Origin of the sequence: Cellulomonas sp. 73-92, assembly GCF_001898175.1 — a bacterium.
In the GTDB taxonomy this organism is placed as follows: Bacteria; Actinomycetota; Actinomycetes; order Actinomycetales; family Cellulomonadaceae; genus Cellulomonas.
In genome coordinates this window covers 257534-343681 of sequence record NZ_MKTH01000004.1, presented here as the reverse complement: position 1 = coordinate 343681, position 86148 = coordinate 257534, and the positions used below count along the sequence as shown (strand labels likewise).

The window sequence follows — 86148 nt, the reverse complement described above, 5'->3', positions numbered from 1 at the left end:
CGAATCAACGGGCCATGGCATCGACAACATCAAGACACACTGTTGAGTTCTCAAGAAACAGACGCACGCCGTCAAGCCCTTGCGGGCCTGTCCGGAGGCAACTGGTCTAACTTAGCCAACGCGGCCCAGAGGGTCAAATCCGCTGGACAGGACGTCGGCCGCTCGTCACGGGCTCCTCAGTACAGGGCGTTCGCGAGCGCACGGCGCGCCGCCACCACGCGCGGGTCCTCGCCACCGACGACCTCGAACAGGTCGACGAGGCGCAGGCGGACCCGCTCCCGCTCGTCGCCGCGCGTCGTCCGCACGAGCTCGACGAGCCGGCCGAACGCGTCCTCCACGTGACCGTCCAGGAGGTCCACGTCCGCGACCGCCAGCTGGGCGTCGACGTCCGTCGGTGCCGCCGCGCCGGCGGCACGCACCGCGGCGACGTCGGCCGAGGCGGTCCGCTCGAGCAGCCCCACCTGTGCGAGCCCCGCCCGAGCCATCGCGTCGCGGGGGTTCTCCCGCAGAGCCTGGTCGTACGCCTCGCGCGCCGTCGCGGTGTCGCCCTGGACGAGGGCGTCGTAGGCCGCCTGGTGCAGCGGTGGCAGGGGCGGCTCCGCGGGCTCGTCGGGCTCGTCGGGCTCGTCGGGCACCGCGCCGGCGGGGACGCGCGCGGTCAGGCCGTTCGCCTGGGCCGCCGCCAGCACCTGGTCGAGCACCTGGCGGACCTGCGCCTGCGCGGGCGCGCCCTGGAAGAGCGGCACCGGCTGGCCCGCCAGCACGGCCACCACCGCCGGGACGGACTGCGTGCCGAACGCCTGGGCGATCTGGGGGTTGGCCTCCGCGTCGACCCGCGCCAGCAGCCACGCGCCCGCGTCGTCGTCGCACATCGCGGCCAGCTGAGCCACGACCCCCGTGCTGACCTCGCTCCACGTCGCCCACAGGACGACGACGACGGGGTACTGCGTCGAGCGCCGGACCACGTCGGCGAAGGAGGCCTCGTCGACGTCCACCACGTAGGGGCCCGGCTTCGGCAGGCCGCCCGGGGTCCCCGGCGGCGGCGTGGCCGGCCGGTTGAGGGCGGACAGGTCCACGGCGCCGCGCACGTCGAGGCGCGGGCGGGACTGCGGCGGCTGCGGGGACGACATCACGAGCTCCCAGGGATCAGGCGAGGGCGAGGGCCGAGGGTCATTGTGCAGCGACGGCGGTCAGCACGGACTCGGCGGCGATGAGCTGCACCGGCTGGCCGGACCCGGCCGCCGGCACGTGGAACACGAGCACGTCGGTGTAGGTGCGAGCCAGCGACTTCCCGGCCTCCGACGCGCCCGCGGCCGCCGACTCGAACGGCGACAGCGTCAGCTTCGCGCCGGCGAGCGTGATCGACACGGTGGACACCGTCGACATGCTGCCGACGACGAGGGCCCCGCCCGTGGCGTCGCCGATCACCGTCAGCGGCGGTCCGTCGGGCGTGTAGGTCTCGGCGACCTGGCCGATGTCCTTCACGTTCGTCGAGAGCGTCTGGCGGTTCTGCGTCACCTGGTCGCGGAACTGGTCGGGCGCGAACTGGGCCGCGGACGCGGAGGCGTCGCCGTTCGCCAGCACGTCCGCATAGGCGGCCAGCACGGCGTTCGGGGCCATCGCGAGAGCGGCGTCATCGACGGGCAGCACCGGGCTGCCCTTGGCGGCCTCCGCCATGTGCGGCGTGGACGCGTTCGGGAACATCCGCGCCCAGCCCCACAGGGCGTAGCGGTCGCGCGGCGTCGCCTGCTCGAGCACCAGCACGCGCGGGGCCTGCAGGTTGTCGGGCTGCTCGGTGACGACCAGCTGCACACGCGGCCAGGTCGTGGTCTGCGGGACGACGACGAGCTGCGCCTTGGTCGGCAGGGCCGTGGGCGCGCGGTCGCCGTTCGTCGCCTCGGACCGCTGGTACTCGGCCGACCGCATCGCCAGCGCCGGGCCGATCACCCGCGGGGCCAGCTTCGCGGAGTCGCGCGCCTGGTCGGCGGCGGCGAGCACCGCGCCGAGGTCCGTCAGCACGGCCGCGGACTGCGTCGGCAGGAGGGCCGGTGGCGCGACGGCGGCCGGCGGCTCGGGGGCCGGTTGCGGCAGCGGCGTCGCGCACGCCGTCAGGGTGGCGACGGCCGCCACGAGGGCGGCGAACGCACGCGCGGCGCGCCTCATCGGTCGTTCTCCTCGGTCTCGAGCGGCGGCAGGCCCCACGCCCGGCGCCACGCGTCGGCGCGGGACGCCTCCGCCGGCTGCTGCGGATCACCGTGCGGCAGGGTCCGGCCGGCCGAGGGCTCGTCGGTCTCGCTCGGCTGCGGCGCGGCGGTGGCCGACGAGGACGGGGACGGCTGCGAACGGTCCGGCTCGCGGGCGGCCGACGCCTCCGCGGCCTCCGCGGCGGCGTCCTCCTGCTCCCACCGGGCCGCCACGCGGCTGAGCCACGCGGGCTGCGCGCCCGGGCCGTGCGCCGGTGCCGGCGCGGACGACGCGCTCGCGCGCTCGGCGGCCGGGGCGGGCGCCACCGGACCGCTCCCCGCGCCAGGGGCGGGAGCGGGAGCGGGCCGAGCGTCGGCAGGGGCGGGAGCCGACCAGGAGACGGCAGGCACCGGTGCAGGCACCGGTGCGGCCGCCGGCGCCGGGGCCGCGGGGGGCGCGGGCATCCAGGCGGGGCGCGACGAGGCGGGGTGGTGTGCGGCGGGCGCAGGGGCGGCGGGCTCCGGTGCGGACGGCGCCTCCCCACCCGCCCCCGACGAGGCCGGCTCGACCGTCCCGCGCGGCGCCTCGGCGCCGGCCGTCGCGGCCGCGGCCTCGGCCGCCTGGCGGCGCGCTCGGCGGCCGCCAGGTGCGGGCGGCTTCACCGGGGAGACCCCAGCCGGCACCGGAGCGGTCGACGACGAGACCTCCTGCGGAGCCCACGACGCGGACGACGAGGACGACGAGGCCGGCGTCGAGAGGGGCTCGGCCGCTTGCTGCGGATCGGGGTCGGCCGCCCGCCGCCACCGGCCCTTCCGGGCCCCGGCCGCGGCGGGAGGAGTCACGACGTCCTCCGACGGGCGCGCGGCGTCGCCGCCGCTCGTGGTTGGAGGAGTCGAGACGTTCGCCGACGGGCGCGCGGTGTCGCCGTTGCCCGTGGTCGGCGCCGTGGGCCGGGAACCCGGGCCGGTGCCGGCCGCGCCGGAGGACGCGTCGCGCGTCGGCGTGACGCCGCGCCCTGACCCGAGCCCGGAGACGGCCGCGGCCGCACCGGACGGGCCCGCGAGCGCCGCACCGGACAGAGCCGGCAGCGGCGCGCCCGACGGGGCGGGGATCGCCGTGCCGGAGGCCGCGGGTTCGTCGTGCGCCACCGACGCGCCCACCGGCCCCGGCACCCGCGGCGCGGGACCGGCGGCGGGTGGTGCCGTGACCGGGACGGACGCGGTGGGCCCGGGCGGCGGGGCGATCGTGGGCAGCTGACCCGTGCGGGCCAGCTCCGCCATCTCGCGCAGCTGCCGACGGGTCATGGCACCCTGGCCGGCCGTCACGACGGGGATCGCACCGGTCGCCACCGGCGTCCACGCGGCGCCGTGCCGGCGGCGGAGGTCGCGCCAGAACAGGAACAGGGCGACGAGCACCAGGAGCCCGCCGACGACGACGCCGGGCGCGAGGTACGGCGTCGTCACGGAGCGGGGCCACTCGAGGGCGAGGGTCGGGGGCACGCCCGCACCGGCGGCGGTCGAGCCGACGACGAGGAGGCTCCAGCGGCCCGGCTGCGCCTGCCAGGTGAGCGAGGCCGAGCCCGTGCCGTGCGCGGTCGCGACCCACATGTCCGAGGCCGTGGCGTCGGGGACCGCCGCGGCGGTGGCCGTCCCCGCCGGCGCGGCGGTGGTCGTCCCTGCCGGGGCGGCGGCGGCGCTCGTCGTCGTCGACGGCTGGTCGGTCGGCGTCCCGGTGGCCGAGGCGGTGGCCGTCGGCGCCGGCGTCCCGCTCGCCCTGGCCGTGGGCGTCGCCGGCGCCGCGAGCGCGAGCGTGTGCCAGCCGGACAGGCCCGCCACGCGCTGGTGGTCGGCGGTGCCGACCCAGCCGTCGACGTCGGTGTCCCGCCCGATCGCCAGGACGACGCGGTCGCCCGTCGGCACCGTCGCGGTGACGGTGACCGGGTCACCGGCCATCTCGAGCACCCCGGGGTCGGTGACCACGATCGCCTGGTCGGCGGTGGCCGATGCGTGCAGCACCGAGTCCGCACGCCAGACCGTCGCCGACGCGATCGCCAGGCCGATCAGCAGCACGCCGACGATGCCGAGGGCGGCGTAGATCAGTCGATTCCGCACACGCTTCCTCTCGGGAGGGACACCCCAGGATAGGCGGCGGGCGGCACTGGGCCGTCCGCACTGAGCCCGGACCCGGGCGCCACGGCATCACCCGATCCGCGTATCCTTGCGCCGGACTCCGGCGGAGATGCTGCCCTTGCGTGCCGGGGCCGAGCCCAGCGTTCTGGAGGAACCGTCCGTGGTCGACGACACCCCCGCCTTCCCCGTGGTCAACTTCCGCGGGTACGACCGCGTCGCGGTCGACGCCCGGATCGTCGAGCTCGAGCGCAGGCTCGCCGACGCCCGCCACCAGGTCGAGGCGGCCGACGCCAAGGCCCTGCAGACGGCGGGCGAGCTCTCCGAGGCGCACCGCCAGCTGCGCGAGGCCGAGCGGCCGACGTACACCGGGCTCGGCTCGCGGATCGAGCAGCTGCTGCGCTCCGCCGAGGAGCAGTCGTCCGAGGTGATCTCGCAGGCCAACGCGCAGGCCGCCGACGCGCTCGCGCGGGCCAAGCTGGCCGCCGGCCAGCTGCGGGCCCGGGCGGAGAACGAGGTCGCCGAGCTCCTGGCCACCGCACGCCGGGAGGCGGACGAGGTCCGCACGACGGCCGCCGCCGAGGCGGAGAGCCACCTCGTCGCCGCCCAGCGCCGCGCCGAGGAGCTGGTGGGCTCGGCCGAGCGCGAGGCGCAGCGCATCCAGTCCGCGATCGCCACCGAGGAGAGCGAGCGGCGCACCACGCTCGAGCGCGAGCTCGGCACGCTGCGCGCCACCACGGAGCACGAGGCGACGCAGCTCCGCCTGCTCACCGAGCGCACTGCCAGCGAGCTGCGGCAGCGCACCGAGACCGAGACCGCCGCCCAGCGCGAGGAGGCGGAGCGGTACGCGCAGGACGTGCGCCAGGCCGCCGACGCCGACACGACCACGCTGCGGCAGCGCGTCGAGGCCGAGGCCGCGGCGACCACCTCCGACGCCGACGCGTACGCGGCGCGCGTGCGGCAGGAGGCGGCCGACGAGGTCGCGACCCTGCGCCAGCACGTCACCGACGAGGTCGCCACGCTCCGTGCGCAGGCCGCCGCGTACGCCGACCAGGTGCGCGCCACGGCCGAGCGCGACGCGGCGGCGCTCCAGCAGCGGGTGGCCGCCGAGGTGGCCGCGCTCCGCACGGAGGCCGACCAGTACTCCGCCTTCATCCGCGCCACCGCCGACCGGGAGACCGGTGAGCAGCGCGCCCTGGCGGCAGAGGAGATCTCGACCGCCCGGACGGAGGCCGACCAGGCGATCACGAAGGTCCGCACGGAGGCCGAGCAGTACGCCGCCGAGCTGCGCGCCGCCGCGGTGCGCGAGACCACCGAGCTGCGCGAGCGCACGGCCACCGAGACCACGCAGCTGCGCGACACCACCGAGCGGGAGACGACCCAGCTGCGCGAGACCACCGAGCGCGAGGTCGCCGAGCTGCGCGCCACCACCGAGCGGGAGACCAGCCAGCTGCGCGAGACGACGCGGCTCGAGGTGGAGCGCCTCCTCACCGAGGCCCACCGCTCGATCGCGGACCAGGCCGCCGCCGCCAAGGCGCACGCCGACACGCTCGTCCAGGACGCCGAGCAGAAGATGGCCGAGGCCGAGATCTCGATCGCCTCGAAGCGTGCGGCCGCGGAGAAGGCCGACGAGGACCGGACCGCGCAGGTGCGCGCCGAGACCGAGCGGCTGGTCGCGGACGCCGAGGCGCACGCCGCCGAGGCGGAGGAGCGCGTCGCCAAGGCCCTCGCCCAGGCGGAGAAGGTGCGCGGCGACGCCGAGGCGCACGCCCGCGACCTCATCTCCAACGCCCGCAAGAACGCCGACCGCGTGGTCGCCGAGGCGCGCGAGCACGCCGAGAAGCAGATCTCCGAGGCGATGACCGAGGCGGAGCGCGAGCGCACCAGCGCCCAGCGGCAGGTCGAGGACCTCAACCGCCAGCGGGAGTCCATCACCACCTACCTCGACGAGCTGCGCAGCCTGCTCGGCAACGACCCCGATCGCGGCGCGCTCGAGCGGGCCGGGCGCGTGCAGGCCGAGTTCGCGGAGACGCACCCGGCACGGCCGGCGGCCAAGGGCGGCCGCGGCTCGTCGTCGAAGTCGAAGGCGCGGCCGGCGCCGGTGTCCGCCGCGCTCGCCGCCACCCCCGGCCCGGCGGCGTCCGACGAGCAGGGCGAGGCTGCGCCCGAGCAGGGCGAGGCCGCGCCCGAGCACGGCGAGGCGGCGCCCGAGGACGGCACGCACGAGGACGGCACGCACGAGGACGGCACGCACGACGAGGCCGCCCAGCCCGCCGAGGCCGCCGTCCCGGAGAGTGCCGCGGACGGGTCGACCGAGTCGGCGGACCTGCAGGACACCGGCGTCGTCCCCGTCGTCGTCGACGACCAGGACGCCGCGCCCGCCCGCTGATGGCGACGCCGGGCACCGGCGACGACGCGGCGCGCTGGCGCGAGGAGCGTCGCGCCGCGGCGGACCACCACGCGCAGTCCCTCGCGCGCCGGCAGGCGGCCGAGTCGGCCCGCGCCCGTCAGATGCTGCACGGGCTCGTCGTGCGAGCGCTGGCGGAAGGGCCGTCGCCCGAGCCGCTCGTCGTGCGCAGCTTCGACGGCCGGCACACCTACCGGACCCCGCTGCAGGGCTGGTACCTGCGCCAGGACCGCACGCTCGCGGTCGACACCGACGGCGAGTTCTACGTGCTGCGCGCGCCGACGAGCCTGCGGGCGAGCCTGCGCGGCGTCCGGCCGGAGCCCTCGGACCCGCCCCTGGTGCTCGGCGCCGGCGGCAAGGACGGCGAGTCGCTCGACCTCGACGTGGCGATCGCCCGCGTGCTGGCGGGCGGCACCCGCTAGCGGCGGCTCGAGCGGTCAGCTCCCGTCAGCCCGCTGGGCGAGGTCGGCGAGCGCGGCGGCCACCGCGGCCGGGTCCTCGACCGCCGTCAGGTGCCCCGCCCCTCGCACGACGACCAGGGGCGCCCCGCCGGCGGCGGCCGCCATCGCCTCCGCCTGGGCCACCGGGGTCGGGGTGTCCTCGTCGCCCACCACGACGGTCACCGGACCCTGGTAGGCCCGCAGCACGTGAGTGCGGTCGGGCCGCGCGGCCATGGCCCGCTGCTGCCACGCGAGCCCCGCGGGCACCTGCTCGGCGATCCAGCCCAGCACCTGGTCACGCACGTCGCGGCGGGCGGCGCGGGACGTCTCCCCCAGCAGCACGTCGGCGTCGGGCACCACCTCCGCGACGGACCCGGACGTCTCGAGCCGCGCCGCCCGCGCGAGCCGGTTCGCGGCGGCCTCCCGGGTGTCGGCGACGGACTTGGTGTCCAGCAGTCCGAGGCCCGCGACGAGCGAAGGGTGCCGCTCGGCGAGCGCGAGCGCGGTGTACCCACCCATCGACAGGCCGGCGACGACCGCGCGGGTGATGCCGGCGTCGGCCAGCGCGGCGGCGACGAGGTCGGCGCAGGCGTCCAGCGACGGTGGCTCCGGCAGGTCGACGGCGTGCCCCGGCGAGCCCGGCAGGTCGACCGCGTACACGGCCCGTGGCGCCGGGACGAGGGCGCCGGCGGCGTCCCACATCCGCGAGTCGAGCGGGAACGCGTGGAGCAGGACGAGGGGCAAGGCGTCCTCGTGGTGCTCGGGTCCGGCGGCGCGCCGCACCGCGGCCTGGCTCATGCGTCCTCCCCCGTCGGGTCGGCGGATCCTGTCGCCTGGGTGCTCGGCCCGTCCCAGGTCGTCGGCAGAGGACCGTGGCCGGGCAGCACGTGCGCGACGATCTCGTCGAGCACCCGCCGCACCTGAGCCTCCCCCACCCAGAGGTGGCGCGCACCCGCGACGGCGATCATCTCCGCGTTCGCCAGCCCCGCGAAGTGCGGCGCGGCCTGCGCCGGCACGAGGAAGTCGTCGTGCTCCGGGACGAGCGCCACCAGCGGCCGGCCGAACGCGGCCCACGCCGCCAGGTCGTCGTCCGTCGCGCGCCGCAGGGGCGGTGACAGCAGGATCGCGCCCTCGACCGCGGGGTCCCGGCCGTACTTGAGCGCGAGCTCGGTGCCGAACGACCAGCCGACCAGCCACAGGTGCGGCAGGTCGTGGAACTCGGCCAGCTCGATCGCCGCGGCGACGTCGAAGCGTTCCCCGATGCCCTCGTCGAAGGCGCCCTGCGACGTGCCGCGCGGGCTCGTCGTGCCGCGCGTGTTGAAGCGCAGCACCGCCATACCGGCCAGCGCGGGCAGCCGCCACGCCGCCTTGCGGAGCACGTGCGAATCCATGTAGCCGCCGTGCGTCGGCAGCGGGTGCAGCGTGACGAGCGTCGCGGTCGGCGTCACCGGCTCGCCCGCGTCGTCGACCGGGAGGGCGAGCTCGCCGACGAGCGTCAGGCCGTCGGCGGTGTGCAGCTCGACGTCCTCGCGCAGGGCCGGCAGCACGGTCAGGGAACGGATCGGGGTGCGGGTCTGCGCGCTCATCGGCTCGAGCCTATGCCCGCCCCCGGGCGGCCTCGGCCGCCTCCTCGAGCAGGATGGCGACGCCGTCGTCGTCGTTGGCCGGCAGCACCCGGTCGGCGGCCGCCAGCACCGCCGGGTGGGCGTTCGCGACGGCGCAGCCGACGCCGGCCCACCGCAGCATCGGCAGGTCGTTGGGGGCGTCGCCGGCCGCCCAGACGTCGTCGGGGGCGATGCCGAGGGCCGCCGACCACCGGGCGAGCGCGCTCGCCTTCGAGACGCCCGGCGGCGCGATCTCGGCCAGCCCCTCCGCCCCCGAGTGGCTCACCTCGGCGTCGGCGCCGACGGCGGCCGCCAGGCGTGCCACGAACGCGTCGAGGTCGACGCCCGCGTCCTCGGCACGCACAAGGAGCTTGAGCGTGGAGTCGGTCAGCACCTGCTCGATGCGCGCCACCACCGGGCTGCCCGGCGGCGCCACGTGCCGGCTCCGGTAGCCCCTCTCGGCGGCGAAGCCGACCACCCGCTCCACGGCGAGGTGGACCGTGCCGGCACCCGCCAGCCGCAGCCGCCGCGCCAGGTCCGTCACCTGGGTCGCGGTCATGCCGCGCTCGTCGAGCACGCGCCCGGTGGCCACCTCCACGACGGCCGCGCCGTTGATGCAGATCGCGACGCCGTGGGCGCCGACGTGCGGCGCGAGGTCGGCGAGCCAGCGCGGCGGGCGGGCGGTGACGAAGACGACCTCGACGCCGGCCTCGGCGCACGCCGCCAGCGCGGCGGCCGTCCGCGCCGAGACGGTCCCGTCCGATCGCAGGAGCGTGCCGTCGAGGTCGGTGGCGACCAGGCGAGGTGCCGTCATCGTCGGGTGGGTCCGCGCCGGGCGCGCGCCTGCCAGCACGCGGGGTGCCAGTGGCGGCGGCCCTGCACGCCGTCGCCCAGCAGGTCGTCGGACCGCCACGCGACGAGGTGCGCCGTGCCCGCCGCGATCAGCTGGTCGCAGCCCGGGCAGCGGTACTCCTTGTCGGAGCCGCGCAGCCGCTGCACCACCCACTCGCCGTCGGGCCCGCTCTCGGCCGACCGGCCACCGCTGGCGCGGTCGAGGTCGAGCGGCACGTGCGCGGCGGCGTAGGGCCGCTTGGCGGACCTCCGGCTGCTCGGCACGCGGCCATCATCCCGCGCCGGTCGTCGTGCCCGGACGGCGCTCCGGCCCCGGGCACGACGAGCGGCCGGCTACGCGACTGTCGGCGGGACGACCGTGCGCGTGCGGATCACGTCGGCGTACCAGCGGGCGGAGTCCTTCACCGTGCGGGTGCCGGTGGGGTAGTCGACGTGGACCACGCCGAAGCGGCGGTCGTACCCGTACGCCCACTCGAAGTTGTCCATGAGCGACCAGACGTAGTAGCCGCGGACGTCGGCGCCCGCCGCAAGCGCCGCCCCGACGGCGTCGATGTGGTCGTGCAGGTAGTCGACGCGGTCCTGGTCGTGGACGCGGCCGTCGGTGACCTCGTCGTAGAACGCGGCGCCGTTCTCGGTGACAGCCAGCGGCTGGCCGGGGTAGCGCTGCGCGATCTCGAGGAGCATCCGCGTCAGGCCCTCGGGGTGGATGCCCCAGCCCATCGCCGTGCGCGGTCCCGGGCGCTGCACCCACTCGACCTCGTCGGCCCCCACCCACGGGATGCGCTCGGAGCTCTTGTGGCCGTCCGGGCCCGGGGTGCCGTCGCCCACCGGCGGCGTGCCGTGGCGCACCACCGAGTCGTCGTAGTAGTTGAGCCCGAGCAGGTCGATCGGGACCTGGATGAGGTCGAGATCGCCCTCCTGCACGAAGGACCAGTCGGTCACGTGCGCGGTGTCGGCGAAGACCTCTGCCGGGTACCGGCCCTCGAGCAGCGGCTGGAGGAACACCTCGTTGCCGATGGTGTTGACGCGCCGGAGCGCCTCGAGGTCCTCCGGGGACTGGGTCGCCGGGGTCAACGGGTGGAGGTTGAGCGTGACGGAGATCTGCGTGTCCTGGCCCAGCTCGTCGCGCAGGGCGCGGGCGGCCAGCCCGTGCGCGAGGTTGAGGTGGTGCACCGCCTTGAGCGCGCGCTCGTCGTCGGTCACGCCGGGGGCGTGCACGCCGGAGGCATAGCCGAGGAACGCCGAGCACCAGGGCTCGTTGAGGGTGCTCCAGGTGTGGACCCGGTCGCCGAGGGCGCGGGCGACGATGCGCGCGTACTCCGCGAAGCGGTAGGCGGTCTCGCGGTTGGACCAGCCGCCCTCGTCCTCCAGGGCCTGCGGCAGGTCCCAGTGGTACAGGGTGACAACGGGCTTGATGCCCGCGGCGACGAGCCGGTCGACGAGGTCGGAGTAGAACGCCAGGCCCTCGGCGTTCGGCTCGCCGGCACCCGTCGGCTGGATGCGCGGCCAGGCGACCGAGAACCGGTAGGCCTCCAGGCCGAGCTCCTGCATGAGCGCGACGTCCTGCGCGACCCGGTGGTAGTGGTCCGCCGCGATGTCGCCCGTGTCGTCGTTCAGCACCTTGCCGGGCGTGTGGCTGAAGGTGTCCCAGATCGACGGGCCGCGGCCGCCCTCGTGCACGGCGCCCTCGATCTGGTAGCTGGCGGTCGCGGAGCCGAAGACGAAGTCGCTCGGGAAGGTGCGGCCGGACGGACGGGACGTGGCCATGGGCTGCCTTTCGCGCTGGTGCACGCTGTGCTCTGACGGGCGCGCCGGTGCGACGCCGCGTGGGAACGCTACCACCGCCGCGCGAGGAAAGTCGAATCGATTCGACCTCGACCGTCCGCGCCCCGTCCGCGCCCCGGCCGCCGGCGCCGGCGGTGGCCCCACCCGCGACGTCGACAGGCCCGTGCGACGTCGATATCCGCAGGTGTCGACGTCGCGCAGACCTATCGACCTCGCCGGCCCAACCGGCGGGCGGCCGGGGCGGCCGGGCGGGCGGCCGGCGGCCCGTGCGTGGTCGGCCGGGCGGGCGGCCGGCGGCCCGTGCGTGGTCGGCCGGGCGGGCGGCCGGCGGCCCGTGCGTGGTCGGCCGGGCCGGCGGCCCGGCGTCAGGCGGTGGCGGGTCCGTCCGCGACCCAGGCGCCCTGGCGCATCACGCGGCGGGGGCGCAGGTCGTCGTCGACCACGACGAGGTCCGCGCGGTGGCCCGCGACGAGCCGGCCGAGGTCGCGGAAGCCGAGGACGTCCGCCGGGGTGAGGCTGGCCGCACGCACCGCGTGCGCCAGCGGGACGCCCGCGCGCACCGTGCAGCGGACGACGTCGAGCAGGTGGGCGATGCCGCCGGCGATCGAGCCGGCCGAGCCGTCGGGCTGGACGATCCGCGCGACGCCGTCGGCCACGCGCACGGCCATCGGGCCGAGCCGGTAGTCGCCGTCACCGAGGCCCGTGGCCGCCATCGCGTCCGTGACCAGCATGATCGCGTCCGGCCCGACGAGCTCGAACACCGTCCGGACGGTCGCGTCGGCCAGGTGCGTGCCGTCGGCGACGAGTTCGACGACGAGCTCTCCCCGGGCCGCCGCCGCCAGGCAGGCCGCCACGGGCCCGGGTTCCCGGTGGTGCAGCGGCCGCATGCCGTTGAACAGGTGCGTCGCGGTGGGGCGGCGGCCGGCCGCGAAGGGGTCGGCCCGCAGGAGCTCGACAGCGCGGGCGATCGCCGCCTCGGCCTCCTCGGCGCTCGCGTCGGTGTGGCCGACGGACGGCAGCGCGCCGCCGGCGACGAGCGCGGCCATGACGTCGTCGGGCGGTGCGACGACACCCGGGATCTCGGGCGCCACGGTCATCGTGACGAGCGTGCCGCGCGACGCCTCGACGAGCCGTCGCACCAGCGCCGGGTCGCCGGGCACCAGGTCGGCCGGGCTCTGCGCCCCGCGCCGGTCGTACGACAGGAAGGGCCCCTCGGCGTGGATGCCGGCGAGCACGCCGGCGTCGACGGCGTCGGCCAGCAGCGCCGCGCGCTCGACGAGCACGTCCGCGGCCGCCGTGACGAGGGACCCGACGAGGCTCGTCGTGCCGTGCGCCAGGTGCTCCCGGGCGGCGGTCGCCACCTCGTCGGGCGTCGTGGCGTCGGGGAAGCTCGCTCCACCGCCGCCGTGGCAGTGGATGTCGACCAGGCCGGGCAGGAGGGTGTCGGCGGTGGCCGCGGGCACCGCCGCCCGCCACCGCTCCGGGACCTCGGCCGCCGGGCCGACCCACCGCAGCTGCACCCCCTGGACGACGACCGCGCCGTCGTCGAGCACGTCGTCGGGGGTCACCACCCGGCCGCGGAGGACGAACGAGGGCTCGGCACCGGGCAGCGAGGTCACGGCCGACATCCTTCCAGGCCCGCCGGGCGCCGAGGTGGTCTGTCGGTCCTGCCGGACGGCCCGCAACCGGGCGGGTCGGTGGTCAGTCGGCCCGGTCCGCCAGGGCGTCCTCCGCCCGCTCGTCCGGCCCCGGGCCGGGGACCGCCGCGACCGGCCGCGGTCCGACGATCCATCCCGCGACCGCGCCGGCCACCGACGGCCAGAGCAGGAGCATCGCCCCGAACCCGAGCTCGTCGCGAAGGAGGGCCCACGGGCTCAACCCCACCGCGAGCAGCTCCGCGACGAGACCGAACAGGGCGCCCGCCGAGCCGCCGACGACGACCCGCGGCCAGCGTCCGGCCGGCAGCCGCCGCAGCGCCCACAGGGCTCCGACCGTCACTGGCAGCGTGGCGACGACGGCGCCGACGACGAGCCACACGATCCACGCGCCGAGGGTCACCCCCGCACCGGCGAGCGACCGGTCCGTGGCCACCACGGTCCCGACGACCAGCGCGAGCCCGACGAGGCTCGCCCACCCGATCGCCAGGAGCGTGCGCCGCAGGGTCAGCGCGTGCTCGGCGCGCTCCTGCGCGCTGCCGAGCAACGGGTCGAGCACCGACACGCCACCATCGTGGCATCCCGGCCAGGGTCAGAAGAGGCGCAGCGACGCGTCGTCGACGCCGCGCATGGCGTCGTAGTCCAGGACGAGCACGTCGATCCCGCGGTCGGCGGCCAGCACGCGCGCCTGCGGCGCGATCGACTGCGCGGCGAGGATCCCTCGGACCGGCGCCAGCAGAGGGTCGCGGTTGAGGAGGTCGAGGTAGCGCGTCAGCTGCTCGACCGCGTCGATCGTCGCGCGCCGCTTGATCTCCACGGCGACGTGCCGGAACCCGTCCGAGGGGTCGCGCGCGAGGATGTCCACCGGTCCGATGGCCGTCGGGAACTCGCGGCGCACCAGGGTGTGCCCCTCCCCCAGCAGCGAGATCTGCTCGGCCAGCAGCACCTGCAGGTGGGCCTCGACGCCGTCCTTGACCAGCCCGGGGTCGACGCCGAGGTCGTGCGAGGAGTCGTGGGCGACGTCGTACAGCTCGACGACGAGGCGGTCGTCGGACTTCGCCTGCTGCACCGTCCAGACCTCGGTGACCCCCGCGGCCGCGGCGTCGTCGGACGGCGCGGAGACCGTGAGCGAGCACGGCGGGCTCATCCAGTTGAGGGGCTTGTACGAGCCGCCGTCGGCATGCAGCAGCACCGACCCGTCTGCCTTGACCACGAGCAGCCGCCGCGCGAGCGGCAGGTGGGCATCCAGCCGGCCGGAGTAGGTGGCGGTGCAGGTGGCCACGACGAGCCGCACTAGAACACCATCCGCACGGACGTCGGGGTCGCCTCGATCCACCCCGTGAAGCCGTCGTAGGCGGCCGGCGCCATCTTCAGCCAGAGCTCGTGCGGGCCGTCGTCGCCGACCACCCGGCAGTGGACGACGACGGCGATCGGCCGCTGGCCGGGCGCGAGGTCGGTCGGGAGGAAGTGGCGCTCGAGCACGACGAGCCCCTGGCGGCGCCACACGGCCGCCGCGCGAGGGGCGAGCGACGCCCGTCGCCACCAGTACATCCGCACGCGCCCGTACTGCGCGATGCCCGCGCGCCACGGGCCGCCCTCCCGCTCCGCCAGCTGGCAGCCGAACGAGCCGATGCGGCGCGTCAGGGTGGTGGTGCGTGACACCCAGAGCACCGCGGTGACGACGAGCACGGCGACGGCCAGACCGATGATCAGCCCCACCGTCCAGTGCACGCCGCGGTCCTCAGTGGCTCTCGGTGACCGGCTGCGCGTCGTCGACGACGATCGTCACCTGGTCGGAGTCGACGGAGAGGAACCCGCCGTCCACGGTCCAGCGCAGCGCCGGCGATCCGGCGTGCTCCGTGACGCGGACCTCGCCGGCACGCAGCACCGCGAGCACGGGCGTGTGCCCGGGCAGGATGCCCATCCCGCCGTCGGCGGCCGGGGCCGAGACCTGGCGGGCGGCACCCGACCAGACCTTGCCGTCGGCGGCGACGATGTCGACCTCGAGCTGTGCCATCAGACCCCGTAGTCCTTCTGGATGCGGGCCCAGTTCTTCTCGAGGTCCTCGAGGCCACCGACGTTGAAGAACGCCTGCTCGGCGATGTGGTCGAACTCGCCCTCGGCGATCTTCTTGAACGCCTCGACGGTCTCGGCGACGGGGACCGTGGAGCCCTCGACGCCGGTGAACTTCGTCGCCATGTAGGTGTTCTGCGAGAGGAACTGCTGGATGCGGCGGGCCCGCGCGACGACGGTCTTGTCCTCTTCGGACAGCTCGTCGACACCGAGGATCGCGATGATGTCCTGGAGCTCCTTGTTGCGCTGCAGGATCGCCTTGACCTGGGTCGCCACGTCGTAGTGCGCCTGGCCGACGTACCGCGGGTCGAGGATGCGGCTCGTCGAGCTCAGCGGGTCCACGGCCGGGTAGAGGCCACGGGAGGCGATCTCGCGGGACAGCTCGGTGGTGGCGTCCAGGTGCGCGAACGTCGTCGCGGGCGCCGGGTCGGTGTAGTCGTCGGCCGGCACGTAGATCGCCTGGAGCGACGTGATCGAGTGGCCGCGCGTGGAGGTGATGCGCTCCTGCAGGGCGCCCATCTCGTCGGCCAGGTTCGGCTGGTAGCCGACGGCGGACGGCATGCGGCCGAGCAGGGTCGACACCTCGGAGCCGGCCTGCGTGAACCGAAAGATGTTGTCGATGAACAGCAGCACGTCCTGGTGCTGCACGTCGCGGAAGTACTCCGCCATCGTCAGGGCGGACAGCGCGACGCGCAGGCGGGTCCCCGGCGGCTCGTCCATCTGGCCGAAGACGAGGGCCGTCTTGTCGAAGACGCCGGCCTCCTCCATCTCGGCGATGAGGTCGTTGCCCTCACGGGTGCGCTCGCCGACTCCGGCGAACACCGAGACACCGCCGTGCTCCTGCGCGACGCGCTGGATCATCTCCTGGATGAGGACGGTCTTGCCGACGCCCGCGCCGCCGAACAGGCCGATCTTCCCGCCCTGGACGTAGGGCGTGAGCAGGTCGATGACCTTGATGCCGGTCTCGAACATCGTCGTCTTCGACTCCAGCTGGTCAAAGGCCGGCGGCTTGCGGTGGATCGGCCAGCGCTCGGTGATCTCGAGCGTCTCGCCCGGCTGCAGGTTGAGCACGTCGCCGGTGACGTTGAACACGTGACCCTTGGTGACGTCGCCCACCGGCACCGAGATCGGCGCGCCGGTGTCGGTCACCGAGGCGCCGCGCACCAGGCCGTCGGTCGGCTTGAGGGCGATCGCCCGGACGAGGGAGTCGCCGAGGTGCTGGGCGACCTCGAGGGTCAGGCTGTGGCTCGACTCGCCCTCGCCCTGGCCGGCGAGTTCGATCGGCACCGTCAGCGCGTTGTACATCTCCGGGATCTGGTCCGGCGGGAACTCGATGTCGACGACGGGCCCGATCACCCGGGCGACGCGACCGACGCCGGGAGCGTGCTCGGTGGCCGTCGGGGCGACGGTGGTGGCGGTCATTGCTCTGTCCTCGCTTCGTCGGTCAGGAGGCCGCTGCGAGCGCGTCGGCGCCCGAGACGATCTCGCTGATCTCCTGGGTGATCTCGGCCTGACGGGCCTGGTTGGCCAGCCGTGTGTAGGTGCGGATGAGGTCCTCCGCGTTGTCCGTCGCCGTGTGCATCGCGCGCTGGCGCGCGGCGAGCTCGGAGGCCGCCGCCTGGAGCAGCACGGCGTGGATGCGCGCGCGGACGTAGCGCGGCAGCAGCGCGTCGAGCACCACCTCGGGGCTCGGTTCGAACTCGTAGAGCGGCAGGACCTCGTCCTGCCCCGGCTCGACGACGCCCTCGACGACCTCGAGCGGCAGCAGCCGGATGACGCGCGGGCGCTGCGACACCATGTTGACGAACTGCGTGTACACCACGTGCAGCTCGTCGACGCCGCCCGCCTCGGCGGGCGCGGTGTACGCGTCGAGCAGCACGCCGGCGATCTCGTCGGCCAGCTCGCTCGTCGGCGCGTCGGACTGACCCACCCACGACCGCTCCGGCGGCCGCTGCCGGAACGTGTAGTAGGTCTCGGCGCGCCGCCCGGCGACGTAGAGCACCACCCGCTTGCCCTCGGCCGTCAGCCGGGCGATGAGCTTCTCGGTCTCGCGGATGACCGTCGCCGAGTAGGCGCCGGCCATGCCCCGGTCGCTGGCGACCAGCAGCACCGCGGCCCGCCCGGTGTCGCGCCGCTCGACGAGGAACGGGTGCGACACGTCCGAGTGCGTCGCCAGCGCCGAGACCGCGCGGGTGATCGCCCGCGCGTACGGCGTGGCCCTGGCCATGCGGTCCCGGGCCTTGCCGATGCGGGAGGCCGCGATCAGCTCCTGGGCGCGGAACATCTTCTTCAGCGCCTGGGTGGACCGGATGCGCTGGCGGTAGACGCGCTGCGAACCTGCCATGCTCGCCTGCCTACGCCTTCTTCTGCCGGATGATCTGCTCCTGCTCGACGTCGACCGGCTCGACCTCGGTCTGGTTGACGGCACCGACGAGCGGAGTGCCGTCCGCCAGGACGAAGCCGGCGCGGAACTCGTCGACCGCCTTCTCCAGCTCCGCCTCGGTGTCGGGCTTGAGCAGCCCGGTCTCCGCGACGGTCGTCAGCACCGAGGTGTTGCGCCGCAGGTGGTCCAGGAGGTCCGTCTCGAACCGGCGGACGTCCTCGATCGGCACGTCGTCGAGCTTGCCCTTGGTGCCGGCCCAGATCGACGCCACCTGGTTCTCCACCGGGTACGGCGTGTACTGGCCCTGCTTGAGGAGCTCCATCAGCCGGGCGCCGCGGGCGAGCTGGGCGCGGGAGGCCGCGTCCAGGTCGGACGCGAACATCGCGAACGCCTCGAGCGAGCGGTACTGCGCCAGGTCGATCTTCAGCGTGCCGGAGACCTGCTTCATCGCCTTGACCTGGGCCGCGCCGCCGACGCGGGACACCGAGATGCCGACGTCGACCGCCGGGCGCTGGTCGGCGTTGAACAGGTCGGACTGCAGGAAGATCTGGCCGTCCGTGATGGAGATGACGTTGGTCGGGATGTACGCCGACACGTCGTTCGCCTTCGTCTCGATGATGGGCAGGCCGGTCATCGAGCCGGCGCCCAGGTCGTCGGACAGCTTGGCGCAACGCTCCAGGAGCCGGGAGTGGAGGTAGAACACGTCGCCCGGGTAGGCCTCGCGCCCCGGCGGACGACGAAGCAGCAGGGACACCGCGCGGTAGGCCTCGGCCTGCTTGGAGAGGTCGTCGAACACGATGAGCACGTGCTGGCCCTGGTACATCCAGTGCTGGCCGATGGCCGAGCCGGTGTAGGGGGCGAGGTACTTGAAGCCCGCAGGGTCGGACGCGGGCGCCGCGACGATCGTCGTGTACTCCAGCGCGCCGGCCTCCTCGAGGGCGCCGCGCACCGAGGCGATGGTCGAGCCCTTCTGGCCGATCGCGACGTAGACGCAGCGCACCTGCTGCTTCGGGTCGCCGGTGGCCCAGTTGGCCTTCTGGTTGATGATCGTGTCGATCGCGATCGCGGTCTTGCCGGTCTGCCGGTCGCCGATGATGAGCTGGCGCTGACCGCGGCCGATCGGGATCATCGTGTCGATCGCCTTGAGGCCGGTCTGCAGCGGCTCGTGGACCGACTTGCGGTGCATGACGCCGGGGGCCTGCAGCTCGAGGGCGCGCCGGCCCTCGGTGGCGACCTCGCCCAGCCCGTCGATCGGGCGGCCCAGCGGGTCCACGACGCGCCCGAGGTACCCGTCGCCGACCGGCACGGACAGCACCTCGCCCGTCCGCCGGACCGGCTGGCCCTCCTCGATGCCCGCGAACTCCCCGAGCACGACGACGCCGATCTCGCGCACGTCGAGGTTGAGGGCCAGGCCGAGCGTGCCGTCCTCGAACTCCAGCAGCTCGTTCGCCATCGCGCCGGGCAGGCCCTCGACCTGCGCGATGCCGTCGGCCGCCAGGGTGACGCGGCCGATCTCCTCGGCCACCGCCGCGGGCGGCTCGTACGACTGCACGAAGCGGTCCAGCGCGGCCCGGATGTCGTCCGGCCGGATCGTCAGCTCAGTCATTCCTTGTCTCCTCACGAGTCGCACGCACCGCGCGCGGGGTCAGTCGATCAGCTCGCCAGCCGTCGGCGCGCGTCCGCGAGGCGCGCCAGCACGGTGGCGTCGATGACGTCGGGGCCGGACTGCACGCGCAGCCCGCCCACGACGGTGGGGTCCACGATGACGTTGAGCTCCACCTGGCGGCCGAGGGCGGTCGCCAGCAGGCTCGCCAGACGCTCGCTCTGCGCGCCGTCCAGCGGTGCCGCGACGGTCACCGTCGCCACCCGCCGGTTGAAGCGCTCGGCGATGAGGTCCATCACGTCGCCGAGCTGCGCCACGAACCTGCGACCGCGCGGGGCCGCCGCGGCCCGGCGGGCGAGCGCGCGGGTCGACGGCATCGCCCGGCCTCCCAGGACCGCGTCGATGAGCGCCGCGCGCTGGTCCGGGGGCACCGTCGGGTCGTGCAGCGTCCGGCGCAGCTCGCGCTGACCGGCCAGCGCGCGCGTGATGACGAACAGCTCGTCGCCGACGACGTCGAGCTGGCCGGCCTGCTCGGCCGCCGTGAGCACCGCGTCGACCCCGAGCCGCTGGGCGGCGTCGGCCAGGTCGCGGTCGGCGGACCAGCGGGCGCCGACCAGGTCGGTGGCGACCGCCACGGTGCGCGGGTCGGCCCGCTGGAGCAACCGGGTGACGACCGCCGCCTTCACCTCCGGCTCTGAGGACGGGTCGGCGAGGACGCGGCGCAGCGAGCCGGAGGAGTCGAGGGCGTCGACGAGCGCGAACAGCTCGTCGGCCAGCCTCAGCGCCTCGTCACCGGCCGCCGAGGCGACCGGCTCCCACCGGCGCGCGACCGCGGCCAGCGACGCCCGGCTCGTCCCCCGCATCACGCCTGGCATCAGGATCGGTCACCCTTCGCCGGCCCGGCACCGCTGGCGACGGCGGACGCCTCGATGTCGTCGAGGAACCGCTCGACGACGCGCGAGCGCCGCGCCTCGTCGGCCAGCGACTCGCCGACGATCTTCGACGCCAGCTCGGTCGCGAGCGCGCCCACCTCGCCGCGCAGTGACACGGCCGCCTGCTGGCGCTCCGCCTCGATCTGCTTGCGCGACGTGTCGGCGATGCGGCCGGCCTCGTCCTGCGCCTTGCGCTTGAGCTCCGTGACGATCTGCGCACCCTCGGCACGCGCGTCCTCGCGGATCTTCGCCGCCTCGGCCCGCGCCTCGGCGAGGTGCTGCTGGTAGTCGGCGAGCGTCGCGGCGGCCTCCGCCTGCGCGAGCTCGGCCTTGGCCAGGCCGCCCTCGATCTTCTCGGCCCGCTCGTCGAAGATCTTCTGGAACGTCGGCAGGACGTACTTCCAGAACGGGACCGCGATGATGAGGACGACGACCAGCGAGCCGACGATGTCGGCGACCGCCGGGATCAGCAGGTGGATCCCGTCGACCGGCTGACTGTCCGCGGCTGCCAGGGCGACCGCGGCGAGCGCGGCCGTGCTCACTTGAAGAGGAACCCGGTGATCAGGCCGAGGAGGCCGAGCACCTCGACGAAGCCGATGCCGATGAACATCGTGGTGCGCAGCTGGTTCGAGACCTCCGGCTGGCGGGCCATGCCCTCGACGGTCTTGCCGATGAGGATTCCGAGGCCGATGCCGGGGCCGAGCACCGCGAGGCCGTAGCCGATGGTGGCCAGGTTGCCGGAGACGGTGTCGGCTGCGGCGAGGATGAGGCTGGACACGGTCGCTTTCCTTCCTTCGGCGCCCGGCCGGTCGGCCGGGCGATGGGGTTCAGTGCTCGTCGGCGATCGACAGGCTGAGGTAGACGGCGGCGAGGACGGCGAAGATGTAGGCCTGCAGGGCGGCGACGAAGACCTCGAAGAGCGTCATGACGAAGCCGGAGAGGAACGTCAGGACGCCGAAGGCCTTCATCGCCGGGGCAGCCTCGACGAGGAAGTACTCGGTCGCCCCGAAGCAGAGCACCAGCATGAGGTGCCCGGCGATCATGTTCGCCGTGAGTCGCAGCGCCAGCGTGGCCGGCCGGATGACGAACACCTGGAGCAGCTCGACCGGCGTCAGCAGCACGTAGAGGAACGGCGGCACGCCGGGCGGGAACAGGCTCGCCTTGAGGAATCCGCCGACGCCGTGCTTCTTGATGCCCGCGCCGAGGTACATGACGTAGACCCACAGCGCGAGGAGCAGGGGCAGCCCGATGCGGCTGGTGCCGGCGATGTTGAGGAACGGCACGATGCCGGTGAGGTTGAACCCGAGGATCGCGACGAACACCGTCGTCAGCAGGGGCACGTACCGCTTGGCGTTCTCCTTGCCCAGCACGTCCTCGGCGATGCCCGTCCGCACGAAGTCGAGCACCCACTCGATCGCGGACTGGAACCGGCCCGGCACGAGCTTGGCGCGGCGGGCGGCGACGACGAACAGAGAGACGATGACGAGCGCGGCGACGATCCGCACCAGCTCGACCCGGTTGAACTCGAACCACGTGCCCGAGAAGAGGATCGGCGGCGGGAAGAAGTCGTTGATCGTCGGGGGCTGGAACCCGCCACCGTCGGCCGCGAGCGGGAGCACCGTCACAAGGCTGGTCAGGGCACACTCCCTGGTGGTCGTGGGGTCGATTCGGGCCACACCGCAGCCATGCGGGCAACCGGCTCCGGCGCCCCGGCCGTCATGGTCAGCGGAAAGCCTAACCCATGCTGTGAGGGCGACCGCGTGGCCCTAGGTCCTCGCGGATCCGCCCGATGCGTCCCGTTCGCCCGGTTCGACATAGGGCACACGTCCCGTGGTGACCGCGCGGTAGTCGAGCAGGGCCGAGCCGATGACGGCGATCGCCAGCACCGCGCCGAAGACCGGCCGCGAGTAGAAGTCGAGCGGCCGCAGCACGGCGAGCACGACGATGACGACCAGCACCTTGGCCAGCCAGGTCCCCATGACGAGCGCTGCCATCGCGGCCGGCGACGACCGCACCGTGCGCAGCATCGCCACGATCGTCGTCGTCGAGAAGACGACGGCCAGCCCCCAGCCGATGAGCGCGCCCCAGACGCCCGGCAGCCCGGCGACCAGCCCGCCGACGACGAGCCCGAGGACGAGCAGCACGGCGAGCAGGATCGCCACGTCGCGCAGCGCGCGCCGGAACACCGCCTCGGCCGGCGTCGGGTTCCCGCGCCTGGCGTCGGGCTGCTGGGTCATGGCGCCTCCTGGCGTCGCAGGGACCGGCCGCGCAGCGGGCCGAGGGTCAGCAGGGTGGCGACGACGACGCCGACCGCCATCGCGATGAGCACGGTCGTCGTCGACCAGCGCACGAGCGCCGCCGCCCCGAAGGCGAACAGCGCCGTCCACAGGTACATGATCGCCACCGCGCGCCGGTGCGAGTGCCCGAGCGCCAGCAGCCGGTGGTGCAGGTGGCGGGCGTCGGGGTGGAACGGCGAGTGGCCGGCGCCGACGCGGCGCACGACGGCCATCGCCATGTCGAGCAGCGGCAGGACGAGCACCGCCAGCGGCAGCAGCATCGGCAGGAACGCGGGGAACGAGACGCGCGTGGTGACCGAGCCGGGGTCGATCTGACCGGTGACGACGATGCCGGCGGCCGCGATGACGAACCCCAGCAGCAGCGCGCCCGAGTCGCCCATGAAGATCCGTGCGGGGTAGAAGTTGTGCGGCAGGAAGCCGACGCAGATGCCCACGAGCAGCGCCAGCACGAGCGTCGCCAGGCTGGCGTAGTCGTTCTCGCTCGTCGAGACGGTCAGCAGGTAGCTGTACGCCATGAAGGCGGAGCCGCCGATCGCCACCATGCCGGCGGCCAGCCCGTCGAGGCCGTCGACGAAGTTCACCGCGTTCATCGCGACGACGACGGACAGCACCGTGACGAACGTCGACACCCGGCCGGACCACGCGACGACGCCGAGCAGGGGCATCTGGTAGAGCAGCACGCCCTGCCAGGCGAGGAACACCGCGGCCAGCACCTGGCCCATGAGCTTCGTCAGCCAGTCGAGGTCCCAGATGTCGTCGGCGACCCCGAGCGCGCACACGATCGCGGCACCGCCGACGATGCCGATCACCGGGTGCGGGTTGTCGAACACCGAGTGCAGGAAGCCCAGCCGGCTGGCCAGCAGCGTGCCGACGAGCAGCCCGAGGAACATCGCCAGCCCCCCGAGGCGGGGCGTCGGCTCGTGGTGGACGTCACGGGCCCGGACGGCGGTGATCGCGCCCCAGGAGAACGCAAGCCGCCGGGCGACCGGCGTCAGCAGGTACGTCGCCGCCGCGGCGACGACGAGCAGCAGGATGTACGCCCTCACCGGCCGTCGCCCGGCGCGTCGGCACCGCCCGTCGCCTCCGCGGACCCCGCCGCGGGCTCGTCGTGCGCCGGCTCGCGCGGCTCGTCCGGCCCGAGGACGTCGGCCACGGCGCGCAGCTCCGCGAGGGGGATCGCGCCGAGGCGGATCACGCGCAGCCGGTCACCCGTGGCGTCGACGATCGTCGACGGCGCGTTGCCGGGTGTCGGGCCGCCGTCGAGCACCACGGCGATCGCCTCGCCCAGCTGCTCGGCGGCGTCGGCCGCCGTCGTCGCGGCGGGCCGGCCGGTCCGGTTCGCGCTGGACACCGCGAGCGGGCCCGTGCGGCGCAGCAGGGCGAGCGCGAGCGGGTGGTCGGGGACGCGCAGCGCGACCGTGCCCCGGGTCTCGCCCAGGTCCCACGTCAGCGTCGGCTGCGCCTTGACGATGAGCGTCAGGGCGCCCGGCCAGAACGCCGCCGCGAGCGACCGGACGGCGCCGGGGACCTCGGTGGCCAGCCCGTCGAGGGTGCGCGCGTCCGGGATGAGCACCGGCGGCGGCATCTGGCGGCCGCGGCCCTTCGCGTCAAGCAGGGCCTGGACGGCGCGCGCGTCGAACGCGTCCGCGCCGACGCCGTACACGGTGTCCGTCGGCAGCACGATCACCTGGCCGCGCGAGACGGCGTTGACCGCCTCGTCGAGCGCCGGGCCCCAGGCGTGCGGGTCGATGGCGTCGAGGATGGGGCTCACGTCGGGTGAGTCTTCCACGTCACCCGATGAGGTCACGCCGATCGCCGCGCCAGGAGCGCCCGGGGCCGTCCGGTCAGGTCGGGCACCGTGCCGGGCTCCTCGAACACCCCCGTCGCCACCGCCGCCGCGCGCAGGGCCTCCGCCTGCACCTCGGCGTGCTCGACGACGAGGAGGCCGCCGGGTCGCAGCAGCCGCGACGCGGCGGCGAGCACCGCGCGAGGGGTGTCCAGGCCGTCGGCGCCGCCGCCGTACAGGGCGACGTCGGGGTCGTGCAGGCGCACCTCGGGGTCCGTCGGCACGGCGTCGGGCGGGATGTAGGGCGGGTTGGAGACGACGACGTCGACCTGCCCGGCCAGCTCCGCCAGCAGGTCGGGGTCGGCGACGTCACCGAGGAGCACCGTGACGCGCGCACCCGCGGCGGTGGCGTTCCGCGTCGCCAGGTCGACGGCCGGCGACGACACGTCGACCGCGACGACGCGCGCGGCGGGCACCTCGGTCGCCACCGCGACGGCGATGGCACCCGAACCGGTGCACAGGTCGACGACCAGGGGGTTCGCACCGGCCGCGACCCGCGCGGCGGCCTCGTCGACGGCCAGGCCGGCGACCACCTCCGTCTCCGGCCGGGGCACGAACACGCCCTTCTCCACCGCCAGCGTCAGGTAGCGGAACCCGGTGCTGCCGACGATGTGCTGCAGCGGCTCGCGCCGCGCGCGCCGGTCGACGAGCCCGGCGTACGCGGCGGGGAACCCGTCGGGCAGGGCCGGCGGCAGCACGAGGTCCACCCGCTCGAGCCCGAGCGCGAACGCCGCCAGCGCGAGGGCGTCGTGCCGCGGGGACGCCACGCCGGCCTCGTCGAGCAGCCGGGTCGCCCCGTCGACGAGCGCCCGCAGCCCGACCGGTGTCACCCGGCGGCCGCCGCGAGGCGGGCCGCCTCGTCGGCGTCGATCGCGGACTGGATCACCGGCCCGAGGTCGCCGTCGAGCACCTGGTCGAGGTTGTACGCCTTGTACCCGGTGCGGTGGTCGGCGATCCGGTTCTCCGGGAAGTTGTACGTGCGGATCCGCTCGGAGCGGTCGACGGTGCGGACCTGGGATCGTCGGGCCGCGCTCGCCGCCGCCTCGGCCTCCTCCTGCCGCGCCGCCAGCAGCCGGGCGCGCAGCACGCGCAGCGCCGCCTCCTTGTTCTGCAGCTGGCTCTTCTCGTTCTGCATCGACACGACGATGCCGGTCGGCAGGTGCGTCAGGCGCACCGCCGAGTCGGTGGTGTTGACCGACTGCCCGCCGGGGCCCGACGAGCGGAACACGTCGACGCGCAGGTCGTTCGGGTCGATCTCGATCTCGCCCTCGTCGTCCGCCTCGGGGAAGACGAGCACACCGGCCGCCGAGGTGTGGATGCGCCCCTGCGACTCGGTGACCGGGACGCGCTGCACCCGGTGGACGCCGCCCTCGTACTTCAGGTGCGCCCACACGCCGTCCTCGGGCGTCGCCGACCCGCGGGCCTTGATCGCCACGTGGGCGTCCTTGATGCCGCCGAGGTCTGAGTCGGTGGCGTCGAGCACCTGGACGGCCCAGCCCTGCCGCTCGGCGTACCGCGTGTACATGCGCAGCAGGTCGCCGGCGAACAGCGCCGACTCCTCGCCGCCCTCGCCGGCCTTGATCTCGAGGATGGCGTCGCGGGCGTCGTCGGGGTCGCGCGGCACGAGCACGCGGCGCAGGTGCTCGGCGGCCTCGTCGGCGGCCGCCCGCAGCCCGGGCAGCTCGGCGGCGAGCTCGGCCGCCTCGTCGCCCTCCGCGAGCTCGACGAGCTCGGCGGCGGCGCGGGCGTCGTCGGACGCGGCCTTCCAGCCCCGGTACGCCGCCACCACGCGGCCGAGCTCGGCGTACCGGCGGCCCAGCCGGCGGGCGAGCCCCTGGTCGGCGTGCACCGCCGGGTCCGCCAGGCGCGCCTCGATGTCCGCGTGCTCGCCGAGCAGCGGTGCCACGGCCTCGAACGCCTCGCTCATGCCTCGCCCTTCCGTTCCGGTGGAGCCGCTCGACGAGCGGTGGAGCCAACTGACGTCCGCGCGCGGCGTGTCACGGTCATCCGGCTCCACCGAGGCGCGGGTCGCTCCACCGGTGGGGCGGGACTCTCCGTCTGTCCGTCCTCAGACACGGAAACAGCGCCGGTGCAGCGGGTGGTCCCGCCGGCACCGGCGCTGCCGGGAAGCTACTTGGCCGCGGCCGGGCGCTTGCCGTAGCGCGCCTCGAACTTGGCGACTCGGCCGCCGGTGTCGAGGATCTTCTGCTTGCCCGTGTAGAACGGGTGGCAGGCGCTGCAGACGTCGGCGTGGATGACGCCGCTGGCCACGGTGGACCGGGTGACGAACGTGTTGCCGCAGGTGCAGATCACCTGGGTGGCCACGTAGTTCGGGTGGATACCAGACTTCACGGGATTCTCCTTGGTGGGGATGTCGCCGGGTCCGGGCGCGCGACGCGCCGGTGAACCGGCAGACCGACGAACAATGATGCCAGAACACCGACGCCCCCCGAAATCGTCCCGACCGCCCCCTCTTCGCCGAGTGCCGTACACGTCGACCGAGCGCCGCAGGAATTACGCCGGCATTCGGTCAACAGCTGCGGCGCTCGAAGTCTGGGGCTCGGCGTCAGAGCAGCTTCGCCAGGCGGGCCTTCGTGCGGTTCTGCGCCACCAGCCAGGCGACGTCCGGGTCGTCCGTCCCGAGGGAGAGGAAGCGTGGCAGGCCGTTCGCGGGCGACGCAGCGACGGCGACGCTCCAGCAGTACGCCAGGCCCTGTCGCAGCGTGCGGACGTCCGGGTCGCGCCGCTGCGGCACCGGCACCGACCGAAGGATGGCGGTCGCACCGGCGCAGGCGTCCAGGGCGGCGGCACGCAGCAGGGGCGACGGGCGCAGGATCGGCGGCTCGCACACCGCGGCGATCGCGGCGCGCGCGACGAGCGGCTCGCCGGTGCGCAGCCAGCGCCCGACGAGCCCCGCCAGCCCCTCCGGCGAGGCGGCGCCGATCCGTTGCGCGGCCATCGCGGCACCCTCGCGCACGCGCCACGACGGGTCACGGGCGCGGTCGGTCAGGGTCGCCTCGAGGCGCTGCCGCACAGCTGCACCGGACCACATGGCGCGGACGGAACCGCCGGACAGCCGGGCGGCGGCCGGCTCGTCAGGTCCCAGCCCGGCGGCCGGCTCGTCGGGTCCGTGCGCGGTCGGCTCGTCGGGGGCCTCGAGCCACAGTCGGCCCAGCGCGGCCGTGCCGCAGCAGCGCAGGTACTCGTCCACGTCGTCGGCCAGGCGCACGACGAGCGACGCCGGCGCGGCGTCCCCGAACGCCGCCAGCAGCTCGAGGTTGGCGCGCGGGCCCGGCAGGCCGGAGCGCTTCGTGAGGTAGGCCGGGGCCTCCTCGTCGGCGAGGGCCGCGAGCTCCTCCGCGTAGCGCTGGCGTGCCGTCACGGCCCCTATCCTGGCGGCGTGCCGCCGTCGACGCCCGAGACGAAGTCCCTGACCATCGGGCTGGTGCTGGACGACGGCCTCGACGCTCCCGACGGCGTGCAGCAGTACGTGCTGACGGTGGCGCGCGAGCTGCAGGCCCGCGGCCACGTGGTCCACCTCGTCGCCTCGACCACGTCGCGCACCGACCTCGAGCGGCTGCACGTGCTGGGCCGCAACCTGCGAGTGCGCTTCAACGGGAACGTGCTGTCGTCGCCGCTGCCGGCGCGCGCCCGCGACCTTGACACGCTTCTCCGCGAGGTCCGCTTCGACGTGCTCCACGTCCAGCTGCCGCACTCGCCGTTCCTCGCCGGCCGGCTGGTGCGCCGCGTGCCCGACGACGTCGCGGTCGTCGGCACCTTCCACATCCTCCCGGAGTCGCGGCTGGTGGCCATGGGAACGCGGGGGCTCGGGCTCGTGGAGCGCCGCACGCTGCGGCGGTTCGACGAGGTGATGGCGGTCTCGGCGCCGGCCGCCGAGTTCGCGCGGACGTCGTTCGGCGTCACGCCGAGGGTCGTCACGATCCCGGTCGATCTGGGCAGGTTCTCAACGGTCGCGGCGCCCGGCGAGGCCGACAGGCCCGGCCCCGGTCCCCACGACCAGGCGCACGACGAGCCAGCGAGCGCCGACCACGACGATCTCCCGCGCGACGCCCACCCAGAGCCGGCGAGCGCCGCGCACGACGAGCGGCCGCTGCGCGTGGTCTTCCTCGGCAGGTTCGTGCCCCGCAAGGGTCCCCGCGAGCTGGTGGACGCCGCGGCGTACGTCGTCGACCACCGCCTCGTCGGGCGGCCGTGGACCCTGACCCTGGCGGGCAGCGGCCCGCTGGACGACGAGCTGCGCACCAAGGTGGCCTTCGAGGGCCTGACCGACCGGGTCGACATGCCGGGCTTCGTCACCGAGGCCGCCAAGGCGGCGCTGCTGGCGGACGCGGACCTCGTCGTGCTCCCCTCGACGGGCGGGGAGAGCTTCGGCATCTCCGTCGTCGAGGCGATGGCCGGCGGCGGCGGACCGGTGCTCGCCGGTGACAACCCGGGCTACCGCTCGACGATGGCGGGCCTCGAGGAGCAGCTCGTCGCGCCGCGGGACCGCGTCGCCTTCGGCCAGGCCCTCGCCCGCTGGCTGCTGGACGACGACGCGCGCGCCCGCGCCACGGAGCGGCAGCGGGTCGCCGCCCGCCGCTTCGACGTCCACACCGTGGTCGACGAGATCGAGGCGACCTACCGCCGGGCCGTGGCGACCCGGCGGCGCTGACGCCCGACGCGCGAGGGCCCCCTGACGCACGAGGCCCGGAGAGCTGCTGCTCCCCGGGCCTCGTCGCGGCAGGTGACGGTCAGACCGTGCGGCCGATCTCCTTCTCGTCGAAGACGCCGCCGGGCGTCGTCTTCTGCACCTGGAGCAGGAACTCCACGTTGGTCTTGGTGTCGCGCAGCTTGCCCAGCAGCAGCTCGATCGCCTGCTGCGTGTCGAGGGCGCCAAGCACCCGGCGCAGCTTGTAGACGATCGCCATCTCGTCGCGCGCCATGAGGATCTCCTCGCGGCGGGTGCCGGACGCGTTGACGTCCACCGCCGGGAAGATGCGCTTGTCGGCGAGGGACCGGTTGAGCCGGAGCTCCATGTTCCCGGTGCCCTTGAACTCCTCGAAGATGACCTCGTCCATCTTGGAGCCGGTCTCGACGAGCGCCGTGGCGAGGATGGTCAGCGAGCCGCCGTTCTCGATGTTGCGGGCCGCGCCGAAGAACTTCTTCGGCGGGTAGAGCGCCGCGGCGTCCACGCCACCGGAGAGGATGCGGCCGGACGCCGGGGCGGCCAGGTTGTACGCCCGGCCGAGGCGCGTGATGCCGTCCAGCAGGATGACGACGTCGCGGCCCATCTCCACCAGGCGCTTGGCCCGCTCGATCGCCAGCTCCGCGACGATCGTGTGGTCGCTCGCCGGCCGGTCGAAGGTCGAGGAGATGACCTCGCCCTTCGTCGAGCGCTGGAAGTCCGTGACCTCCTCGGGACGCTCGTCGACGAGCACCACCATGAGGTGGACCTCGGGGTTGTTCGTCGTGATGGCGTTGGCGATCTGCTGCATGATCAGCGTCTTGCCGGCCTTCGGCGGCGAGACGATGAGGCCGCGCTGGCCCTTGCCGATCGGCGCGACGATGTCGATGACGCGGCTGGACAGCCGGGTCGCCTCGGTCTCCAGGCGCAGCCGCTCCTGCGGGTACAGCGGCGTGAGCTTGGCGAACTCGGGCCGGTTGCGGGCCTGCTCCGGCGTCATGCCGTTGACCGTGTCGAGGCGCACCAGCGCGTTGAACTTGTTCGGCCGGTTGCCCTGCTGCGGCTGCTGCTCGCCCTCGCGGGGGGCGCGGACCGCGCCCGTGACCGCGTCACCGCGACGCAGCCCGGCGCGCTTGACCTGGCCGAGCGAGACGTAGACGTCGTTGGGCCCGGGCAGGTAGCCGGAGGTCCGCACGAACGCGTAGGAGTCGAGGACGTCGAGGATCCCCGCGACGGGCAGCAGCACGTCGTCCTCGGTCACCTCGATCTCGTCGAGGCCGGTCAGGTCCGGCATGCCGGGGCGTCCGCCGCGGCCGCGCTTGCGGTCACGGTCCCGGTAGCGGTCGCGGGACCGGCGGCGCCGGCCACCCATCTCGTCGTCGACACCCTGGGTCGGCTGACGGTTGTCGGCGCCGTACGGGCGGTTGTCGTTCTGGCGCTCGGGCAGCTGGCGCGGCTGCTGCTCGCGCGGGCCGGTGACGGCCTGGCCGGCCCCGTCCGCGCGCTGGCCCTCGCCGCCGTCGGCGCGGACCGGAGCCCCGGTGCCACGGCCGGCGCGGCGCGGACGGCGGTCGCCGGCATGGGCGTCGCGCTCCTCGTGCGCGGTGAGCTTGGCGTCGAGCGCGGCCTCGAGGCCGGCGAGCACGTCGCGGCCACCGGTGGGAGCCTCGTCGCCCTCGGTGCGGGCCGGGCGCTCGTCGGTCCGGGCCGAACGCTCGTCGGTCCGGGCCGGACGCTCGTCGGAACCGGCCGGACGCTCGTCGGTAGCCACCGGGCGCCGGGTGTTCCGGGCCACCCGCTCGCCACGCTGCGCCGGACGCTCGTCGGCCGCGTGCTCCGCCGGTGCCGGGCGCTCGTCGATCGGGGCAGGGCGCTGCTCCGGCTGCTGCGCCGCCGGCGCCGCGGCCTGTGCCGGCGCGCCGTTGCGGCGGGAGCTGCCGTTTACCTGCGCGGGTGCGGCGGCGGCCGGGGCCGGGCCGCCGAGCGCCGCGAGCAGGTCCGCCTTGCGCATCTTCGAGGCGCCCTTGACGCCCCGCTCCGCGGCGAGCGCCTGCAGCTCGGGCAACCGCAGTGCGGTCAGCGAGCCGGTGCGGGCGGTGTCGATGGTGTCGGTCACGAAGGATCCTTCCCCTCGTCGGGCCACCCGCTCTGCGCGGGAAGGCCGGGGCCAGGCCGAGTTCAGACCTGACGTGTGTGAGGCCGCGGTGCCGTGCACCGGTGCGTGACGGAAGCGGCCGTTCCCGTTCGTCGACTCGCTCTGACCGCGGGTCACATCGACCGGCGCGGGGCCACGAGGAGGTTCGGGGAACGCGCCCATCGTAACACCGGGGCGGGACCCTCCCGACGGGTGATGTTGCGGCGCGTCAGCGACCGGGGGCGCCCCGCTCGACCACGGCGCCGTCGGCGTCGATCGGCAGCGGCAGCACGCGCCAGCCAGCCATGACGCCGCCGAACGCCGCCGCGATCGCCCCGTCGGCGTCGGTCGACGGCAGTCCCTCGGGACCCGGGACGCGGCGGGCCAGCGCGAGCACGGTCGGCCCCGCGCCCGAGACCACGGCGGCCACCCCGTGCGCACGGAGCACGCCGACGAGGGCGAGCGAGTCGGGCATCACGGAGCGGCGGTACTCCTGGTGCAGCCGGTCCTCGGTGGCGGGGAACAGGAGCTCCGGCCGCCGGGACAGGGCCTCGACCAGGAGCGCGGCGCGGCCGGCCTGGAAGGCGGCGTCGGCGTGGGGCACCTGCGCCGGCAGCACCCCGCGCGCGCGGCGCGTCGACAGGTGGTACGGCGGCACGATCGCGACCGGCAGCACGTCCGGGTGCACCGGCAGGCGCGCGGCACGGACGGCGTCGTCCGTCCACGCCACCGTCACGCCGCCGAGGAGCGCGGGCGCCGCGTTGTCGGGGTGACCCTCCATCGCCGTCGCGAGGGCGAGCACCGCGGCGTCGTCGAGCGCCTCCGGGTCGGCGACCAGGGCGCGCGCGACGAGCAGCCCGGCGACCACCGCGGCGGCCGACGAACCCAGGCCGCGGCCGTGCGGGATCGCGTTGGTGCACTCCAGGCGGAGACCCACCTGCGAGGCACCGGCGTGGTCCAGGCCTTCCCGGATGGCGCGCACGACGAGGTGCTCGTCGTCGGTCGGCACTCCCCCGGCGCCCTCGCCGACGACGTCGACGACGGCTCCGGGCGTCGAGACCGCGCGCACCTCGACGACGTCGTGCAGCGCGAGGGCCACACCGAGCGCGTCGAAGCCCGGGCCGAGGTTCGCGCTGGTCGCAGGCACGCGCACGCGGACGTGGTCGGCTGCCAGACGCATGGGCGATGCCTGCTCTCCTGCTAGTCGAGGCCGAGCGCGGCGGCGATGGCCACCACGTCGGCGCTCACCCGGACAGGTGCCACCTCGGTGCCGTCCGGCGTCCGCAGCGCCCACGACGGGTCCTTGAGCCCGTGGCCGGTCACCGTGATGGCGATGCGCGCGCCGGCGGGCACGCGGCCCTCGCCGTGCAGCTTGAGCAGGCCGGCGACCCCGGCCGCCGACGCGGGCTCGACGAAGACGCCCTCGCCGGCGGACAGCACGCGGTGCGCGGCGAGGATCTGCTCGTCGGTGACCGACTCGATGAGCCCCCCCGAGGTGTCGCGCGCTGCGACCGCCTTGTCCCACGACGCGGGGTTGCCGATGCGGATCGCGGTGGCGATGGTCTCGGGCTCGTCGACCGGGTGGCCGAGCACGATCGGCGCGGCGCCGGCGGCCTGGAAGCCCCACATGGCCGGCGTGCGCGTGGCGACCGGCGCCAGCCCCGCGCCGTCGTCGTGCCCCGCGTACTCGCGGTACCCCTTCCAGTACGCGGTGATGTTCCCCGCGTTCCCCACCGGCAGCACGTGGATGTCGGGGGCGTCACCGAGGGTGTCGACCACCTCGAACGCCGCCGTCTTCTGGCCCTGGATGCGGTCGGGGTTCACCGAGTTCACCAGCTCGACGGGGTACGCCTCGGCGAGCTTGCGGGCGGCGACGAGGCAGTCGTCGAAGTTGCCGTCGACCTGCAGCAGCCGCGCGCCGTGCGCCACCGCCTGGCTCAGCTTGCCCATCGCGATCTTGCCGTCCGGGACCAGCACCGCGCAGACCATCCCGGCGCGGGCCGCGTAGGCGGCGGCGCTCGCGGAGGTGTTGCCCGTGGAGGCGCAGACCACGGCCCGGGCGCCCTTGTCGGCGGCAGCCGAGATCGCGGTGGTCATGCCGCGGTCCTTGAACGACCCGGTCGGGTTCGTCCCCTCGACCTTGAGCCACACCTCGGCCCCCACGCGGGCGCTGAGCCCGGGCGCGGGGACCAGGGGCGTGCCGCCCTCGAGGAGGGTGACCGGTGTCCGCGTGAGGTGCGACGGCAGGCGGTCGGCGTACTCGGCGATGACGCCGCGCCACTGGTGGGCCATCAGGCTCCCTCGACTCGCAGGACGGACACGACGCGGCGCACGGACGGCAGGGCGGCGACCGCGTCGGCGGTGGCGCGCAGCGCGCGCTCGGACGTGGTGTGCGTGGTGATGACGAGGTGCGCCACCGCGGCGTCGCCCGGCGACTGGCGCACCGCCTCGATCGACACGCCGTGCTCCGCATGGGCCGCGGCCACCTGGGCGAGCACGCCGGGCCGGTCCGCGACGTCGAGCCGCAGCTGGAACCGCGCGCGGGCCGCGTCCGGCGGGAGCACCGGCAGGTCGGCGTACGACGACTCCACCGGCCCGCGGCCCCCGACGACGCGGTGCCGGGCGACGGAGACCACGTCGCCCATGACCGCGGACGCGGTGGGCGCGCCACCGGCGCCCCGCCCGAGGAACATCAGCTCGCCGGCCGACGCGGTCTCGACGAACACGGCGTTGTACGAGCCGCTGACCTTCGCCAGCGGGTGGTGCTCCGGCACGAGCGCCGGGTGCACTCCGACGAGCACGCCGTCGACGCCGGTGTCCTCGTCGTGCGCCCGCTCCGCGACCGCCAGCAGCTTGAGCACGTGCCCGGTGCGCTCGGCCCACATGACGTCGGTGCTGGTCAGCCCGGTGATCCCGGTGCGGCCGACGGCGTCGAGCGGGACCCTGGTGTGGAACGCGAGCGAGGCGAGGATGGCGGCCTTGGCAGCGGCGTCGTAGCCCTCGACGTCGGCCGTCGGGTCGGCCTCGGCGTAGCCGAGCGCCTGCGCCTCCTTGACGGCCTGCTCGAGCTCGACGCCCTCCGTGGCCATCTTGTCGAGCACGTAGTTGGTGGTGCCGTTGACGATGCCGAGCACGCGGCGCACCTGGTCGCCCGCCAGCGACTCGCGCACCGCCCGGACCACGGGGATCCCTCCGGCCACGGCGGCCTCGAAGTAGAGGTCGACGCCCGCGGCGTCCGCGGCGGCGTACAGCGTGGGGCCGTCCTCGGCGAGCAGGGCCTTGTTGGCCGTCACCACCGCCGCACCGTGGCGGATCGCCCGCAGGATCAGCTCGCGCGCCGGCTCGATGCCGCCCATCACCTCGACGACGACGTCGGCCTTGTCGACGAGGGCGCGGGCGTCCTCCGTGAGCAGCTCCACGGGGACGGCCGGGTCGCGCTCGGCGTGGCGGTTGCGCACGGCCACGCCGACCAGCTCGAGCCTCGCGCCGACGCGCGCTGCGAGGTCGTCGGCCTGCGTGGTCAGGAGCCGGATCACCTCGGTGCCGACGGTGCCGGCGCCCAGCACGGCCACCCGCAACCGCTCGCCCACCTGCGCCCTCCCTCGCTCGGCTGTCTGCCGCACAGCCTACGGGCAGGCCACCTGGCGAGATCGGGGGCATCCAGCAGGTGGCGACCCTCCCGCGAAGCCACGGTGGGACGGTCCGTCCCCGGGTCAGCCCTGGTCGAGGGCGAGCAGGTCGGCGATCGTGTCGCGGCGGACGAGGACGCGCGCCTGCCCGTCACGGACGGCGACCACCGCCGGGCGCGGCACGAGGTTGTAGGTCGACGCCATCGAGCGGCCGTAGGCGCCGGTGACGGGGACCGCCAGCAGGTCGCCGGCCGCGACGTCGGCGGGCAGCGCCACGTCGTGCACCACGATGTCGCCGCTCTCGCAGTGCTTGCCGACCACGCGCGCCGGCACCATGGCGGCCGACGACGAGCGGCCGACGACCTCCGCGTGGTACCGCGCGCCGTAGAGCGCCGGCCGGATGTTGTCGCTCATCCCGCCGTCGACCGAGACGTAGGTGCGGACGAACCCGCCGTCGAGGCGCACCGGCTTGACCGTGCCGACCGTGTACAGGGTCAGGCCCGCCGGCCCGACGATCGAGCGGCCCGGCTCGATCGAGAACCGCGGCAGCGGGGTGCCCAGCTCGTGGGCCGCGGCGTCGACGCCCTGCGCGATCTCCTTGGCGATGCGGTCGGGGTCGAGCGGCACCTCGCCCGGCAGGTAGGCCGCGCCGTAGCCGCCGCCGAGGTCCACCTCGTCGACCAGGACGCCCGTGCGCTCCGCCAGCTCGGCGCGCAGGGCCAGCACGCGGCGCGCGGCGACGACGAAGCCGTCGGGCTCGAGGATCTGCGAGCCGATGTGCGAGTGGATGCCCACCAGGCGCAGCCCGGGCGCGGCCAGCACCGCCAGCAGGCCGGTCATGGCCGGGGAGTCCGCGTCGTCGTCGTGCGCCAGGGACAGGCCGAACTTCTGGTCCTCGTGGGCCGTGGCGATGTGCTCGTGGCCGCCGGCGTGGACGCCGGTGGTGACGCGCACCATCACCGGGACCTCGGCGCCGCGCGTCGTGGCGGCGGCGGAGAGCCGGGCGATCTCGACGAGCGAGTCGGCGACGATCCGGCCGACGCCCGCGTCGATGGCCGCCGCGATCTCGTCGTCGGACTTGTTGTTGCCGTGCAGGCCGATCCGGTCCCCGGGGACGCCCGCGGCGAGCGCCACCGCCAGCTCGCCGCCGGTCGCGGTGTCGACCGCGAGGCCCTCGTCGTGCACCCACCGGGCCACGGCGATCGAGAGGAAGGCCTTGCCCGCGTAGTAGACGTCCACCTCGGCGCCGACCTGGGCGAACGCCGCCTCGAAGGCCTCCCGGTAGGAGCGGGCCCGCCCGCGCAGGTCGGCCTCGTCGAGCACGTAGAGCGGGGTGCCGAACCGGACGGCGAGCTCTGCGACGCGGACGCCAGCCACCGCCACCGACCCGTCCGCCACCCGCTCGACCCCCGCCGACCAGGGCGAACCCACCGCTCCCGGCTGCTCACTCATCGCGTGGGCCTGCCACCCTCGCCCGCCGGCGGGCTCGTCGGTTCGACGCCACGACGTCGGTGCGAACCGACGTACCGGCGTCGGCCCGACGAGCCGGCGAGGGGCTGTCCGCTGGAACCGGCGCCGGGCGGAGGCTCACATGCGCTCCGGCGCGCTGACGCCGAGCATCGCCAGGCCGTTGGCCAGCACCTGGCGGGTGGCGTCGTTGAGCCACAGCCGCGTGCGGTGCACGTCCGAGACGTCCTCGTCGCCGAAGGGCGCCACGCGGCGCACGTCGTACCACTTGTGGTACGCCCCTGCGAGCTCCTCCAGGTAGCGCGCCACCCGGTGCGGCTCGCGCATCTGCGCCGCCTGCGCGACGACGCGCGGCAGCTCCGCGAGGTGGCCAAGCAGCACCGCCTCGGTCTCGTGGTCGAGCACGGAGGCGTCGAAGCCGTCCTCGCGGCGGACGCCGGCCTCGGCGGCGTTGCGCGCCACGTTGACCGTCCGCGCGTGGGCGTACTGCACGTAGAACACGGGGTTCTCGTTGGTCGCCTTGGCCAGCAGGTCGAGGTCCAGGTCGATCGCGGTGTCGGTCGACGAGCGGGCGAGCGCGTACCGCGCCGCGTCCACGCCGACCGCGTCGACGAGGTCGTCGATGGTGACGACCGTCCCCGCGCGCTTGCTCATCCGTACCGGCTCCCCGTCCTTGACGAGGTTGACCAGCTGCCCGATGAGGATCTCGAGGTTGACGTGCGGGGTGTCCCCGAACGCCGCGCAGACCGCCATCATCCGGCCGATGTACCCGTGGTGGTCCGCGCCGAGCATGATGACGACCCGGTCGGCACCCCGCTCGCGCTTGTCCAGGTAGTAGGCGATGTCGCCGGCGATGTAGGCGGCCTCGCCGTCGCTCTTGATGACGACGCGGTCCTTGTCGTCGCCGAACGTCGTGGTCCGCAGCCAGACCGCGCCGTCCTTCTCGTAGACGTGGCCCAGCTCCCGCAGGCGGGCGATGGCGCGGTCCACCTCGCCGGACTCGTGCAGCGAGTCCTCGTGGAAGTAGACGTCGAACTCGACCCCGAAGTCGCGCAGCGACTGCTTGATCTCGTCGAACATCAGGCCGACGCCGCGCGAGCGGAACGTCTCCTCCGCCTGCTCGTCGGGCAGCGTCGTCGGGTCCGGCTCGCCCGCCGCGAGCGCGTCGGCCACCACCTGCTCGGCGATGTCGGCGATGTACTGCCCGCCGTAGCCGTCCTCGGGCGCCTCGAGCCCACGGGCGCGGGCGACGAGCGAGCGGGCGAACCGGTCGATCTGCGCGCCGTGGTCGTTGAAGTAGTACTCCCGCACGACGACGGCGCCGGACGCCTCCAGCACGCGCGCCAGGCTGTCCCCGACCGCGGCCCAGCGCACCCCGCCGATGTGCAGCGGTCCGGTCGGGTTGGCGGAGACGAACTCGAGGTTGACCGTCAGGCCGGCGAAGTCCTCGTTCTCGCCGTACGACGAGCCGGACTCGACGATGGTCCGGGCGAGCTCGCCCGCAGCCGCCGCGTCGAGCCGGATGTTGAGGAACCCGGGCCCGGCCACGTCCACCGCCGCGACGCCCGGTGTCGCCGAGAGCCGGCGCGCCAGCTCGTCGGCCAGCCTGCGCGGGGCGACGCCCGCCTTCTTCGCCAGCTGCATGGCCACGTTCGTCGACCAGTCGCCGTGCTCGCGCTGCCGCGGCCGCTCCAGGTGCACGCTCGCGGGCACGTCGGCCGGGTCGAGCGGCAGGGCGCCGTCGGCGACGGCATGGGCGAGGGCGGCGCGGACCGCTTCGGCGAGCTGGGCGGGGGTCACCCGCAAAGCCTAGCCAGCGAGTCATCCCCCCTTCGGGCTGGCAGCCGCTATACCGGACGGTGTTGACTACGGCGCACGACGAGCAGGAGGCATCCCATGTCCAGACGTACCGGACTCATCGACTCCGCGGTGGAGGCGTTGAGCTCCCGGATCGCCTCCGGCGAGTGGGCCGTCGGCTCGCGGATCCCGCCGGAGCCGTCGCTCGTCGAGCTCCTGGGCGTGGGCCGCAACACCGTGCGCGAGGCCGTGCAGTCGCTGGTCCACGGCGGCCTGCTGGAGCGGCGCCAGGGGTCCGGCACCTACGTCGTGTCCAACTCCGAGCTGGCCGTGACCATCGGCCGCGAGATCGCGGCCGCGCGTCAGCGCGACGTCGTCGAGGTTCGTCGTGCGCTCGAGGTGGAGGCGGCCCGGCTGGCCGCCCGCCGCCGCACCGCCACCGACGCCGCCTCGCTGATGGCCGTCCGCGACGCCCGCGCGATGGCCTACCACGAGGGCATCATCGAGCGGATGGTCGACACCGACCTCGCGCTGCACCGCGCGATCGTCAAGACCGCCGCCAACCCCGTGCTGCTCTCGCTCTACGAGAACCTCATCGACGCCATCGGCGAGAACATCCGCTTCAACTTCGTCACCGACACGCACGGCGCCGACGCGCACGACGTGCTCATCGAGGCGATCGTCGCCGGCAACGACCGCCGCGCCGTCGAGGAGACCACAGAGTACCTGTCCGGCCTGGTCCCCGAGGCGTGAGCCCGGCCCGCGCGGGCTGGTAGTCTCGGTCGTCGTCCTCGGGCCGGTCCCTTCGCAGCCCGACGACAATGCGCCCGTAGCTCAGTGGATAGAGCGTCTGCCTCCGGAGCAGAAGGCCGCTGGTTCGAGTCCAGTCGGGCGCACGTAAAGTTGCAGGTCAGAGCCTCGAAGATGAGGCCGTGCACTCTCCGTGCATCTAGCCTCCGCCGATTCACCTGCCGATCGGGCGCAGCACATGGTCGACATCGTCCTTGCGCAGCCGGATGGCGCGACGGCCCAGGCGCAGGGCGGGCAGGGTTCCGTCGGCGATGAGCATGCGGATGAACCTTGTAGTGACGCGCAGCCGCTCGGCGGCTTCGGCGACGGTGAGCAGCTCGTGGTCGGTGCTGATGGTCATTGTCTCTTCTCCTTCGTCGGGCGCTGGGGTCAGCGGCTGAGGACCTGTGGGGCCGGCGTGGTGGCGGGTGTCGGGATCGCGTGGGTCGGCTGGCTGGGTCGGGGTGGAAGGGGCACGACGAGGGGTCGGTCGGGGTGGTGCTGGTCCCAGGTGTCGGTGGCCGACGTCTCGAGTCGCGTCGTCTTGAGGACGGTGGTGAGGATTTCCATCGGGTCACCGACCTGCTCCCCAGGCAGGCACTCGGTGCCGGGGCCGTCGACCGCGACGTACAGGTGGTTGGCCGCGCGGCCGCGGCTCATCGCGACGTACAGGTCCTCGCGGGCGGTGCCCGGGCCGATGAGGTTGTGGGTGACGTCCGCGGTGACGCCCTGGGATCGGGCGGTGGTGGTCGCGTAGCCGAGCTCGACGTGCCGGGTCACGTAGGCGGCCGGTAAGAGCGCTCGGGCGCCGTCGGGGTCGGTGACGTCCAGGGATCCGTCCGGCCTTACGGCGGCGACGGTCCACAAGGTGCCGTTGCGGACCCAGCGGTCGTCCCCGTAGGTCAGGCGCCGGTCGTTGCGGCGCGAGACGACCCGGTCACCGACCCCGGCACTCAGGTGGTCGGCGAGTGTCACCGCGTTGGCACCGACGAGTCCGACGTCCTGCAGCAGCAGGTGGATGCGCTGGTTGAGGTCGCTGACGGTGGCGCTGTCGACGGCCTGGGCCAGCACCCGTTCCCCTACTCCCAGCGCGGCGGTGGCCGCCTGGGCGACCTGCTCGACGAGCTCGTCATAGGTTCCGGCGTGCAGGCGCCGATGCTCGGCGTAGGTGTCGATGACGCTGGTCGACCCGTGTCGCAGCGCGAGGACGGCGCGGGCTTCCCAGGGCTGGGTGAAGCGGCGCAGGGTGCGCAGCTGGGCGGTGGGGCCGCGGTTGACGAGCATGGCGAACGCCCCACCGGCCCCGATCGCGCCGCGCTGGGCGGGGTCGCCGACGAGCAGGATCTTCGCCCCGGCGACCGCTTCAACCTGGCCGGTGAGGTGGGCCAGGGTGCGGGTGTCGGCCAGAGAGGCTTCGTCGAGCAGGAGCAGGGCGCCGGGGTGAAGCCGCCAACGGTCCTGCTCCTCGGACAGCCGCTCGACCCGGTCCCGGATGGCCAGCGGGTTGCCGCCGCTGAACCCGGGGGTGGCCTGCGCCTGGGTGCGAGCGAGCGCGCCGGGGCCGACGGACTCGTGCAGCCACTTGGCGGTGGTCTCGGCCCGCACCCGGAGCGCGGTGCCCAGGACGTGGGCGGCGGTCGCCGAAGGTGCCAGCGCGATCACCTCACCGCCGCGTGATGCCTGCCAGGCGTGGGCCAAGGCGGCCAGAGTGGTCGTCTTGCCCGCCCCGGCCGGACCGACCAACACGTCCAGCACGGTCAAAGAAGCCAGCACGTCGGCGACGGCGTCTGCCTGATCGTCGTCCAGCCCGGCCAGGTGCTCGGCCGCGACCGGGTTCAGCGGCAGGTGCTGGCGGCGGGTACCGGTCGGCGTGGCCGCCGCCAGCAGCAGCGCTTCGGCGCCGAGCAGTTCGGCGGTGGTGTACCGCTCCTGGCCACGGCGCACCGGGCGCTCCGGGTCGGGGACATCGAGACGGATGCATCCGTCGGAGGCCTGCGCCAGCAGCTGGTCGGTGAGATGGAACCGGTCCTTCGGCGAGGCCATCGGCAGGTCCGCCGAAGCACGCAGCACGCTGGCGGCCAGGTTCCACGTCGACCACACCGACCGACGCGTCGAGGCGTCGGCTACCGCGATCGCCACGATCTGCTCACGTATCTGCGGGCCGACGTCGTGGGCGTGCAACACCCGCCCGTAGCCGCCCGCCAGCGCCACGGCGGCCAGGTCCTGCGGTTCACGGCCGGTCAGGGCGCGGGCCCGGTTGGCCCACTCGGTCATCAGCTCCCGCAACGACCGAACCACCTTGCGCGGCCGAGTCGCGCGGGTCAGGTGCTCCCGGGCCTGTGTCGTCTCCACCCGCGACGGGCTCCGACCGGTGCGGGCAAGATGGTCGATCGCCCACTGTTCCTGCGCCGCGCCGATCGTCCGGGAGCGGGAGGAGAACGCGGCCAGCAGCTCATCGTTCAGCCCGTCGATCTCCAGCGCCGGGTTGCGGGACTCGCCCCGCTGCCGCCAGGACCAGGACACCGGCAGACGACGGACGACCTCGTCCGACAGCAACGCGTCATACAGCTCGGAGACCGCCACCGCCGCCGCGTGGATCGTCGTGCCGTCAACCGAACGCCAGACCCCGTCGATGCCCTGCACCCGGTTGGCCACGACCACGTGGGTGTGCAGGTTCGGGTCCCCGGCCCGGGAGTCCCAATGGTCGAATCCCGCCGCCACCATGCCGCGGGTGCGGATCTGCCGCGCTCCCCCGGCCCCGACCCTGGTCCGCAGCACCGACTGCTCGACAAATCCCAGCGCCTGGGCCACCGCCGCCCCGTGCGCCGCCTCGACGGCGCGCCTGGTCGGCTCGTCGCTCAGCGCCCACAACACCGACGCCGACTTCGGGACCGTGAAGGTCAGGTCATAGCCGGCGACCTTCAGGTGCCGGCCGATCGGGTCGCCGGTGACCGGATCACAGCCGTCACGGAACACAGCCGCGAGCTCGCCTTCGTCGAGCCGCGAGCCCGGCCTGATCCGATGGTCGATGCGGCCGAGGGCGTCCAGGCCGTGCCCGAGCCAGCAACCCGGCGGGTTGCCGGTCGCCGCGTAGTAGTCCGTCACCGACTGACCCGTCACCGCAGCGCCGTCGTTCACCGCGACATGCCTAGTCAGATACCGGTACCCGAGCCCCGCGACCATCTTGTGCATCGACAGCACGACGCCCTCCTCGCCCCAGGGAGGTGAGCGAACGCTCCTGCCCCCGCGAGCGGGTGCGCGGCATTGCGAGCGGTCACACCGAGCTGAACCGCACACCCCTCCTCAGAACAGGTGTGCAGCGGCCGTCGAACACGCGACGGCACGGGTGCGATCGGACCCCTCGAAGAACGCAACTGGCCACGTCCTACGTCGATTCGCCCACTCTTCTGCGACGCTCAGCGGCTCGGCGTTGGTACGTTCGACGCACGGGGGTCGCGGGCGGCGCGCCGTCAGGAGATCCATGAGACGGGCAGCGCAGCGAGGCCATGGACGCGTTCAAGGTTCACCGCAACCTCATTGAGGACTACAAGAAGTTCACCGAAGGGTTCGTCGATATCCGCGACGAGCGGGTCAAGGCGTCCGTCGAGGCGCAGGCCGCGGCTGGCGCGCAGTGGCCGGATCCGTGGTTGTCGCTGAACCCGTCTTTCGCAACGGGCGGCTCGGTCGACGACCTCGTCGCCGAGGGGCTGCTGCGTCCCGAGGCCAAGGCGATCTTCCGGGTCGGGAAGGACAAGGGGCCGGGCCAGCCGCTCGTTTTCCACAAGCACCAGGCCGATGCGATCCGAGCGGCGCGAACCGGTGCCTCATACGTCCTGACAACGGGCACTGGCTCGGGCAAGTCCCTCGCCTACATCGTGCCCATTGTCGACCACGTCCTGCGACGCGGCTCCGGGCGCGGCGTGCAGGCGATCGTCGTATATCCGATGAACGCGTTGGCCAACAGCCAGGTCGAGGAGTTGGGCAAGTTCCTCCGGGGCGGCTTCGGCGCCGGCAACGAGCCAGTCACGTTCCGGCGCTACACAGGCCAGGAGTCTGAGGACGAGCGTCTGGAGATCTTGGCGAACCCGCCGGACATCCTGCTGACCAACTACGTGATGCTCGACTACGTCCTGGTACGGCCCCGGGAACGGGAGAAGCTCGTCTCGGCGGCGCAGGGACTGCGCTTCCTCGTGCTCGACGAACTCCACACCTACCGCGGTCGCCAGGGTGCCGACGTGTCGATGCTGGTGCGACGCGTGAGGCAGGCGACCGGCACTGCCAGCGCCCTGCAGTGCGTGGGTACCTCCGCGACGATGTCGACCGCCCGCACCCAGGACGATCAGCGCCGGGAAGTCGCCGCCGTTGCCAGTCGCATCTTCGGCACTGAGGTCACCGCCGACAACGTCATCACCGAATCGCTCGTGCGAGCCACGACTGAGCGCGCCCCGTCGGCCGATCAGCTGGCGGCTGCCGTCGACGCACGCGGTGAAGCAGAGTCCGTCGACCGAACGTTGGCGGCCGGCTATGACGCTCTTCGAACGGACCCGCTCGCGTCATGGATCGAGGACACATTCGGGCTGACGACCGAACCCGACACCGCGGTCCTCGTGCGCACCGAACCACAGACGGTTCAGGGAGCCGGTAAGACGCTGGCCGAGATCACCGGGCGCGGCGCCGGTGCCTGTGAGACGGCGATCAGAGCCACCCTCCTGGCGGGCTCGCGCACTGTCGACGGGACGGCAGGCCGACCACTGTTCGCCTTCCGCCTCCACCAGTTCATGTCCAAGGGCGCCTCTGTCTATGTCACCGCCGAGGCTGAAGCTGTACGCCCTGTCGAGCACGAGTACCAGGTCGTTGTATCTGCCCCTGAGCGGCGCCTGTATCCCCTGGCCTTCTGTCGGGAATGCGGCCAGGAGTACCTCATGGTCAGGCAGGACCGGAATGAGGCACAGTTCGTCGCGCGTACTCAGATTGCCCTCTCCGGCCCTGACGACGGCTACCTGTACGTCGACACCAAGGACCCGTGGCCGGCCGACCCGATCGAGCGCCTGCCCCAGTCGTGGATCGACGACACCCCGTCCGGCCCCCGCGTCCAGCAATCGCGCCGACCTCACGTTCCGCAGGCCGTCGTCGTCGGACTCATGGGCGAGTACTCGACTCCAGGCAGCAGCGACCCGTCGCCGAGCGTGTCCGCCGCATGGATCCCCGGTTCGATGCTCTTCTGTCTTCGCTGCGGCGTCACGTACGAGACCGCGCGCCTCAGCGAGCTGTCGAAGGTCGTGACCCTCGATCAAGAGGGCCGGTCCAGCGCAACGACTGTCCTATCGACGAGCATCATCCGGTCGCTCAGCCAGGACAAGGACTTGCCCGACGAGGTGCGCAAGCTGCTCACGTTCGTCGATAACCGCCAAGACGCGTCACTGCAGGCGGGTCACGTCAATGACTTCGCGCTGGTCAGCCAACTGCGGTCGGCGGTCTTCGCCGCGGCCAAGGCATCCGGTGACGAGGGCCTCGACCCAATCGACTTCGAGTCGACCCTCCCCAGGGTGCTCAACCTCGACAGGAAGCACTACGCCCAGAATCCGCGTGCCTTCGACACGTCCCAGGCGGATGCAGCGCTCCGCAAGGTCGTCGCTCTCCGCGCGATGCAGGACCTGAGGCGGGGCTGGCGGTTCACGCTACCGAACCTGGAACAGACTGGCCTCATTCGCGTCCGGTACCCCATCGCCAAGGCGTTCTGCGGTTCGGTGGAGCACTGGGCAAGCGCGCACGTCTTGCTGCGGGCCGCGGATCCCGACCTGCGGTACGAGATCATCGAGGTGCTCCTCGACGAGTTTCGGCGGGTACTCGCGATCGACACCGACGTCTTCTCGCAGGAGCACATCGACAAGCTGCGCATCCTCAGCCGCGAGCACCTCGTCGGTGTGTGGACAGTCGGCGACACCGAGCAGGTGCCCTACCTGGGGACCGTCGTCCTCGCAGCGCAACCGCAAGGTGGTCCGCGCAACGTGCTCGCGCTGACCGCCCAGGGCGCGTATGGCCGATGGCTGTCGCGCACGGTCGATCCGGCGCACCCGAGAATCGACCGGGTCACGACGAACGACGTCCTCGACTCGCTCGTCAAGTTGCTCGCCGCCAACGGATTCCTGGCCGACGTCCGTGACGGACAGCTGCACGGCTATCGCCTCAAAGCGCATCAGATCCGGCTGATGGCCGGCGACGGCAACCACGGTGCCCCCGACCCCGTGCGGCGCACGCTCGACAAAGAGAAAGCGCCGCGAGTCCTCCCCTACTTCCGCGACCTGTACCGGGAGGCGGGCACCAAGTTGGCGGGCATCGTCGCCCGCGAGCACACCGCCCAGGTGCCCCCCGAGATCCGCGAGGAGCGCGAGAACCAGTTCCGCAGCGGAGAGCTGAAGCTCCTGTACTGCTCGCCGACGATGGAGCTCGGCATCGACATCCGTTCGCTCGACGCGGTGGCGATGCGCAACGTGCCGCCGACGCCCGCGAACTATGCGCAGCGTTCCGGTCGTGCTGGCCGGTCGGGACAGCCGGCAATCGTCGTCACCTACTGCTCCAGCGGCAACGCCCACGACTCCTACTACTTCGCGCGCAGCAACCAGATGGTCGCGGGCCGCGTCCTGCCACCCCGTCTCGACCTGGCGAACGAGGACCTCGTCCGCTCACACGTCCATGCCATCTGGCTAGCTTGCACCCCCGTTGACCTGCGGCAGTCGATGAAGCACGTCGTCGAGATCGACCAACCCGGGTACCCCGTCAATGCCGACATCAAGGCGGCGTTCGCGGTGCCCGACCTCGCCGCACGCGCAACTGCGGCCGCCCATGCCGTCCTCGACCCCCTCCGGGAGGACCTCGAGCGCACCCAGTGGTGGTCCGCCGTCTGGGTCGACGACGTCGTGGCCGATGCACCCCACGCATTCGATCTCGCGTGCGAGAGGTGGCGGACGCTCGACCGGACGGTCCGGGTGGAGATGGATCTCGCGTATCGCCAGTCCGCCGACGCCAGCCTACCCAAGAAGGAACGCCAGCAGGCCGAGGACCGCCAGCGTGAGGCCCGGCGCCAGCGCGACCTGCTCCTCAACGAGAGCGACTCGTCGTCGGCCATGGGTCAGGGTGACTACTACCCATACCGCTACTTCGGCTCCGAGGGGTTCCTCCCCGGCTACTCGTTCCCACGCCTGCCTCTGGCCGCCTACGTGCCGGGGCAACGGGGTGCCGGCGCCACGTGGTTGCAGCGTCCCCGGTTCCTGGCCCTGCGCGAGTTCGGGCCGAACGCGCTCGTCTACCACGAAGGCGCCCGCTACCAGGTGATTCGCGTCAACCTGCCGCGATCGGACGAGCCAGCTGACGGCAAGGCTCCGAATGCCGGCAACGTCACGCTCTCCGAGGCCCGCATCTGCGCGAGCTGCAACTATCACCACGACCGCCAGGTGGGCACAGACGTCTGCGAGAACTGCGGCGCCCGGCTGGCCGAGCCGACACGGAACCTGCTGGCAATGCAGACCGTCATCACCCGCCGCCGCGACCGCATCTCCGCCGACGAGGAGGAACGCCAGCGGCTGGGGTTCGACCTCGTCACGTCCTACCGGTTCCAGCCGAAGGGGCGCTCATCGGGCGTGCTCCACGCGATGGCGCAGGAGGGCGGAGTCCCGATGCTCGACCTCCGATACGGTGACGCCGCGGAGCTTCGCGTGACGAACACCGGCCCCAAGCGGCGCGCTCCCGGCACCGCCCCCGGCTTCTGGATCGACACCGTCAGGGGGACCTGGCTCTCGGACACCAGAGCCGCGGCGATCGACGCGCCTGAGGGCGATGACGACACCCCGGTCGCCGCCGACGTCCAGCGCAAGGCGCGGGTCATCCCGTACGTCGAGGACCGCCGCAACATCGCGGTGCTGCGGTGGGAGGACCAACGCGACGAGTCCGAGGCGAAGACGCTGATGTACGCCCTCGAGCGGGGCATCGAGGCGGTGTTCCAGCTCGAGGACTCCGAGCTGACGAGCGAGATCCTCGCCGACGACGACCACCGTGGGCGGTTCCTCCTCGTCGAGGCCGCAGAGGGCGGCGCTGGCGTGCTGCGCCGGCTTCACGGCGAGCCCGACGCTCTGGCGCGGGTGGCGCAGGAGGCGCTGCGGATCATGCACGTCGATCCGGACACGGGCCGGGAGCACGACGATGCCTGCGTCCGTGGCTGCTACCGGTGCCTCCTCTCGTACTCCAACCAGTCAGACCACGAGTCGATCAACCGTCAGTCGGCGGTGCCGACCCTGCTCCGTCTCGCACGTGCGACGACGGTCACCGACTCTCCCGACGACCCGCACCCCGCAGGGGATGGAAGCGCCGATCCTGCTCCCGCCGCCCCGGCGCGCACCCCGACCCCGCTGTCCGGCCGCGCCGCCGAACTCGTTCGTCTGCTCGGGCTGCGGGGCCTGGCACTGCCTGACTCCGCGGACGTCGCGATCGAAGGCATCACCGTCGACCTCGCCTTCCCCCGCACCCACGCCGTGGTGATCGTCGAGGACCTCTCGCGCCACCAGCCGGACGAGTGGCCGCTGCTGGCCGCCGGCTGGCAGGTGATTCACCTGCGGGACGGCGATGATCTCGGCGCGCTGGTGGCCGCGAACCCGAGCGCCTTCGGCAGGATGGCCTAGTGCCCACCTACGCTCCGGGAACGCTCGTCCGCGCACGCGGGCGGGAGTGGGTGGTTCTGCCGGAGAGCGCCGACGACTTCCTCGTCCTGCGCCCCCTGGCGGGCGGCGACACCGACCGCGCCGGGGTCCTGCCAGCGCTCGAAGCCGTCGAGTCCGCCACGTTCCCGACTCCCGGTCCGGACGACCTTGGCGACGCCCGCTCGGCCGCACTGCTCCGCGACGCCCTCCGGATCGGCTTCCGTTCGACGGGCGGCCCCTTCCGCTCCCTCGCGTCACTGGCCGTCGACCCGCGCCCGTACCAGTACGTCCCCCTCCTCATGGCGCTGCGTCAGGAGACCACGCGTCTGCTCATCGCCGACGACGTCGGTATCGGCAAGACGATCGAGGCCGGCCTCGTCGCCGGGGAGCTACTGGCCCAGGGCGAGGCGAAGGGGCTGGCCGTGCTGTGTCCGCCGGCGCTCGCCGAGCAGTGGCGGGATGAGCTCCGCGAGAAGTTCGCCCTGGAGGCGGAACTCGTCCTTGCCTCGACCGTCGGCCGGCTTCAGCGCGGCCTGACGCACGACGAGTCGATCTTCGACCGTTACCCGGTCACGGTCGTGTCCACCGACTACATCAAGAGCGACCGCCGCCGCGACGAGTTCCTCCGCACGGCCCCGGACCTCGTGGTCGTCGATGAGGCCCACACGTGCGTTGTCGACGACGCCGGAGCCGGCGGCCGCGGGCGCACGCAGCGCTACAGGTTGCTCCAGGACCTCGCCGAGGACGAGAACCGCCACCTCGTCCTGGTCACCGCAACGCCCCACTCGGGGAACGAGGGCGCATTCCGCAACCTCGTCGGCCTCCTCGATCCCGCGCTGCGCGACGTGGACCTCGGCGCGGAGGAGGCACGGCAGCGACTGGCCGCCCACCTCGTTCAGCGCCGCCGCGCGGACATCCGCACCTACCTGCACGAGGACACGAAGTTCCCGAGCGACCGCCAGACGCGCGAGGTTCCGTACCGCCTGTCCCCCTCGTTCCGAACGTTCTTCGACGACGCCGTCGCCTACGCGCGCGGGCAGGTCCGGGACCGGTCGGGCACAACTCTGCAACAGCGTGTCCGATGGTGGTCGGTCCTGTCGCTGCTGCGCTCGATCGCCTCGTCGCCGGCCGCCGCCGCCGCGACCCTCGTGGCCCGCTCGGCCGCCGCGGCGGCCGAGTCCGGAGAGGCCGCCGACGCCGTCGGGCGCGCCCTCGTCTTCGACCAGGTGGAGGACGACTCCACCGACGCCGACGACACCGCTCCCGGCGCGATCCCCACCCTGGGTGACAACTCCTCGCCGGAGGCCCGCATCCTCCGCGACCTGGCGGTCCAGGCCCAAGGCCTCCGCGTCGACGACGACGCCAAGTTGGCCGCCCTGGTCACGCAGGTGCGGGGCCTGCTGAGGGAAGGCGTGTCGCCAATCGTCTTCTGCCGCTTCATCCCCACGGCCCACTACCTCGCCGAGCACATTCGCTCGGTGATGCGCAACGTTCCGGTCGAGGTCGTTACGGGTGAGCTGGCCCCGGACGACCGTTCCGCCCGCGTGCACGGCCTGCTCGACCAACCGGCCGACTCCGGCCGCGTGCTCGTCGCCACCGACTGCCTCTCCGAGGGCGTCAACCTCCAGGACGGCTTCCAGGCCGTGATCCACTACGACCTCGCGTGGAACCCCACGCGCCACGAGCAGCGCGAGGGCCGCGTCGACCGCTTCGGCCAGACTGCGGACATCGTGCGGGCGGTGACAATCTACGGCGAGGACAACGGCATCGACGGGATCGTGCTCAACGCGCTGCTGCGCAAGCACGCACAGATCCGCAAGGACCTCGGCATCAGCGTCCCGGTCCCCAACGACACGAACGACCGCGTGCTCCAGGCCCTCCTCGAAGGCGTTCTGCTGCGCGGCGGTTCAGGCGAACAGCTCGAGCTCGAGCTATTCCCGGTGGTCAAGCAGCTCGACGACGCGTGGACGTCGGCAGCCGAGACCGAGCGCCTCTCGCGCACGCGCTACGCCCAAGCAACGATCCGGCCCGACGAGGTCGCGCGTGAGGTGGACGCCGCCCGCTCCCGCCTGGGCCGTCCGGAGGATGTCGCGCGCTTCGTCCGCACCGCGCTGGCCGAGGTCGACGGCGCCATCCGCGACGACCCGTCCGGCCTGGTGCTGGAGGCCCACTCGATCCCGGTCGGGCTGCGCGACGCGCTGCACCTCAACGGCTCGGACGGCACGCTCCTGTGGGCCCGCGACCTGCCGGCCCCGCGCGGCGCAGCCGTCACCGTGCGCACGGACGAGCGGGTCGGCGCCCTGGCTCGCTTCATCCTTGACGGCGCCCTCGACAAGCGCCTCGAGGAGCGACTACGCCCGGCGCGGCGCGCCGGCGTCATGACAACGAACGCCGTCGACGCACTCACGGTGCTGCTGCTCGCCCGGTTCCGGGTGCACGTGACCCTCCCTGGCCGCCACGGCACCCGCACGGAGGTCGCTGAGGAGGCGCGGACGCTCGCGTTCCGCGGTTCCCCGACAAGGCCGGTGTGGCTCGAGCCGGACGAGCTCGATGCCCTGCTCACCGCCCAACCGTCCGCCAACACACCCCCGGACCGCGCCCGCAGCCTCATCGAAGGGGTACTCCGCGCACTGCCGCAGCTCACTCCGGCCCTCGACGCCGAGGCACAGCGAGCGGCCGACGAGTTGCGCGATGCGCACACCCGGGTGCGCCAGGCCGCGCGCGGCCGCGACGTCGCGGGCGGCTTGGGCATCCGCGGCCTCGACGTCAGCCCCCAGCTCCCCGTCGACCTGCTCGGCGTCTACGTGTACCTGCCCGGCGGTGCTGCGTGACGGCGTTCCAGGCGATCCACGTCGAGGGCGGCATCGTCCCGGCGACATTCCTCCAGCGCATCGCCAGCGATGACATCGGCACGACCGAGTCGCGCTCCCCGGCCTCCTACCACCTGCCCGGCCGCGAGAGCATCCGCGACGCTGCGAACCGGTCATGGACCTACCTTGTCGGCGCCTGGGAGGCGTGGCGCGATTCCCAGGCGAAGGAGCCGGGCGGCTTCGCCGGCACCGGTGCTGCACTGGTCCGCGAGCGCTGGCTCCTTGTGCTGCTCCAGGAGCTCGGCTACGGCCGAGTCCCGGTTCGCACCGGCGGGATCACGGTGGGCGAGCAGACGTACCCCATCTCCCACGTCTGGGAGCACATCCCGATCCACCTGCTTGGTCCCGGCGTCGACCTCGACCGGCGCCACGCCGGCGTCGCCGGAGCCACCCGCGCACCCCAGGCGATGGTCCAGGAGCTGCTCAACCGGACCGACGAGCACCTGTGGGCGATCGTCTCCAACGGCCTGAGGCTGCGCCTGCTCCGAGACTCCACCGCGCTGGCTGGCTCGGCGTTCGTCGAGTTCGACCTCGAGGCGATCTTCGACGGCGAGCTTTTCGCAGAGTTCCTCCTCCTGTGGGAGACGTGCCACCAGTCCCGGCTCGAGATCCGTCCCACCGCCGAAGGCAGCTCGGCGACGGCGAGCGACTGCTGGCTCGAGGCCTGGCGCTCCGACTCGGTCAACGCCGGCGCTCGTGCGCTGGAACGGCTCCGCGACGGCGTCGAGAACGCCCTGCAGCATCTGGGCACCGGCTTTATCGCCCACCCGGAGAACACCCACCTTCGCGAGCTGCTCGCCACCGGCAAGCTGCGACGCGAGGACTACCACCGCCAGCTGCTGCGCCTCGTGTACCGGTTGCTCTTCCTCTTCGTCACCGAGGACCGCGACGTGCTGCTCGACCCAAACGCTGGCCCGCTGGCCCGGCAGCACTACACGGACTTCCTGGGCACGCAGCGGCTGCGCCGCCAGGCGCGCGAACGCCACGGCTCGGCCGCCTACGCCGACCTGTGGCGCGGCCAGCGGCTGGTGCTGCGCGCGCTCGGCGGTGACGGTGAGCCGGCGCTCGGACTCCCGGCCCTCGGCGGCCTCTTCGACCCCGAGGATGGCCTCGGCGAGCCGCTCCTCGACGCTGAACTCGCCAACGACGACATGCTCCAGGCGATCCGCGACCTCGCCTGGCTGCCCACCGGCGAGCAGCGGCTCCAGCAGGTCGACTACCGCAACCTCGGGTCCGAGGAGCTCGGCGGTGTGTACGAGGCGCTGCTCGAGCTGGTCCCGCGAGTCTCGGTCACGGAGCACCGGTTCGAGTACGAGCGCCTGAGCGGCAACGAGCGCAAGACGACCGGCTCTTACTACACGCCCCCGGCCCTTGTCTCGGCGCTGCTGGACTCCGCGTTGGATCCAGTCATAGATGACGCCGTAGCGGCGGCAACCGACGGTGCCGATGCCGAGCGCCAACTCCTCAACCTGCGCGTCTGCGATCCCGCCTGCGGCTCCGGCCACTTCCTCGTCGCCGCCGCTCGCCGCATCGCGCGCCGCCTCGCGGCGATCCGTTCCGGCGAGGACGAGCCCACGCCGAACGACGTTCGTCACGCGCTGCGGGACGTCGTCGCCCGCTGCGTGTACGGCGTCGACGTCAACCCGCTCGCCGCCGAGCTGGCGAAGGTCTCACTCTGGCTCGAGGCCGTCGAACCCGGCAAGGCGCTGGGCTTCCTCGACGCGCGCATCCGCGTCGGCAACTCGCTGCTGGGCACCACGCCCGCGCTGCTGGCCGCCGGCGTTCCCGACGAGGCCTTCACACCCCTGGAGGGCGACGACAAGAAGGTCGCAACCGCGGTGAAGCGCCGCAACCAGGCCGAGCGCGGCCGAGACGGTGGCGGTCAGGACGTCCTCGAGCTCGACTTCGGCTCGGCCAGGGCGCGCCCGTTCCGCGACGCGCGCGCGGAGTTCCTCGCGGTGTTCGACGACGCCGCGTCCGTTCGGACCCAGGCGCGTCGTTGGCACGAGTACGAGCGGTCACCGGAGTACCTGCACCACAAGGTCCACGCCGACGCGTGGGTCGCCGCCTTCGTCTGGCCGCTCGGCCAAGCCACGGCCAGCAGCGTGCACGTCACCCAGCCGCCGACCACCGCGATCGTCCGCCGGTTCGAGACCGATCCCGACGCGGCGAGCCTGGAAGCCACCCGCAACGAGGTGGAGCGGCTGGCCAATGAATACCGGTTCTTCCACTGGCACCTGGAGTTCCCCGAGGTATTCGACCGGCCCTCAGGTCCCGAAGGCCCGGCAGGCTGGATCGGCGGCTTCGACGCGGTGCTCGGCAACCCGCCATGGGAGCACATCGAGCTCAAGGAGCAGGAGTACTTCGCGTCCAAAGATCCAGAGATTGCTTCCGCCGCGGGGGCCCGCCGGAAACGCCTGATCGAGGCTCTGGAGCACGACGACCCGCAGTTGTACGCGCAGTACACCGCCGACAAGAGGCACATCGACTGCGTGCGGCACTTCGCCGCAGAGTCTGGCGTCTACCCGTTGACCGGTCGCGGCCGGGTCAAGACGGACCCCCTCTTCGCCGAGCTGTTCCGGACGCTGACTGCCGCGTCGGGCCAGACCGGCGTGATCGTGCCGACCGGGATTGCCACCGACGCGACCACCCAGTACTTCTTCCGGGACCTCGTCGAGAATTCGAGCGTCCGAGCTCTCTACGACTTCGAGAACCGTGCGCCAATCTTCCAGGCAGTCGATTCACGGTACAAGTTCTGCCTGCTCACACTGGGCGGTTCGGCCCGCAGGACGAAGGTCGCGCAGTTCGCGTTCTTCCTCCACGACGCCAGCGAGATCCCGTCGTCTCGCTTCACGATGACGCCCGAGGAGATCACGCTTCTCAACCCGAATACCGGAACACTGCCCATATTCCGCACCCGCCGCGACGCCGAGATCACACTCGGCATCTACCGACGTGTCCCCGTTCTCATCAATGAGCGCCTCGTCGCCGCCGGCGACCCGGCGGGGAACCCATGGGGCGTCTCCTTCATGCAGGGACTCTTCAACATGACGTCGGATTCGCACCTGTTCCACACGCGCGACGAGCTCGAGGCCGAGGGCTGGGTGCTGGAAGGCAACGTCTTCGTCCGGCCGACGAACAGCGCAAATGAGCGGGGGGGGGGGGGCACGCCTCGTTCCTCCCGCTCTACGAGGCCAAGATGATGCATCAGTTTGACCACCGCTGGGCAACGTACGAGCGCGACGGCTCGGTCCGCGACGCGACGCCCGCCGAGAAAGTGGACCCGTCATTCGTCGTCCTCCCCCGCTACTGGGTCCACGCCGACGAGGTCACCAAGTCCCTCGGAAACCGCTGGGACAAGCCCTGGCTCCTCGGCTGGCGCGACATCGCGCGCGCCACTGACGAGCGGACGTTGATCGCGCCGCTCTTTCCGATGAGCGCGGTAGGCAACAAAGTCCCGCTGATGCTCACCGTCGGCGGTCCTGTCCTCGCCGCCATCCTGAACTCCTTCGCCACGGACTACGTGGCCCGCCAGTCGGTCAGCGCGACCAGCCTCAACTTCTTCATCGTCAAGCAGATCGCAACGCTCAACGCGGGGCTCTTGGAGCGTCCCGTCGCATGGCTCCCCGCGACGCCTCGGGAGTGGATCCTGACGTACGTGCTCGAGCTCAGCTACACCGCCTACGACATGCGGGGACTGGCCGAAGACCTCAGCGACGACGGTGAGCCGTTCGTGTGGGACGAGGAGCGGCGCGCGATGCTGCGGACCGAGCTCGACGCGGCGTTCTTCCACCTGTACGGCCTGCCGCGCGACGAGGTCGACTACGTGATGCAGACGTTCCCGATCGTCTGCCGAAAGGACGAGGCCGCGTACGGCGAGTACCGCACCAAGCGCCTGATCCTCGAGTCGTACGACGCGATGTCGACCGCCATCGCCACCGGCACTCGTTTCCAGTCGTCGCTCGATCCCGCCCCGGGTGCTGGCCCCCGCCACGCCCCGCGGCCGAGGAGGATCCCCGCATGACGGAAGCCCCCGAGCGCATGCTCCCGCTCTACGAATCAAAACTCCTCCATCAGTTCGATCACCGGTGGGCGACATATGAATCTGATGGCTCGACTCGTGACGCAACCGACGAGGAGAAGGATGACCCTCGCTTCGAGGTAGAGCCTCGGTATTGGGTTCCCGAGTCAAGCGCTGCGGACACGCTGAATGGCAGATGGAATGAAGCGTGGGCTACGGTCTGGCGTGGTATCGCACGCTCCACGGACATCCGCACCGCGATCGCGACAGCAACGGACGGAATCGCGGGCGGTGGAAACTACGACTACTTCCTGGCAGGCAACTCCGGGTTAAATTCGCTCATCGCCACAGGCTTCCTCAACTCATTCGTCTTCGACTACGTCGTACGACAGAAACTCACGGGAATGCACCTTCAGTTCTCTGTCATGGCGCAACTGGTGGCACCCGAGCCTCGCGAGATCACTGGACTCATCTCGTGGACGCGTGAGTCGGGGACGGCTTGGTTCGGATCCCGGCTTTGCGAGCTGCTCTACACGTCGGAGAGGCTGGCGCCGGCCGCAAGACTTCTGGGCGACCAAGGCGAACCATTCCGGTGGGACATTGAACGCCGAGGCCTGATCCGCGCCGAACTCGATGCCGCCTTCTTCCACCTATATGGCGTGGCGCGCGACGACGTCGACTACATCATGGAGACGTTCCCGATCGTCCGGCGCAAGGACGAGGTGGCGCACGGCGAGTACCGCACCAAGCGCGTGATCCTCGAGGTCCACGACGCCATGCAGCGCGCGATCGACACCGGCACGGCGTATCAGACGATCCTCAACCCGCCCCCGGGCCTGGGTCCCCGCCACCCCGCGCGCGAGTCGAGCTGACCCCACGATGCCCCCGCCAACACCGACGTGGCTCTACCACTTCACGCACCTCGACCACCTGCCGTCGATCGTGCGCGAAGGCCTCATCGCGGATACCGAAGTGCAAGCCCGCGGGCTCGTCGTGCGGGAGGCTGGGGACCGCGAGATCAAGGGGCGGAGGCGGAGGCGGGCCGTCTCCGTGGGCCCACGGGGCACCGTTGGCGACTACGTGCCGTTCTACTTCGCACCACGCAGTCCCATGCTCTACTCGATCTCGCACGGAAACGTCCTGACCTTCCAAGGACGGACCAGCGACCTCGTCTACTTGGGCACCACGGTGGAGCTTCTCGAGGACTTCGGCGCCGACCTCGTGTTCACGGACCGCAACGCCGTGCTCGGCTACACCGAGTTCACGGCGGACCGGACCGTGTGGACGGCCGGCGGCTTCATCGACTGGGGCCTGATGCGCGAGACCTACTGGAACAACACGGCGGAGTACCCCGATCGCAAGGAGCGCCGCATGGCGGAGTGCCTCGTCCATCGGGGCGTGCCCTGGAACGCCATACTGACCGTGGGTGTGTTCGACGCGCAACGCAAGGACCTCGTTGAACAAGTCCTCGTCGGCGCCGCGCATGTCCCGCCCGTCCATGTCAGACGTAGCTGGTACTTCTGAGGGGTGATCGGGCAGACCATGATCGAGGAGGCTCGCGGCAACCTGCTCGCCGCAGACGTCGATGCGCTCGTCAACACCGTCAACACCGTCGGTGTCATGGGCAAGGGCATCGCCCTGCAGTTCCGCCGCGCGTACCCGGCGATGTTCGAGTCGTACGTTGCTGCCTGCAAAGCCGGCGAGGTCGAGGTCGGCCGGATGCACGTGTGGCCCACGGGGTCGATGTCCGGGCCGAGGTACGTCATCAACTTCCCGACCAAGCGGCACTGGCGTGCCCCGTCGCGGCTGGAGTTCGTCGACGCCGGGCTCGTCGACCTCGTCCGCGTGATCCGCGAGCGCGAGATCTCGTCGATCGCCATTCCTCCGCTCGGTGCCGGCAGCGGCGGCCTGGATTGGCGGCTCGTCAAGCCGCGGATCGTCGCCGCTCTCGACGAGGTGGCGGACGTGCGGGTGCTGCTTTACGAGCCGAACGGTGCGCCTGCCGCGGCGGACATGGCGCGGCCGGCCGAGCGCAAGCCGCTGACACCGCAGCGTGCCGCCCTCGTCGGGCTTCTGGCGCGTTACCTCACAACCGCGGTCGGTGCCTCGCTCATCGAGGTTCAGAAGCTCATGTACTTTCTCCAAGAGGCCGGCGAGCCGCTGCGACTGCAGTACCAGCGACACCACTACGGCCCGTACGCAGACAACCTGCGACACGTGCTGCGCGAGCTCGAGGGTTCGTACCTGACCGGCTACGGCGACGCCAGTGCGAAGGTGATCGACGCCGAGCCGATCACTCTCCTCCCCGGAGCCGCAGAGGAAGCCGAAGCGGTGCTCGCAGAGCACCCCGATACCCAGGCGCGCATGGCGCGTGTCCTCGAGCTCGTCGACGGCTTCGACTCGATGTACGGAACCGAACTCCTCGCGACAGTGCACTGGGTGGCCACACACGAGTCCCCCGCGCCGGCTGACCTGGCCGACGTCCGTCGACGGGTCCAAAAATGGTCGCGCCGCAAGCGGGAGCTGTTCACGGACGGTCATATCGAGATCGCGTGGGACCAGCTGCGCGACGAGCGGTGGGTGGCGGCATGAGCTCCGACGCGCCGACGGCCGGCCACCGCGCATACCTGCCGATCCCGGGCACGGAACGTCTGTTCGGCGGCGCCGAATACCAGCTTGCGGACTCACCGGCCGGGTACGTCTACAAGCGGGACTCGCACCTGATGCACGCCGCCGACTGCCTCCACGAGCCGCGGGTCGGTGTCGAGCCGCGCACACGGGACGAGGTCATCGAAGCGTGGCGACAGGCGCCCGACGAGCCCGTCGACCCCCGGTGGTGCCCCAACTGCCTACGGTTGCCCGTGAACCCGATCCCCTCCGTCCAGCCCCGTCGCCGGCAGGAGGAGGTTGCCGCAGTAGCCGCCGCCGCTCGCGTGGTGCTGGCGCACCTCCTGGGTGATGGTCTGTCCACGCTCGATCCTTCGCGCCGCATCTGGACCGCGGAGAACGCCACCGCGCTCCGGAACGCGATCTTCGGAGAAGGTGACACGGGCAAGGGTGCGTGGTGGGACCGATTCCGATCTCAGCTCACTGGCGCGCCGAGGGATGTGCTGCTGCTCGCCGCCGAGGCCGTGTACCTGCGATCCATCCCAGTCGCCGACCTCCGACCCGACACGCGGCGCCAGTACGTCGAGATGGTCCTCACGTTGATGCAGGAGCCTGTCTCCATCCCGGCGCCAATCAGCGAGGGGCTGACGTCACACGGCGTCTTCAACGGGGGACGTGGATGGCACGGCGCGGCGTGGCAGCAGATCGTCTGGCTGTGTGACTTCACAGTCACGTGGAACGGACTCACCGGCGCGGAGCGCGAATCGGCTCGTCGGGATCCGTGGGCGTTCCGTGACGTTGCAGGCCGCGTCGAGTACTACCTGCCGATGATGCGGAACGCCTTCGTCTTCATGGCGTTCCCTGACGTCTTCGAGAACATCGTCAACGACGACCACAAGCGTCGGATTCGTGACGCGTTTGCGCACGTCATCGGGGCTCCGAGCGGAACCAGTCTCGAGTCAGTTGACCGCGACCTGTTCGCAATCCGTTCCCGATTGGAGAGCGACCCGGTTGGGAACGAGTCCGTCGACTGGTACACCGACCCGTGGTATGCGTCGTGGAACCCACCGAAGGACGCCGGCGACCGCGCCTGGGCCGTGCGAACGAAACCCGCGGGCATCGAGCTCATCGAGCGCTGGCGCAACGAGGGATTCGTCTCACTCGCTGCGAGTCACCTGGCTCCGCTGACCGCCGGAGCTCCACGCGAGACCGTCCGCGTTTCCGTCGACGCTGGATACGAGCATGTCGACTACGCGCAACGCCTGTACCTGACCGATGACTACTTCGCCTTCCTGTCCCGCATGCAGGTCGACGATGTCGTCGTCGCCCGCCACGACGAGCAGGCGTGGCTCGGCCGCATCACTGGTGATCCCGAGTTCTGCCCGGACGAACCTCGGCTGCGTCGCTCTGTCGACTGGCTGCCGGATCCCATCGCCGTCGCCACACTTCCGCTGCCAGTTCTCGGACTACTGGGGGCCACGTCGCGAACGGTCATTGACCTCACCGAGGGACGCGGTGCGCTCGAAAAGCTCTTCCCCGTCTCCACCGTCACGACACTGCAGTCGACGCCGGAGCCGGTTGTGCTGCCCACGAGCTCGACGCCGCCGCTGAAGGGCGCCACCAGCGAATTCGCCGCTTCCCTCCATCTCGACAGGCAGTGGCTCGACGACTTCATCGGCGTCCTTGAGAGCCGCCAACAGGTGATCGTCTACGGCCCGCCAGGGACCGGGAAGACGTACCTGGCCCGGAAGGTCGCTCGCTACGTCGCGAGCGACGACGCCGTGCGGCTGGTCCAGTTCCATCCGTCGTACGCGTACGAGGACTTCTTCGAAGGGTTCCGGCCGCGGGTGCAAGGCGAGACGGGGCTCGCGTTCGAGCTTCAGCCGGGCCCCCTTCGTCGTATCGCGTCCGCCGCCAGCCTGGATCCCGGCGTCCCGTACGTGCTGATCATCGACGAGATCAACCGCAGCAACATCGCAAAGGTGTTCGGCGAGCTGTACTTCCTCCTGGAGTACCGGGACGAGTACGTCGGACTCCAGTACTCGCCCGAGGCCGAGTTCCGACTTCCCAAGAACCTCTTCATCATCGGGACGATGAACACGGCCGACCGCTCCATCGCGTTGGTCGATGCCGCGATCCGTCGCCGGTTCTCGTTCATCGAGATGCACCCGGACAGTGAGCCCGTCGCGAGCCTGCTCGACAACTGGCTGGCGGCCAACCACCGCGACGGTGGGCGTGCCGACCTGCTGCGAGCCCTCAACGCCCAGATCGGCACCGACGACCGCGACTTCCAGATCGGACCGTCGTACCTCATGCGCGACGACGCCGACACCGAACAGGGCCTCGAACGGATCTGGGACTACGACATCCTCCCCCTGCTCGAAGAGCACTACTACGGCCGGCTCGACCGAGCCCAGGTACGCGAACGGTTCGGCCTCGCGAGGCTGCGCTCACGTCTGACCACCACCATGGTCGTCGAGACACGTGGTGCTGGACCGGTTCAGAACGCGCTGCCCGGCGGCGAGGGTGACGTCGACCTGCCGTGAGCCGCGTCGAACTGGCAGAGAACGACCGCGCCGGAACGCTCGTCGAGCTCGACGACTTGAAGGCCGCGACACTCGCGGCTCTCTCGATCGTCGAAGTACGACCCGAGCGCCCTGGCGTCTGGCGTCTGCTGCCGGTGGCCAACACCGTTGGTGCCGTCCGCGTCGGCGACCTCGACCTGGTCGTGCGTCCGAAGGCCAGCTTCTCGTCGGTGCTCTTCATGCTCGGCTACGCGAAGGACCCCGGCTTCGTGCTCGGGGAGATCGCAGGGCTGGCCGATGAGGGACTCTGGCCGGCGGTAGCCGAGACACTCGCTCGGCTCGCCGAGCGAGCCCTCGGTCGCGGCGTTCTCCAGGGCTATGTCACGCGTGAGGACTCGCTTGCCGTGGTCCGTGGGCGCATCCGCATGACCGACCAGATCGCCCGTCGTCCCGGCATCCTCGTGCCGCTCGATGTGACGTACGACGAGTACCAGGGCGACATCGCCGAGAACCGGATCCTGCGTTCTGCACTCGTCCGCATGACGCAGGTGCCGCGGCTCCCTCTCGGGCTCCACCGGCGCCTCGGTCACCTCGCAGCGCGACTTGATGGCGTGCGAGTGCTGGTGCCTGGCGCGCCGCTGCCCGAGTGGCGTCCGTCCCGGCTCAACGAGCGCTATCAGCCAGTGCTTCGGCTGTCCGAGCTGGTGTTGCGCCACGTCGGGTTGTCAACGAACGCCGGTGACGCGTCGGTTGCAGCGTTCGTCGTCAACATGGCCACGGTCTTCGAGGACTTCGTGACGGTGGCGCTGCGCGAAGCCCTAGCCCACCTGAACCCAGGCGGGCACACCGAGTCACAGTTCCGCACGTTCCTCGATACGGCCAGACGCGTTCCGATCCGGCCGGACGTCGTGCACACGATCGACCGCATTCCCGTGATCGTCCTTGATGCGAAGTACAAGCTCGGCACCGCAGACGGCAGGTACCCCGAGGCGGACCTCTACCAGGTCCATGCGTACTGCACGGCTCTCGGCCTGCGACGCGGTTGGCTCGTCTACGCCGGTTCTCGCGCTGAGGGTGCGGCGCCATCCCGCCACCGGATCCGGAACACCGAGATCGACATCGTCCAGTGGCCGCTCGACGTATCGAGAAAGCCCAGCGAGTTGCTGCGCGACGTCGAGCAACTCGCGAGCCTCGCCCTTCGCGGAGTCTGAAAGGACTCGACTGCGTGCTGCAGCGACCGCGGGCACCGCGAGCATCGCAGAGATGCAAGAAGAGTGCTGAATGTGGTGGTCGTTGGGGGCGATGGGGGTGGGGTGTTCGGGGCGTGGGGAGGGTAGGTGAGCGAGGGGCCGGTGGGAGCGGCTGGGAAGGCTCGGTGGGGACTGGCGGGGCGTGGTGGCGGATGTCGGCGTTGGGCGAGGTCGCGCGGGCCGACCGGGACTCGGCGACTCGGCGACAGCTGACACAACTCGTCTGCCGGCGAGCTCCTAGCGTTAGCATTGTTCACAGGAGGCGAATAATGCTAACGGTGCAGGACTCGGAGCGTCTGGTGGCTGGCGTGTGGGCCGACCTGGCGACCGCGTACGGTATCGTTGCGGACTTCCCCGGCCCCGATGCCCGTGCTGACGTAGTCCTCTCGGGTCCGAACCTGGCCCGGACCGCGTTCGCGATCAAGCGGTTCACCCGTCCCGTGCAACCGAGCGCCGCGCGGCGCCTGGCCGCTGTGGCGGCGGACAGCGGCAAGTCCGACGTGCGCCTGCTCGTCATCGCCCCGGGCGCCTCCCCCGAGGCACGCCGTGTCGCCGAGGAGGTCGGAGTCTCACTGATCACGGTGCAGGAGGGGACGCAAACGGAAGGGTTCCTCTGCACCGTGGCTGGCGTCGTGCGCCTGGAGTCGCCGACCCAGAGCCCGGCTCAGGTCCGCGCTCGGGGTCGCGTTCCATGGGGAACGTATGCCGTCGCGTTCACACTGCTCGAGGGGTCGGTCCGAGACCAGTCAGAGCTTGCCGCCCGGGCAGGCATCGGCCGGCCGAGGGTCTCGCAGGTGCTGACGCAGCTCGGCGAGTTCGTCGTACACAGCAACGCCGAGTGGGCCGTCAGGGATCCTCGGGCGCTCGCCGCCTGGCTCGTCGAGCGCTACCCCAAGGAACCACTGCTGGCGACCACGTGGGCGACGCTTGAGCCGCCGGTGCGCGCAGCCGAGACCGCCAGCCGGCGTCTCGACGAGATCGGCGTGCGGCACGCCGTGTCCGGCGAGGTCGCTGCCGACCGGATCGCACCCTGGGCCCGGCCGGCGACCGCCTGGATCTGGGTCGCAGCACCCGCAGACCTCCAGCCTGCAGGGCTGACGCCCGCGCCGGCGGACGCGGCCACCCTCACCCTGGCGGTGTCCGAGGACCCACACCTGTTGAGCTCCGCGCGTCCGGCGGCCGACGGCATGCCGCAGCTGCCGGGCTGGCGTGTCTGGGTCGACCTGGTGCATCAGGGGCGCGACGACGCGGCCGATGCCCTTGCCGACGGGCTCGTCGCCGGGAGGATCCGGTGACGGTGCGACTCGACCTGTGGTCGGCGTCGGCGGCCACCGACGCCGCATGGGCAGCCGCGTCGGACGTGGCCGAGCTCGCCCGACGGCTCGGAATCACGTACCGGCTCGTCGGCGGGATCGCCGTCACGCTGCTGACACACGTCCACGGCGTCGAGGACCGCGTGCCGGAACGCGAGACCGCCGACGCCGACATGGGTGTGCCACGGCAGGTCCTCGCGGACACCGACCTCGTCGGCGCGCTCCGTGAGCTGAGGTACGAGCAGGAGGCGGGCAACCGGTTCCGGCGCACCGACGGGCACAACGCGGTGATCGACGTGCTGACCGTCTCCCAGCGGGACCGTCAGGTCGAGTCCGAGACGTTCGGTGACCTGACGGTCGACGCCATCCCCGGCATGCACGTGGCGATGATGCTGCCGGCCACCGAGGTCGAGGTCGATGCCTACCTGCGCGACGGCACTCGGTTGGCGATGACGCTCGACGTCACCGACGTACGTGCCGCGCTCGTCATGAAGGCGTTCGCGTACCGGCTGCGCTTTGCAGCCAACGATGCCCGCGATGTCTGGCGCCTCCTCGAGGCCGCGGACGGTGCCGGCCTCACGGCTGACGACTGGCCCGCCGCGGCCGGAGCGCGGACGGCCGCCGCCCACCTGTGGTCCTTCTTCGGGCAGCCGGGCGGCGCCGGCGCTGCCACGGCCTCGCGCCGTCCCGTCGACCAGGCGCGGATCCGTCTGTTGATGATGAGGCTCGTGCCCGACGTCCAGCCGAGCGGCGGCTGAGGACCGCAGCCGTGGCGCGCTACAGCACCAGCCCGGACATCCGCTCGGCCAGGGCGATGTCGCGCCCCTCGGCCACGTGCTGGTAGCGCATCGCCATCGCCGCCGTGGTGTGCCCGGCCCGTTCCATGAGCTCCTTCAGCGTGGCCCCGGCCACGGCGGCGTACGTGTTGCCCGTGTGCCGCAGGTCGTAGAACCGCAGGTCGGGCCGGCCTGCGGCCACGCGGGCCTTCTCGAAGACGTTCCGCAGGCTCTCCCGCGAGACCGGCAGACCGTCCGGCCGGGCGAACAACAGCGCGTCCGGGCTCGAACCGATCCGCTCGAGGTGCGCCTCGATCGCGGGGATGACGTGCGGGGGCACGGTCACCTCCCGGGTGCCGGCATCCGTCTTCGGCGTCTCGAAGTGGACTCTGCCGTGGTCCCAGTTGGCGTTGCGGACGACGAGGACCTTGCAGCGCCGCACGGACCGGCCGTCCACCAGGTCGTCCCACAGCTGGATGTCCTTGCGGCGCAGGGCGTCCAGCTCGGCGAACCGCAGCGAGCACCACGCAGCCAGGGTCACCATCAGCCGGTAACCCTCGGGCATCTCCTGCTCGATCGTCGCCAGTTCCGACGGGGTGGCGATCACGACGGCGTGCTTCGGCTTCGGCGACTGACCGGCGCCCTTCACGCGGCACGGGTTGCCGTCCAGGAGCCCGTCGTCGACCGCTGTCGCCAGGATGGTGCGGAACAGCGCGTAGATCCGCGCACGCTGCGTCGGGGCATCCGGCGCCAGCATCGAGTACCAGGAGCGCACCGCCTCCGGCTGGATGGCGCCCAGCGCGGTCGTGCCCCAGTGCGGGATCAGCACGTGCTCGATCTTGTTCGCGTAGTCCGAGCGCGTGCGAATCTTCAGCCGGCGCTGCCGCAGCCACCGGCGGGCGTAGTCCTCGAACGGGATCAGCCGCGCCTCGGGGTTGATCTTGCGGTGCTCGATGAGGGTCTGCTGCTCGGCGAGCCAGACGTCGGCCGCCTTCTTGGTGGCGAACGTCGTCGGGGCGTTGACCCGCTCCTGCCCCGAGCCAGGCACCCCGAAGTAGGCCTGGTACCGCCCCGACGGGAGCTTGCGCACGCCTCCGAAGCCACGCCGTCCGGCCATCGCACCCACCTTCGACGGTTCATGCGCACGCATGCTTCGTGCATCTATCGTGCATTAAGCATCTCACAACCCGTTCCGCGCGATACCGTCTCGACAAGCGTCACTGCAGGTCAGAGCTGATATCGGTTCCGCACGGTTCCTCGGTATTCCGCGAGAGCCGCTGTTTCGAGTCCAGTCGGGCGCACCCCTCACGATGCAATTCACAACCTCGACGATGAGGTCGCGGCGCCCCGCGGCGCCGTCACAGGCGCGGCAGGACCTGCTCGCGCACCTGCTTGCGCAGGACCTTGCCGAGCGCCGAACGAGGCGTCTCCTGGATCCGGACCACCCTCCGGGGCACCTTGTAGGCGGCGAGGTGCTCACGGCAGTGGGCTCGCAGCGCCGCCTCGTCGAGCTCGGCGCCCGGCTCGAGCTCGACCGCGGCCACGACCATCTCCCCGCCCCGCTCGAGCGGCTTGCCGAACACGGCGGCGTCGACGACGGTCGGGTGCAGGCGCAGGACCGCCTCGACCTCCGAGGGCGAGACGTTGAAGCCACCCGTGATGACGAGCTCCTTGGCGCGGTCCACGATCGTGGTGAAGCCGTCCCCGTCCACCGTCACGACGTCGCCGGTGCGCAGCCAGCCGTCCGGCAGCAGGGACTGCGCGGTCTCCTCGGGCTCGTTCCAGTAGCCCTGGAACACCTGCGGCCCCTTCAGCAGCAGCTCACCCGGCTGCCCCTGGGGCACCTCGATGCCCGGGTCCTGCAGGTCGACGACCTTCATCAGGGTCGAGGGGAACGGCACGCCGATGGTGCCGGCGCGCCGGGTCGGGTGGAACGGGTTGCCCAGCGCGACCGGGGACGACTCGGTCAGGCCGTAGCCCTCGACGAGGAGCCCGCCGGACATCGACTCCCACAGCTCCACGGTCTGTTCGGGGAGGTTCATCGCGCCGGAGATGCAGAACCGGCACGAGCGCAGCGAGACCCCGCGTGCCTTCGCCGCCATCGCCGTGCGTTCGTAGATCGGAGGGACCGCGCAGTAGACGGTCGCGGGCGACCTCCGCATCGCCGTGAGGATCAGGTCCGGGTCGAACTTGGGGAAGAGGACCAGCAGAGCCTGCTTGCGCACGCCGTACGTCAGGTACAGCGTCATGCCGAAGGAGTGGAACATCGGCAGGATCGCGTAGAAGACCTCCTTGCGGTACTGCGCGCCGTACATCCATGCCTCGCCCTGCAGGGCGTTGGCATGCAGGTTGAGGTGGGTGAGCATCGCCCCCTTGGGGCGCCCGGTCGTGCCCGAGGTGTACTGGATCACGGCCAGGTCGTCGACACTCGGACGCGGATGGGCCGGGTCTAGGCGACCGTGACCGGCCAACGCCTCCCACGGGATCGTTCCCGGCGCCCGGCTGGTCAGTGCGGCGCGGGACCGGCGCAGGCTCGGCACCGGCAGCCGCAGGGCGAGCCGCTTGGCGGCCGGGAACGCGTGGAGCAGGTTCACCGCTACGACGTGGTCGATCTCGATGTCGGCCGGGAAGGCGCGGACGGCGGGGACCGCCACGTCCCAGGCGATCACGACGCGGGCCTGATGGCTCTCGAACTGGTGACGCAGCTCGCGGGACGTGTACAGCGGGTTGTGCTCGACGACGACGGCGCCCAGGCGCAGCACCGCGTAGAAGGCGACGACGTGCTGGGGACAGTTCGGGAGGATCAGCGCCACCCGGTCGCCGGCCCGGACTCCCAGCCGGTGCAGGCCTTCCGCCACCCGGTCGACCTGCTCGCCCAGCTCGGCGTAGGTCGTGCGACGGCCGAAGAACTCCGTCGCCGGGCAGGAACCGGCCTCGGCCACGGATCGCTCGAACATCGCGACCAGCGACTCGGTGGGGAGCTCGATCTCCGCCGGGACACCCGGCTGGTAGTTGGCGACCCACGGCCGGTCGGTGCTCGTCATGGGTGAATCCTCGTCCCCACGGTCAGTCACCGGTGGGGCCGTCGGACCCAGCCGACGACACCGCACGAACTCGCCGACGCCGGCTCGCTCGCCTGCTGCGACCTCGAGGCGGGATCATGGGCCCGGGCCTCACGACAGCAGCGTGCGGGGTAGGGACCGAGGAGGGTTCCCGTGGTTGATCCGATGCCGACCGGACCACAGCTCATCACCTACGCGGACCGGTGGGGCGGTGATGTCGCCGGGGTGCGGGCCCTCCTGGAGGGGCCGCTGGCGGGCGCCTTCGACGGCGTCCATGTGCTCCCGTTCTACCTGCCCTACGACGGCGCGGACGCCGGTTTCGACCCGCAGGACCACACGGCCATCGACCCCCGGCTGGGCACGTGGGATGACATGCGCCGGCTGGCGCAGGGCCGCCTGGTCATGGCGGACGTCATCGTCAACCACATGTCGTCGGGGTCGCGCCAGTTCGCCGACGTCGTGGCGAACGGCGACCGGTCGCCGTGGTCCGGGATGTTCCTCACCTTGTCGTCGGTGTTCCCCGAGGGCGCCACGGAGGACGACCTGACGCGGATCTACCGGCCCCGCCCCGGGCTGCCGTTCACGGCGATGACGCTCGGCGGTCGCCGCCGCCTGGTGTGGACCACCTTCACGCCGGCGCAGGTGGACCTCGACGTGCGCAGCCCGCAGACGTGGGACTACCTCACCACGGTGATCGACACCCTCACGGACGCCGGGATCCGCATGCTGCGCCTCGACGCGCTGGGCTACGCCGGCAAGGAGGCGGGCACCAACTGCTTCATGACGGGCACCACGCGCGCGCTCACCGAGCGGATCGTGCGCTACGCGCACGAGCGAGGCGCGCACGTGCTCGTCGAGGTGCACGGGCACTACCGCCAGCAGATCGAGATCGCGCAGACCGTCGACTACGTCTACGACTTCGCCCTGCCACCGCTGGTGCTGCACGCACTCACCGCGGCCGACCTCGAGCCGCTCGCGCACTGGCTGGCGATCCGGCCGCGGAACACCGTCACCGTGCTGGACACCCACGACGGCATCGGCATCGTCGACGTCGGCGTCAGCGACCTGCGTCCGGGCGAGCCGGGGCTGCTCGGCCCCGACCAGATCGACGCGCTCGTCGAGCGGATCCACGCCAACAGCGGCGGCACCAGCCGCGCCGCCACCGGCGCCGCTGCCTCCAACCTCGACCTCTACCAGGTGAACTGCACGCTCTACGACGCCCTCGGCCGGGACGACCGGCGCCACCTGCTCGCCCGCCTGATCCAGCTCTTCGTGCCCGGCATCCCGCAGGTGTACTACGTGGGGCTGCTCGCCGGGGACAACGACGTCGAGCGGCTGGCGGCGACCGGCGTCGGCCGCGACGTCAACCGGCACCGCTACACGGCGGACCAGGCGCAGGCCGCGCTGGCACGGCCGGTCGTCGCGGCAACGCTCGCTGCGCTGCGGCTCCGGCGGGAGCATCCGGCCTTCGCCGGCACGTTCTCCAGCGAGCTGCGCGGCAGCGCGGGCGAGCTGCGCTGGCGTCACGGTGACGACGAGGCCACGATCGCGTTCGACGTCGCGGACGCCGCGTTCACCGTCACCGCGACCGTCGACGGCGCGCCGCGCCCTGTCCTGGCCTCGGCGGCCCTCTGACCGGGCGCGGGCGTCCCACGTGCTGACCGCCCGGAATGCTCGGTGCCCGGCCGCGTTGTCGCAGGCATGAGCAGAGCGGTCGTGGTCGAGCAGTTCGGTGGTCCGGAGGTCCTCGAGGTCCGGGAGGTGGCAGAACCGCACGCGGGGCCGGGCCAGGTCCGGGTCCGCGTGAGTGCGGCCGGGCTGAACCCGAGCGACTGGAAGCGCATCGGCGCCGCGTCCGCCGCGGCGGCGCGCGGGCTGACCCTGCCGACGGGCTTCGGCTACGACCTGGCCGGCACCGTCGACGAGGTGGGCGACGGGGTGACGGGCTTCGCGGTCGGCGACCGCGTCTACGGCGGCGCGCCCGGCCGGGCGGTCGCCGAGCTCGCGGTGCTCACCCCGGGAGCCGACAGGGTGGCCCACACCCCCGACGGCCTCGACGACGTCGTGGCGTCCGCGCTGGCCGTCGCGGTGACGACCGCCGACGCGGTGCTGGCGGCCATCGGCGTGCGGGCCGGTGACACGGTCCTCGTCGGAGGCGCGGGCGGCGGCGTCGGCGTCTTCGTCGTGCAGCTCGCGGTGCTGGCCGGTGCACGTGTCATCGGCACCGGTAGCGCGTCGAGCGCCGACTTCCTGCGGGAGCTCGGTGCCGAGCCGGTGACGTACGGCGACGGGCTCGTCGAGCGCGTCAAGGCCCTGGCGCCGGGTGGCGTCACGGCCGCGGCCGATCTCGTCGGCGTCGAGACCGCGCAGGCCGCGATCGAGCTCGGCGTGCCGGCCGACCGGGTGGCGACGATCGCCGCCGCGGACCCGCCGGCCGGGGTGCGGCGCACGGGAGGCGTGGAGGCGTCGCCGGGTGCGCTCGAGCGGGTGGCCGAGCTCGTCGCCGCGGGCCGGCTGACCGTGCCGATCGCCGCCACCTACCCGCTGGAGCGGGTGCGCGAGGCCGTCGAGCGCCAGCGCGCCGGCCACGTGCACGGCAAGCTCGTCGTCACGCTGGCCTGAGCGCCGGCCGGATCGGAGAAGACAGCCATGACCATCGAGACCCTGCCGTGGAGCGACCCGCGCGAGCTGACCGACGTCGGCGTCGTGCTGGCCAACGGCCGCCTGGCACCGCGCCGGTTCGCGAACCGCGCGGAGGCGCAGGCGTGGGCCCGCCCGGAGGAGGGCGACGAGGTCGTCGAGCTCAACACCGTCTGCCAGTGTGACCTCTGAGCCGGTCCCCTGGGCGCGGTTCGACGACCTGCGGGCCGGCTCGTCGTCCCTGCTGCGGGCGGACCACGGGATCCTGCGGGCCGACACCCTCGACGAGGTCGAGCCCGTGCTGCGCGCGGCGCAGGCGGCGGCCGACGAGGGACGCTGGGCCTTCGGCTTCGTCGCCTACGAGGCGGCACCGGCCCTCGACCCCGCGCTCGCGACGCACGCCGGGACGGCCGGGCTGCCGCTGGCCTGGTTCGGGGTGGCCGACGAGCGCCTCGTCGTGCCGCCGATCACCCCGTCCGACGGCGCGGGGTACTCGGCGGGGCCTTGGACCTGCGGGTGGAGCCGCGAGCGCCACGCGGCGGCGGTCGAGGCCGTCCGCGCCCGCATCGCGGCGGGCGACACGTACCAGGTCAACCTGACGACGACGCTCACCGGGCCGGTGGCCGGGGACGCCGCCGCGCTGTACGCGGACCTGGCCGCCGCCCAGGGCGGCGCGCACCACGCGTACCTCGACACGGGGCGGTTCGCGGTCGCGGGCGCCAGCCCCGAGCTGTTCTTCACCTGGGGCGCCGGCGAGGTGACGATGCGCCCGATGAAGGGCACCGCGCCCCGCGGCGCCACCCCCGCCGAGGACCGGCGGGCGGCCGACGAGCTGCGGAACTCCCCGAAGGAGCGCGCCGAGAACGTCATGATCGTCGACCTGGTCCGCAACGACCTGGCGCGCATCGCCGCGCACGCGCCGAGGGTGACCAGCCTCTGCGCCGTCGAGACGTACCCGACCGTCCACCAGCTCGTCTCCGAGGTGGTGGCCGGCACCCGCGAAGGGATCGGCCTGGTCGACGTCTTCCGCGCGGTGTTCCCGAACGGCTCGGTCACCGGCGCACCCAAGCACCGGACGATGCAGATCATCCGGGAGCTCGAGGCGGAACCTCGGGGCGTCTACTGCGGCGCGGTCGGCCTCGTCGGGCCGCGCGGCGAGGTGACGCGATTCAACGTCCCTATCCGCACGCTGCTGATCGACCGCGACAGCGGCACCGGCCTCTACGGGGCCGGCGGCGGCATCACCTGGGACTCCATCGCGGACGCGGAGTACGACGAGCTGCTCGTCAAGGCGCAGATCCTGGCGTCCCGCACATCTTGAGGAACTCTTCAGGTCGGCCTGCGGCCGGCGAAAGGCCGCTGCGGTCGACTGGGTGCCGCGCGCGGCGATGGCCACGCGCGGTGCTGAGGAGGCGTGTCATGGTCATGACGAAGCTCGTTCGACGAGTGGCGGCCGCCGCGGGCGTGGCGGCGGTGGCGGTCGCATCGGCGGGAGCCGCCTGGGTGGCAGGCGGGAACGGCGACAAGGGGCCCAGCCCCACGGCCTCGTCGTCCGTGTCGGTCGACGACCAAGCGCTCCGCGCCCAGAAGATGGCGGACCTTCAGAAGCCGCGACCGGCAGAGTCCGCGCGGCCGTCCGGCGGGATCCTGGCCGACGAGCGAGCGGCCGGCCTGGTGGCGAGCAGCCTTGGTGTCTCGCACGACGCCGCCGAGGCGGCCCTGACCCAGCTCATCCCGCTGTCCGGCGCCAAGGGAGGCCTCGACCCGCACGGCGACGGCTTCCGCGCGGTCGCGACCGGCCTCGGCGTCACGCCGGAACGGCTGGCGCAGGCGATCGACGACCTCAAGCGTGGGCTTGGCTGAACCGAGAAGGACCACAATCGCGCCATGCGGATCCTGCTGGCCGAGGACGACGCGGCGGTCGCCGACTCGCTGTCGCGCGCCCTGGGCCGGGACGGGTACGACATCGACGTGGTCAGCGACGGCCTGTCGGCGCTGGACGCCCTCGCGGCGCGGGGCGCGGACCTGCTGATCCTCGACGTGCTCATGCCCGGGCTCGACGGGCTGCAGGTGTGCCGGCGGGTGCGAGCCGGGCACGACGAGACCCCGATCCTCATGCTCACGGCCCGCGACCTCATCGACGACCGCGTGGCAGGCCTCGACGCCGGAGCGGACGACTACCTCACCAAGCCGTTCGCCCTGCCCGAGCTGCGGGCGCGGGTCCGCGCGCTGCTGCGCCGCACGGGTTCGGGTGCCGAGATGCTGCGCTTCGCCGACGTCCGGCTGGACCCCGGTGCTGCCGTGGCGTGGCGGGGCGACGAGCGCCTGACGCTCACCCGCACCGAGTTCCTGCTCCTCGAGATGTTCCTGCGCCGGCCCCACCGGGTGCTGACCCGCGAGGTGATCACGTCCACCGTGTGGGGCTACGAGTTCGACGCCTCGGCGACGTCCCTGTGGGTCCACATCAGTTCGCTGCGCGCCAAGCTCGAGGACGGCGGTGCGCCCCGGCTGATCCAGACCGTGCGCGGCCTGGGCTACGTGCTGCGCGAGGAACCATGACCCTCCGCGGGCGCGTCGGCGTCCTGGCGGGGGTGGCGGCCAGTGTCATCGCGGCGGCCATCGGGGTGGGCGTGTGCGCGCTGTTCGTCTCCCAGCAGGCGGCGACCGTGGATGGGACGCTGGTGCGCGCGGCAGCGCAGTCGGGCGCGATCGCCCAGGCGATCAAGTCCAAGGTCGCAGACCAGGCAGGTCAACCGGTGTTCTCCGCACCGGTGTCGCTGCGCGACGCCGAGCTGCAGCTGTTCCCCGACGGCGTCACGGCGGGCGCCGGCACCACGGTAGGCACGATGACCGACGCGGACGTCGCCGTGGCCGAGGCCCGCAAGGATCCCTACTTCTCGGACGTCACCATCGACGGCCGCTCCTTCCGGGCCTTCACCACGAAGATGACCGGGACCGACCACGGCCTGGTGCGCGCCGCGTACCCCTACGCGACGATCACGGCCGACCGGCGGCGGCTGGTGTCGGCGTGCGCCGCACTGGCCGTGCTCCTCGGCGTCGGCACGGGTCTCCTCGGGCGGGCGCTGGCAGGCCGCACGCTGGCACCCGTTGCGCGCGTCACCGCGGCCTTCGACCGGGTCCGGCGCACCGGCCGGCTCGACGAGCGGCTCGCGGTTTCGGGGTCCGACGAGGTCGCGGAGATGTCCCGCGCCATGAACGAGATGCTCGCGGCCCTGGAGGCCTCGACGCTGGCGCAGAAGCAGCTGGTCGCGGACGCCTCCCATGAGCTCCGCACACCGCTGACCAGCGTCTTGACCAACCTCGACCTGCTCGACGAGCAACCCGGCCTGGCCGACCCGAAAGCACCGCTCTACGTCGACAGAGCCCGCGAGCAGGCCGGCCAGCTGCGACGCATCGTCGACGACGTCATCGACCTGGCGCGGCAGGGGCACGTCGCGCCCACGCTGGTCCCGACGCGCCTGGACCTGCTCGCCCGGCGGGTCGCCACCCAGGCGGCGGCGCGCGCCGACTCCGTGCGGTTCGCCGTCCGCACGGTCCCCTGCCCGTTGGTGGCCGACGAGGACGCCGTGAGCCGAGCGATCGCCAACCTCGTCGACAACGCGGTCGCCTGGAGCCCGCCGGGCGGGACGGTCACGATCGAGAGCGGGCACGCCGACGGCCACGCATGGGTGGCGGTGACCGACGAGGGCCCGGGGATCCCTGCGCACGACCTGCCGCACGTCTTCGAGCGCTTCTACCGCTCCCCCGAGGCCCGGCCGAAGCCCGGGTCAGGGCTCGGGCTCGCCATCGTGGCGGCAGTGGCCGCGGCACACGGCGGCGCCGCGACGGCCTCCTCGGACGCGGGCGGCACTCGCCTCGTGCTCTCGCTCCCGGCGCCCCCCGACGCCGACTGACGACGGAAGGGGCCGGCTCCCACGGGGACGGCCCCCTCTGTCGTCGTGCGAAACGCCTGGTCAGTCGTTGTGGAACACGTCCTTGACGTCCTCCACCTGGTCCTTGAGGCTCGCCTTCGCCTGGTCGGTCTTGCCCTCGGCGACGAGCTTCTCGTCATCGGTCGCGTGGCCGGCGGCTTCCTTGATCTGGCCCTCACCAGGCCGCGATGACCGCCCGCCGCACGTCGTCGAGCGTCCGCTCGGGCTGGAAGACGAGCCAGTCGAGCCCCGCGACGAGCGTCGCGCCGAAGAGGGCGGCCCCGGCCAGCGCGGCATCGCTGTCCGGGCGGACCTGAGCGACGGCCGCGGCGAACACGCCCATCGCGTCGCGGCGGATGGTGCCGATCGACTCCTGCCAGTCGCGGCCCCGCCGGAAGATCTCCGTCGCGACGAGCTTGGCGAAGTCCGGGTGGTCGCGGATCTGCGTCAGCAGCTCCGTGACCAGGGCGTCGATCGCCTCGGCGCCGCTGCGCCCCTCGGCGGCCGCGCGCAGCGCCTCGGTCAGCCGGGCGACGCCGTCGCCGATGATCCCGGCGAACAGGCCCGACTTCGAGCCGAAGTTGTAGAACACCGACCCCTTGGCGACCCCGGCGGCCGCGGCGATGTCGTCCACCGACGTCGCCGCGATGCCGCGGTCCGCGACGAGCGCGAGCGCCGCGTCGACGATCTGCTGCCGCACCGAGGTCACGGCGCCCACCCTGTCAGATCGACAGGGCCGGGTGCAGGCGTGACACCGTCCAGGTCCGCATCCGGCCGGCGCGCCACGACGAGACGGCCAGCGAGGCGATGAGGGTCCCGACGAGCACCGCGACCGAGACCACCAGGCGGCCGTCGGAGCCCCCGGTGATGAGCATCCGCAGGCCGGTGACGGCGTAGCTCATCGGCATCCAGGGGTGGATCGCGCGGAAGAACGCCGGGGTGGTGTCCACGGGGTAGGTGCCGCCCGAGGAGGCGAGCTGGAGCATGAGCAGCGCCAGGACGGCGACCTTGCCGGCGGCCGGCCCGAGCACCGCGATGAGCGCCTGCTGCAGCGCGAGGAACGTCGCCACGACGAGCACCGTGAACGCGACCGTGCCGGCGGCGTTCGCCAGGTGCAGGCCCACGCCGTAGTGGATGACGCCGAGCATGACGGCGACCTGGGCGAGGCCGAGCAGCAGAGCGGGCAGGTAGCCCGCGATCGTCGTGCGCCAGCCCGGGACGGCGGCGGCCAGCGCCCGCGACGGCAGCGGGCGCAGCAGCAACCAGGTGATGAGCGAGCCGACGAAGAGCGCCAGCGGGATGAAGAACGGCGCGAACCCCTCGCCGAAGCCCTGCGCCTGCTGCAGGTCGGTGTCCGAGAGGGTCACCGGGGTGGCGATCGCGGTGGCGCGGGCGGTCTGGTGCGCGGCGTCGTCGGCCGGGATGGCGGCGGCCCCGCCCGCGAGCGCGGTCGACAGCTGCCCGGTGCCGTCGGTCACCTGGCCGGCGCCGTGCGCGACGGCGGTGGCACCCGTGGCCAGGCTGGTCGCGCCGCCGGCCAGGGTGTCCGCGCCGGAGGACAGCGTGCTCGCGCCCTGGTCCAGCTGGGCGACGCCGGTCGCGAGCGTGCTGCTGCCGCCGGCCACCGCGGCGGCGCCCTGCGCGGCCGAGGCCGCACCCGAGGCCAGCTGCGCGGCCCCGGTCGCCAGCGACGCGGCGCCGTCCGCGACGCCCGCGGCGCCCGTCGCGGCGCTCGCCGCCCCCGCGCTCAGCTGGCGGGTCGAGGTGGCGAGCGTGCCGAGGCCGGTGTCGAGGTCGGCCGCGCCGGTGGCGACCTGGTGGGCGCCGGCCTGCAGGGTGGCCAGCTGCTGCGCCATCGCCGCGGTGTCCGAGGCACTCGGCAGCGCCGAGCCCAGGGTCGCCAGCTGCTGCGCGGCGGCCGGGTCGACCACGTTCCCCTGGGCGTCGTACGCCTGCGAGGCGAGGTAGGCGGCGACGGAGCTCAACGAGCCGAGCCTCGTCGACAGGGCGGTGACGCCGCTGACGGTCTGGTCGACGCCCGCGCTGACGGCGGCGGCGCCGGCCTTGAGGTCGTCGGCCCCCGGGACGGCGCCCGAGACACCCACGGCGAGCTGCGACGCCCCGGCAGCCACCTGCGCGGTGCCGGCCTCGAGCGTGGCGGCGCCCGAGGCGAGGGTGTCCGCGCCGGAGGCGAGCGCGGAAGCGCCCGAGGACACCTGCGCGCTGCCCGTGGCGAGGCTCGTCGCCCCGGCCGCCAGCGACGACGAGCCGGCGGCCGCGCCGTCGGCACCGGTCAGCAGCCGGCGCGCGCCGGCGGCCACGGTGGTGGCGCCCGAGGCGGCCGAGGACGCGCCGGCGGCCACCTGGTCCGCCCCGGTCGCCAGGTCGCCCGCCGCCGCCTCGAGGGTGAGCGCGCCGTCGGAGGCCGTGGCGAACCCGTCGCGCGCCGAGCCGAGCCCGACGAGCATCCGGGAGACCGCCTGCTCCCCCGCGGCCGACGAGACCGCCTGCTCCACCCGCAGCATCGCGGTGCGGCCGAGGGTGGTCGCCAGGAAGGAGTTGGCGTCGTTGTAGGTGACGTGGATCGTCGCGCTGGTGGGCGCCGGGCCGGCGGCGGAGACGAGGTCCGCGGAGAAGCCCGCCGGGATCGTCACGGCGAAGTAGTACGTGCCGTCGCGAACGCCGCGCTCGGCGGTGGCCGCGTCGGTCACGTGCCAGTCGAGGTCCTTCGACGCCGTGAGCCTGTCGACGACGTCCGCGCCCGCGTGCTCGGGCGTGCCGTCGAGCGTCGCCCCGGCGTCGGCGTTCACCAACGCGACCGGGAGCCTGTCGAGGTTGCCGGTCGGGTCCCAGAACGCCCACAGGTACAGGGCGCCGTACAGGAGCGGGACGAGGATCATCGCGGCGACGGCAAGCCGCGGCAGGCGGCCCCGGCGGAACCGGCGCAGCTCGGAGCCGGTGGAGATGACGGAGAGCATGGTGAGGCCTTCGCGGGTCGAGGGGATCAGGCGGCCGGGACCGCGTGCGGCCCGGTGGCGAGGTTGAGGGTCTGGGGCGTGCGCTCCCAGTCCATGCGCCGCACCTCGTCGAGCGAGGCGACCGCGGCGACGACGGCGACGCCACCGGCCCTCAGCCGTTCCAGCGCGGCCCACACCATCTGGCGGCGCGCGTCGTCGTGCACGTGGTCGACGTCGTCGACGACGAGCAGCTCGGGGCCGCGGACGGTCGCCAACGCGATCCGGAGCAGCATCGCGTCGACCTCGTCCAGGTCCCAGGCGACCGTGCCCACGCGCGGCAGCGGCCGCGGGCCGAACACCGGGCCCACGTGCCGGGCGAACGTGCGCTGGTCGATCCTCGGCACCCGTGCCCACCAGGGTGAGGTCCACGCGAGCCGCTCGCGCAGGGCGGCGCCGACGGTGATGCTCTCGTCGAGCTCGTCGATGCCCGCGAAGCCCGCCACGGCGGCCCTCGCCTGGACGGCGCGCCGCCGGGCGGGCAGCGGTTCGCCGAGCACGACGAGCTCGCCGCCCCGGTCCGGCACCATCCGGCCGGCGAGGGTCAGCAGCAGGCTCGAGCGCCCGGCGCCCTGCGGCCCCTGCACGACGACCAGCTCGCCGGCGGGCACCTCGACGTCCACCGGCCCGTAGACCTCGCCGCGGCCACCGCGGAGGCGGAGGCCGCGCGCGCTGATGGCGAGGCCGGAGGTGTCGCCGAGCCCACCCCGGTGGAGCGTCGCGGTGCTGGTGTCGCTGGTCACGTCGAACCTTCTTCTCAGGACTGACCGGTCAGTACAAGGACCAGCCTACGCCTGCGTCCGGGGGATCGCCGAGCCGACCGGTGTCTCGTCCGTCACACGCTCACGCGCGACGGCGCGGCCGGGGCGACGTCCGCCCCGGCCGCGCCGGTGATGCCCTGCTCAGCGCCGGTAGATGTCCCCGGCGTCCTTCACGTCCTCGACCGCGTCCTTGACGTGCGCCTTGGCCTGCTCGGCCTTGCCCTTGGCGACGAGCTTGTCGTCGTCCGTCACGTGCCCGGCGGTCTCCTTGACCTTGCCCTTCGCGTTCTCGGCGATGTTCTTCGCCTTGTCGTCCGCACCCATGGGGTACCCCGTCTCGTGCGATGTTCCGGCGGGCTTCCTCCGCCGCACGGCGCGGTCCCGTCAGCGCCACCCGCGCCGTCCGGCGCGCAGGCCTGGACCCCCCGTGCTCCGTCCAGCCTGACCCAGCCCGGCCGGGCCCGCACCTCGTCAGCGGCGGGGCGCCGTCACGCCCGACGACGACGCGCCGCGGCCGCGGCCGCCGCACCCACGACGATGAGCACGACCGCGAGCGCCAGCAGCGGCAGCGCCGGCAGTCCGGTGATCGCCAGCACCCCGTCCGAGGGGGCCGCCCCCGTGGTCGTGGGCGTCGGGCTCGGGACCGCCGCGGCCGGGGCGACGACGACGACGATCGTCTGCACCGGGTCGGTGAGGTCGTTGGTCGCGTTGATGCTGACCGTGTAGCTGCCCGCCGCACCCGCCGCCGGCGTGCCGGCGATCGTGGCCGTGCCGTCGCCGTGGTCGACGTACGTCAGGCCGGGCGGCAGCGTCCCCGTCAGGGCGAGCGTCGGGGTGGGGACCCCGACCGCCGTGACAGTGAACGCCCCGGCGACGCCCACCTGGAAGGTCGCCGACGCCGGGCTGGTGAAGGCCGGCACCTGCTTGACCTTCAGGGTCAGCGTCTGGTCGACGCCCGGCAGCGCGCCGCTCGTCGCGGTCACCACGACCTGGTGGTCACCCGCCGCCGAGGCCTGTGGCGTACCGGCGATCGTCGCCGTCCCGTCACCGTTGTCGACGAAGGTCAGGCCGGCGGGCAACGGGCCCCCGGCGGTGAGCGCGGGCGCGGGCGCACCGGACGCCGCGACCGTGAACGTCCCGGGTGCGCCCACGACGAAGATCGCCGAGGGGGCGCTGGTGAACGTGGGCGCCTGCTGCACCTGGACCGTCAGCCCCGCGCTCGCGGTCGCGACGGTGTTGGCGGCCTGGACGGTGAGCACCGCCTGCCCGCCGGCCGTGGGAGTCCCGGAGAGGGTGGCCGTCCCGTCACCGTTGTCGACGAAGGTCAGGCCGGCGGGCAGGGTGCCCGCCGAGACCGAGAGGGCCGGCAGGGGGAACCCGCTGGTGGTCACGGTGAACGTGCCCGCTGTCCCCAGGGTGAACGTGGCGGCCGACGCGCTCGTGATGGCCGGCGCCGCGTCCACCTCGATCGTCAGGGCCTCGGACGCGACGGCCCAGTTGACGGCGTCGACGCTGACGTGCGTCACGCCTGCGGCGGCCGCGGTCGGCGTCCCGGCGATCGTGGCGGTGCCGTCGCCGTTGTCCGTCAGGGTGAGGCCCGCCGGCAGCCCCGTCACCGAGGGGAAGGTGGGAAGCGGGAAGCCGGCGGTGGTGGCGATGGTGACGGCACCGGGCTGGCCGACGACGAAGGTGGCGTGCCCCGTGGCGGGCAGCACCGGCGCCTCCCTGACCTCGAAGGGTGCGGTGTAGGTCGACGTCCCGGCGACGTTGGTGGCGGTCACCACGAGCGGGTAGCTGCCGCCGCTGCCGGCTGCCGGGGTTCCGGCGAACGTGCCGTCGGAGGCCAGGGACAGCCCGGAGGGCAGGGACCCGGACGAGCTGTACGTCGCCGGCGGGTTGCCGCCGGCCGTGAACGAGTAGCTGTAGGGGACGCCAGCGGTGGCCGCCGGCGGCGCGCCCGTGAAGGCGGGCGGCACGGGCACGACGAAGTGGACCGTGGTGGTACCGCTGGCGTTGGTCGGCTGCGCCCACGCGTCGTGGGCCACGCCGGCGGCCAGCGACACGCTCACAGTCCCGTCGCCGGTCAGCGGACCCACCGTCACCGTGTAGCTCGAGCCGCTGCCGGTCACTGTGTACGTCCCGGCCCCCGGCGCCGTGCCGCCGACCGTGACGTCGCCGTGCCCCAGGGCGTTCCCCGTCGCGGTGCTCCAGACGCTGACGGGCTGGCCGCCCGACGTGAACTCCACGGGGAAGGCGAGCGTCGTGCCGGAGGGCCCGTAGGTCGGGTCGGCCGGCGAGGTGATCGTCGGGGTGGCGGGGTCGGGGATCGCGCCGCCGGTCGGCGTGGTGTTGATGGAGTCCAGCACCACCGTGGTCGACGAGCCGGAGGAGTCGTGGTTCTGCGGGTACGTGATGGTCACCGTCACGTTCGTCACGTCCGCGAAGTTCGGCTGCGGGCTGAAGCACACCGGGTTCTGCGCGCAGGAGAAGTTGAGGACGATGTTGAAGTTCGTCACGTTGCCGACGCCGGTCCCGTAGGTGCCGGTGATGCCGCCGCCCGTCAGCGAGATCGAGATGTTCGCCGCGGTCGTGAAGTTCCCCGTGCGGGTGATCTGCGGGAACGCGAGGAAGAACTGGGTGTTGCTCCCGTTCGACGTCAGGTCGAGGTGCGACAGCGCGTAGCTGAGCTGGACCCCGCCGGTCCCGTTGCCGTTGCCGTTCATCGTCATGGTCGCCTGGCCGCCGGACTCGGTGAACGTGCCGGGGGACGTGGTCGAGGTGTTCGGCAGCGGGAGCGTGGTGACCGTGCGGGCGCCGGCCGTGTTCCCGCTGAAGTCGTCGATGACGATCGGGGTCGGGGCGACCGCGGCGGCCATCCCGGCGGGGGCGAGCCCGACGCCCGTCAGCAGGAGCGCGGCGGTCAGCGCCGCCCGGGCGGTGGCACGACGACGGTTCGTTCCCGGCTGCATGGTGAGTCTCTCCTGAACGTCCGCACGCGCCCATGGCGTTGACCAGGGCCGACGTGCCCGAAGTAGCGGCAGGGACACCTAACACCGACGGTGACAGGAGGGCCAGGAAACGCGGCCCGTGATGTCCAGTTTCACCCGGTCCACGGTGGTACGGGCGAAAGGCCCGCCCGGCCGGCCCGCCTTCCGTCAGCGGCGCACCCGCCGCGCCGCCCCGCGGCGCACCTCGTCGGCCAGCGCGTCGTCGACGTCGCCGGCTGCCAGGGTCTCGCCCGTGCGGGCCAGCGCGAGGGCGAGCAGGTGGTCGGCGAACGCCGGGTTCGTCGGCAGCACCGGCCCGTGCAGGTAGGTGCCGAACGCGTTGCGCGTGCGCGCACCCTCCAGGCCGTCGCGGCCGTTGTTGCCCTTGCCGCGCACGACGACGCCGAACGGCTCCTGCCCGGCACCCAGCACCGTGCGACCGCTGTGGTTCTCGAACCCGTACACGGTGCCGGCGAACGTCGTCTCGACCGCGACGTTGCCGATGAGCCGCTCCCCGTGGGCCGGTGCCGCGGTGTCGGCGTCGAAGATGCCGATGCCGTCGACCTCGACCCCGGCGCCGGTGCGGTAGCCGTTGCCGAACATCTGGTACGTGCCGCAGACGGCGAGCATGGGCACCCCGGCGTCCACGAGCGCGCGCAGCCGGTCGCCGATGCGCACGATGTCGCGCTGCACCTCCACCTGAGCCGCGTCCGGGCCGCCGCCGCCCAGCACCACGTCGACCTCGTCGGGCAGCTCGCCGCCCGGGCCGTGGTGGTGCACCACCGGCACCAGGCCGTGCCGGCGGGCGCGGACCGACAGCACCAGGAGGTTGCCCTGGTCGCCGTACGTGTTCATCTCCTCGAGGTAGAGCTGGAGGATGTGCAGCGGCCTCATGCCGGCTCCTTCGTCGGCGCGGCCGCGTACGGCCGCAGCGCGGCGTGCAGGTGGAGCATCGCCGTGTAGTTGGCCAGCACCAGCTTGCGCCCGGGGATCTCCGCGAGCCGTCGCAGCGCCCGGTCCAGGTCGGGCTCGACCGAGCGCACCGTGACGTCGGAGTAGCCCAGCCGCAAGGCCATGTCGGCACCGCGGGTGCCGCTCGTCAGGTCGATGGTCCGGCCGTCCAGCGCCGAGACGTCGACGTCCCACAGCCAGGACACGTCGCGCCCGTCGGGGACGGCGTCGTTGATGGCGATCATGATCGCGGGCTCGTCGCCCACGTACGAGGCCAGCCCCTGGCGGAAGCCGGCGGGGTTCTTGACGAGCACCAGCCGCAGCTCGCTGCCGTCGGCGAGGACGAAGCTCTGGCCACGGCCGAAGGCCGGCTCGATGCGGCCGAGCCCCTCGACGAGCGCGGCGTCGCCCGCCGACGGCGCGAGCCGGCGCACCAGCGCGAGCGCGGCGGCCGCGTTCTGCAGGTTGTGCCGGCCGCTGAGCCGCAGCCGCGTGCGGTACGTCTCGCCGCCCACCCGGTAGGTGCCCTCCTGGTCGCCGATCTCAGCCAGCTCGACCGACGGGCTGACGTCCCGCGGCGGCGCGGCCACGGGGGCGACGCCCACCTGCACCAGCTCGTCGTCGCGCGGGAAGAGGGGCGCCAGCTCGGGGGCGACGCCGAAGTAGTGGACCGGCGTCCCCGCCCGCGCCACGTCCTTGGCCAGGGCGAGCAGCCGGGGGTCGTCGGCGTTCGTGACGACACCCGCCGTCGCCGCGCGCATCGCGTCGCCCACCAGCCGGGCGACGGTGTCGACCTCGCCGAACCGGTCGAGCTGGTCGCGGCTGACGTTGAGGGCCAGGACCCACTGCGGCCGCACCACGCGCACGAACCGGCTGGCGTACGCCTCGTCGACCTCGAACACGGCGACGTCGCCGGGCAGCCTGCCGCGCCAGTCCGCCTGCCGCACGAGGCTGGAGACGATGCCCCTGGTCAGGTTGCTGCCCGTCGGGTTGGTCACCACCGTGCGGCCCGTGGCCTCCAGCAGCTCCACGACCATCTTCGTCGTCGTCGTCTTGCCGTTGGTGCCCGTGACGACCGCGACGCCCTCCGGCAGCTGGCCGATGAGCGCCGCCAGGTAGCCCGGGACCAGCCGCTCGACGACGAGGCCCGGGAGCGCGTGGCCGCCGCCGCGGCGCCAGGCCGTGGCCAGCCGGACGGCCTTGCCGAGCCAGGTCCCCAGCAGGGCGTCCCTGCGCGCGCGGCGCGGGGTGGCCGCCGCCGACGACCCGGCGGGCGCCTCGTTCGGCCGCGAGATCACTCCGGGGGACGTCACCCCGCCCACACTAGGCGGTGAGCAGCGGGACGGGCCGCGGCGCCAGGGCCGCGCCGGGCACCTCCGCCGGTCCGCCACAATGGATCCTCGTGACCTACGCGCTCGCGATCTTCGACCTCGACGACACCCTGGCCCCGTCCAAGAGCAAGGTGGACCGGACGATCGTCGACCTCCTCGTCTCGCTGACGTCCGTCGCCGACGTCGCGGTGATCTCCGGCGGGCGCTTCGAGCAGTTCGACACGCAGCTGCTGTCCTCCTTCGACGACGAGAGGGCGCTGGGGCGCGTCCACGTGCTGCCGACCTGCGGCACGCGCTACCTGGTCCACGGCGAGCGCGGCTGGGTCGAGGTCTACAACGAGCCGCTGACCGACGAGGAGCAGGCGCACGCCGCCGCGGTCCTCGAGGAGGGCGCCCGCGCCCTCGGCCTGTGGGAGCCGGAGACCTGGGGCGACCGCATCGAGCTCCGCGGCTCGCAGGTGACGTTCTCCGCGCTCGGCCAGCAGGCGCCGGTCGACGCCAAGAAGGCCTGGGACCCCGACGGGTCGAAGAAGGAGAAGCTGCGCGCCTACGCGGCCGAGCGGCTGCCGAACCTCGAGGTGCGCTCCGGTGGCTCCACGTCGGTCGACATCACGCGCGCCGGCATCGACAAGGCCTACGGCGTGCGCAAGCTGCTCGACCGCCTCGCGCTCGACCCCGAGCAGGCAGTCTTCTTCGGGGACCGGCTCGACGAGGGCGGCAACGACTACCCGGTGATCGCCACGGGCGTCCCGTGCGTCGCGGTGACCGGCTGGGAGGACACCCCGGCCAAGGTCAGGGCGACGGTCCCGGAAGCCTTCCCGGCGTCCTGACCCCTCGAGCCTGTCGCCGGAGCCGCCCCCTCCCACCCCATTCGTCATTTTCCTGAGCTTCGCGTCGTGAACCGCGACCGAAAGCTCAGGAAAGCGGCGTCCCGGGGGGGCGTGAGGCGCACGACGACCGGGCGGAGCGGGTCCGGCCTACGCGGCGCGCAACGACGCCGCGACCGCCACCGCCTCCAGCAGCGAGCCTGCCAGCGGCGCGCCCGTCGCCCGGAGCCGGTCCTCGTCCGTGACACCGCCCGTGTAGAGCACGATCCGCGCGCCGAGGGCGCGGGCGGCATCGGCGTCGTCGACCGTGTCGGCGATGAGCACCGCATCGGCCGGATCGACGTGCAGCGCGGCCAGGTGCGCCGCGAGGTGCGGCGCTTTCGACCCGCCGTCGACGTGCGCGCGCAGCCCGTCGACGCGGTCCAGCAGCGGTTCCAGCCCGTGCCGTCGCACGAGCGCGACGAGGTCGTCGTGGAAGAACATCGACAGCAGCGACTGCGTGCCGCGCCACGCCGCGATCGCCGCGAGGGCGTCCGGGGCCAGGCCGGCGCCGTCGAGCCCCTCCCGGTACACGACGTGGAACGTCTCGTCGAGCAGCGCGAAGTCCTCGGGCGGCACCGGGTGCCCGAGGAGCACCGCGTAGTAGTCGGCCACGGGGCGGAAGAAGCCCCGGCGGTGGTCGTCGACCGAGACGGCGGGAGCACCCAGGCCGGCCAGCGTCGCGTTGGTCGCCGCGACGACGAGCGCGGTGTCGTCGAGCAGGGTGCCGTTCCAGTCCCAGACGAGGTGCGCCACCCCCGCAGGCTACGGCCCGCGCCCCGCGCGAGGTCGCGGCAAATGATGGGACGAACTGCCCAGGGCCTTGTGCGATTCTTCACATAGTCTCGTGGACATCGCACCGCTGGTCTTCAACGTCGCAGGTCGGCACCCCGAGCCATCAGGGAGACACGGTGACCATCACCGCATCGAGCAGCACCAGCCGCGCTGCGGCGCGCACGACGAAGGCCGCGGCGCCCGCCGCCGCGACACCGGCCACCGAGCCGAGCGCCGAGGTCTCGGCCGAGGTCACCGCCGCCGAGAAGGCGGCCGCCGCCGCCCTCGAGGAGGCCACCGTCGCGGCGATGGTCGACGAGCTCGTCGCCAACGCCACCAAGGCCCTGGCCGAGTACGCGACGTTCACCCAGCAGGACGTCGACCGCCTGGTGAAGAAGGGCGCGGTCGCCGCGCTCGACAAGCACGGGCACCTCGCCCGCCTGGCCGTCGACGAGACCGGCCGCGGCGTCTTCGAGGACAAGGCGGTCAAGAACATCTTCGCGTGCGAGCACGTGACCAACTCGATGGCCAACCTCAAGACGGTCGGCGTCATCCACGTGGACGAGCTCAACGGCATCACCGAGATCGCCGAGCCGGTCGGCGTCATCGCCGGCATCACGCCCGTGACGAACCCGACGTCGACCGCGATCTTCAAGTCGCTCATCGCGCTCAAGACGCGCAACCCGATCATCTTCGCGTTCCACCCGAACGCGCAGAGGTCGTCGGCCGAGGCCGCGCGGGTCGTCCGCGACGCCGCCGTCGCCGCGGGCGCCCCGGAGCACTGCATCCAGTGGGTCGAGGTGCCGTCGCTGGCCGCCACCAACGCGCTCATGAACCACCCCGGCGTTGCCACCATCCTCGCCACCGGCGGGAACGCCATGGTCAAGGCCGCCTACTCGTGCGGCAAGCCGGCCCTCGGCGTCGGCGCCGGCAACGTGCCCGCCTACGTCGAGAAGACGGCCAAGCTGCAGCGCGCCATCAACGACGTCGTGCTGTCCAAGGCCTTCGACAACGGCGTGATCTGCGCGTCGGAGCAGGCCGTCATCCTGGACGACGAGATCTACGACGCCGCCATGGCGGAGTTCGCCCACCTGCACGCCTACCGCACCACGCCCGCCGAGAAGGTCCTCCTCGAGAAGTTCATCTTCGGCGTCGAGGCCGGCGAGAACTGCGCGGGCGCCAAGCTCAACCCGACCGTCGTCGGCAAGTCCCCGGTGTGGATCGCCGAGCAGGCCGGCTTCACCGTCCCTGCGGACACGTCGATCATCCTGGCCGAGGTCTCCGGCGTCGGCCCGCACGAGCCGCTCACCCGCGAGAAGCTCTGCCCGGTCCTCGCGGTGCTGCGCGCGACGAGCACCGAGCACGGCATCGCGCTCGCCGAGCAGATGGTCGAGTTCGACGGCCTGGGCCACTCCGCCGCCATCCACACGCAGGACGACGCGCTGACGGTCGAGTTCGGCAAGCGGGTCAAGGCCGTCCGGATCATCGCCAACGCCCCGAGCTCGCTCGGCGGCATCGGCGACATCTACAACGCCTTCATCCCCTCGCTGACGCTGGGCTGCGGCTCCTACGGCCACAACTCGGTCTCCAACAACGTCTCGGCGGTCAACCTCGTCAACGTCAAGCGCGTCGGCCGGAGGAACAACAACTTGCAGTGGTTCAAGGTCCCGGCCAAGACGTACTTCGAGCCGAACGCAATCCGCTACCTCGCGGACATGGCGGGCATCGAGCGCGTGACGATCGTCACCGACGCGACGATGACCACGCTGGGCTTCGTCGACAAGGTGATCGACGTCCTCAACCGCCGCTCCAACACCGTGGCGCTGCAGATCATCGACCAGGTCGAGCCCGAGCCCTCGGTCCGCACGGTGCAGGCGGGCGCCGCTCAGATGCGCCACTTCAAGCCGGACACGATCATCGCGCTCGGCGGCGGCTCGCCGATGGACGCCGCCAAGGTGATGTGGCTGCTCTACGAGCACCCGGAGATCGTCTTCAGCGACCTCAAGCAGAAGTTCTTCGACGTCCGCAAGCGGGCGTTCAAGTTCCCGGTGCTCGGTGACCTGGCCAAGCTCGTCTGCATCCCGACGACGAGCGGCACCGGCGCCGAGGTGACGCCGTTCGCCGTGATCAGCGACCCGGACGCCGGCAAGAAGTACCCGCTGGCCGACTACGCGCTGACGCCGAGCGTGGCGATCATCGACCCGGTGCTCACGTCGAAGATGCCGCGCTCGCTGGCGGCGGACTCCGGCTTCGACGCCCTGACGCACGCCACCGAGGCGTTCGTCGCCGTCTACGCCAACGACTTCACCGACGGCATGGCGCTGCAGGCGATCCGCCTGATCTTCGACAACCTCGCCCAGTCGGTGAACGGCGACCCGGCGGACCCGGCGACGCGGGACGCGCGGGAGAAGATGCACAACGCCGGGACGATCGCCGGCATGGCGTTCGGCAACGCCTTCCTCGGCATCGTCCACGCGATGGCGCACGTCATCGGCTCGACGTACCACCTGGTGCACGGCCGGACCAACGCCACGCTGCTCCCCCACGTCATCCGCTACAACGGCAAGGTGCCGACCAAGCTGACGAGCTGGCCGAAGTACGAGCACTACGTCGCCCCCGAGCGCTTCCAGCAGATCGCCGCGATGCTCGGCCTGCCGGCGGCCACCCCGGAGGAGGGTGTCGAGAGCTACGCGCTGGCGATCGAGGCGCTGCGCGCCAAGGTCGGCATCCCCGCCTCGTTCCAGGCGCAGGGCGTCGACGAGCAGGAGTTCATCGGACGGCTCGACGAGGTCGCCTACGGCGCCTACGAGGACCAGTGCGCCCCGGCCAACCCGCGCATGCCGATGATCGAGGACATGAAGGACCTCATGACGGCCGCCTACTACGGCACGTCGATCGACGAGGTCCGCGCCCGCAAGGTCACCACCGAGAGCTGACCGTCGGTCCGACGGTCACAGGGCGGCCGGCCCCCGGGTCCTACCCACCCCGGGGGCCGGCCGCCCTCCTGCGTCCGGGGGCCCCCTCCGCCGAGCGCCCAGCTCGTCGCCGAGACCGTCCCTTCCGACGTCCGATCCGCCCGGTCTCGAGCACG

At 73.0% G+C, this 86148-nt stretch carries 70 protein-coding genes and 1 tRNA gene; 25 read left to right on the top strand and 46 right to left on the bottom strand.

Annotation, left to right across the window (positions count from 1 at the left end; translation table 11 throughout):
• Positions 1–176 precede the first annotated feature (176 nt).
• From BGO37_RS02655 to BGO37_RS02645, 3 genes are read right to left on the bottom strand one after another with little or no spacing between them, the layout of a single operon-like run.
• On the bottom strand, positions 177–1130 hold the full coding sequence (locus BGO37_RS02655) for a tetratricopeptide repeat protein (RefSeq protein WP_291751990.1): 954 nt from the start codon (positions 1128–1130) through the stop codon (positions 177–179).
• 40 nt (positions 1131–1170) lie between these two features.
• The gene (locus BGO37_RS02650) at positions 1171–2163 is read right to left on the bottom strand and encodes a hypothetical protein (RefSeq protein ID WP_291751989.1); all 993 of its coding nucleotides are present in this window, start codon (positions 2161–2163) and stop codon (positions 1171–1173) included.
• A complete protein-coding gene (locus tag BGO37_RS02645; protein WP_291751987.1) occupies positions 2160–4295 on the bottom strand; it encodes a hypothetical protein in 2136 nt (711 codons plus the stop codon). The genes BGO37_RS02650 and BGO37_RS02645 overlap by 4 nt, the downstream gene beginning before the upstream one ends.
• A 178-nt stretch (positions 4296–4473) precedes the next feature.
• On the opposite strand from BGO37_RS02645, the gene BGO37_RS02640 reads away from it, so the two are divergent.
• Positions 4474–6699 carry a hypothetical protein gene (locus BGO37_RS02640; RefSeq protein WP_291751986.1) on the top strand — a complete coding sequence of 742 codons (2226 nt, stop codon included), beginning with the start codon at positions 4474–4476 and terminating at the stop codon, positions 6697–6699.
• On the top strand, positions 6699–7139 hold the full coding sequence (locus tag BGO37_RS02635) for a hypothetical protein (protein WP_291751984.1): 441 nt from the start codon (positions 6699–6701) through the stop codon (positions 7137–7139). The genes BGO37_RS02640 and BGO37_RS02635 overlap by 1 nt, the downstream gene beginning before the upstream one ends.
• Before the next feature lie 15 nt (positions 7140–7154).
• On the opposite strand, the gene BGO37_RS02630 is transcribed toward BGO37_RS02635, so the two are convergent.
• The 24 genes from BGO37_RS02630 to BGO37_RS02515 form a co-directional block, all read right to left on the bottom strand.
• Positions 7155–7955 (bottom strand): alpha/beta hydrolase, encoded by an 801-nt coding sequence (locus tag BGO37_RS02630; RefSeq protein ID WP_291751982.1) that lies wholly within the window; start codon positions 7953–7955, stop codon positions 7155–7157.
• Positions 7952–8743, bottom strand: a complete 792-nt coding sequence (locus BGO37_RS02625) for an alpha/beta hydrolase (RefSeq protein WP_291751979.1) — start codon at positions 8741–8743, stop codon at positions 7952–7954. The genes BGO37_RS02630 and BGO37_RS02625 overlap by 4 nt, the downstream gene beginning before the upstream one ends.
• A gap of 10 nt (positions 8744–8753) precedes the next feature.
• Positions 8754–9575, bottom strand: coding sequence for an HAD family hydrolase (locus tag BGO37_RS02620; RefSeq protein WP_291751978.1), 822 nt, complete (start codon positions 9573–9575; stop codon positions 8754–8756).
• Positions 9572–9877 carry a hypothetical protein gene (locus BGO37_RS02615; protein WP_291751977.1) on the bottom strand — a complete coding sequence of 102 codons (306 nt, stop codon included), beginning with the start codon at positions 9875–9877 and terminating at the stop codon, positions 9572–9574. Before BGO37_RS02615 ends, BGO37_RS02620 begins: the two co-directional genes overlap by 4 nt.
• Positions 9878–9946: 69 nt before the next feature.
• A complete protein-coding gene (locus BGO37_RS02610; RefSeq protein WP_291751975.1) occupies positions 9947–11380 on the bottom strand; it encodes a GH1 family beta-glucosidase in 1434 nt (477 codons plus the stop codon).
• Positions 11381–11763: 383 nt separating this feature from the next.
• Positions 11764–13026, bottom strand: coding sequence for an amidohydrolase family protein (locus BGO37_RS02605; protein WP_291751973.1), 1263 nt, complete (start codon positions 13024–13026; stop codon positions 11764–11766).
• 73 nt (positions 13027–13099) lie between these two features.
• Entirely contained in the window at positions 13100–13618 is a 519-nt protein-coding gene (locus BGO37_RS02600) for a hypothetical protein (RefSeq protein ID WP_291751971.1), read from the bottom strand.
• A 27-nt stretch (positions 13619–13645) separates the two neighbouring features.
• Positions 13646–14347 carry an endonuclease NucS gene (gene nucS, locus BGO37_RS02595; RefSeq protein WP_291751969.1) on the bottom strand — a complete coding sequence of 234 codons (702 nt, stop codon included), beginning with the start codon at positions 14345–14347 and terminating at the stop codon, positions 13646–13648.
• Complete coding sequence (locus BGO37_RS02590) at positions 14347–14784, bottom strand: DUF2550 family protein (RefSeq protein ID WP_291751967.1); 438 nt, start codon at positions 14782–14784, stop codon at positions 14347–14349. Before BGO37_RS02590 ends, nucS begins: the two co-directional genes overlap by 1 nt.
• A gap of 10 nt (positions 14785–14794) precedes the next feature.
• A complete protein-coding gene (locus BGO37_RS02585; RefSeq protein ID WP_291751965.1) occupies positions 14795–15070 on the bottom strand; it encodes a F0F1 ATP synthase subunit epsilon in 276 nt (91 codons plus the stop codon).
• Positions 15070–16548, bottom strand: coding sequence for a F0F1 ATP synthase subunit beta (atpD, locus tag BGO37_RS02580; RefSeq protein WP_291751963.1), 1479 nt, complete (start codon positions 16546–16548; stop codon positions 15070–15072). The genes BGO37_RS02585 and atpD overlap by 1 nt, the downstream gene beginning before the upstream one ends.
• A gap of 22 nt (positions 16549–16570) precedes the next feature.
• A complete protein-coding gene (locus tag BGO37_RS02575) occupies positions 16571–17470 on the bottom strand; it encodes a F0F1 ATP synthase subunit gamma (protein ID WP_291751961.1) in 900 nt (299 codons plus the stop codon).
• A 10-nt stretch (positions 17471–17480) separates the two neighbouring features.
• Positions 17481–19115, bottom strand: a complete 1635-nt coding sequence (gene atpA, locus BGO37_RS02570) for a F0F1 ATP synthase subunit alpha (protein ID WP_291751959.1) — start codon at positions 19113–19115, stop codon at positions 17481–17483.
• A gap of 47 nt (positions 19116–19162) precedes the next feature.
• Positions 19163–19975, bottom strand: a complete 813-nt coding sequence (locus tag BGO37_RS02565) for a F0F1 ATP synthase subunit delta (protein ID WP_291751958.1) — start codon at positions 19973–19975, stop codon at positions 19163–19165.
• Between the two features lie 11 nt (positions 19976–19986).
• Positions 19987–20586, bottom strand: a complete 600-nt coding sequence (locus BGO37_RS02560; protein ID WP_291751956.1) for a F0F1 ATP synthase subunit B — start codon at positions 20584–20586, stop codon at positions 19987–19989.
• The gene (atpE, locus tag BGO37_RS02555; protein WP_291751955.1) at positions 20583–20822 is read right to left on the bottom strand and encodes an ATP synthase F0 subunit C; all 240 of its coding nucleotides are present in this window, start codon (positions 20820–20822) and stop codon (positions 20583–20585) included. The genes BGO37_RS02560 and atpE overlap by 4 nt, the downstream gene beginning before the upstream one ends.
• A gap of 49 nt (positions 20823–20871) precedes the next feature.
• Positions 20872–21663, bottom strand: a complete 792-nt coding sequence (gene atpB, locus BGO37_RS02550; protein WP_291751953.1) for a F0F1 ATP synthase subunit A — start codon at positions 21661–21663, stop codon at positions 20872–20874.
• Between the two features lie 147 nt (positions 21664–21810).
• Positions 21811–22281, bottom strand: coding sequence for a hypothetical protein (locus tag BGO37_RS02545; RefSeq protein ID WP_291751951.1), 471 nt, complete (start codon positions 22279–22281; stop codon positions 21811–21813).
• Entirely contained in the window at positions 22278–23387 is a 1110-nt protein-coding gene (locus BGO37_RS02540) for a glycosyltransferase family 4 protein (protein ID WP_291751949.1), read from the bottom strand. Before BGO37_RS02540 ends, BGO37_RS02545 begins: the two co-directional genes overlap by 4 nt.
• Positions 23384–24112 carry an L-threonylcarbamoyladenylate synthase gene (locus BGO37_RS02535; protein WP_291751947.1) on the bottom strand — a complete coding sequence of 243 codons (729 nt, stop codon included), beginning with the start codon at positions 24110–24112 and terminating at the stop codon, positions 23384–23386. The genes BGO37_RS02540 and BGO37_RS02535 overlap by 4 nt, the downstream gene beginning before the upstream one ends.
• Before the next feature lie 32 nt (positions 24113–24144).
• Complete coding sequence (gene prmC, locus BGO37_RS02530; protein WP_291751944.1) at positions 24145–25017, bottom strand: peptide chain release factor N(5)-glutamine methyltransferase; 873 nt, start codon at positions 25015–25017, stop codon at positions 24145–24147.
• On the bottom strand, positions 25014–26114 hold the full coding sequence (gene prfA, locus BGO37_RS02525) for a peptide chain release factor 1 (protein ID WP_291751940.1): 1101 nt from the start codon (positions 26112–26114) through the stop codon (positions 25014–25016). Before prfA ends, prmC begins: the two co-directional genes overlap by 4 nt.
• A 203-nt stretch (positions 26115–26317) precedes the next feature.
• Positions 26318–26539, bottom strand: coding sequence for a 50S ribosomal protein L31 (gene rpmE, locus BGO37_RS02520; RefSeq protein WP_291751937.1), 222 nt, complete (start codon positions 26537–26539; stop codon positions 26318–26320).
• A gap of 214 nt (positions 26540–26753) precedes the next feature.
• Entirely contained in the window at positions 26754–27569 is an 816-nt protein-coding gene (locus tag BGO37_RS02515) for a HEAT repeat domain-containing protein (protein ID WP_291751934.1), read from the bottom strand.
• Between the two features lie 18 nt (positions 27570–27587).
• Between BGO37_RS02515 and BGO37_RS02510 the strand changes: the two genes are divergently transcribed.
• The gene (locus BGO37_RS02510; RefSeq protein ID WP_291751931.1) at positions 27588–28859 is read left to right on the top strand and encodes a glycosyltransferase family 4 protein; all 1272 of its coding nucleotides are present in this window, start codon (positions 27588–27590) and stop codon (positions 28857–28859) included.
• 79 nt (positions 28860–28938) lie between these two features.
• Here BGO37_RS02510 and rho read toward each other — a convergent pair whose 3' ends face one another.
• The 6 genes from rho to argS form a co-directional block, all read right to left on the bottom strand.
• Positions 28939–30987, bottom strand: coding sequence for a transcription termination factor Rho (rho, locus tag BGO37_RS02505; protein WP_291751929.1), 2049 nt, complete (start codon positions 30985–30987; stop codon positions 28939–28941).
• Between the two features lie 247 nt (positions 30988–31234).
• Positions 31235–32185, bottom strand: coding sequence for a homoserine kinase (gene thrB / locus BGO37_RS02500; RefSeq protein ID WP_291751928.1), 951 nt, complete (start codon positions 32183–32185; stop codon positions 31235–31237).
• 20 nt (positions 32186–32205) lie between these two features.
• Positions 32206–33297 carry a threonine synthase gene (gene thrC / locus BGO37_RS02495; RefSeq protein ID WP_291751925.1) on the bottom strand — a complete coding sequence of 364 codons (1092 nt, stop codon included), beginning with the start codon at positions 33295–33297 and terminating at the stop codon, positions 32206–32208.
• Entirely contained in the window at positions 33297–34595 is a 1299-nt protein-coding gene (locus tag BGO37_RS02490) for a homoserine dehydrogenase (RefSeq protein ID WP_291751923.1), read from the bottom strand. Before BGO37_RS02490 ends, thrC begins: the two co-directional genes overlap by 1 nt.
• A gap of 123 nt (positions 34596–34718) precedes the next feature.
• Positions 34719–36086: a diaminopimelate decarboxylase gene (gene lysA, locus BGO37_RS02485; protein ID WP_291751919.1), complete on the bottom strand. Its 1368-nt coding sequence runs from the start codon at positions 36084–36086 to the stop codon at positions 34719–34721.
• A gap of 135 nt (positions 36087–36221) precedes the next feature.
• Positions 36222–37901 carry an arginine--tRNA ligase gene (argS, locus tag BGO37_RS02480; protein WP_291751914.1) on the bottom strand — a complete coding sequence of 560 codons (1680 nt, stop codon included), beginning with the start codon at positions 37899–37901 and terminating at the stop codon, positions 36222–36224.
• A 96-nt stretch (positions 37902–37997) separates the two neighbouring features.
• Here argS and BGO37_RS02475 point away from each other — a divergent pair, with 96 nt between their 5' ends.
• Entirely contained in the window at positions 37998–38651 is a 654-nt protein-coding gene (locus BGO37_RS02475; RefSeq protein WP_291751912.1) for a GntR family transcriptional regulator, read from the top strand.
• 70 nt (positions 38652–38721) lie between these two features.
• Positions 38722–38794: transfer RNA gene (locus tag BGO37_RS02470), tRNA-Arg, on the top strand.
• A gap of 68 nt (positions 38795–38862) precedes the next feature.
• Here the strand turns inward: BGO37_RS02470 and BGO37_RS02465 are convergent.
• Positions 38863–39048: an excisionase family DNA-binding protein gene (locus BGO37_RS02465; protein WP_291751909.1), complete on the bottom strand. Its 186-nt coding sequence runs from the start codon at positions 39046–39048 to the stop codon at positions 38863–38865.
• 29 nt (positions 39049–39077) lie between these two features.
• Positions 39078–41879 carry a MobF family relaxase gene (mobF, locus tag BGO37_RS02460; RefSeq protein WP_291752001.1) on the bottom strand — a complete coding sequence of 934 codons (2802 nt, stop codon included), beginning with the start codon at positions 41877–41879 and terminating at the stop codon, positions 39078–39080.
• Positions 41880–42193: 314 nt separating this feature from the next.
• Here mobF and BGO37_RS02455 point away from each other — a divergent pair, with 314 nt between their 5' ends.
• From BGO37_RS02455 to BGO37_RS02405, 11 genes are all read left to right on the top strand, one after another.
• On the top strand, positions 42194–47359 hold the full coding sequence (locus tag BGO37_RS02455; RefSeq protein WP_291751904.1) for a DEAD/DEAH box helicase: 5166 nt from the start codon (positions 42194–42196) through the stop codon (positions 47357–47359).
• The gene (locus BGO37_RS02450; RefSeq protein WP_291751902.1) at positions 47359–50208 is read left to right on the top strand and encodes a helicase-related protein; all 2850 of its coding nucleotides are present in this window, start codon (positions 47359–47361) and stop codon (positions 50206–50208) included. Before BGO37_RS02455 ends, BGO37_RS02450 begins: the two co-directional genes overlap by 1 nt.
• Entirely contained in the window at positions 50205–53450 is a 3246-nt protein-coding gene (locus tag BGO37_RS02445) for a DNA methyltransferase (RefSeq protein WP_291751900.1), read from the top strand. The genes BGO37_RS02450 and BGO37_RS02445 overlap by 4 nt, the downstream gene beginning before the upstream one ends.
• Complete coding sequence (locus BGO37_RS02440; RefSeq protein WP_291751897.1) at positions 53447–54271, top strand: hypothetical protein; 825 nt, start codon at positions 53447–53449, stop codon at positions 54269–54271. The genes BGO37_RS02445 and BGO37_RS02440 overlap by 4 nt, the downstream gene beginning before the upstream one ends.
• Entirely contained in the window at positions 54268–55140 is an 873-nt protein-coding gene (locus BGO37_RS02435; protein WP_291751895.1) for a hypothetical protein, read from the top strand. The genes BGO37_RS02440 and BGO37_RS02435 overlap by 4 nt, the downstream gene beginning before the upstream one ends.
• A gap of 7 nt (positions 55141–55147) precedes the next feature.
• Entirely contained in the window at positions 55148–55792 is a 645-nt protein-coding gene (locus BGO37_RS02430) for a DUF4433 domain-containing protein (RefSeq protein WP_291751893.1), read from the top strand.
• Positions 55793–55795: 3 nt separating this feature from the next.
• On the top strand, positions 55796–56860 hold the full coding sequence (locus BGO37_RS02425; protein ID WP_291751891.1) for a macro domain-containing protein: 1065 nt from the start codon (positions 55796–55798) through the stop codon (positions 56858–56860).
• The gene (locus BGO37_RS02420) at positions 56857–59421 is read left to right on the top strand and encodes an AAA family ATPase (protein ID WP_291751888.1); all 2565 of its coding nucleotides are present in this window, start codon (positions 56857–56859) and stop codon (positions 59419–59421) included. The genes BGO37_RS02425 and BGO37_RS02420 overlap by 4 nt, the downstream gene beginning before the upstream one ends.
• Positions 59418–60611 carry a restriction endonuclease gene (locus BGO37_RS02415; RefSeq protein WP_291751886.1) on the top strand — a complete coding sequence of 398 codons (1194 nt, stop codon included), beginning with the start codon at positions 59418–59420 and terminating at the stop codon, positions 60609–60611. Before BGO37_RS02420 ends, BGO37_RS02415 begins: the two co-directional genes overlap by 4 nt.
• A gap of 200 nt (positions 60612–60811) precedes the next feature.
• Complete coding sequence (locus tag BGO37_RS02410; RefSeq protein ID WP_291751883.1) at positions 60812–61945, top strand: hypothetical protein; 1134 nt, start codon at positions 60812–60814, stop codon at positions 61943–61945.
• A complete protein-coding gene (locus BGO37_RS02405; protein ID WP_291751880.1) occupies positions 61942–62721 on the top strand; it encodes a hypothetical protein in 780 nt (259 codons plus the stop codon). The genes BGO37_RS02410 and BGO37_RS02405 overlap by 4 nt, the downstream gene beginning before the upstream one ends.
• A 19-nt stretch (positions 62722–62740) precedes the next feature.
• Here BGO37_RS02405 and BGO37_RS02400 read toward each other — a convergent pair whose 3' ends face one another.
• The gene (locus BGO37_RS02400) at positions 62741–63856 is read right to left on the bottom strand and encodes a site-specific integrase (RefSeq protein ID WP_291751878.1); all 1116 of its coding nucleotides are present in this window, start codon (positions 63854–63856) and stop codon (positions 62741–62743) included.
• Between the two features lie 241 nt (positions 63857–64097).
• Entirely contained in the window at positions 64098–65783 is a 1686-nt protein-coding gene (locus BGO37_RS02395) for a long-chain-fatty-acid--CoA ligase (RefSeq protein WP_291751875.1), read from the bottom strand.
• 183 nt (positions 65784–65966) lie between these two features.
• Between BGO37_RS02395 and gtfA the strand changes: the two genes are divergently transcribed.
• From gtfA to BGO37_RS02360, 7 genes are all read left to right on the top strand, one after another.
• The gene (gene gtfA / locus BGO37_RS02390) at positions 65967–67436 is read left to right on the top strand and encodes a sucrose phosphorylase (RefSeq protein ID WP_291751872.1); all 1470 of its coding nucleotides are present in this window, start codon (positions 65967–65969) and stop codon (positions 67434–67436) included.
• A gap of 66 nt (positions 67437–67502) precedes the next feature.
• A complete protein-coding gene (locus BGO37_RS02385; RefSeq protein WP_291751869.1) occupies positions 67503–68423 on the top strand; it encodes an NADP-dependent oxidoreductase in 921 nt (306 codons plus the stop codon).
• A 27-nt stretch (positions 68424–68450) separates the two neighbouring features.
• Positions 68451–68633 (top strand): hypothetical protein, encoded by a 183-nt coding sequence (locus BGO37_RS02380; RefSeq protein WP_291751866.1) that lies wholly within the window; start codon positions 68451–68453, stop codon positions 68631–68633.
• Positions 68623–69762 (top strand): anthranilate synthase component I family protein, encoded by a 1140-nt coding sequence (locus BGO37_RS02375; protein ID WP_291751864.1) that lies wholly within the window; start codon positions 68623–68625, stop codon positions 69760–69762. Before BGO37_RS02380 ends, BGO37_RS02375 begins: the two co-directional genes overlap by 11 nt.
• Before the next feature lie 104 nt (positions 69763–69866).
• Positions 69867–70304: a hypothetical protein gene (locus tag BGO37_RS02370; RefSeq protein WP_291751862.1), complete on the top strand. Its 438-nt coding sequence runs from the start codon at positions 69867–69869 to the stop codon at positions 70302–70304.
• Between the two features lie 24 nt (positions 70305–70328).
• The gene (locus tag BGO37_RS02365; RefSeq protein WP_291751860.1) at positions 70329–71000 is read left to right on the top strand and encodes a response regulator transcription factor; all 672 of its coding nucleotides are present in this window, start codon (positions 70329–70331) and stop codon (positions 70998–71000) included.
• Positions 70997–72355 carry a HAMP domain-containing sensor histidine kinase gene (locus BGO37_RS02360; protein ID WP_291751858.1) on the top strand — a complete coding sequence of 453 codons (1359 nt, stop codon included), beginning with the start codon at positions 70997–70999 and terminating at the stop codon, positions 72353–72355. Before BGO37_RS02365 ends, BGO37_RS02360 begins: the two co-directional genes overlap by 4 nt.
• 60 nt (positions 72356–72415) lie before the next feature.
• On the opposite strand, the gene BGO37_RS02355 is transcribed toward BGO37_RS02360, so the two are convergent.
• The 8 genes from BGO37_RS02355 to BGO37_RS02320 all read right to left on the bottom strand — a co-directional run bounded on the left by BGO37_RS02355 (position 72416) and on the right by BGO37_RS02320 (position 81399).
• On the bottom strand, positions 72416–72541 hold the full coding sequence (locus BGO37_RS02355) for a CsbD family protein (RefSeq protein ID WP_291751999.1): 126 nt from the start codon (positions 72539–72541) through the stop codon (positions 72416–72418).
• Positions 72542–72548: 7 nt separating this feature from the next.
• Entirely contained in the window at positions 72549–73082 is a 534-nt protein-coding gene (locus tag BGO37_RS02350) for a TetR/AcrR family transcriptional regulator (RefSeq protein WP_291751857.1), read from the bottom strand.
• Positions 73083–73095: 13 nt separating this feature from the next.
• On the bottom strand, positions 73096–75351 hold the full coding sequence (locus tag BGO37_RS02345; RefSeq protein ID WP_291751855.1) for a YhgE/Pip domain-containing protein: 2256 nt from the start codon (positions 75349–75351) through the stop codon (positions 73096–73098).
• A 26-nt stretch (positions 75352–75377) separates the two neighbouring features.
• The gene (locus BGO37_RS02340) at positions 75378–76130 is read right to left on the bottom strand and encodes an ATP-binding cassette domain-containing protein (protein WP_291751853.1); all 753 of its coding nucleotides are present in this window, start codon (positions 76128–76130) and stop codon (positions 75378–75380) included.
• Between the two features lie 159 nt (positions 76131–76289).
• Positions 76290–76472, bottom strand: a complete 183-nt coding sequence (locus BGO37_RS02335) for a CsbD family protein (RefSeq protein WP_291751852.1) — start codon at positions 76470–76472, stop codon at positions 76290–76292.
• A gap of 164 nt (positions 76473–76636) precedes the next feature.
• Positions 76637–79117 (bottom strand): putative Ig domain-containing protein, encoded by a 2481-nt coding sequence (locus BGO37_RS02330; protein WP_291751849.1) that lies wholly within the window; start codon positions 79115–79117, stop codon positions 76637–76639.
• A gap of 186 nt (positions 79118–79303) precedes the next feature.
• Positions 79304–80029: a glutamine amidotransferase gene (locus tag BGO37_RS02325; RefSeq protein WP_291751846.1), complete on the bottom strand. Its 726-nt coding sequence runs from the start codon at positions 80027–80029 to the stop codon at positions 79304–79306.
• Positions 80026–81399, bottom strand: a complete 1374-nt coding sequence (locus BGO37_RS02320; protein WP_291751843.1) for a Mur ligase family protein — start codon at positions 81397–81399, stop codon at positions 80026–80028. Before BGO37_RS02320 ends, BGO37_RS02325 begins: the two co-directional genes overlap by 4 nt.
• 89 nt (positions 81400–81488) lie before the next feature.
• Here BGO37_RS02320 and BGO37_RS02315 point away from each other — a divergent pair, with 89 nt between their 5' ends.
• Positions 81489–82247, top strand: a complete 759-nt coding sequence (locus tag BGO37_RS02315) for an HAD-IIB family hydrolase (RefSeq protein WP_291751840.1) — start codon at positions 81489–81491, stop codon at positions 82245–82247.
• A gap of 147 nt (positions 82248–82394) precedes the next feature.
• Here the strand turns inward: BGO37_RS02315 and BGO37_RS02310 are convergent, their stop codons facing one another.
• On the bottom strand, positions 82395–83039 hold the full coding sequence (locus BGO37_RS02310; RefSeq protein WP_291751838.1) for an HAD hydrolase-like protein: 645 nt from the start codon (positions 83037–83039) through the stop codon (positions 82395–82397).
• Positions 83040–83194: 155 nt separating this feature from the next.
• Between BGO37_RS02310 and adhE the strand changes: the two genes are divergently transcribed.
• Entirely contained in the window at positions 83195–85993 is a 2799-nt protein-coding gene (gene adhE, locus BGO37_RS02305) for a bifunctional acetaldehyde-CoA/alcohol dehydrogenase (RefSeq protein WP_291751835.1), read from the top strand.
• Positions 85994–86148: the final 155 nt, after the last annotated feature.

What these genes read in the sequence shown, in the direction of transcription:
- BGO37_RS02655 (WP_291751990.1), bottom strand. Translation starts at nt 1,130, where the DNA reads ATGTCGTCCCCGCAGCCGCCGCAGTCCCGCCCGCGCCTCGACGTGCGC.
- BGO37_RS02650 (WP_291751989.1), bottom strand. Translation starts at nt 2,163, where the DNA reads ATGAGGCGCGCCGCGCGTGCGTTCGCCGCCCTCGTGGCGGCCGTCGCC.
- BGO37_RS02635 (WP_291751984.1), top strand. Translation starts at nt 6,699, where the DNA reads ATGGCGACGCCGGGCACCGGCGACGACGCGGCGCGCTGGCGCGAGGAG.
- BGO37_RS02630 (WP_291751982.1), bottom strand. Translation starts at nt 7,955, where the DNA reads ATGAGCCAGGCCGCGGTGCGGCGCGCCGCCGGACCCGAGCACCACGAG.
- BGO37_RS02625 (WP_291751979.1), bottom strand. Translation starts at nt 8,743, where the DNA reads ATGAGCGCGCAGACCCGCACCCCGATCCGTTCCCTGACCGTGCTGCCG.
- BGO37_RS02620 (WP_291751978.1), bottom strand. Translation starts at nt 9,575, where the DNA reads ATGACGGCACCTCGCCTGGTCGCCACCGACCTCGACGGCACGCTCCTG.
- BGO37_RS02610 (WP_291751975.1), bottom strand. Translation starts at nt 11,380, where the DNA reads ATGGCCACGTCCCGTCCGTCCGGCCGCACCTTCCCGAGCGACTTCGTC.
- BGO37_RS02605 (WP_291751973.1), bottom strand. Translation starts at nt 13,026, where the DNA reads ATGTCGGCCGTGACCTCGCTGCCCGGTGCCGAGCCCTCGTTCGTCCTC.
- BGO37_RS02585 (WP_291751965.1), bottom strand. Translation starts at nt 15,070, where the DNA reads ATGGCACAGCTCGAGGTCGACATCGTCGCCGCCGACGGCAAGGTCTGG.
- atpD (WP_291751963.1), bottom strand. Translation starts at nt 16,548, where the DNA reads ATGACCGCCACCACCGTCGCCCCGACGGCCACCGAGCACGCTCCCGGC.
- BGO37_RS02575 (WP_291751961.1), bottom strand. Translation starts at nt 17,470, where the DNA reads ATGGCAGGTTCGCAGCGCGTCTACCGCCAGCGCATCCGGTCCACCCAG.
- atpA (WP_291751959.1), bottom strand. Translation starts at nt 19,115, where the DNA reads ATGACTGAGCTGACGATCCGGCCGGACGACATCCGGGCCGCGCTGGAC.
- BGO37_RS02565 (WP_291751958.1), bottom strand. Translation starts at nt 19,975, where the DNA reads ATGCGGGGGACGAGCCGGGCGTCGCTGGCCGCGGTCGCGCGCCGGTGG.
- BGO37_RS02545 (WP_291751951.1), bottom strand. Translation starts at nt 22,281, where the DNA reads ATGACCCAGCAGCCCGACGCCAGGCGCGGGAACCCGACGCCGGCCGAG.
- prfA (WP_291751940.1), bottom strand. Translation starts at nt 26,114, where the DNA reads ATGAGCGAGGCGTTCGAGGCCGTGGCACCGCTGCTCGGCGAGCACGCG.
- thrB (WP_291751928.1), bottom strand. Translation starts at nt 32,185, where the DNA reads ATGCGTCTGGCAGCCGACCACGTCCGCGTGCGCGTGCCTGCGACCAGC.
- thrC (WP_291751925.1), bottom strand. Translation starts at nt 33,297, where the DNA reads ATGGCCCACCAGTGGCGCGGCGTCATCGCCGAGTACGCCGACCGCCTG.
- lysA (WP_291751919.1), bottom strand. Translation starts at nt 36,086, where the DNA reads ATGAGTGAGCAGCCGGGAGCGGTGGGTTCGCCCTGGTCGGCGGGGGTC.
- BGO37_RS02475 (WP_291751912.1), top strand. Translation starts at nt 37,998, where the DNA reads ATGTCCAGACGTACCGGACTCATCGACTCCGCGGTGGAGGCGTTGAGC.
- BGO37_RS02465 (WP_291751909.1), bottom strand. Translation starts at nt 39,048, where the DNA reads ATGACCATCAGCACCGACCACGAGCTGCTCACCGTCGCCGAAGCCGCC.
- mobF (WP_291752001.1), bottom strand. Translation starts at nt 41,879, where the DNA reads ATGCACAAGATGGTCGCGGGGCTCGGGTACCGGTATCTGACTAGGCAT.
- BGO37_RS02455 (WP_291751904.1), top strand. Translation starts at nt 42,194, where the DNA reads ATGGACGCGTTCAAGGTTCACCGCAACCTCATTGAGGACTACAAGAAG.
- BGO37_RS02440 (WP_291751897.1), top strand. Translation starts at nt 53,447, where the DNA reads ATGATGCATCAGTTTGACCACCGCTGGGCAACGTACGAGCGCGACGGC.
- BGO37_RS02435 (WP_291751895.1), top strand. Translation starts at nt 54,268, where the DNA reads ATGACGGAAGCCCCCGAGCGCATGCTCCCGCTCTACGAATCAAAACTC.
- BGO37_RS02430 (WP_291751893.1), top strand. Translation starts at nt 55,148, where the DNA reads ATGCCCCCGCCAACACCGACGTGGCTCTACCACTTCACGCACCTCGAC.
- BGO37_RS02420 (WP_291751888.1), top strand. Translation starts at nt 56,857, where the DNA reads ATGAGCTCCGACGCGCCGACGGCCGGCCACCGCGCATACCTGCCGATC.
- BGO37_RS02400 (WP_291751878.1), bottom strand. Translation starts at nt 63,856, where the DNA reads ATGGCCGGACGGCGTGGCTTCGGAGGCGTGCGCAAGCTCCCGTCGGGG.
- BGO37_RS02395 (WP_291751875.1), bottom strand. Translation starts at nt 65,783, where the DNA reads ATGACGAGCACCGACCGGCCGTGGGTCGCCAACTACCAGCCGGGTGTC.
- gtfA (WP_291751872.1), top strand. Translation starts at nt 65,967, where the DNA reads ATGCCGACCGGACCACAGCTCATCACCTACGCGGACCGGTGGGGCGGT.
- BGO37_RS02385 (WP_291751869.1), top strand. Translation starts at nt 67,503, where the DNA reads ATGAGCAGAGCGGTCGTGGTCGAGCAGTTCGGTGGTCCGGAGGTCCTC.
- BGO37_RS02380 (WP_291751866.1), top strand. Translation starts at nt 68,451, where the DNA reads ATGACCATCGAGACCCTGCCGTGGAGCGACCCGCGCGAGCTGACCGAC.
- BGO37_RS02370 (WP_291751862.1), top strand. Translation starts at nt 69,867, where the DNA reads ATGACGAAGCTCGTTCGACGAGTGGCGGCCGCCGCGGGCGTGGCGGCG.
- BGO37_RS02365 (WP_291751860.1), top strand. Translation starts at nt 70,329, where the DNA reads ATGCGGATCCTGCTGGCCGAGGACGACGCGGCGGTCGCCGACTCGCTG.
- BGO37_RS02360 (WP_291751858.1), top strand. Translation starts at nt 70,997, where the DNA reads ATGACCCTCCGCGGGCGCGTCGGCGTCCTGGCGGGGGTGGCGGCCAGT.
- BGO37_RS02345 (WP_291751855.1), bottom strand. Translation starts at nt 75,351, where the DNA reads ATGCTCTCCGTCATCTCCACCGGCTCCGAGCTGCGCCGGTTCCGCCGG.
- BGO37_RS02335 (WP_291751852.1), bottom strand. Translation starts at nt 76,472, where the DNA reads ATGGGTGCGGACGACAAGGCGAAGAACATCGCCGAGAACGCGAAGGGC.
- BGO37_RS02330 (WP_291751849.1), bottom strand. Translation starts at nt 79,117, where the DNA reads ATGCAGCCGGGAACGAACCGTCGTCGTGCCACCGCCCGGGCGGCGCTG.
- BGO37_RS02325 (WP_291751846.1), bottom strand. Translation starts at nt 80,029, where the DNA reads ATGAGGCCGCTGCACATCCTCCAGCTCTACCTCGAGGAGATGAACACG.